We start from the raw sequence: 115343 nt of genomic DNA on the forward strand, positions 1-115343 counted from the left end.
GTGTCACTTCATTGCCACAAACTGGACAATGCGGTACGCCAATTCTGGCAAACAACAGTCGCAAATAATCATAAATTTCTGTCACCGTCGCCACTGTGGAGCGCGGGTTGCGGCTAGTTGATTTCTGGTCGATTGAAATAGCTGGACTTAGACCTTCAATTGAATCAACATCAGGCTTATCCATCGTCCCTAAAAACTGACGAGCGTACGAGTTTAAGCTCTCCATATAGCGACGCTGACCTTCAGCATAAATCGTATCAAACGCTAGACTGGATTTGCCTGATCCGCTCAGCCCCGTAATCACAACTAATTTATCACGTGGAATCTCAATATCCACGTTCCTTAAATTATGTTCACGAGCGCCTTTGACGCGAATCACCTCTGCCATAACCGCTATATTATATAGGTTTTTAACTAATTTTTCCAGCCTAAGTGCTAATGTAAATCTAATTTAAAACATATTATGCTTATGATTGCAAGTGAATATCTTATTTGTTACAGTTAAATTTATGAGAAAGTTGGGCATTTACTTAATTGTGATATCTGGAGCGATATTGATCGCACCTTTTATGGTTGACCAACTATTTTTCTTCTTTTTCATCGGCAAAATCCCCTTCACCAACATCCACTTATCGGCAATTTCGATGGTTATTTTCTGGGCGGCCACCATACCGCTAGCTATTATTCTTAGGAAGTCGTTATCGGCGCTAGTTTGGAAAATTATTGATGTCGCTAGCGAACTCACCCAACGACGCATAAATCGGACATTTCGTCAGTTTACGCCAGATCGAAAAAACGAACTTGCTCTAGTGGCGACTTACCTTCTTTACCAAACAAAGAAGAGCGAGCCTGGCTCCAATATTGAACCTCAAAAGCTCGCTCCGTCTTTAACTTAATTAGTCATTAATTAAATATATCGTTTTAAAACTATTCCGCCGGCAATAACTACGATAGCTAAACCACCAATCGCCCAAACAGAAGCTCCTGTATTGGCAAGACCTCCAGATTTACCACCCTTAGGAGTGATGCCTGCTGGATTAGATGCTGCACCCGCTGGAGTAGCTGGAGATGCAGGATCATTCACTACGCCGAAATAAACTGGGTCAGTAATGACACTGTTTGCAGTATGGTCATCGTCATTATTAGCACCGTCGACCACTTTATATGACACTGTCGTAACTGTCTTACCGGCAATAGTTTCATTTTTAATTACAGCTTGGCTAGTTATATCCTGTAGATTAGCCGTAGCTGAATCCTTTTTATAAACTCGCACCTTCGAAACGTCATATTGGCTTGCAAGAGACACTGTAATATCTGACGAGGCCGACGCTTGGGTACAATTAATATTGAACGATAAGCCTCCCAAAATCTTTATTCGCGCCTCGGTAGGTGTAATACCGTCAGCAGACAGAGACTTAACTGATGAGGCGACAATGTCATAGCAACGAAGCGATTTAGCCGCAATAGTAGACTTAGCTACTGCATTATCTGTGTTTGCTGGAGCAGACTTTGTACTTACGTCAAAAGTCTTAGTCTGAGTTAATTGTAGTGTGCCTAAACGATAGATGTTATTATTTGCTGTTGCAAAGATTTTAGAGCCATCAGCGGTCATTGAGATAGAACCACCTTCAAATTTTTCACTACCCCACTGTTGCCAAGTCTTACCACCGTCTACCGATGAAGCGACCGGTGCCCATGACGGATAGTAACTATCTGGCTCAAGGGTGACAAATAATCTTTTACCGTCATTGCTAATACCTATCCGTGAGACGTCATTAGACGAAACCTCATGACCTGGTATCGGAGAGATTGAGCTCCAATTAGTACCCCCATCAACCGAAACCTTTTTGCCATCAAATATACTAGCACCATTAGCACTAAAAGCTGCGCCAAAATGAGCTCCGTCTTTGACAATCTCCCAGGTTGCACCATAATCTGTTGATTGCTTGAGGTCACCATAAGTCGTAAGCATCATCTTACCGCCGTTGAATACAGCATTAGGACATTCATCACCCTTTTGCACCCAAGTCTGACCATTATCCCTGGAGACATACAGAGGTCCGCCGTACCCACACTTGGTCAAAGTAGAGCCGTCAGGACTCATGCGTAGACTTGCATCACTTTCTACTGGTGCGGCTGGAGTCGTCCAGCTACTACCGCCATCAGTGGATACATAAATGTTATTTTGTCCATATTTGCCTTGTACTACCAACTTGGAGCCGTCTGTATTTGTCAATAAGTTAATTGCCCCTTCTGGCGCTGCGCTACTGCTCCAGTTTGCGCCGCCATCAGTAGAAACCAGAAGCTTCCGATCATTAAAAGTGGCACCCTCCTGCAGCACAATCAACTTCGAACCATCAGAGCTAATACGTGACTCTTTGACCTTACCGCCTGGTATCGTTATATCCTTCCAGCTATATGCAGCCTCTGCCTTAGCGAAAGGCGCAAACATCGCAGCCAAAGAGACTACAGACACAGCAAAGAAAATTGATATGCCTCCATATATTTTACGTTTCTTTCTAGACGACATTAGTCACCCTCCTGTTAAGTTAATATAATTCAAATAGCATAACCATAATATCACAGCTAGAGACTAAGAATCAACAACCGGTAAAACAGACTCAGCCCACAATTGCAATTCTTGCAAAATAAACTGTTGTTTGTCAGCTGCTGTCGGCGCTAACCGCTGCAGAGACGCCATAAACCCTGGCAGTTGCGCCTGCAAATACTGAGCCCGCCAGATTTCCCATTGTGCCAAATCATCTTCACTGAGTGAGCGCGGAAAATTACGTGCCTTGTAGTGCAGCAACAGCGGCGCTAACCGTTCGTCCTGAAATTCTGGATGAAAATCGGCCAGCTCACGCTCATCAGCATTACGCACCGCCTCGACACGGATACGATCACGGTCGTTCAAAAAGCCATCATACAATTGCGCTTCTGGATCAGGCAATTTCTTGAAGGCTGGCTTGTTTTCAAAAATAGTCCGTAATTTTTCGGCAAAGTCCGGGTGATTCAGTAAAATATTTTGATGTTTCTGCACTGTCTTTAGATCAAGCGAAATCTTCTGCCAGCCATCGCCTTGTTCCAGCACACCCAGCGGCGCTACCGCCGGACAGCGATTGTACTGCAACTCTTTGACTGGCAATTTAACGAAATCTTCGGCCTGGCGCTCTTCCCACGAAGCAAAGATTTTCTTCGATAATTCTTCAGTACTCAGCTCAACAAACGGCGTCGGATCATAGCGCAGATCATAGACAACCACACCGCCGTTTCGACTGGTCGTCATTGGAAATGCCACCGTAGTTTTGGCAAATTCTTTATCGTAGCGCCCGCTGGCATAGACAAACGGTTTTTTGTCGTCCACATTGACCAGTTGCTGGACTACTTTTTTATCGCGCATTTTCAGCAAATAATCATACAATTGCGGCTGCTTTTGCTTGATCAATTTCGTCACAGCGATCAGTGCTGTCACGTCCGCCAAAGCGTCATGAGCATTTTCGTGCGCAATACCGTTGGCGCTGGTGATCAGTTCCAGACGGTTGCTTGGCTCGCCCTTGTCATCAAGCGGCCACTTGATCCCCTCTGGCCTGAGTGCCCTGGTCAACCGAACTGCATCCAGCAAGTCCCAACGCGAGCGGCCGTCCTTCCAGCTCCACTCGTACGGATCATGAAAATTACGCCACAACAAATGACGAATAAACTCGTCGTCGAACCGAATATTATTAAAACCAACCGCAATGGTGTCTGGCGTGAAAATTTCCTCACTGAGCATCCGGGCAAACTGCGCCTCGCTGTAGCCCTCCTCAACCGTTTTTTGCGGCGTGATGCCCGTCACCATCAGCGCATCAGGACTCGGCAAAGTATCATCATTCAGCGTCACCAGCAGATTATAAGGCTCACCAATCGGCTCGAGATTCATGTCTGTCCGCTGCCCGGCAAACTGCATGATTCGGTCTTGCCGCGGATTTAATCCGCTGGTTTCCAGGTCATAAAAGAAAAATGTTTGTGCCATGATTATAGTATAGCAAACCTATTGCTCAACCAGCGTAAACGGCATCGATTCGCCAATCTGCACCAAGGTATCGCCCACTGCACCCTGACGAATTAACTCGTGAGCGATACCCATTTTTCGCATGATATCGCGCAGGCGATTGACCGATTCAAATTGATCAAAGTTAGTGCGGCGAGCAAACTTTTCAATTTTAGGCCCGTGGATAATGAAACTAACCACATCTTCCTCGTCCACATTTTCAGGCTCCGCACCAACAACTCGCTCTACCGTCCAAGCGTCAGACGCTGCTTGCCCATCCAAAGTAATGACTGGCAACTCATCGCCCTCTTCCTCAACCATCTCTGCCTCACGTGCTCGATAGTCCGTAACCTCACGACGCAGTAGGCGTAGCAGTTCGGTTACGCCAGTATGTGTTTGTGAGGAAATCGCCACCACTGGCGAACCATTGGCTACATTCTGAAGTGCCGTCGACTGCATAGCTATAATTTCATCGTCCAACCCTTCACATTTCGTCAAAGCGATGATCTCTGGACGCGTCGCCAATTCCTCGGAATATTTTTCCAGCTCACGGCGAATAGTCTGGTATTTCTCCGCTGGATCATCACTATACGCGTCAATCATGTGCAGTAACACGGCCGTCCGCTCAACGTGACGAAGGAACTGGTCACCCAAGCCCTTGCCTTCCGACGCGCCCTCAATCAACCCTGGAATATCAGCGATCAAAATTGAGCCATCATCAACATCCGCCACGCCCAGATTTGGCGTCAACGTCGTGAACTCGTAATTAGCGATCTCTGGTCGGGCGTTAGAAACCACGCTCAAGAAGGTCGATTTACCAGCATTAGGAAAGCCAACCAAGCCGACGTCGGCCAATAATTTCAATTCCAACTCCGCCTCAAATTCTTCACCCGCCTCACCAAGTTCAGCAATCTTTGGTGCTTGGCGGGTGCTGGACGTAAAATGTGCGTTACCAAAACCACCGTCACCGCCGCGGGCAACGACTGCCTGCTGCTGGTCCACTGTCAAATCCGCCACCACCTTGCCGTCACGCTTGACCAATGTACCCATCGGCACTTTTACGACCAGCGGCGATCCGCTCTTGCCACGCTTTTTACGCTTACTGCCGTCCTCACCATTTTCCGCTTTCAGCTCTGGCTTATAGCGAAAGTTCAGCAGCGTATTCAGGTCTTTGGTCGCCAAAAACACCACATCACCGCCACGTCCACCGTCGCCGCCATCAGGACCACCCTTGTCAACATATTTCTCATGTCGAAAACTGACCGCACCATTGCCGCCCCTGCCAGCTCGAACAAAAACTTTTGCGATATCAACAAACATGATCTAATTATACCAGAAAACACCCCATCAGTCGACGGGGTGTCGTATTGGTGTCATCTTAAAATTTTAGTGTATGAAGCTATAGCGGCCAACCTCAGCAAGCGGTATGGTACGAGAAGAAATAACATTGTAACCTGCATAGTTCATATCTGAAACATATATATTATGACCATCTACCCGCTCCACGATACCAACATGTCCGTAACCATAACCGCCCCAAGTGTTCTGAATAATAGCACCCGGCACTGGTGTATTATTAACTAAGAATCCAGCCGCACGAGCACTAGTATGCCAGGTGTTAGCGTTACCCCAGAAACTACCAATTGGACGACCCAGCTGCAAGCGACGTTCGTAAGCATACCAAGTACAGTTACCAGCAGCATATCGGTTGCCAACAGATGCGGTCAGCCAGCTTCGGCTAGCACTAGTAGTAGACGATGATCCATGTCCATAAGAACCGTACCTACTATTACCATGTGACAATCTACCGCGTGGTGCTACATAGCCTGGACGTTCAGCCTCCGGCAGCTCACCTCCAGGTATCACAATACGCGCACCAGCAGTTAATTTTGATCCGTCATCAATATCGTTATATAGAACAACCCTCTCAGCGCTAGTCTTATACTTATCAGCCAAAGATTGCGCCGTATCACCATCCTTAACTGTATAAACAACACCATCAATCAGCGGAACAATAAGTGTCTTATTAGGCTCAATAGCATCTGAGGTAGTATTATTTGCCCAACGAAGCGTCTGTGGAGAAATCTTAAACTTCTTTGCAATTTTCTCTATATTGTCACCCTCTTTAGTCACATATGAAGAAATGCCACGCGCAGCAGATGTGTCAGGCTTCACAATATCAGGTTTTGTGATAACCTCAGAGTCATTCTGAGAAAGGTTTTTCTTAATCGTCAATGAAGTCTCTGATTCACGCAAGTCACCAGCTGAAGGCAACTCTGCCGTCTCTGCCAAATTAGTCACAGCGCTAGCTGCCGCTAACTTATCCACTGAAACGGTTTTAGCTTTGACAACTCCAGATGCTGTCGATGTGCTCGTATTAGATACTTCAGCTGATGCTAAAGTTTTCGGCTTTTCAGCAACCGCATTATTACTACTGTTGCCGTAAACCAAAAATGATATAGTTAACAAAAATATTCCGCCGTAAACCGCGAACGATTGCAGCTTACGTTTCTTACCCCGAAGAGTTATAAAATGGTTACGAATAATCGTGCTCCTTGTATCAATGTTACCACTGATACTTCTACCCAATTGTCTTTCTTCTCGCAATAGAACAGGATATGTTGTCGACCTAATTGATTATTATATTCTACATTAGTTTTGCTATATCCGTAGCGACAATTTTGGTAGGTCATTTACCATAATTTACCCTTATTGATAAATTAGACAAACGATCTACATTCCATTTTACACAACATTGACAATAAAGTCAATAAATTTTATAAGATGTGATTTTGTCAAGAAATCTGACATTTTTTCTGACAATGAGCCTTAATATTAGCCTCGTGTTCTTCGTTTGTCTTCGCAAAATACGTCACATCATCATCACCACTCAGGAAGTAAAGGTAGTTAGAATTTGCTGGATTAGCTGCGGCATCTAGAGCGCTCAAGCTAGGTGTAGCAATAGGCCCAGGCGGCAAGCCTTTTTGGATGCGCGTATTATAAGGCGACTTTAGGCTTGGCGAACGCTCTAAGCCATTTTTATCAGCAATATATTGATAGGTGACATCCGAGCCCAGTTCCATATTCGCCTTCAGACGATTATAAAAAACACTAGCAATCTTTCGCTGGTCCTCGCAAGTCTCAGCCCCAGAACCACAGCCAATCGACTCCCGCTGAATAATTGACGCCAGCGTAATTCCCTGATACAGCGTTAGTCCACGATCCTTAAATTTCTCTTCAAGGTTGTACTTTTTCACTATTTTTTCAAACTGATTTATCGACCGCTTTAAGACCTGCTCGACAGTTTCATCTAAAGAAATATAGAACGTTTCTCCATAAATATAACCTTCAAGACTGGTATTATCTGGTTTACCAGCAAAAACCGAGCTACTATATTTAGCGGCAAAGGCCTTCTTTATCTGCTCTTTTGAGAAGCCGGCTTTCAATAATACAGATTCGACTTCTCTGCCATCAGAATTGTTTATCTTTTTATCTAAAGACGCACCAGGATAAAAAGTTATAGCAACCTCATCGGACTTACCACTTGTTAAATGACCAACTATTTCACTAACAGACTGAGATGGCTTTACTGAATAAACACCGGCCTTAAATTTCCCCCCCGAATTATGGAGTCTTGTATAAATTGAAAAAGCTAATGAATTCTTGATAATCTTCTTGTCCTCCAGAATTTTAGCAATATCACTAGAACCCATGCCTTCTTTAATATTAATCCTTACAGTTTGCTGGGCGTACACATCAAAAGGCGAAAGCATTTGTTTATACCAGATAGTTGCACCCAAAGCACTCAAGCCTAAAATTGCCACAATAATTGATAGCACCAATAGCCAGACACGTCGTTTACGAATTTTCATACTTTTCCTCCAAGAAATCCTGCAAAATTATACTAGCAGCCTCTGCGTCGATCTCACCCTTATCCTTAATTTTATTTCCTAATCTTTGTTCGGCCTGCACGCTTGTTAGCGATTCATCCTGAAAAACAATTTCCGTATCCAGCTCAATGTCGGCAAACTGCTTAACAAAATCCTCCACAAATTGCGTCTGCTTAGTTGGCTCACCAGACTGGTTGCGCGGATATCCCACTACGATTACATCAATATCATGTCGCAATACCAATTCTGTTATTTCTTGGATAATTTTTTCGCTATTCTCCAGCCAACCAAACGGCACTGCAATTTTCACTTGCGAGTCTGCCATCGCCAAACCAATCCGTCGCTCACCGACGTCTAGAGCCAGAAAGTTCTTACTTGACATCTTTTATCTTAAATTCAACATTTATCTTATTGATGTCTTTTGGTACCGATTTAACCCAAAATGGCGAAAACTTAACATCAACGTCCTCAACTCCGTTAATCGACTCAATGGCCGACTGTACTTCACCGTAGCTCTTACCTTTGGCCTGGTCCTTGACGCTTTCCTCTTTAATATCAGGGCCGACTTTACCATTGGCAGTCAAGCGAACAGTTTGGGCGTTTCGAGCGTTAGCAAATTGAGAAAATGCCGCCTTCTCAACACCGTTATCGTAAATTCTCTGGGCTTTTTTACCGGAAATCTCGTCCTTTAGCTTCGACTCTATAAAATTCTTCAATTCATTCTTATCAACCGCTAGCATATTTGCAGTGATTGTGGATTTTAGAGTCACCGCGCCAGTCGCCTCTCCGTCGACCGCTACACTTGAGCTAGGATCTGAGCGATTTTCAGCATAACTTTCCGTAATTGTCTTCATAGAATTACCAAATGAAGCAATCAGCTGCTCTTTCAGGCCTTCGATCTTCTTATCGCTAAGCTTGTTTTTTGCCGCTTCTATGTCACTAGCCGTTACGACCGTTGCCGTTTTATCAGTACCACCGCTAGTAGCAGACCGCAAGGACGCGGAAATATCATCAACCGAAATACTCATACTGCCAGTGGCAGCATTATACTGAGCTCCGCCCTCACTAGCGGTAATTGCGCCAGAAGCAGAACCCGGGCAAATATATCCTGGACAATTACGCTGATAAGAGCCGCCTGGAACAGTCACAGAAGAATTTAAGGTGTAAGATAACCCACTATTCTTTAAAACCGTACCAGCTGCAATAGTAACACTATCTGGGGAAACATTCTTAAAAACCACCACTCCGGTCGCCTTTTCGCCAACGTTCTTCTTGCCCGTAGCAGAAAATTCAACACTGACTTCCTTAGCTATTTCCTTCTTAATTGACTTGATGACATTGGATTTAGCGTTCGTAGCAGCATTTTCGCTTAAGCTAACCGTATCACTCACCGTCATGCTGGTAGTTTTCGCAGAAATAATAACCGTAGCATGCGGCGCAAACCAAATTGCCCAGACTAAAAACACTCCAAACAAAAGCACTCCGCCACCAATTAGCAAAAACTTCTTACGAAACGCACTAAAATTAGGGACTTTTGGCTTTTTAACCATGTTTTTTAGAGAAGTTAAGCCCTTAGACTCCTTCTCGTTTGCAGCGGCAATAGTACTGTCTATTGCGGCGTCATTATCTGATGACTTTTTTGCAGCCTCAGCCATATCACCGACAGCCAACTTACCACCATCAATAACATCACTTTCATCATCAACTTTTAGGGCTGGAATTTCCGCAATTTCCGGTTTACTCTGGAGCGTTTTTGCTACGGGGATTTTTGCCGCGGCAGCCAAACCAGCCAGAACCGAATCATTTGTAATAATTACTATCGTTTTATCGGCAGATTTTGCCGCCCGTGACAACAATCTTATGTTAACCGCGCTCTGCAAAATACCAGTCCGCCTAGGCGGCACCAGCGCAATTATCCGCTGTTTTGACGCTTTAATCTTACCAATTATGGTGGTAATATCGTCTTCTATATCGATATAAATAACGTCTTTGTTCATCTTAAATCTTTAATAACCTGTTTACTTTTTCAACTAAACTATTACCGCCCTGGCTACCGATAATTGTATCATAGCCAACCCTTAATAGTCCCATAGCCGTGACAAATGTATGGTCGCTAGCATCGCCAGTTTCATCGACTATTCCTGTTACGTCACTTGGATTAATATACTGGATGACAGGCTTTTTAGTAAAAGGTAAGTCCTCTGGCCATTGTCGCTCCTTAAGAGCTTCGGTAATCTTCTTTAGGCTAGAGCCGCCGCCACATAATAAAATCCTATTTGGCAAATAATCAACATTATCAAAATCCCCGAGAGCTAACTCAACACCAGACAGCCAGACCTCCAGGGTTTTATCAATTGCAGCGTCAACCTTTTTCTTTACCGTAGGCTTTAACTTGTCATGATCAATATTTAGCTTCAGTTTTTCTGCATCCTTAAAACTTAAGTCCAAATCAGCCGCAATTGTCCGCGTGAAGCTCCGGCCACCAATACCAAACATTTTCGTTCCCTCAACGCCGCCGTCGTTGACCACTGCGATGTCAGTCGTACCACCGCCGATATCTGCCAAAATGGCTGTAAAATTGCTATCGGTATCTGAGCCCAGAACGCTACGGCTCACCGCGAACGGCTCAGCTGCCACTGCCACCAAGTCCAGAGCTAGTTCATCAGCCACCTTTTCCAGAGCCCCAATATGAACCATCGGTGCAAATGCCGTATAAATCTGCACTGCCACATCCCTACCCTGAAAACCAATTGGGTTTGAAACCTTATAGCCGTCAATATGAATGCTCACCAACGCCGAATTAACTAACTTCACTTCAACATCGGCATTGCCAGTCTCCAGAGCGATTTGCGCCTGAGCTTTACCTTGAGCTCGCTCCTGCACCTTCTCAATAATAAATTCCATTTCTGCGACGTCTAGTGGTTTATTTGGCTGCGGACGACGATAGCGGATAGTATTAGTTACACCTTTGACTAGCTCACCAGCAATACCAATAACAACTCGCTTGCCCTGAACTCCAGCCTGATCTTCCGCCTCAGATAAAGCGTCCTCGCAGTTGGCCACCACTCCGGCAATATCAGCAATTGCGCCAGTATGCATATCGCCCATTTCCTGCTGCTTACGACCAACGCCAATAATCTTCAGCTCGTCGTCTTTGACTTCAGCAATTAACGCCTTAACCACCTCAGTACCGATGTCCAAACTAACCAATAGCTCGCGATTATCTTTATCAGACTTCTTTAACATATCTTTCAATGCCATATACGAATTATTATATAACGCTTGTGATTTTGAGGCAACAGATTGACGTATTTTATTTTTAATGTTATAATAGAGCAATGTATAATATTCTGCCAAAAACTATTCATGAACAGCCGCTCTCTCCCGAAACAAGCAGTGCTATATTTAGTGCAGCGGTAAATCTACTAAGATACGCCGAACCAAGCGAGACATCTACAGAAGTCATTGGCTTAGATTTCGGCAGGTACAGAGAGGGACACCTGGATGCTAAAATTAGACTAGCAGGAGACGTAGCGCTTCTGGGGACCTACCTGCGGTATCATCAAAAAGACAGAATAGTCGAGACAAAACTAGGCGCAGACAATAAATGGGATAGCGGAATTACATCAAGAAAAAATATTACAAATTGGTTCTGCAGTATTTGCCCATTTGACGTCGATGCAGACCCGATAAGAAGGTTAGCCTCAAACGATGAGACATTTTCAAATGGACAATTAGTACAATCTATAGCAGACATCATAGCCTCATTTCCAAAAGAAAATGTACGCACAGATTCTGTATTCTATAATCAAAACCCGGAGATTTATGAGGTAACGGATGATATTGCAGGCGACGGAAAAGTAAGAATTGATAATGGACTGTATAGAATCGGTGGCACTGAAAGCAAGCTCGAAATAGTCGAACTTAATAGATTGCCAGTAAAAGTGCGGTATAGTATATCCACCCCTTATGAACACGACGGCATTGAAACTAGTATGATATTAGACGTGACAATAGGTGCACTAGGCAAAGGAGCGTTATCATGCCATTTCTACAACCCAGTAGGTGGACGTAGGCACAATATTACGCCTAAAGATATATGCCAACTTGAAAGAGAAATAATTGAAGACGTCGAAGCAATGGCGGCAGATAAACTATCTATCGCAAAACAGCTTTAATACGACGAATTCCGGCCGCGCTGGACTCTTCTTTAGTAATCTTAAAGCGCTTACCATCTTCATTCAGAATTCCAGTATGATCAACGTGCGGGCCGCCGCAAACCTCAAAACTAATAATATTGTCATCTTCACCAATTGAATAAACCTTAACTTCTTCACCATAGCGCTCACCAAATGCACCAATAGCGCCCATTTTTAGTGCTTCTTCAGTTGGATAGACGGCAAACTTAACAGGCAAATCAGCATCAATCCAAGCGTTAACCTGATCTTCAACAGCCTGTTTTTCTTCCAAAGTCAATTTATCATGATTAAAATCAAAGCGCAGACGATCAGCGGTAATATTACTACCGTGCTGCTGCAAATCCGGCGCATTGAGGACTTTGCGAAGCGCCGCGCCCAATAAGTGTGTTGCCGTATGATACTTAAGATGAATTGGGTCGTGACCCTCGAGACCACCGCTAAATTGCCCCTTGCGGGCCGTCTTGGAGCGTTGGCGCTGCTCAGCCATCTTAGCATTAAATTCAGCACGCCAATTATCGGAAAGTTTGATGCCTTGCTTATGCGCCTCCTCAGTGCTCAGTTCCACTGGAAAACCAAAAGTGTCATACAAAGTAAATAGCTCCTCACCAGTCAGGCCATCATCAATATAATGCTGCATTTGTCTCAGGCCTTTGCGTAGTGTTTGACGGAAGGCTTTTTCTTCCTTGACCAACACAGCGATAATTTGCTCGCGACTCTCCTTAACCTCTGGAAAATCTGCTTCATATAAATTAGCAATCACTGGCACAACTTCTTGCATAAAGTTCTGCTCAATCCCCAGGTCAAAACTATAGCGAATCGCCCGGCGCAACAATCGGCGCATTACGTAGCCCTGCTCCTTATTACTCGGCACACAGCCATCAACCGCCATAAAAGTAGCAGCCCTGAGGTGATCAGCAATCACACGCATGCTTTCGGTATGCGAATCATAATTTTTGCCACTCAAATCCTGCAATTTTTCAATAATTGGCCACAATAGGCTAATCTTGAAAACATCAGGGTCGTTATTAGATGCTGCCGCGATGCGCTCCAGGCCCGAACCGTGGTCTATATTTGGTTTTTCTAATGATTCAAACACACCATCAGCCACCTTTTTATAGGCCATAAAGACATTATTGCCGATTTCCATAAAGCGCCCACAGTCGCAGTTCGGATGGCAATGTTCGCCAAATTTTGGATCATGCTCGATGAAATCGAACTCATAAAACATCTCGCTATCTGGCCCGCACGGATCCCCAATTGGTGTAGTCTCCGGCCCGCCGTTGCGGCTCCACCAGTTCTTGCTGCCATCATAGTAAAAAATCCGCTCGCCCGGTTTAATACCGCGCGCATAACCGGCCTGTTCCGAACCAATATCAGCTTGACTGCTACTCAAGCCTGCTTTTTCGTATAGTTCCGCCCAAATCTCCGCCGCCTCAGTGTCTTTCGGGATATTATAGCGTTCATCGCCGATGTAACAGGTGACATAAACCCGGTTCATATCTAGCCCAACCTCTTCCGACAAAAATTGCCACATCCAATTAATCTGCTCTTTTTTGAAATAATCACCCAAACTCCAGTTACCGAGCATCTCAAAAAACGTCGTATGACGATTGTCACCAATGTCATCAATATCCTGCGCCCGTAAACACGACTGCGAATCGGCAATTCGCTTCCCCTCAGAGTGTGGCTCACCAAGCAGATAAGGAATCATCGGCTGCATACCCGCACCGGTAAATAGAGTAGTTGGATCATTGGTGAGAATTAACGGGGCGCGCTTAATCACAGCATGTCCATTGCGTTGATAAAAATCGAGGTATTTTTGTCGGATATCTTGAGCTTTCATATCTGTTAATTATACCATAACATAAAATCGCCCCAAAACGAGGCGATCTCAAATAGCTCAAATGATTATTCAGCAGCGACTTCAGCTGGAGCTTCTTCTTTTGGCTGATTTTTACGCAGTTTTTCTGGGTTGCGAATCGCCTTATGTTTGTCAGCTGCAACTTCCTTAATCCACTTTGGCAACTTAACACCAGCTTCCTTAAGCAGTTTAACTACACGTGGGGTTGGCTGAGCGCCATTGTCCAAATATTTCTGAGCTAGTTCAGCCTGGATATTTGATTCTTTAGTGTGTGGGTTATAGCTACCGACGTAAGCGACTACACGACCGCTTGATGGATGACGATGCGCTTCTTGTACCGCCAAGCGATATACTGGGTAACCTTTGCGACCTAGACGTTGCAAACGAATTGCTAGCATAAAATTAATTCTTCCTTTAACTCTACGTTTTATTATTCCTTACTTTAGAACAGTTTACACTATTTTTTACATAACGTCAATCTGTTTTCACAATTCCACCACCCAAACATTCCTGGCCACCATATATTACAGCAGACTGCCCGGGCGCTATTGCACGCTCAGGGGAGGAGAGATAGACAATATCACCGTCAATTCTCGCGTCAATCAGAGCTCCTCGGTGACGCAATCTAACCTGCACAGTTTCATCTTTCTCAGGCGGTCGGTTAATCCAATGCATATCGGTTAATGTCAATTCTTTACGCCACAAATTACCATTATCAATTGAGCGCGATACATAAACCTCGTTTTTATCCATATCTTTACCGATGACATAATACGGCAAACCACCACCAACATTTAAACCATGCCGCTGTCCCAATGTGTAAAATATTGCGCCGTCGTGCCTGCCAATGATCACGCCTGTTTGCTGATCAATAATATTACCCGGCTTAGATTCAATATATTCTGACAAAAACTCGCGAATTCCCACCTGCCCGACAAAACAAATCCCCATCGATTCCTTTTTGCTAGCCGTCCACAAGCCCCGCTCTTTAGCCATCTCGCGTACCTCAGCCTTAGTAAAATCACCCAGCGGGAACATAGTCTTTGCCAGCGCCTCGGACGTCACCCGGTACAGGAAATAGGTTTGGTCTTTGTTGTCATCGTGCGCCCGGAGCAAACACCCCTCGCTCGTCCTGGCATAATGCCCCGTCGCGATATACTCCGTACCCGCTGCCAACGCCGCCTCTAAAAACAACTTAAATTTAACCTCTTGATTACACATGACATCAGGGTTTGGCGTGCGACCTGCTTGGTATTCGCGGATCATATAGTCAACAACATTTTGCTTGTACTCTTTTTGAAAATCAAACACCTGAAAATCAATTCCCAGCCCCACCGCCACGCGCTTGGCGTCAGCCACATCTTCCGCCCACGGACAGTGCATACCCGGTAAATCTTCCGACCAGTTTTTCATATACACACCAGTTACGTCGTGGCCTTGTTCAACCAATAGCGCTGCCGCCACTGACGAATCAACGCCGCCCGACATGCCAACAAATACCCTGCTCACCTTGACAGCCCCAGAGCAAACAGCCCAATTCTCATTAATTCACCTAAAGCCAGCCACCAGCCCCATGGCGTCAGCCACCACCACGGACTCCAGCTTTTATCATAAACAACTGGATGGCTTCGAATTTTTACATCCTGAAATTGCGATGAAAACTCAAGTTTTGCACGCCGCATATGATAACCGCTCGTCACTAAAATAACATCCTTAATTTTTCTCGAATCAATAATCTTTTTTACCTCAGTAGCATTTTGTTTGGTGGTCTCAGAAGATTCTTCCATGACAATAGCGCTCTTAGGGACGCCGCTATTAACCGCCCTCTGATACATAGCCTTGGCATTTGACGGACCAGACTTATCCGCTGCAGCACCCGAAACAATAATTAATGGCGCCCAGTCTGTCTTATATAATTTAATCGCCTCGTCAGTTCGTGCATTTGTATCACCGCCGCTTACCACTATAATAGCATCGGCCATACGGCAATCGCCATCACCTGGAGCATCACACTTTTCTAAATCATTTGGCGATAAATAAACACTAAGTCCAAACACAACTATCGCCGTAAAAATCACCAAACCGATTATCTTATGAATCACCGACTAACCCTTTCAGTCTCTAAACGTACCGCCTCGATAATTAATTGGCTAGCCAACTTAATATTATCTTCATTATTCAATTTTCCTAAAGTTAGCCTTAAGCTGCCGCCAATTTCTGATTCGCTTAGGCCAATACTCGACAGCACATGGGAGCGCGTACCAGAATTGGCTGCGCAAGCACTTCCCGTGGCCACCAACACACCGCGACTCTCTAATAAGAAAATCAGCCGCTCAGCATCCAACCCAGGAAATGAAATATTCAGAAAGCTTACTAGACTTTTTTTCATATCTGAAGATGTGACAATTTCTGGAAAAGCCTGTCGTAAATCTTTTACCAATTCTTCTCGCAATTTTCGTAACCGCTTAATTTCCGCAGAACGTCGTTTTTGCGCCAGCTCTAGAGCGGTCGCGAATCCCACTACACCAGCCACATTCTCTGTACCGCTACGCAAACCCAACTCCTGACCACCACCTAAAATATTAGCAGATAAGATAACGCCCGGACGAACCCAAAGTAGTCCAACCTGCTTTGGACCATAAACTTTTGCGGCCGAAAGAGTGAGCAGATCAACACCAAGGCGCTTAATCTTCACGTCAATTAAAGCTGCTGCCTGTGAAGCATCGGTATGAAAAACCAATGGCGTTGATTCGCCAGCATCCTGACGCCTGAGTCGCTCAGTTTTTATGATTTCTGCGATTTCTTCAATTGGCTGAATATAACCCAACTCATGATTCACCAGCGCAATACTGATAAAACTAACATCTGGCGTTAGCATTTTTTTCACCAGCTGCGGATCAATGCGACCATTTTTCATCGGCTGGATAAATCGAACTTCCGAACGTGCCTTTGCGGAATTAATAACCGCGTCATGCTCAATAGCCGATATTAAGCTCACACCACCAGCTGCATTAAACGCCAAATTGATAGACTCCGTCGCGCCCGCCGTCATTATCAGTTCATCAGCCATCACCCCAAGACAGCGAGCTAATCGTGATTTTGCTTGCTGGTATTCACGCTTAGTGAATATCGCCGGAGCATAAGGACTAGACGGATTGAAAAACTTCTCAGAAAAATATGGCAACATAGCCTCAATCACCAACGGATCCATCGGCGTAGCAGCGGCATGATCAAGATAAATATAATCTCTATTCACTTTTTTATTATATCAGAGCGGCTGACCGGTTTGCGGGTCTTTCTTATAGAGCTGCCGAGAAACTCGCTCGTAATATTCCTTAGTCGCTAAGATAAAGTTCTGAAGTTCAGCGCCCTCTAGGTAAGTGTATTGATAATTTGGCTGAATTTTCAAAATTCCTTTTGCCTGAATTTCATAACGCGTTGTCAACTCTTGCCGACCGCCTTTACCATCAGATACTTCCTCATACCAGATCCAGGTATCTTTGTCCAAGTTAAAGAACTCACGACGCGTCACATGCGCTGGCTTCTCACCAAAAATCGTCGCGCCAATTTCACTTTCCAGCTGAATTAATTCACGCTCAGTGAATTTCTTTAAGGGCCGATCTTTTTTACGAAACTTTAATAATGATGCTGCGTCGCTATCGTCAGCAAAAACCAAACCTCGTACTTTTTTTAATAAACGAGGCATTTATAACACCTCGTTAGTTTTAGCTTTTCGAAGCTCCGCCAACAAATTACCAATTTTCAATGGAATTTTAGTAGGATCAGCGTCGGGCTTATTAAGCTTATTTCTATAATCAGCAAAAGATTTATTGACATTATTTTCAATAGGTCCTTGATTCATCGCAACCTTACCAAATTTCAAATTAGAATCAGTGTTAATCTTATTTTTTGCACAATCAGGAAAAACAGCGTTAACTGCTTCGCGAGCTCCAACTTCAGATGTTTTTGTAACACATTTAACACGTTCCAGCGTAATATTCATTTTCTCCACTTTCAAATGCCAAAAAGCTGTTTTGTATTACGGACAGTGACTTCACTTAGGACATTGAAATCAATATTTCGCTTCTCCGCCCAATATTTTGCCACCAACTCCACGTATTCTGGCTTATTTATCTTACCACGAAATGGCTTTGGCGTCAAGAATGGAGCGTCAGTTTCCACCAATAGCCGATCTAGGGGAATTGTGGCAAATAATTCCTGCTGCGCCTGCACCTTCGTAAACGTGCTAATTCCGTTAAGTCCTACGTACAAATTCCGCGAAAAACCCTTCTCCAGATTGGCGCGTGTATCAGTAAAACTATGTAGTACGCCGCGCAGCCCATGAAAATTATCAAAAATCGGCCAAAAATCATCCCACACCGACGGCTGATCAGGCGCACCATCACGAATGTGAAAGCTTACCGGCAAATCATAATCCACCGCCAGCTGCAGCTGCGCCTCCAGCGCCTGAATTTGCACCTCGCGCGGACTGTGATTGTAATAATAATCAAGCCCAATTTCGCCAATCGCTACAATTGGTGAATCCTCTGCCTTTTCTTTTACCAGCCGCTCTATCTCACCCCAACCGTCCTTGCTGTCATGCGGATGAACGCCGACTGCTGCCCACACATAATCGTGGTTAGCGGCAAATTCCACCGCCTGTTGGCTACTACGCTCGTCAGTACCAACACAAATCATACCGATGCCCGCGGTGATTGACTGACTATAAAATTCCTCACGATTGTCCGCAAAAAATTCAGTGTCGTGCAAGTGACAATGCGAATCAATCAAACGTAAATCTGTCACCGCGTGATGCTCCGCTACTGAATTCATGGTTATTTTCCTTGGACTTCTACTTTTGGTGCGCGCGGATCGGGCGTATGAAGATATTTGCGCGGGAATAATGGCGTCAATTCCGACGGCACGACACCACTAGCAAACATCTCATGAATTTTCTCAGCAGTCTGCGGCATAAATGGTCGTAGCATATCAGAAACTTGCAATAATGCACCGCAAGCATGCGCTAAAATCTCGCCCAGATGCGCCTCTGCCTCTGGATCTTTGTCACGATTTTTTGCGACTTGCCATGGCTGGACACGCTCAATATATTGGTTCAATGTGCGAATAATTCGCCAAATCTCATCCATAGCCTGATCAAACATAAAACCCTCCATCGCCTGGCGGTACGGACCCATGTCATGTTCGGCTTGCGGCGCATCGCCGATGACGCCGGCTTGGTACGACTGCACCATCTTGGCCACGCGCTGCACCAAATTACCCAGGTCATTACCCAGCTCGCCGTTATACGCTGCCTCAAATTTCTCCCATGTAAAGTCGCCATCATCCTGAGTTGGCACGTGGCGCAGGAAATAATAGCGGAAGGCCTCGACACCGTAGTGCGGGATGATATCAGCTGGTCCGACACCATTACCGAGGCTCTTACTCATTTTGGCGCCACCAACGTTGATAAATCCATGTACCAACAACACTTTCGGTAGCGGCAAATCCAGTGCTATCAACATCGCCGGCCAAATCCCAGCATGGAAACGAAGAATGTCCTTGCCGATCACCTGCACATTTGCTGGCCAAAAACTCTGCCACTCCTCTGGCCGGTCAGGGTAGCCAATGACCGTAATGTAATTACTCAGTGCATCCAGCCAGACATACATCACCTGCGTATCATCGCCCGGCACTGGCACACCCCAGCTCAAATTCTTTCGCGGACGCGAAATTGACACGTCTTTCAAGCCATCTTTCATCAATTCCAAAAACTCTTTTTTGCGGAATTCAGGTACAATTTTCATCTTGTTTGACTCAATCGCCTGGCGAATTTTGTCCGAAAAAGCACTGGTCTTAAAATAATAATTTTCCTCGCTCAGCCGCTGATATGGCGCCTGGTGATCAGGACAACTACCATTATTTTCAGCTGCTTCTTTGTCAGTGACGAACGCCTCGCAGCCCTGACAATACCAGCCCTCATAAGTACCTTTGTAGATGTAGCCGGCCGCAGCAAGTTTCTGCCAAATATACTGCACCGCACCAACGTGATGTGGGTCAGTTGTGCGGATAAAATCCGTCGCCGAAATGTTCAGCTCAGCGATCATATTCTGAAAATTGACATGCATTTGATCGACATAGGCTTGTGGTGTTTGATTTTGACTGGCAGCCTTGGCAGCAATTTTATTACCATGCTCATCCACACCTGTCTGAAAACGCACCTCGCGGCCATTTTGCCGCTGATATCGCGCCCATACATCTGCCAACATATAATCCATGGCGTGCCCGATGTGCGGCAAACCGTTGACATAAGGAATAGCGGTAGTGATGTAGGCGTGTTGTTTAGTCATAGGTAAATTATAGCAAATTAAACAGAGTATCTCCACCAGGTGACCATATTAAACAATATTTGTTATAATGGTAATTGCAATAATACTTAGGAGGAGTAATGAATAAACTTATTAAAAACTTAATCATAGCGGCGGCTATTAGCGTTGCTATAGTTGGCGCCTACACACCAGCAACAGCAAGCGCCAACGGAGGAAGCTGGCAGAAGAATTCAACCGGATGGTGGTATAGAAATTCTGACGGTAGCTGGCCTAGAAGTCAATGGAAGCACATAAACGGTAAATGGTACTACTTTGACGGAGGCGGATATATCATCCATAGCAAGTGGGAGTGGATAAATGGCTACTGGTACTACTTTAATACCAGCGGTCACATGATAGAAAACACCTGGAAGATGGTTGGAGACAAGTGGTACTACTTCGACACTAAAGGTCACATGCTATCCAATCAATGGGTTGGCGACTACTACGTCGGTAAAGATGGCGATATGTTAAAGAATACCGTCACACCAGACAACTACGTAGTTGGAGGCGACGGAAAGTGGGATAAAAGGTTTTCAAGAGAATTAGCAGAGAAAGCTAAAAGCCCATTGAATAACCTATATAAGATTAATCGCTCCAAATATAGCATAGCCGGAGATCTTACCTTTGGAAAAAGAAATGAATACAATACAGCACTTCAGCTACTCGAGACAATTTACCCAGAATACAACGCTGTAGATAACGCAAAAAGGGCAATAAAAAAGATCGTAGACGACCAGAATAGCCCTAACAATCCCGCGCTATTGGTATTTCGACACTCGAAATATTCAATAACACGCAGCCTCACTTCCCATGACGTTAGCGAAAATACCCACAGTTACTATATGTTCTCAGAAGAAGAGGTTAATAAGGCTTTTGCGGCGCTAAGTAACGAAATCGACTTTACTAAATTCTTTAAAGATCAGGCTATAAAGACTCTAAAGAATATAGAGCACGCCTACAGTATCTCATCAAAAAATAACTATGAAAAATTCCTCGCTACTAGAGGGTTTACTAAAGAGGAGATTGACAATGCATTTAAGTCTGTAAAGATAGATTTTGTAAAAAATGCTCAGCACGTAGCCAATAGAACCTTACACCTCAACAAGAAATCCATAGATTCAAGATCGTACATCATAAAATATTTAACAGACAAGACTTACAATTATCAATTTACTAAAGAAGAGGCAGAAGAAGGAGTTAATCGCCTGAACTATGACTTTAAAATCAATCTGCGCAACCTTATTGAAATTAATTTCATAACCAATAACGATATCTCCTCAAGAGAATCCATAGTAGACCATGTAGTAAGGTACAATCTGTTCGAAGAGTCTGAGACCCGAGAAGTATTAAAAGAATACAATATCAATTACACTGAGCGAGCACGACTACGAGCTATAGATATCCTGAAAAACGCAAAATATAGCAGAAGTAATTTGGAAAAAACTCTTATCGACCAGTGGAAGTTCACCAAGGAAGAAGCCACCAACGCCGTTAAGGATTTAAAGCACGAAAACCTAACCGATTAATTAACCTTTAATCACAAAAGCAACTCAGCCTTAAAATACTGAGTTGCTTTTTATTACAAACAACTGTCGACGGTCAATATCGCATACACGCAACGACAACAAACCTACCGCCAATATCGCCCGATGAGTGCGAAAAATAATTTGGATTGTCCGCCGTATCAATTGGCGAAATGAAAATGTTATCATCAGGAACGCCCGCCCGGATAGCCAGCGAACGATTGAATCCTTGCATGTCCAGATAAATTCCGTCAGCCGTTTGATGGCAGAAATTTTGCCAATTGATGTCGTCTGCGTAATTAAAATAATCCATACAATAATTTTTCTGTGTGATGCTTGGCGACATCCAAATTTGTAAATCTTTTGCCCGGCTACCGCGCTCGACAAAATGCTGAACTGCCCGAGACATTAACTGCACAACCGTCGAATGCCGACCTAAATGCGCCAGCATAAGTGCCCGGCGTTTTGGATCATATATAACGGTGGCGATACAGTCCGCCACTGGCAGGAACAATCCCACACCAGCCATTTCGGTATATAGTGCGTCAGCAAAAATACCTTCGTTGTTATGTCGGGTCGTGTCAGCTTCAGTAACTTCGGCAATAGTATCAAACGTTTGTCCTTGGTCGTATGAAATCACGTGATAAACAACGTCGTCATACTTAACACCAGTTTGATCGCAAAACCGCCGCCGATTCTCCAATACCTCAGCTACGTGGCGACCGCGAATACGATTGAGCATAGTGCCGTCGTCTTTCGACGAAACCGCAACTAGCAGATCGGACGGAAAGCAGACGGGCTGATCTGCCGCAATCATCGCGCCCGCCATTCACTCAGTAGTCGCTGCCAATCGTTAATCGCCAAATCCTCAGCACGGACATCAGGCGAAATGTTAGCCTTTTTCAGCAACTGTTCGGCGCTATCTTTACTAACACCCAGTCCACCGCTCAAACTGGAGCGCAGTTTCTTACGCTTAGTAGAAAAACCAGCTTTGACAATGCGGAAAAAGTCTTTTTGGTCTTCAGCGGCAACGAGCGGTTCATCACGAGTCCTCAATACCACTACTTGCGAATCAACTTTTGGCGGTGGCGTGAAAAATTGCCGCGGCACCTCAATATCGAGTTCTGCCTCGGCAAACAGCTGCGCGCTAACCGCTAAAATACTCATCTCACCAGGCTCCGCCGCGATACGCTGGGCGACTTCTTTTTGCACCAACAGCACCGCCAAGCTCGGTTTATTTTCCGCCGTCATCAACTTTTCAACAATTTTACTGGTGATGTAGTATGGCACGTTGGCGACTACTTTATAGTCCTTCGGCAGTTGATTCAGATCAAACTGTAAAATATCTTCATTGATCACTTCCAGGTTTTTGCCGGGAAATTGTCCTGGCAACTTGCGCGCCAAATCCGCGTCAAATTCTACCGCCACCACGCGCCCAGCTCGTGACAACAACCGACTAGTCAACGTGCCAAGTCCTGGCCCAATTTCCAAAACCACATCATCGTTACTCAGTTCCGCTGCCTCGGCAATTTCCGCCAATATTTCTGGGTCGCGCAACCAATGCTGCCCCAACTCTTTCTTTGGACCCGCCATCTAGCGACCATCTCCATTCGTCCAGTCAGTCGCCAAATCAAAACCATGCGGATGACGCACGGCAAAGCCGCCGGTATCATACACCTTGCCAGGACCCATACTGGTTTCCACCACCGAACAGCGCGGATAATTACCATAATTTGCCGCCACTAAAATATAGCCGTCCTTGTCTACTTTAGCGCCGTCTGCTCGCACCGTGTAGCCACCGCCGCCGCAAGCATTAATCACCACATTCATCGGCAAATCGTAATAAGTCTCACGATGGGCCACGCCTTTAGAATCGGTAAATATCTGCGCGCCCTTGCTTTTAGTCAGTGGGTTTTTAGGCTTGGTGCCAATTATTTCAACTTGCTTTTTTGGCTGCCGCATAATCTCACTAGACATTTCCCTACGTCCTACCTCACGCTCACCATCAACTTCAACTTGATACGTTATCTTTCGCACACCCTTCTCACCCAACTGCCTCACACTCTTAAAGCCAATTGGTTGAGAATCGTCCTTTATCTGTTCAATCTGAAAATCAATATCAGCTTCTTCCGTCACCGTTCGCTGTTTAGCTCGCTCAATCTTCATCACCAACCCCGCACCATTCACCAAAAGATTTTCAGAATTTGTAAACTGCGTCTTATCTTCACGATAAAGCGTCATTCCTGCAGCCTTAGCAATCAAAGCTGGTGTTTGTTCGGCAGTGGTAATTTTTAAGCGTTTATTACCGTCAACGATTGTTATTGGGCGGGCGCGGAAGATGTTAACCTGGTATTTTGAACCTGTGAGCTCCATATCAATATTTGGTTCAACGGTGTCCATTTTCTCATCAATAGAAATCTTAGCGGCCTGCAGAGCCTGACGCACCGTTAAAGCATTTGTCACAATTGTTTTTTCTTCGCCACGATCATATACACGAACCAAATGTCTACTAGGACTTTTTCCTTCGGCAAACGACAACATTGGCATTGCAAGCATAATCAACATAGCAAAGCCAATAATTTTTCCAAAAAATAAACCTTTTGCTCGCATAATCAATCAGCATCTCACAGAGTGCATTAAGGGGATTATACCAAATTACGAGATTATTATCTATAGATGTCCTGCAAACCCATCTTTATCTTGCAAGTAGGCCACGGGCTCCAACCACGCCTTTGGTATAATTTCCAAGCGGCTTCATCTTGTTCAGCCGGCGTGGCATTACCGTACTTGCTCGGGTCGGCAACCGACGCCCACGTGCCTCTATTAAACTGATAAGCACCGTAATAGCCATTTCCAGTATTTGAAGTATAACTGCCCTCACAACTCCTTAGTCGAGATAACGCTTCAGAAAAACTGCCAGAAAATGTGTTCGAGCTTTTGGCGCCTACGATCTCAATCTGTTTTTTAGACTCCTTCGTTATAACGCTAGCGATCTCCTTACGGCTGACCTCTACTCCATTTTTCATCTCAATTTCATAAGTGACATTTTTCTTGCCATTTTCACCAGCCTGTTTTACTTCCCGATAGCCCAAATCTCGGTTAGCATCCTGAACTTTTTCAGTCTGGAATTTCACATCTTCCTCCACGGTCACGGTTTGCTTACCATTGCGCCACAATTCAATTTTCATTCCGGGCACGATTCTTGCCGACTGATCAACAGATAGCGTATCATCTTTCTGTAAGGTAATATTTTTATCATTCAATAACTCATCGACTGTTTTTGCGTGAGTACGAACCACAGACTCCTTACCATATAAAACAAAATTCACCACAGACGCCCGCTCTACTTTCATGACTGTGTCTGCGCCATCAACCACTACGTTATCACCTTTACCCATTGTGGTTTTATCCTCAGTAAAAACCTCAATTCCCGCCGCCTTCGCAATCAAAGCTGGTGTTTGTTCGGCGGTGGTAATTTTTAAGCGTTTATTACCGTCAACAATTGTTATTGGGCGAGCGCGGAAGATGTTAACGTTATATTTCTCAGCCACCATCTCCGAATCTAAGCCAGGCTCAACGACGTCTTGCCGTTCATCAATAGAAATCTTAGCCAATTTTAAAGCCTCACGAACTGTCCGCGCTTTAGTAACAATTGTCTTTTCGACGCCTCTATCGTATATATTAACCAATCTTTCGCCAGCCTTAGCAACTGGTTTAGCCGTGTCAGCCAAAGCTTGATTGACAAATAATAAACCACCAACCAGCGTCAATATAGCGCCAGCGGTGAGCATAATTTTAGTTGAATAATATCTTGCTTGTAATCTTAAATTCATACGTCATAAGCGCCACGGCGCAGATATTATTATATCAAATTTTCTCCAGGCGCGCGAATTCAACATTCAACTTCTTAATGTTTCCGTCGTCAAATTTCACCGTCACGCCAAGACCTTCGCTATCAATAATTTCACCTGAACCGAAGCTTGGGCTGCGAACACGATCGCCCACCTCTAATCCAATATCCTCCGCATAAAATTCAGGCTCTATCATCGGTTGAGCTGGCTTATCGACCCCACCCGCTAACAGCCCCATTTCATCCAAGAATCGCGACGGCACATTATAGCCAATCTGCCCAAACTGTGTCCGGGAGTTAGCACAGCTAACAAACAATTCCTCTCGCGCCCTAGTTACCCCCACATAACACAGCCGACGCTCTTCCTCAATATCGTCAGCCTTACCACTATCAAACACTCGTGCGTGTGGCAAAATTCCCTCTTCCAGCCCCGCCAAGAAAACCACCGGAAATTCTAATCCTTTGGCAGCATGTAGCGTCATCAAAGTCACCTGCTGATCAGCTGTAGTATCCGCCGAAGACATCAGCGCCATTTCTTCTAGGAAAGTCGCCACATCAACATAAGCCTTCGCCTCCGCTACGAGAACACCAGTATTTTCCATCCGTTCATCGGCCTGAGGCGTGCCGTCATTGATAAAATCTCCATAACCAGTTTGTTTCATTATCTTTTCAATTAACTCTGCTGGCGAACCATCAATTTCCCGCTGTAATTCCTCCAGGATTTTTCCCAACTCTAGCAAAGGTCGTTTTGCTCGCGCCGTCAAATTATCCGCCTCTTCAACCGCCAAAAGACCACCGATTATATCTCGGCCCGAAGCCGCGTTCCATTCCAAAAACTTAGCCATACTGACTGCGCCGATTCCACGCTTTGGAGTATTGACGATTCGCAAAAAACTAACCCGATCACTTGGCTGATACAGTAAACGCAGGTAAGCCAGCACATCTTTAATGACCGCCCGATCCAAAAACCTTAGACCACCAACAATTTTATACGGAACATAACTCTGCCTAAGCGCCCGCTCAATCGCATAGCTCTGGGCATTTGTCCGATACAAAACCGCCACATCGCCATACTGGCGGCCATTAGCAATTTGCGCCTGAATCTCATTTGCAATAGCTATCGCTTCTTCCGACTCGCTATACAGTTGCCATAACTTTGGATCAACGCCGTCACCATTTGCCGTCCACAAATTCTTGTCAGTCCGATGGATATTGTGGCTAATTAGTGAATTTGCCATATTTAAGATTGCGCCCGTCGAGCGATAATTTTGCTCCAATTTAACCACGGTTGTCCCCGGAAAATCGCGCTCAAAATTAAGAATATTCGTATAATCAGCGCCACGAAAACTATAAATCGACTGCGCGTCATCACCAACCACACACAAATTACGCCGTTCGTTAACCAATAATTTTATTAGCGCGTACTGCACAGCATTTGTGTCCTGATACTCATCAATTAGAATGTACTCAAACTGACGCTGCCATTTCTGGCGAATATCCGACTTGGATCGTAATAGCTCCACGGTCTTTATCAATAGATCATCGAAGTCGAGCGCCGCCACCTCTTTCAAGGATTTTTCATAGGCGAAGAACAACTCAGCAATTTTCTGCTCGCGAGGACCGCGCGCCGACATTGAAAAATCTTCCGCGCTGCGCATTTCATTTTTAGCGTTTGAGATAACTGACAGCACTGCCCGTGGCTTAATATCTTTATCCGTCAGACCGCGCGCTTTCATAATCTGTTTCATCAGGCTTACTTGATCGTCAGTATCGTAGATTAAAAACCGCCTGTCCAGCCCAATACTTGCGCCGTCCATCCTTAGTATCCGTACACAAATACTATGAAACGTCCCCATCCACGGCATAAATTGACGATTATCAGCGTTCTCACTCAGCAACTGTGCCAATCGCTGCCGCATTTCCTTAGCCGCTTTATTAGTAAAGGTTACTGCTAAAATTCGACTAGGAAAAACCTTCAGTTCACCGATCAAATAAGCAATTCGATGTGTCAGTGTTTTTGTTTTTCCAGAACCAGCGCCCGCCAAAATCAATAGCGGTCCGTCGCCATGCGTCACCGCCCGAGCTTGCTCGTCATTTAAACCATCCGTAAAATTAGTCATGTATCTATTTTATCAGCAAAAAGTAGGAAACAGCACCACCAGCAACACCGACTACTAGGAATAAAATAATTAACAACAGAGTTAGCAGACCAGTTTTCTTCTTTTCTTCGCTGCGGGGCGGCTTTACTTCCGTAGATACCGCAGCAAACATAGGCGCTGGCTCAGAGTCGACCATTTCATTTTCAGAAGAATATTGCTGTGGCGTGTCATTAGACCGAGAGGCAGGCGAGCTAGGCTGCATATTAGATTCACTATCAGCAACTTCATTCATTTCTGATACACCAGGGATGCCCGCTTCTTCAATTGCTATAATTTCTGGACTGAGGTCCATCATTGAATCTGGAGTCTCACTTAAAGCTTCCTTATCCATAGTGTAATTAGATAAATCAGAATTATACTGATGGCTCAATTTCATATCTTCCAAGCCTACAGACCCAGACTCAAGCTCGTCTTCCTCTACGCCAGATTCAGACTCTATAGAGCTTTGATCAACAGCACCAAGAGGCCTCTTCTCGACTTCAACATTGGCAATAAATGGAGACTCTAACGGTTCGGCTATTGGAGAAGCGACAGAATCATTGCTTTCAGATAATGACTGCGCTATCTTATCGGTCAATGATAGCTCTTCAACAGGAGCGTCTTCTATCGCCGCAAGAGCCGACTCGTTCTGTATGTCCTCTAAATCAGGAGCATCGTCTAAACTATCAAGCTGATTATCTACAGCCGACAACTCCTCCTCAACCGGTGAAGTGCTACCTGTCATATTAACTACATCCACCAAATCAGCTGAAGGCTGAATTGATACGCCAGTTCGAGATGGCGCCGACGATGCTGACTTCTGAATATTGTTAACCGATGACGGACGAACGACATCCATGAATCGGCCCGTCGGGCGCCTGGCAATTACTGGGGAAGTTTTATTTTCTTTTGGCGTCGAATCTGGGGTTTGATCAAGTGTACTGCTAGGCGCAACAGTAGCGGCGGGTGCAGAAATGATCTCAGGTTTTTCAACCAGACTATCCTGAGGAGACTGCTGTTCCGATTTAGGCTCAGCACTTGACACTAAAGAATTTGAGTTAGAAGAAGGCGAGTCTAAAGCAGGAGCAAAAGGCGTAACTGGCGGCGCAAAACTTGAGCCAACAGTACTAGTTTCTATGGTTTTGTTCTCCTCCACAGAAGGTGTTTCGACGTCATGCTTTACTTCGGCATCCACTGAATTCTTTTCTTGCTGCTTACTCATTAGAGAATTAACCGCTCTATCCAACTCGTCAAAATCAATATCTGTCATATGCCCCCTATTTTTAACCTTTATGCGCCTTTGAAATTATCTCCTTAAATTGATATGCGTCTAAGCTTGCCGCCCCCACTAATAAACCATCAAGTTCGTCAATCGCCAAGTAGTCTGCAGCGCTCGCTGGCGTAATACTGCCTCCGTACAAAATACGCACTGATTCTGCCGCCTTTTTGCCATACAGATGGGAAATGTGCCGCCGAATCATTTGTGTGGCTTTTTTTACATCAATAGCCTTAGCATTATCACCAGTACCAATTGCCCAAACCGGCTCATAAGCCACAACCACTTCGCCAAGCTCTTCCGCCGTGACATTTGCCAATCCACTAGTCAGCTGATCCGCTAAAACATCTTTTGTTTCGCCAAGCGTTCGCTCTTGAATAGTCTCGCCAATACACAGGACTGGACGTATCCGATTACGAATCGCCGCCTGAACTTTCAACCGGATATCCTTCTCGCTCTCAATAAAAATATATCGTCTTTCTGAATGTCCAATTAGAACATAATCAGCAATTCCCCGAAGATGCGCCACCGGAGTCTCGCCAGTGTAAGCCCCAGAGTCTCGCCAATAGCAGTTTTGGGCTGCCAATTTAGCAATCCGCCGATTGATCTGCAAACTTAAACTCTGCAGCGTCAAAATCGTAGGCGCCAATACCACTTCAACATCCCGATGAGACGGCAGCATATTCATTAGCTTATGCAAATATAAGCTTGCCTCATGCATATTGAAGTTCATTTTCCAGTTACCGATAATTAACTTTTTTCTCATGAGATAATCCTTATGCTTAGTTTATCACCTCATGCCGTATGAGTCTAGTAAACTTTCAATTCCGGGCAATTTTTTACCAGCCATCAAGGCCATACTAGCACCGCCACCAGTGGAAACGTGCGTGAAGCTAGCCCCATCATGACCATCCCACTTCAATATAAAATCCGCCGTATCCCCGCCGCCAACAATTGAAGTCGCCTCATTATTCTGGGCAATCGCTAGGGCAGCTCGTGCTGAACCAATCGCAAAATTATCAATTTCTGCATATCCCAGCGGCCCATTCCAAATAACAGTTTTGGCGTCCGCTAATATTTTTGTAAAAGTCTCAATCGTCTGACTGCCAATATCAAGTGCCATATCATCACCTTTTATGTGATCAACGCTAACTTCTCGTCTGTGACAATCTTTAGAAATCTCTTTCGCCACCGCCACATCCACTGGTAAAACCAAAAACTTATCGACATTCTCGGGGCCAACTTTAGCGGCTGCCAGGTCATAGATTTCTGACACAACCTTCTCCATCCCCGGCTCAAAAACACTCTTGCCAATATTTACACCACGACAATGAAGAAACGTATTTGACATTGCGCCGCCTATTAAAATTCGGTCAGCTTTTTTTATCAAGCGCTTTATCAGAGAAATTTTGTCGCTTACTTTTGCACCGCCGATAATTGCCACCAGCGGATGCTTAGGACTACTCATCGCTTTAGTTATCGTTATGTATTCTTTCTCGAGCAATAAACCTGCTAACCCTGGCACGCAAAGAGAAATGGCATGCGTGCTAGCGTGCGCTCGATGCGCCACCGCAAATCCATCCTGCACAAAGTAATCCGCCCGAACCGCTCGCTGAATCGACTTAGCAAACACCAAATCATCCGCCTCTTCTTCGTCATAAAAACGCAGATTTTCCAGCATAATGACACTTCCCAGTGGCGCACGGCGAACAGTCTGGCGAACTGATTCGCCTACACAATCGCCCAGCAGCCTCACCGGACGACCCAGCAATTTAGACAGATGATCCGCTACAACCTTCAAACTAAGTTTAGGATCCCTACCCTTTGGTCGCCCCAAATGCGACATGACAATAACCTTACAATTCTGCTCCAGAAGATAGCGCAAGGTGGGCAGCGAAGCACGAATTCTTAGGTCGTCAGAAATTTGACCGCGCTTTGTTAGCGGAACGTTATAATCAGATCGCAGAAGAATAGTCTTGCCGCGTAAATCAACATCGCGAATCGTTTGCTTTGGAAATTTTCTGCCCACCCAGTTTTTCCTTATGACAATGTTTTAACTTGGATATTGTCAGTTCGACCTGGCTCTGGATGGTGTCCGCTCACCAGCACAACCGTTACTGGGTCTTTACCAAAATAGCCTTCCTGCTTCAGCTCTTCAGCCAATTTAATGGCTGCGTCCGTATTATTTGGTCGAACATAAGGACGAGAGGCGTAACTTAACGCTAACTTTTGTGCAGTTTTAACATTTTCAGTCACACAAACAATTGGCAAATTAGGACGATATGCACCAACATTTGCGGCAGTTGCCCCAGTGTTGGTTTCTGCGATAATAGCTCGTGCTTTAATTCTTCTTGCTAATTGTGCTGCTGTGTAGCTTAAAATCGCGTCAGTCTTCTCGCGCATTTCAGCCTTTTCTACCAGCATCACTTCGCTATGTTCTTGGGTGTAAATAATCGTCTTTCGCATTGCTTGGACGGTTTCAATAGGATATTTACCATTGGCAGTTTCATCAGACAACATAACTACGTCTGCGCCCTGAATAACAGCATTCGCCACGTCGCTTACTTCGGCGCGGCTTGGCTCTGGATTATCAACCATGCTACCCATCATTTGCGTGGCAACAATAACCAACTTACAATATTTACGACACAGAGCGATAATCCGACGCTGCATAACTGGCACAATTTCCGCACCAGCCTCCACCGCCAAGTCACCGCGAGCCACCATCACGCCGTCACTAGCCTTAACAATTTCCTCCAAGTTCTCTGGTTCAACAGCGGACTTGGTTTCAATCTTAGCAATAATATCAGCAGTTGAACCTAGCTCTACCAACCGACGGCGCAAATCGATAATATCATCGGCTTTCTGCACGAAGCTCAGCGCCACATAGTCAAAGTCCTGACCTGCGGCCCATTCCAAATCGGCAATATCTTTCGGGGTTAAAATATCACCGCCAAAATCCGTATCCGGCAAGTTAAGTCCCTTACGGCTCATCAAAAAGCCATCATTCTGAACCTCAACACGGATTGCAGTTGGACTAACAATTTCCCGCACAATCGTCTTAATTTTACCGTCAAACATATAGAGCGGTTCATCGACTTTCATCTTTTCTGCCAAATTGTACTGCACCGGCAGATTAAAGCTGCCGTCGTGCTCGGTAATTTCCGAATCCAAAAATAGCATATCGCCAGCCTTAACGTTCAACATATTATCCTTTAAGACACCTAAGCGGATTTTCGGACCTTGCAAATCTTGCAGAATCGCTACTGGCTTACCGAGCTGCTCACTGGCAGTACGCACCCAGTTGATTTGCTCAATTCGCTCCTCATTAGCGCCGTGGCTAAAATTCATGCGAATACCGTTAACGCCGGCGTCAAGCAGCTGATAGACCTTTTCTTGGCTAAACGTTGCCGGACCAATTGTTGCTAATATTTTTGTTCGTTTAAATATATTCTCGCTCATTTTTAAAATTATATCACGAAATAGCGGTGATGTGAAATGCTTGGCACACTCATGCATAGCCAAAAAATCAACAAATAAAAAATCGCTAGACAGGCGATAGTTCAAATTATTACTCTTAATTGGTGACCTTACCGGGAATCGAACCCGGATTGCCAGGATGAAAACCTGGTGTCCTAACCGTTAGACGATAAGGCCACGACTTCAGATATCATAGCAAATTATTGTAAAAATGTCTATAGTCAAGCGGACAGTTGTCGGTAATTCGCCCAGAGTCAGTCGCCCCGCTCTTATTGGATAGTGATGCTTTAATGTATAATAAGTCTATGGTAAAACAGAAGAAGAAACGCAATAAAAAATATTCTGGCGCAGACGCTACAGTTCAACGACCAAAAATAACACGTATCACAGCAGCAAATCGCTCCAAATTATCTCAATGGCTATTTGACCGAAAGAAGATTATTCGCATAATTGGCATAACCTTGCTAATTGTCGCTGCAATTATAATTACTGTTTCTGGAATCGTCAGCCTATTTCGCTAACGAACTGGCAGCTTAAATCCGAAGGTACTACCCTTTCCTTCTTCTGATTCAAAAATCATTTCCCCATCGTGCGACAAAATGACTTTCTTCGCCAAGAATAACCCGACGCCCGTACCATCGGGCCGTCGTTTTTTAGCATTAGTGCCACGGAAAAACTTGCCAAATAGATTTGCCTGCTCCGACTTTGGCACACCAATTCCCGAGTCCTTTACTGAAAACTCAATCATTTTACCACTACTCTTTAAAGTAATCACCACCTTTTTGTGTGGGTTTGAATAATAAATAGCATTGTCAATCATATTCAGCATAACTTGGCGAATCTTCTCAGAATCAAACGCTAGCGAAGGTATCTTTTTATCAATCTTTAAGACCATCTCGACCGAGCGCTGATCTGCCACAACCTTAAGTAATGAGACTTCATCACGGAGAATCTGTGCGATATCCACACTCTGTTTATCAATGGTAAACTTTCCAGTCTGAAGCCGCGACACATTAAGAAAGTCATTAATTAACCGCACCATTCGTTCACTAGAAGAAAATGCCTCTCTAAGAACCGCTCGCTGGGTTGGCGATATTTTCCCCAAATCTCCTTCCAGCATCATATCCAAGTAACCTTTAATGCTAGTCAGTGGCGTTCTTAACTGATGTGAAGCCATAGAAATAAACTCATTTTTCGCCTCATCCAGACGCTGCAGCTGGCGGTTACTAAACCTCAGCTCTTTTGTTGCCTCATCAATTCTACGCTGCAAACTTTTATTTAGCTCATTTATTTCTTCCATTGAAAGAGAGTTGCGTATTGACACGGCCAGCTCACCAGAAATTGATTCCAACATTTCAATATCCCGAGAGCTATAACCCAAGCTCTTATGCTCCCCTAAAAATAAAATTCCTGTTTCTTGATTTTGATGTAAAAGAGGTATGACAATTTTTGTACGATGAATATCTAAGAGTTTTTTTAGCTCTGGGTCCTTAACTTGATTCGCTAATATAACCTCTGGAAAACTGCAATTTTTATAGTAATAGTCCATAATCCTACGCACGTCCTCCTCGACAACCGACAAGCGCCGCCGACCAGTTCGACCATAAATTCCCTTTTCTGGAATACAAAACGCCACTTTCTCCGCTTTCAATGAACTTGCTATATAATTGCCGACCCGCCGCGTCAGCAATTGTAGGTCCACCGTGTAAGTTAATATCTTACTAATCTCGCGCGCAAAAGTATCAGCGTCATACTCACCATAATAAAAAACCCTATCCGTCAACTTATTAAAGAACCTCTTAATGGGCTGATATAAGAACGCCAAAAGTATAGCTAGAACCATGTTCATGAAATTCAAACGACTATCAATTGTCAAGGTCCGCTGGAAAATAACAATCGAAATCACATAAGCAGAGATTATGTAAACGACAGCTAGCGCGATTAGCAGTAGCATGTATGAAACACTGCGAGCCACTGCCGTTTTTACGTCCATTAATCTATATTTTACGATGCTATACATAATTGCAAACAGAAAGAGGATAATTGCCACCGGTCCAACCCACACGTATCTATAATCGCCAAGAGCTGGCAACAATAAGTCAACTACAAACCCCGGAATACTAGATACCAACAAGCCAGTCATGTAAATGGCCACCTGCTTACGGCGAATAGTATCAGACTTCCGCCACGCCACATAACCAAACCACATAACAACTAAGAAAAATACTGAGAAAAAAGTAGCAAAAACTATATAATTGACAGCATTAATAGGAATTTGTGAAAAATCTACTGGTGTCGTAATCTCTGATGCGTTAATAATAAACTCAGGCGCCAAAATAATATATATAGACAATACTATAAATAACGAACTAGATATAAAGATAAAACTCCTTACGGACTTCGTTAGGGGAAGAAATGACTTAGCGGTAAAGATAGCCAACGCTGGACAGAAAACCGCCGAAGCAACATAAAACCACCGCGAAGCAATGTCTAGTGCTGCTCCATTATCCGCCAAAGAAAACATCTCTAGTCCAGCCGACCACACAGCCAAGCATAAACAGACTAAGAAAAACCACTGTTTAGTATCGTAATGGCGTTTAGATTTTTTAAGCACTAGCATGCCTAAAATTAGCGCCATTAGCGCAACCATACCCAGTACTAATGCTCGAGACATCATGCTAATGCTTATTATAGCATTTTATCTGGTTTTTCAACCGCAAAAACCGAGTAAACACTACTTGCGGTAATATTTGCGGTAATATTATCCTTTGATACACCAGCCGCTTGAAGCAATTTAAGACTTCTGGCAATTGGACGCATGATTACGTTTGGAGTCCAACCCATTAAACCATGGAGAAAATCTTTTTGCGGACGATTTGCATTCATATTGCCGGTAATCATTAGACCGCCATCTCGCAAGAATCCCCAAGATTCCTCCGTTAATTTTTTATGCACCATATCAGGAAGATATTCGCGCAAGCCAGAATCCTCCATGACATCTACTTGCCGACCTTTTAAAACTTTCTTCAGACCCAACGGACGCCCAAACTTACTAAAAAGCCTATGGCAATGAATCTCCACGTTATTTTCCAGTCCCATTTTCTTTGCTAGATTCTGCGCTGCCGCTAAAGCCAGCGGATCTTGATCAATCAAAATAGCCGTTGGAGCCTGGCCAGTTTTTTCTTTTAGTTCTTTTAGCATCTCTAGGGTCGGCAGTCCGGTTCCGCAACCAAAGCTCATGACTAGCATATCGTCAATTGACCGATTCTCATTTTGCATATCAATATCCAATATGTGATCAATGGTTATTTTTTTCACCAAATCTCCCCGCTCACGGATACCCAGCGAATCCATGCAATATTTAATAACCTCAGCAAATTTTGGCGTCACCGGCGCTTTGATAAATTCGCGAACATTATTGATTCTCTCATCTACCGCTCGTGCTGCTTCTTGTTGAGTTTTATCGTGATTTGCCACTTCGGCTTCAATCATCATGTATCTCAACGGAACACCGTCAATCTTTTCGTCAAATAACGATTCGCCTACTGGACCGCTCATTGTTGGATATCTGCCCGGAAAGGCCAACTTGCCACCCTCTATAACCGCCAAAGAAAATGCCGGCCCAATTGATAAGAACGTTGAAGCTGAGCCCCGTTGCTTATGCCACGGCTGAGAGTTAGTCTCTTTCTCACCGTACAGCAACTCATCACGGTAAGTTTCTAAGAAGTCATCAAGTTCTTTATTCCAACGACCCGCCAATTTACTTATAAAAGGAATTTTACTCACAACAGCAACTGCAGCCCTACCCATATTACTGCGAATAAACCTATTTCGCACTTCTCTTAATTCTCTTCCGCCTCTTTCCAGATAGCTATATACTTTTTCAATCTTCTCTGGATTATCATATGCAGGATCGTTCTTTTCGCCCACCCGAACCTCATATCCTTGAGCTCTGAGGTCTGCAATTTCTCCATTTAATTTTTTATTAGCTTCGAAGTCAAACCCATCAACAAACTCGCGACCGCCACAATTATTCCCAAATTTTTCCATGTCAAAAATTATACCATAATTATTATGCTATACTTAGAGCATGATAAAAATTGCCATCATTGAAGACGACCCAACCATCAGCCAGATGTACCGAATGAAATTTGAGTCAGATGGATTTGAAGTCCGCCTGGCGGCCAACGGCCAGATTGGTATAGAAGTTGTCGAAAAATTCCAACCAGATATCATTCTACTGGATTTACAAATGCCAGAGATGGATGGCACAGAAGCCTTAAAACACATTAGGTCTAAGGATTGGGGGAAAACTATTCCCGTTATTGTCCTGACTAATTTAGGCGAAGAAGAGGCGCCGCGCGAATTGAAAAAACTAGGCATACACAGCTATATCGTAAAAGCCAACCTTACACCGCGCCAAGTCGCTGAGCAAGTTAAATCTGCTATAAAGACTACTTCCTAATCTTTAGCCTGATTAGCAATCTTTAAACACGCCGTAATTAAATTATCAAACAGAGCCGATACCGTCAGCGGACCAACGCCACCTTTTTTCGGAGTTATTAAAATATCTTCACGCAGTCGCACTTCATCCGACACATCACCCACTATTTTCCCATCTTCCGAAGCCGTTCCCGCATCAACAACCACCGCTTTTGGCTTAACCATCCGATCAGTGATTAAACCCGGAACACCAGTCGCCGACACAACAACGTCATAGTTAATCAACTGCGATAAATCATCTCCTTTTTCAAACACCGTAGCGTCAATACCAGATTTCAGCCACATCTTCTCTAAAGGAGCCCCGACCAGACGACCTCGCCCAATAATCGCAATTTTTTTGCCCTTAAGATCAATACCATAGCCAGCCAACAGCCAATTAATAGCTGTCGGTGTGGCCGCCTGAAAATCCGTCCGCTGACGCAGACCATCAACATCTTTATCTATCCGAATACTCTCCAGCAATTCCTCAGTTTGTCGAGGATTACTAATTGGTAGCTGTAAAATTATCCCCTGAACGTCATCACGATTATTTAGCGCGTTAATCACACCTAAAACCTGGCCCGCCTCCGCCCGATGGATCTCCACATCAATCAAAATATCCGCACCGTATCGCTGCTTCAAACGCATGTAAGTTTCAATAACGGGATTCTCAGTGTCCGTCACAATTGCCAGGCGCGGTTGAATATGCCAAGCTTGCCTCAGAGCACGAACCTGCTTTGCTTGCCGCTCCTTAATAAAGCCGGCTAATTCTGAACCATTTAGCTCTTTCATTAGCTTAAGTATAGCAATTTTACTATCTTGAGTACAGATATAGTATGTGCTATAATTCAAAAAGCTTGGTCTATGGCGGATGTAGCTCAGTTTGGTTAGAGCGCTGGATTGTGGCTCCGGAGGCCGTGGGTTCGAACCCCATCATTCGCCCCAAGTCTTACAGCAATTTGCTAGTACCAAAAATTATTTTTACGGTAAAATAGTAGACATTTTTATCGATTGTTGTATAATGAAATCGTGGGCCAGTAGCTCAGCTGGTTAGAGCACCTGCCTCTTAAGCAGGGTGTCGAGGGTTCGAGCCCCTCCTGGCCCTCCAAAAAAATAGCCTCACACGGAGTGAGGATTTTTTTATTTAGCTAAATGGATTATACCCACGAGAAGGCGGCTCACGAAAAACTGTCTGCGAACTTGCTGCATTAAATGATTGGCGAGAATTTGCCAAAGATCCGCCGCCACCCCTTCCCAAAGCAGTACTATTAATCTGACGATTTCCGCCAGCTAGACTTGGACTACTATTATTCGCGCCGACTCCAGATGTCGCCCCTATTTCTGCACCAACCCGTCTTACTCCAGCCGAACTATTAGCCACCATAGAGGTTCGGTAGCTTTTGACATATTGCCGCTCCGAAATCGTTTGGCGGCGATTAACTTTTAAGCTCCGCTCCGTCAAACCATACGCTTTAGGTCCATCAATCGACCCATTCCTGGGACCAGATAATCTCATCATCATTTCCCGCGTCATCTGCGGTTTCCAATTTGCGTCCATATACCCCCTATTGTTATATGAAATGGCGCCCCGAGTAGGATTCGAACCTACGACCTTAGGCTTAGAAGTCCTCTGCTCTATCCAGCTGAGCTATCAGGGCGTATTCACATTATATCATCTTTCTGCTATAATCATACAAGCTTGCGGGTGTAGTACAGCGGTTAGTATGCAAGTTTTCCAAACTTGAGATCGGAGTTCGATTCTCCGCACCCGCACCAATTTTAAGATAATTCCCATCCATAAAGGGCATCATGGATCCATATTTTTACACAGAAAAACCAAAATACCAACTACAAGACATCGAAGATGCCTCTGAATTTTATGACATCATTGAACGTAGTAGCTTGACTCATCAGCTGTCTAGCTCCAGACCGTATATCTACTGGACGATGGAAATTTACGACAAAGCCAACGGCATCAAAGGTGGTGGCGGCTTGGGCGTGCTGGCGGCGGACACACGGCGAGTGGCCGAAAAATTAGACGTGCCATTTGTGGTAGTGACGCCATTTTACCGCAGTGAATCGCACCAAAAAATTACCAACCTAGAGCAGGAAGAATTTTCAGAAACTGTATCACCAAAAGACTATGGCTTTGAATACATCGACGAAGTGTCCATTAGTTCACGTGGGTTTCCTGATGCTAGTTTGAGTATTTTCAAAAAGGTACTCGGCTCAACGCAATTTATTACCATCTCAGAGCCAAACTTTGGGAAATTGTACGAAGGTGAAGGCTCGGGCGATCACCGACTTTACCAAGAAGTCGCGCTTGGATTTGGCGGCTATAAAGCGCTCAAGCTACTCGGCATCAAGCCAGCCGTCATCCAGCTCAACGAAACCGCAACAATATTTGCGGCACTGGCGCGACTGGACGAGCTATGTGCCAACGGCATGAACCTGTATGAAGCAATCGTCTACGTGCGCAAGCACACGCTCTATACCAACCACACCCTGCTACAGGCAGCTGAGCCAGAATTCCACCGCTCACAATTTGAAAAATTGGTACTGCCAAATCTCAAAAGCAACGCCGTGCGCTGCTGGCTGATGGAGCAATTTCGTAACGACCGCTTGCGACCGAATTTGCTGGCAATCGAACTGACCGAAGCCAAAAATGGTGTCAGTAAACTGCACGCACGAGTGGCGAATTTCCGCGACCGCAACAACGACAAGGTCAAATTTCACGCAATTACCAATGGCATCGACCTGGAGACATGGACGCTACCAGAAACTCTTCAGACATATCACAATAACAATATCATAGATAAATTTGGCCTACCTACAGATGATTTTTCTCGGCAATTAAATCTCATCCACAGTGCCGATATAAGATATCTAAAAAAGCTGGGGCGTAAAGAGCTCAATCGAGTTTTATTAAAACGCCAGGATCAATACAACAAATCCATCCAGGTCCCAGAAAATGCAATATTATTCGACTTCAAGCGGCGATTCGCCAATTATAAACGACCCTACATGCCATTCGAAAACCCCAACGCACTACGGCAAATCCTAATCAATCACAACGCGCACTACATACTGACAGGAAAAGTCCACCAGGGCGACGTAACTATGTACCAAAAACTATTAGAGGTCCTAAAGTTAATTGATCAAGATCCAGTTCTACGCGAAAGAGTTCATTACATACAAGATTATGATGAAGAATTAGGACGAGCCTTAGCAATCGGATCTGACATCGCCATAAATATACCTATTGTTGGACTAGAGGCCTGCGGGACATCATGGGAAAAAGATATCGCTAACCTAAAAATACTTATTTCCACGAACGATGGCGGCGTAGCAGATATTCAACCAATTGCCTGCTTGGAAGTGTCTGGTAAAAATTATGAGGCTGAGGTCTTATCGCTATACGTTAATATGCATAAAGCTGCAGCCATAGTGAAAAATGATCAGCTGCTGGAAAAACATATACGTCACCAGTTAAATAATTACTTACCAATAATTTCTGGCGCCAGGATGATGAAGGATTATCTAAAATTTATATTTCCCAAAACACAAACTCAGCCTAAAAAAGAGCCCTCTGTTAAGCGAATTGTTATTCAATAACTACTTCAATTTCAGCACCCAAAGAATTTAAGCGAGCAGCCAGTTCTTCGTAGCCACGGTTAATTGAATACACATCCCTTAGAATAGACACGCCTGGCGCCGCCAGCATCGCAAGCAATATAACAACAGACGGACGAAGCGCTGGTGGAGCAACAACATCAGCAGATTTCCATTTTGTTGGACCAGTGATATAAACGCGGTGCGGATCGACTAGCTCAATTTGCGCGTTCAACTTACTAAGCTCGGTGAAATAAATTGCTCGGTTTTCATAGCTCCAATCATGCACCAACGTACGACCTTTAGCAACCGTTGCAATAAGCCCCAGAAACGGCAGATTATCCATATTAATTCCAGGAAACGGCAAAGCATGCAGCTTGTCTTTGGCGGCCTGGAGCTTGGAGCGATACAGCATAATGTCCACCAAACGAGTCTGCCCATTGTCAGCCAGATATTCCTCGCTCAGCTCAAACTTAAGACCCATCTCTGCTAACGTAGCTAACTCAATTTCCAAAAACTCAATTGGTGCACGACGAATAGTAATTTCTGAATCTGTCACCACGCCAGCCGCAATAAAACTCATCGCCTCAATTGGATCTTCGCTTGGGTAATAATCCAAATTTTTGCTAATTCGTTTACGTCCTGTAATTTTTAGAGTCGTCGTTCCAATTCCCTCTATTTTTACACCCAGCTTCTTTAAGAAAAAGCAAACATCCTGAACCATGTAATTTGGGCTAGCATTGCGAATGATAGTCGTATCTGGAGAAAGCGCCGCCGCCATAATAATATTTTCAGTTACTGTATCGCCACGCTCCGTTAAAAGAATCGTCCGATCGCCAGAATGGACATTGGTTTTCGCATGATAATAATCAGTTTCTGCCGTTACACTCATGCCAAAATGTCTTAACCCGCTCAAGTGAGGCTCCACTGTGCGCTTACCCAAGTTACAGCCGCCCGCAAACGGCAGCTTAAAATCCTCATATTGGTAAAGTAGTGGGCCTAGGAACATAATCACCGTACGCGTACGCTTAGCAGCGGTAATATCCATATCCTCCAGCTTTAGCCTAGCAGGGGGAATAATCTCCAAATCACTACCGTTCAACCAGCGAGTTTTAACACCAATTGAATTTAGAACCTCAATAATCCGATTAACTTCCTCAATTCGTGCCACCTTCCTGAGGGTTGTCTTACCCTTATTTAGCAAGCTTGCGCAAAGGAGCCCCACTGCAGCATTTTTACTTGTCTTGACCTGTATCTCACCAGACAATTTTTTTCCGCCAGACACTCTAAAATTCATTTTTCCAGAATGATTCACAGTCACGATATTATTATTAAGCACTTCACTAATACGAGCAATCATCTCAATACTAATATTCTGACCACCGTTTTCAATACGATTAATGGCACTCTGAGATGTACCAATTGCTTCAGCCAACTGCATCTGCGTTAACCCTTGCTTTTGGCGATTTTCAGCAATTAAATTGCCGATTTTTTGAAGATACTTATCTTTTATCATGCGTAGATTATATCACTAATGATATATACAGGCAATGATATAATGGATATTATTGGAGGCACATACATGAAAGATAAGCAAATTGAGCAACTTATAAAAGCAGAAAAAATCCGCCAAACAGACGGTTTGGAATTAATTCCTAGTGAAAATTATGTGTCATCAGACGTGCTGAAAGCGCTAGGTAGCGTTTTTACCAACAAATACTCTGAGGGCTATCCTGGACGCCGCTATTACGGTGGACAAGAAAACACTGACCAAATTGAACAAATTGCAATCGACCGCGCCAAGCAATTATTCGGAGCTGATCACGCTAATGTTCAGCCACATTCTGGAGCCCAGGCCAACGAAGCCGTCTATTACGCGTGGTGTGAGCCAGGCGACACCATTCTGGCGATGGACTTGGCACATGGCGGACACTTGACGCACGGCGCGTCAGTAACTCGTAGTGCGCGCGAGTATAATTTCATTCGCTACGGTATTAAGGATGTAGAAACTGGTGAAATTGATTATGAAGAGATTCGGCAATTGGCGTTAAAACATAAACCAAAAATTATCTTAGCTGGCTTTTCAGCGTACCCCCGAGAATTAGACTATGAAAAATTTGCCGAAATTGGCAATGAGATTGGTGCCATGCTGATGGCGGATATGAGTCACATTGCTGGATTGATTGTTGGTGGCGTTGCTAAAAATCCATTCGACTACGGTTTTCATGTTATTACCACCACCACACACAAAACCTTACGTGGTCCGCGTGGCGGTTTAATCCTCAGCCGTGGCGTTGTCGGTAACCCACTGAAAAAGCCAGAAAAAACTCTCGAGAATCTACCGACGTTGATTGATAGAGCAGTATTCCCCGGCACACAAGGCGGTCCACACATGCATACCATCGCCGCTAAAGCCGTCGCGTTTGGTGAGGCGCTACAGCCAGAATTCAAAGATTACGCTGAGCAAATTGTTAAGAACGCAAAAAAGCTAGCAGAAGAATTGCAAAAACGAGATTTTAAACTAGTTACTGGAGGCACTAACAACCATCTTATTTTGGCAGATGTTTACAATAGTTTTGGAATTGACGGTAAAGAAGCGGAAATTGCTATGGATAAGATAGGCCTAACCCTAAACGCCAACGCTACACCAAATGACAGTTTGACACGCTTTCGACCAAGCGGCATTCGCCTAGGAACTCCCGCCGTTACCACACGCGGAGCCAAAGAGGCGGATATGGAAAAAATAGCCGAATGGATGAAACAGGCAATCAATCATCGTGACAGCGAAGAGAGACTAGTCAAACTCCGCCAAGAGGTCAAACATTTCTGCCAAACATTAAGCGCCATTTAATTCCTAAAACATAATAAAACTCCGGTACTATGACCGGAGTTTTATTATTGGTATATGACTGATTAACAGCCAGTACCAACTATGCGAGTCTCAACAGTATTCTTACTGTAGTCGTAGTACTCAATCTTTGCACCCGTTGGGTCGCCGGTACCACACTTAGTGTATTTAACTGTTGTAGTTGGAGTACTTGAACCAAAAGTACCAGTACCTAATTCAGCAACATTGGCTGGAGCAATGTAGTAAGACTTCTTTGTGTCTGCACCAGTCAAGTCTGAAACCTGAGCTGGATACTTACCCTCTTCGGTGTTGTACAGTTCAGCTTTCTTAGCAACTGAGTCAACTGTTGATTTAGCAGCTGATGTCTTTGCCTGGTTCTGCAAACCGTTGTATGCAACCAAAGAAACAACTGTCAAAATCGCGATAATCACGATAACAATCAAAAGCTCAACGAGCGTAAAACCTTGATTTTTAATATTCTTTGTAGTCACGATAATGTGCCCCCTAAATTGTGTTAGTTTGATTTGTAATTTGATAATACTACAACGTATTTAAAAGCGCAAGCATTTTTAATATATATATCGATTCTGGACTGGACGAAGGAATAATGACTCTGTTGGACTAAACCTATTATTCTCACTACCTGAAGTTCCGTCACCAATCTGCCCATTATCATTTAATCCCCAACAGTAAGAACGCTTATTTGTCATAATTGCACAACCGCGGTTTGCTCCCGCCGCAATGTCCACTACCGACTCTGTTGGCGGCAATCCACCAATACCAACATAAACAGGCTTCGGACTGGTAGAAAATTGTGGAGTATTAGAATTAATCCCCAGCTGACCAAGCTTATTATCACCCCAGCAATATACCTTCTTATTGCCATGATCGTTCACTAAGGCACAAGAGTGAGCAATCCCAACCTCAATTCGTAGCGGAACTCCCGGTAGACTATTAACTTGTACTGGCTGAAAATGCGCACCAAAGGCACCATGGCCCAGAGGACCAGACTGCCCGCGACCAGCACCACCCCAACAATACACCTTACCTGAGGCAATAGCGCAGGTATGAGATACGTAGGCATGATCTGACGCCCAAGTATAACCATCTTGAGATATATCAGTTACATTTTCTAAGTCCTTAACTCGAGTAGCGTAACTGTAGTGATTACCAGATATTGGACCAATACCCATCTGGCCAAACCTGGCTAGACCCCAACAATAAGCCCTTTTTTCAGTAGTTATAGCACACATTGTTTGCGAGCGCGATCCACCGGTTGCCAACTTAGTTGCAAAATAATTACTAGGAAGTCTATTATGGCCGCCTGAGTTAATCTGCACTGGCGTAGCACGAAATCCAGGGTTTCCAGGATTTCCGAAGCCCAATTGGCCCATATTGTTCCGACCCCAGCAGTAAATTTTACCAGACACAATAGCACAGGAGACGTCACCAGTTCCTCCAATTGACGTAACGTCTTTACCTACGAGAGCGCCACCAACCTCAACCGGAACACTAGAATAATTACCCTCCCCAGATGACCCATTGCCTAGCTGACCGTCTTTATTACTACCCCAACAATATACTTTTTTATTACTGCCCAGCTGAGTTAGTACGCAGCTGTGGTGCTGTGCTGTAAATATATCAATAATCTTTCCATATTTCATGTCACCAACAGAACGAACTTTTACTGGAATATTGGAGTCGTTGGTAGTGCCATCCCCTAATTGACCCATATTATTACTACCCCAACACCATACGTTGTTTGACAGAATCGCACAGGTGCGGTTAGTGCCACTCACTGTGCGCGTTGCGTCGATATCAGCCGGCCAGGTCACAGACTTTTTAACAATAACTGTATAGGTTTTTATTACTCTGCTACCGCTCATCACTTCAGTTCTACCAATAGCGGAAATCTGAGCAGTAGCGGCTGACAGTGCTGACGCTTTAGTCGAAGCCTCTAATTTACCAACCTCAAAATTTGTTCGCAATTTACCATTTTCAAATACATATTTATTCCCACTAAACTTTACCGCCCCCAAACAGTCAGTTTCCGGGCGAAGCGGGCCTGCACTGCCGGCAGCTGGAGTCCACGATTGCTCTGCATTATTAGCATCCAGACAGGCGTTGGCATATGCTGTACCCGCCTCACCAGCTTCTTGGGCTAATTTATAATAATATTCCTCCTGCGAGTAGATATATGACTGCGTCACAACTCTCATAGCGCCCGCCAAAACCACTAATATAAAGGTGCTCATAAGCACGATTAGCACCAAGGAGTAGCCGTCTTTTTTTCGCATCATAAGTTATTAATCTTTCGTATAGTTAATGTTTGTGATTCAGAAATCTGTTTACTTGGCGACTGTAATTTTAAAGTAACTACTACATTATCAGCAGAATCAAGTATCCCTGGGTAGCTTTTAACTACATCGTATTGATCAGGTATTTTCGTTTTCCCCTCGTAATACTCAACTTCGAATTCAGAAACACCGGTTGCTAAAATTGAATCTTGATGAACCTTCATGGCTCGGTCTTTAAATTTATTAGCCTCTACATTATTCATACAGAAATAATTACCAGCAGACCCCGAGTATGGATGTCCATACGGGTCAATCATGTCGTTATAGATAGTACGTCTATGCAATTCTCCGTTATTTAAGAAATATATTATTATTTTTTTATACTTAGGCTGCTGAGTCTTCTTAGTCGCACAGTCGCCGCCTGGAGTTCTTAGATAAACAATCTGCCTCGAGTCTGCACCATGTCCCATAGTGGTCGCATATTGTAGCAATATCAGGACCCTATTTGTCCCGTTGACGTATGGTGTATTCATGTAGCTCCAGCTATGCCCAGCTCCAGAAAAACTCCTATCTACAGCGAACGTATCATAACCGTCATAGCCACTGGCTTTAAATCGCACTGCCTGCCGTACATCAGTTTCAATTGCATCCATGGAGTTGTGAAGATTGCGGTTAATATCAACCCTAGCCCGACTAATAGAAGCGCTTTGATTTGACGAGACCAGCATCTGGCTAAAGACACCGACGACCATAGCAATAATTACCATTACTAATACTAATTCGGTTATTGTGAATCCATTTTCTTTAGAATGCTGCGTATGTTGCATGTGTCACCTTTCTTCCACTGCCAACCCCAGAAGACGGCAATCCATATTCTACTACTGACTCTACCTTAACCGGCATACCTAAGCTAGACTTGCCACCACCACTACTACTAGCATCCTTACATCCATACGGCGCCGAAGCATACACCTCCTGCCTCACCATACCTGGCAAGCCATCAACACTCTCCGTTCTTTCCATAACTCTATATCTAGTACCAGATGAACCAGTGTTACACTTAAACCATGACGGCGGAGAGTCGTTCGCGTAACGACGCATATTATTGTAGGCCAGAAAACTTGCCTTCGTTTGCTGCGCACTCAATACTGAAATTGTACTGACCTGAGCTTGCATACTTAATATGACAACCATAAAAATACCAATAACAACCAGTGTCACTGCCACCTCAACTATTGTAAAGCCCTCGCTTCTATTTACTAGTCGCGCCATATACTATCCACCTTTTTTTCTGCCCCAGTGGACAAATCTTTATACGTGATACTATGCCTGACGCAAGTTGCTGCAACTATATCAGATGGCGCGCCAGATGCCGGCTTAGTGCAGTCATGTCCATCAATATTTGAGGCTTCATATAATATTTCGCCGTTACTTCCGCCAGCCCAGTCGCTACGACTACACTTTATCATTTCCTTTTTCAAAGAATCGCCTCCTACAATTGACGAAAAATTCCTGGTTAAATCACCACACGACGGATATTCATGCCCGATGCCGCTTGTATTGTTATATTTATAATACCTCTCCAGCTTTAGTGATAGCTCGGAAATATTAGCTCGCTGTTTTTCTCTTTTAATGAGATTTGAAAATCTTTCACTACCAACAAAGGTGAGGCCCGCTAAAATTGACACGACTACAATAATTATCGCCAACTCGATTAACGTATAACCACCCATCCTACGATTCATATTCAATATTGTAGCGCAGTTTTACAAAAAAGCCTATGCTTATTACAAAGAAAGTTCCAACGGTTCTTGTTCAATTCTTATACCAAATTTATCATACACCGTTTGAATAATTTGCTCACGAATTGCCGCTAAATCGCCATAGCCAGTTGCCGACTCATTTACCAGCACAAGAGCATTTTTTTCATAAACCCTCATACCATGACTAGCAAAACCTTTCAGTCCAGCTCTATCAATCAGCCAGCCTGTTGGTACTTTATATCTTCCGTCAGACATAGCATAATTTGGCACATCACTATACTCTTTTTGCAGTTGTTCCAATTGCCATTTTTCGATCAAAGCGTTCTTGAAAAAAGAGCCTGCGCTAGGTATCTCAGCCGGATCTGGCAATTTTTCCGAGCGAATATTAAGCACCGCTACACGAATTACCGACAAATTAACTTCACGAATATCATTATCTTCAATATATTTTTGTAGCGAAGCATAAAATGGCGGCCTTGGTTCTGCTTTATTTAATCTTAGAGTAATATTTAAAATACAGTAACGGCCCTTTTGACTATCACGAAAAATACTATTGCGATAAGAGAAATCACATTCATCAGCAGAAATCGTCACAATTGAATCAGTTTTCGAATCGTATGCTTCTAAACTAACTAAAGTATCAGCGATCTCTTGTCCGTAAGCGCCAACATTCTGAACGGGTGCAGCACCGGCAGTTCCCGGAATTCCCGACATAGCCTCAATTCCCTGAAGCCCCAGACCAACAGCCCGTTCAACAACTTCATCCCAAACTTCGCCCGCACCAATCTTGATATCTGTCGTATCGTCATTATCAGCAACGACCTCAAACCCCTCGATCTTATTCAACAGAATGATTCCCTCAAATGTTTCGTCGCGTGTGATGACATTACTGCCGCCACCCAGCACAAAGATGGGTAAATTTTCCTTTCGGGCATTCCGATATAAAGTTACAACATCGCTAGCAGAATTTACAGCCACCATATAGCGTGTTTCACCGCCTAATTTCATAGTCGTATACTGCTTCAATGGTACGTTCGTCATGACATCCATGTGTATATTATATCATTTTACTCGGTCGCCATCTATGCTATAATACCTCTGTATGCACCCGTAGCTCAGCGGATTAGAGTACTTGGCTTCGAACCAAGGGGTCGCAAGTTCGAATCTTGCCGGGTGTACCATTTTATTGAATTAACAAGACACACGCCCCGTTAGCTCAACTGGATAGAGCGTTGGTTTCCGGTACCAAAGGTTGCAGGTTCGATTCCTGTGCGGGGTACCAGATTAGCCCGTTATTGTGACGGGTTTTAATTATATCTATAAATTGCTTACTTTTTATATTAAATAGTGGTATAAATGTGAGCACTATGGAGACCGGCAAACAAAGACCCGCAAATGATTTCCATAGCGCAATGGAAGCAGTTATAAAAGCAATACGCGAGAAAAAATTCGGACAAGCGGCGATATTAGCCTCCCCGGCCTATAATTTAACACCAAACTTATCCGAACAAGCCCGTGCTGCCCGTGATTTAAGTGCCGCCTACCGCCATCAAGGCGACTACGATGAATCCGAAAAATGGGCCACTGAAGCAGTGGAGCAACATGAAGCTTTGGTCGAAGAAGGAGAGAATCGCAGTACGCTACGTGAACTGGGTGCGAGCGTCGCAACGCTCGGAACCCTGCAGCTACAGCATATCGTAACAGACCCTTCTTATGATAATCAGGAAAACTCTCAACGGGCAGCAGAAAATCTAAGCAAAGGTCTGCGCTATATTGAAGAGTCTCGCGAGCATGCTGCAGACAAGAACCGCAAGATTGACCAATATGACATTAACTTTACTGCTCGTACAGGCTTCGCTGAAGCGTTGGCTGGCGATACAAAGAGGAGTCTAGCACTGGGCGCAAGAGCTGTGCGGTTGGCGTTTTTGTCTGAATCACCAAAGATTGACACTTCAAATCCAAATATGACAGCCAAAGAACGCTTCAAATCTAAGGCTCGCGCGTTTGTAAGAGGCGTTGGCGCGGTAGCTGTGGCGGCAGTGGCGCCATCTAATAGGGAGTTGGCTAAATCTATTGTCGAGAGGCTTAATTAATTGGCCGATGGAATCACTGGAGCTTGAGGAGTTTGGCTACTTAAAATCTGACGAATTTGCTCAGCGGTAATAATTGTAGTTGATCCAGGCGCAATTGTACCAGCTAGCATTTGCTTAGCGACAGTATTCTCAACCGCTCGTTGGACAACGCGACGCATCGGACGGGCGCCCAGGCGCGGATCGTAGCCAGCTTCAACCAATAGCTTCTTACCTTCCTCTTCAACTGCAACTTGAATTTTTTGCGGTGCCAAAGTTTTATTAACACCAGCCAAAATCAAATCGACGACCTGCAATAGCTCCTCCTTGCCTAGCGGCCGGAACAAAACAATTTCATCAAAACGGTTCAAAAACTCTGGTCGGAATAGGTTAGCGTTGATTAACTCATCAATAAACGTTTGCTCAAATTGCTCCAGCTGATAACCACGCTCGATATATTCACGAATTCTATCCGCTCCAGCGTTTGACGTAGCAATGACAATCGTATCGCGAAAACTAATTTCCCGGTTATTTTCATCACGCAGGATACCCTCGTCCAATAGCTGCAGTAAAGTCGTCAACACCTGCGGATGAGCTTTTTCAATCTCATCCAGTAGCACCACTGAAAACGGCTTTTTTTGCACCTGAGCCGTCAAGCTACCTGAGTCGCGCGCCCCATCGGCAATCAGCCGCGCTACATCATCTGGGCGGACAAACTCGTTTAAATCTAAGCGAATCATACTACCTTCGCCGCCAAAATAAACATCCGCCAAAGCTTTGGATAATTCAGTCTTACCAACACCAGTCGGACCGAGGAACAGGAAAGCGCCAATTGGGCGATTTTGGTTCCTAACGCCAGTACGCGCCCGACGAATAGCATCGGAAACAACCGTAACCGCCCGCGACTGATTAATCATGCGCTGGTGAATCAGAGATTCCAAATTCAGCAGCTTTTCCCTCTCGTCACTTAGCGATGCCACGGAAATCTTTATACCGAGTGTCTTCTCAATAGCGTCATCCACTGATTGTGCCGTCACCAGCCCATCACTAGCATAGCTTGCCGCTGCCTCTAAAATTTTTAGAGCCTTACCCGGCATTACCAAGTCCTGAACATATCGATCGCCCACTCGGTAAGCCTCCGCCAAAGCTTGATACATATACCTAACTTTATGTTGTGCCTCAAACAGCACCAGTTGATCACGCATAATTTTCATAGTTTCCGATTCACTAGACGGCTGAATAGCGATGGTATTTAAGGCGTGAGCTAGCTGCGGTTTAGTCTGAGAAATTTGCAAGAAACGCTGCTCGTCCATTGTCAAAATCATCCTCAATCTGCCAGCTTCTAGAATTGGCAGTAGTACATTACTCAAATCAACAGAACCAACGCCCTCTTCAAAAAATAGCTGTGCATTATCCAGGCATAAAATAACATTCTTTGATAAAAACGCCTCATTTAAGATCATTGTTACCAGATTTTCCAATTCACCGCGACCCGACGCTACGCTAACCAAAGATGAAGAGTCAAGTATAAAAACTTGCTGATACATCAACGACCCAGGAACGCCCTGATGTCCATCAATCAACATCTCTGCAAACGCCGAAACTACCGTACTTTTCCCAGCGCCATCAGCACCAATTAACGCAATGTTCTGACGACCACCTGAGCTAAATATTTTCATCATTTGCTCAAGCGCACTTTCATGCGCCGCCAACTTTGTAGTAAGCATCTGACCGGAAATGTTAGCGCTAATATTCTGCGCAAAGCGGCTCAGCAGCGGAGTATAACCGAACGACCAATCTCTGGCAATTCCGCCAGTCCGTAACGGTTTTTTGTTATGCTCTTCAATTAATGCCTTTATACGCTCGTACCACTTGATAGTCTCTTCGATATCCTGAAAATCAATTTTCATATTTGCCAGCAACGAATCATGCTGCGGCAACTGTTTTACTATAGCCGCGGCTAAAACCGCACTGGTAATCTTCGGACTTTTAGTGCTCTGCCAAATCTCAATTGCCGCTTTCCAGACCTGCTCGGTTTGGTCTGGATTGTCAACGGAAATATTATGTAAAAAGTTTGGCGTTAAACCCAGGCGCAAGGCTAAAAACTGTCCAGCTCGAGTGCCCGTAATCGCTTCAGCAATATCAGTTGGTGTTGGTCGGCGTGGCAACTTCCCCAAAACGTCAGCCGCCATCACATCATCAATAGTCTGCGGATTCTTATTAATCTCCGCCGTCTTCAAATCTTTCTCCCACCAAATAGACAGCATAACCATCGGACCGCTTAGACCCAGCATCAGCCAGCCGACCGATCCGTGTTCAATCAGCATCCACACCCCAAGCACCACTATCATGATACCAATTGCTATTACCACAACGTGCCAAGCATTGCCGAATCTAACTGAAAACCTTGCCTTTTGGGACCTCAAACTATCGTAATTAAATTTTGGCTGCACATTCATAGCGAAACCCCCATTTGCCACAGCACAATTCCCACAAACGGCAATAGCGGCAAGATCAGCCACAGAATAATTCCCAGAATCATCCACAAAACCCTCAGTAATATCATCAATATTCCGACAATTATCACTACAGAGCGTACCACCATGCCAACCACGCGTGAAAATAACTTATCGAAAAATGCCGACAACTGAACTGGCGCAGCACCGCCAACTGGAGACGCTGAAATCTGACGAAACGGATTAAATAACGTTTTTAATAACAATCCGACCGAAAAAAAGTCTGCCGTTCGCAAAACCCCCAAAAAACCTTGCTGAATGTGTTGCAATAATCCACTGCCATACCACCACTGAAAGATCCCCACCAAAAACATATTGATATTGTAGCATATTAGCCCAGCAGAGTATAATGGATTATATGGCAAGACAGATGATCAGTACTATAATTGGCAAAGGGGTCAAGAAGGTTGCAAGATTACGCGGCGGCGGTTCAGCTCTGCCAGGCTTAGTGATTGAGAAAATTGACCCAAAGTTCATCCAGCGCACACTGAAAGACCTACCACAAGGCGTGGTAATTATCAGCGGCACTAACGGAAAAACAACAACCACAAAAATCGTCGTGGAATTGCTCGAGTCAGTTGGATTAAGGGTTTTTACGAATCGGACTGGCAGTAATTTTTCCCGAGGCGTAGCAGCTGCGCTGCTGGACGAAGTCAACCTCCGTGGTAAACTGGAAGCCGATATTGCAGTCCTGGAACTTGACGAGGCCTGGGCGGTGAAATTTGTGCAAATGGTTCGCCCACGATTCTCGCTATTATTAAATGTGATGCGCGATCAGCTAGATAGATTTGGAGAGATTGATAATACAGCGTCGCTGCTTCAGAAAATAGCCGAAGCAACTACCGATACTGTTGTTCTTAATCGCGACGATCCACGGATTTTTAAGATTAGTAAAAACATTCAGGCTAAAAAAGTATTCTTCGGCACAACCGACGAGCTACTTAAATTAATGCCGACCGACGACAACTTAAAATACGGTGCAGCAATTGCTAACCAAAGCGTAAACGTCGATGTTTTATTAAAAAAGATTAGCGGCCAGGAGGCGACTCTACAGATTGACAACAAAGAAACTGCTGTCAATTTAAAGCTTACCGGCGTTTATAATTTACTTAATGCCGCAGCAGCTACAGCCCTGGCGCGACAAATTACCGGACCGGAAGTTACAGACACCATATTGTCAGCGCTCGAAAATATTAAGCCAGCCTTTGGTCGCGGTGAAACAATTTTCCTAAACGGCACTCCAATTGAACTTATTCTCGTTAAAAATCCAAGCGGTTTTCGACTGGCGCTTTTGTCATTTGCCAAAAATAGCAGCGCGACGATGATCGCGGTTAATGACAATTACGCAGACGGGCGAGATGTTAGTTGGTTTTGGGATGTTGACTTTTCGGCTCTGAAAAAGGTAGCCATGATTAGTGGGGTGCGCGCTTATGACATGGCGCTGCGTCTTCAATATGACGAAGTTGCGATTGAAAAAATTGACACCGATATTACGCGGGCGTTAGATGATTTTATCAACGACCGCCCAGAAGAACCAAAGCAAATATTCTGTAGCTATACCGCCATGACTGCAATTCGACGCCTGCTTAGCGAAAAAACCGACGTAGAGGAAATATTATGACAAAAATAACAATTGCACAACTTTATCCACGAGACATGAATTTATACGGCGACTGGGGTAACACGCTGGTCCTAAAAAAACGCCTAGAGTGGCGCGGTTTTGAAGTCGAAATTATCGACCACAATCCAGGCGATTCAACAGACTTTTCTAAGATTGATATTTTCGTCGGTGGTGGCGGTCAAGACTCTGGCCAGACGATTATCCAAAACGACCTTTTGAAACGAGCAGACGAGCTCCAACAATTAGCAAACGACGGCGTGCCGATGCTAATGATTTGTGGTATGTATCAGCTCTTCGGCCGCTTTTTCCGCACACTTAAGGGCGAAGAGATTGTTGGCGCTAATATTTTACCGATTGAAACAATTGCTGGCGAGGAACGAATGATTGGCAATATTATTATCAAGAGCCAAGAATTTGGCGAGATTATCGGATACGAAAATCATAGTGGGCAGACCTTCCTTGATAAAACTGTCACGCCGCTAGGGCAAGTGATTAAGGGTGCTGGTAATAATATGATTGATACGAATGAAGGCGTTCGGTATAACAATGTTATAGCCACATATCTCCACGGCCCAATCCTACCGAAAAACCCACAAATTGCTGATTTTCTAATCAATGAAGTCCTAAGACGACGCGATATCAGCATAGACTTTGGAGTAGATAATATTGACGATGAGATAGCCCACAAGGCACGTGAAATATCCCTAAAACTTCCCAGATAGTGTAATGAAAAATATATGCGCAAATCTTAAGAATTTATATGCATTTCTTCATAAAATACCCAGCTGGGTCTGGCTAATTCCCATATTAATTTTAGCTATTAGCGCTCGCACTACCCAATTAACCAAGGCTGATATTTGGCACGATGAGGGCTATACTGCTACCATTATCAATCAGCCCTTGATTGACATTATCTCCACGACAACCACGGACGTACATCCACCATTTTATTACATTATCATGCATTTTTGGCAATTGCTTTTTGGCAGTTCAGTCACTGCGCTCAGAAGCTTTAGTGTCGTATGTGGCGCCATGACAGTCGCCATGCTATTTCTCTTACTGCAAAAGCTATTCTCTAAAAGAATCGCTATATTTGGAGCTTTTTTAGCAGCTTTAGGACCATTCCTGATCCGCTATAGCGATGAGGCGAGGATGTATGCTTTAGCGGCGCTGATTGGCGTAGCAGCCACCTATGCATTTATTATGGCGGTCGAGAGAAAAGACAAAAAACCCTGGTGGATATTATACGGATTTTTAGTGGCAATTGGCATTTACACACAGTACTTCCTGGCACTGCTGCTTCCAGCTCACTTCGTCTATTTATGGCTAAAAATTGATGGAAACCGCACTGATGTCATAAAAATTTTTACTAATAAAAATATCTGGCTGGCAGCCGGGCTATGCTTTTTATTATTCTTACCTTGGCTGCCAGTAATGATCTCCCAAGTCAGTAGAGTTAGCGGCGAGTTTTGGATACCAGAAGTTAATAAATTTACCATACCAACAACCCTGTCCATGTTCTTAACTTACGATGAGAGGATAGTCCGCTACTTTGGCTTGCTGTTATTGCCAATAATGCTTATCGCATCATTAACCTTAGCTAAAAAATTTCATAAATACCGAGCAGCAATATGGCTCATGACAATTTGGTCGTTCTTGTCAATGATTATAATTTACGTGCTGAGCAAAGGTCGCCCTGTTTACTTAGATCGCTACTTCACCTACTCAGCGCCGGCATTCTATAGTCTGATAGCCATCTACATAGGAATTATTTTTTCGAGTAAAAGAATTCGTAGTGTCGGTTTATCTATTATTTTCATACTGCTAATTGGCTGCTATATGCGGCATACCGGCAGTAAAAATATAACAGAAGCATCTTGGAACAACACAGAAACTGCCATGAATCATATAAATAAGAATATAAAAAGCAATGACTCTATTATCTCCGGTGAAATTTACACCTACTTTCACACATCTTATTATAATAAAACCAATAAAGAAATTGTCCTGCTGCGTCCAGACCAAGAACTCAATTGGGCTGGCGAGTGGGGGCTAATAAAAAAGCTCAATACCCCAGAAATAGCTTCATTAAATGAAGTAAAGAGCCCGCGAATTTGGTTAATTCTACGCACAAAAACTTATAATGAATATAAGAAGCAAGTGCCGCCACATTGGCAATTACAACAGGAATACCATGACGGCGACTTGATTATTGGACTATATGTGAATAAGCTTTAATTCTCTTTATCACTGCTATCATCAAGACCGAGCAACTCTTTCAATGTATCTGGAGTAAATTCATCTAAGTACGGAAGATGCTCCAGCATGGCGGCCTCAAAATCTGGTGTCCGTGGATAATAAGTCATTTGCGCCACGCCTATAACCGTGCGCGATCCAGGCAATCCCGGCTGAAATATCTCCGAATATGGAGGAAGGTAATCATCGTCTTCGGGGGGTATCTCCACTACTCTTCTGCGATGGGTTGTATTCGACACTCATGATACTGTATATAATAATAGATAACTTAAAAAAATAAAATAGCCGACCAAACTTTCAGCTATTTTAATACTTCGAATGATCATTGAGTTGGTCGGGGTGAAAGGACTCGAACCTTCGACCTCACGGTCCCAAACCGCGCGCGCTAGCCAACTGCGCCACACCCCGAAAGATGATCTCGACACTTACATCACTATTCTATCACACTTTACACATTAAATACAGCAATAATTAGTGATTTGAGTTAATATATAGACATACCCTCATAATTATGGCCAATACTAATCACTCTACCCGCACAACTCACCTCCGACAAATGATATATCTCTACGCCATTGTATGCGTATATCTCATGTTGCCCATTCTCATTTGTACCGGTGTCATTCCCTGGAATATGAAGTTCGCGACACTCGTCGTCGGTGCAGTAGCGATGTACATAGTGATGCGAATTCTCGGCAATACGCATAGTGACATCGGTATTACGCGGCAACATACCATCTATTCACTCAGAACCGTGCTACCGATAACTATAGCTCTCATTATCGCAGCCGGGCTATTTCTACTCCTCGAAAAACCTCGATTCTCACCAACCGAAGGAATAGGGTTCTATGTATTTTATATTTTCATCTCGTGCCCGGCACAAGAACTGTTATTTCGCGGCATCCTCAGCCGTATGCTGCAAGAACTACGGCTACACCGGGTACTGGAGCTTGGCGTAGCAGCCGCCCTTTTCGGTTACGCACATATCATCTACGGCGATATGCTCACTGTTGTTGTCATGAGCATCGTCGGCCTTTTATGGTACCGAGCGTACCAGTGCTCATCAAACCTCATCGGCGTAACGATAAGCCACGTGGTACTTGGTGTGATGACGATCGCTTTGGGGATTATCGATTAGCAGCTGACGCTTTCGACATTAAACCGTCGCGTGATAGTTTTATAAAAGAAGGTTGGCAGTCAATTGATAATCAAAAAATAGATAAATTACATAAATTAGCACCAAGTTTTTTAGATAGATTAACACCCCGCAGCCAAGCAGCCGCTCAATCATTATTAAGAGACCTAGCCTCGCTACGCCAAATAGGCAGCCAGACTCCTAAAACGAACTCATTAGTTTTTTGTCACCATGATATCCGACAATCAAACATGGCTTGGCATCCTAATTACGGTACTAGATTAGTTGATTGGAGCTGGTCTGGGTTGGGTGAATCGGGTAGTGATATTACCAGCCTGCTAATTGACCTACATAAAAGCCACCATGATATCTCCCCTTATCAAAACATAATAAACTTAGACTACTGCCTCATGCTAATGGGGTTTTGGTTGAATCATGCAACCTGGCCACATCACGGCAATGACACGACTAGATTTCAGCAATTCTTGTCAGCTCTCAGCGCCTACGAAATATACATAAATGGCTAAGCGTTTACCGGATCAATATTTACCGATAGAATTTCTTTTTTAGTTGGTAGATTATTACCAGCTTCAAATGTGTAAAGCAATGATTGACCAAACGACATTTCTACATGTTCCATTTCTGACTCTGGAATTTGGTCAAGATGTTTGATTAACGCCCGAATGGAATTTCCATGTGCTACTAATAAAATATTCTCGCCCGCCTGTAGTTTCGGTAAAATCTCTCGCTCAAAATACGGAACCACTCGCGCGTAAACGTCTTTTAATGTTTCGCCGCCTGGCACCGGATAATCCCAACCGCGCCTAATTCCATTAAATGCTTTCTCGCCAATCTCGTCCTTCACTTGCCACTTATTTTTACCAGTCAAATCCCCATAATCACGCTCGTTCAGCTCGGCTGCCTGCGTTGTCGGTAAACTTCCCATACCGCACCCCTCAAGCAGAGCGTCCAGTGTCTGGTGTGTCCGCTTGAGCGCTGATGTGTAGGCCTCGTCAAACCTAATGTTCTTGATTAGCGAACCCATACGTACCGAGTCAGCCCACCCTTTTTCCGTTAACCCCACGTCAGTCCAGCCCGTCCACTTGCCTAGTAGATTCCATTCACTCTCACCGTGTCGACAGATAACTAATAATCCCATTATTTTCCTCCCAGTGTCGGCGCGAAAAACTCTATTCGCTCATTTTTTACACCATTATCATCAACTATTTTCGTATTTACGTAACCGAATTTATCAGCCGCCCAAAAGCGAATTGCCCATAATAATGACCTGTCATTAGAGTCAATTTCACTCTTAGAAATAAACTCACTAGATACAATTTCTGACTCTTGCAGTTTTATTTCAGACAAGACATTATTTTCCAATTGCGTAAAAAATACAAACTGATTTGTCAAAAACTCATCAGAATGACGCGATGCTACCATGGCTAACTGTAGGTTTTCGGGATCAATTTTAATACCCACCTCCTCCTCGACTTCACGCACTGCCGCCTCCAGCGGAGATTCTCCAGGATCAACAATTCCGCCAGGTAGCGACCAGTGATCTTTATAGTCAGATTTGACGATTAATAATTCGCCCTGCTCATTTTCTATTAACACCGCCGCACTAGAAAAACGCTTATCTAAACTAGCCAACCAAGTTCGCCGCTGCTCGTCAGTAAATTTCATTATTTTGCAAACTCAATTGCTCGCGTTTCGCGAATGACATTAACCTTGATTGTGCCAGGATACTGCATGGTCGACTCAATCTTCGTGGCAATATCTCGGGCCAATTTAATTGCCGACAAATCATCAATTGACTGCGGCTTGACGATCACTCGAACTTCACGTCCAGCCGAAATTGCGTAGGCTTTATCGATTCCTTCAAAGCTAGTCGCCACATTCTCCAAATCACGCATTCGCTCAGCAAAGTTCTCAGCCGAAACGTTGCGGGCACCCGGACGGGCGGCTGAAGCTGCGTCACAAACCCTAACGATAATCGCCTCTGGTGTAGTTGCCTCGATATCATCATGGTGCGCCTCAATCGCGTGCACGATCCGCTCATCCATGCCATATTTCCGCGCTAATTCCGCGCCAATGTGATGATGCTTGCCCTCAATTTTATGAGTCACCGCCTTGCCAACGTCATGCAACAGCGTAGCAATTTTTGTAATACGCACATCCGCACCAATTTCCTCAGCAATCATACCAGCAATTTGCGCCATCTCCGTTGAGTGCTTCAGAACGTTCTGGCCAAAGCTAGTACGAAACTTCAGTTCACCAAGCAGCAACAACATTTCCTTTGGAATACCGACCACGCCAGTCTCGCGCATAGCATCTTCACCAGCCTGCCTGACCTCTTTATCAATTTGCTTTTTAGCCTTAGCGACAACTTCCTCAATGCGCGCTGGATGAATGCGCCCGTCCTTCATTAACATCTCCAAACTCAAACGAGCCACCTGTCGACGAACTGGATCAAAGCTCGACAACACTATCATACCTGGCGTATCATCCACTAAAATATCAACACCAGTTTCACGCTGCAAGGCCTGAATGTTGCGGCCTTCCTTACCGATAATTCGACCTTTCATCTCATCATCAGTCAACTTAACCGCAGTAACTGTGCGCTCGGCTGTCACTTCGCTGCTCATCCGCTCCATTGCTGTCACCAAAATCATCTGCGCCCGCTCTTCGGCGTCATCCATTGCATCATGTTGCAATTTTGACACCAAACCAGCCAAATCCTGCTTAATATCACGCTCAGTCATCTGCATCAGCTTGTCGGCTGCGTCTTTCTTTTTCAGTCCAGCAATTTTTTCAAGCTTCTCCTGCTGACGCGTACGGATATCACGAATCTCATTTTTAAGGTTATCAACCTCATCTTCGTGTGTCCGTAACTTCTCTGCTCGACGATCCAATTCCTCTAGTTTATTGTCAAGCGTTCTCTCGCGATCCGCCAAACGATTCTCGGTTTTTTGCCACTCTTTACGGCGCTCATTCTCAATTTTCAGCGCCTCGTCTTTGGCTTTTAAGACAATATCACTAGCCTTCGTCTTGGCGTCAGCCAAATCACGCTCAATTTGATTTTTGCCATTAATTTGGCGCGTTCGTTGATATCCTACAAGACCAGCAACACCCGTACCAGCCCCAACAGCCGCGGCAATAACTACTTCTATCATTATCATTCCTTTCCGATCAGCCGCCCTTAAGTGTTCGCCTCAAGGAAATATATCAACAGCCAATCAATTTCAAACTATCTAAATCTGGCGAATCAAAACTTACAAAACGCCGTAATTTAATTATACACGGTTTTAGAAGTTTTCGCACGGAAAGTTGGCAGAAAAATCACCGAACGGCTACTTGCTTTTTATGAAAAATATAATTCCAGCAATAATAAACAGCATCCAAATCATAGAAGCAAAGAAATAATCAATCACCCAGAGTACAGTAGCCTGAAGCAAATTTCCCTCTATGCCGTTATAGCCGCCAAATATGGTCACAATTATTTTAGTCGCGTAAAGCACCACTGGTATAGTCATGAGCATGATGCCAATTCTGCGAAAACTTTTTGATCGCTCTATTATTTTTTCACTGGCAATTTTATTTTTTGAGGCCTCGTCATATATCCAGAATAATTTGTCTTTACGCTTTAGTAAAAACCATAAGTAAGCAGATCCAACTATCGATACAATAACAAACACATATTGCATATTCGCTATATAATGCACCTCGCGTAAAATACCGCAGACTACATCTGATGCTTCATCGTATTTACAATCGCTAGAGTTATAAAATAACACAATCGGCATTAACACCACACTGACTAGAAGCGGAGCAATTGTCATATATATAGCAATAATCCTTTGACCATAACAATCAACCCGGTGTATCTCTTTGGAGACAAGAATACTCTGAGCTAAAATATTAACCCCAAACAAGAATATCGCAAAACTAATTAATTCTACGCCTTTAGCGCCAGTGTCGTTGAACGCTACAGCGACCAACGACATTACAAATACAAAAATCGCATACAACACCATCCCCAAACTGCCAACAAAAATAGCCGCCTCCGCCGCGCTGTTTGGCTGAGGCATATCGACTTTCGCGGCTTTTGCGGTCTTCTTCCTACGTTTTATCGGTTGTTTTGGTTTTATGGCGTGCTCTGTCATGCTGCAAATTATAGCATAAGTATGATCATTTTCGCGGCGCGGTAATATGAGCGACAGCGCCATACTCTGGCATAACTATTTTCTCATTTTCACCAGCGCGCAGTTTTTTAAGCGCCATCTCGCGCCAGTCTTCACCCACAGCTCCGACAATTGGTATATTCAGATTATCCGCCAGCGTGTTTGCAACCGTCAGACCGATTCTTAGCCCAGTAAAACTGCCCGGCCCCTTCATTACGCCGATACCACTGATATCATGCAAATCGCCGGTTTTTTCTTCCAAAAATTTCAATAAGCCGCGCGCCAACATCCGCCCTGCTTGCCACTCAAAATCCTGACAAGCCTCACCTTCAACCACCGTCAAAAAACAAGTTGCCGTCGAGGTGTCTAATAAGATTATCATACCAAATTCTCCTTTATCTTCTGCCAAAGTTCAGTCGACTTTTTACCACCGGGATGAAATTCTACCAGCCGCTCCTCCTCACTAGCTGCTGTAATTTTTATAGCCAAACGATCTTCCGGCAAGTCACCATCAACTGCACCCGCCCACTCAACGACCACCACCGAATCATTGTCTACAGCTTCGCGAATCTCATCGCCCATAATGCCAGCTTCACCTAATCGATAAAAATCATAGTGTGCCAAACGCAGCCCCCTCGGTGAATCATATACTCGAGAAATCGTAAAAGTTGGACTCTGGACGGGCTCATTGATATCTAAAGCCTTAGCAATTCCCTTTGTCAGCGTCGTCTTCCCCGCGCCAATATCACCAACCAACTCCAACACTTCGCCGCCAGAAACCGCCCGGCCAATTGCCATACCTAATCGCTGCATCTTCTCATCACTATCAATTTCCACCCTTCTATTATACTATGCTGGCTTTTTTTTAGCGACGGTAGTACAATAATCATAAGAATTATGCGCATTTCAGATCAAACAATTGAAAGCATTCTGAAAGAAGGTGGGACTATCGATGAATCGCAGCTTGCCGATTTAAAGCTGCTCGCTGAACGATCAAAACAAACATTGCAAGAAGCCATTATTGAACAAAAGGTTCTATCCGAAGAGGACCTGACAAAGCTAATTAGTGACTATATCGGCGTACCTTTCGTTAGAATCGAACCAAAAGATATTCCCGAAGAAGTATTAAAGCGGATTCCTGAACATATCGCACGCCAGTATAATGTTGTACTCTTCGAAAAAAATGATGATGAGAGTCTGTCTCTGGCTATGGAGGACCCAGACGACGTTCAGGCGCTAAACTTCATCCAAAAAGAAATTGGCTACAATACTAAAGTTTTTCTGGCGACAAGAAGCAATATCTTAGACTGCTTAGATAACTATCGAGGAAATATCGATGCTGAGCTAGACGAAGTTATTGCCGTACAAAAAGATGCTTCGGCTGACGATCAAAATGTCAGTCAGGACGATTTTGCGGAAAACTCACCAATTGCCCAGACTGTTAACCTACTGCTAGAGTACGCCATTAAATCCAATGCTTCTGATATCCATATTGAGCCGCGCGAAGATTACGTCCAGGTCCGCTACCGAATTGATGGCGTTCTAAAAGAAGTTAATAAGCTGCCACGCAACGTCCATGGAGCTTTAGTTAGTCGTATCAAAATCTTATCTAATCTAAAAATCGACGAACGCCGCGTACCTCAAGACGGACGCTTTAAGATAAAACTTTCTTCAAAACAATATGCCTTTCGTGTTTCAACATTACCAATCACCGATGGCGAGAAAGTGGTGATGCGTATTCTGGACGAGTCAAACCAGGCAATTTCGCTCGACAAACTTGGCTACTGGGGACTATCGCTTGCTACTGTAAAAGACGCCATGGCGCAACCAAACGGTATGATTCTAGTGACTGGGCCGACTGGTTCAGGAAAATCGACTTCTCTGTTTAGTGTGTTGTCGGAGCTTAATACGCCAGATGTTAATATTTCGACAATTGAAGACCCAGTTGAATACAAAATCCCTGGCGTCAACCAAACTCAGACCAACGCCAAAGCCGGCATGACCTTTGCTTCAGGACTACGCGCATTGCTCCGCCAAGACCCGAACATCATCATGGTTGGAGAGATCCGTGACGGCGAAACCGCCAACTTAGGCGTGCAGGCGGCGCTGACTGGACACTTGGTGTTTTCCACCCTGCACACCAACAATGCAGCAACCTGTTTGCCGCGTCTGCTGGACATGGGAATTGAACCCTTCTTGATCGCTTCGACAGTCAAGGCGGTGATTGGTCAGCGATTAGTACGAAGGCTCTGCATGAACTGCCGTCAGGAATATACACCAAACCAAGAAGAATTGAAATACATCACCGAGATGTTTAATATTGACACCAAGTCAATTAAAAAAATTCATGACTTAGAGCAGCAGGCTTTTGATGACAAAATTGGTGGCGACACACCAATGGGCTCAACCGAGCAAACAATCGCCCGGCTATGGAAGCCAAACCCTGAAGGCTGTGACGAATGTGGACATAACGGCTTTAAAGGACGTGTTGGTATTTACGAGGTTCTCGGCATTTCTATCCCTATTCAAAAAATGATTACCGCCAATGCCACCAGTAACGACATCCAGGATCAAGCAATTTCTGAAGGCATGGTAACTATGCAGATGGACGGCCTCATTAAATCACTGCGCGGAATCACAACAACTGAAGAAGTATTGAGGGCAACAAGGGAGTAGCATCATGCCAGTCTTTGAATATTTACTTATCAATAAGAAAAAAGAGACCGTCTCCTCAACAATAGAGGCGGCCGATAAACTATCAGCCATCAACACCTTAAAATCACGCGGACAATTGATAAAAATCGAAGAAAAAAGTGCAAAAAAATCTGCCGGTTTTTCGTTTGGCAAAAAAAAGAAAGGCGCCAAAACTGACGAGTTGGTGATGTTTACACGCCAATTAAGTGCCATGGTTTCAGCTGGCGTACCGATTCTTCGTTCGCTAAATTCAATGGCCAAGCACGCTGAGAGCGCCGGTTTCCGAGAAACAATTAATGCTGTCATTAAAGACATCGAAGGTGGTATGTCATTTGCTGATGCTCTAGGAAAACATCCAGAAACCTTCAATGACATCTACGTCAATATGGTAGCCGCTGGTGAAACCGGAGGTATTCTGGACGACATTTTGAAACGATTAGCCTTGCAACAAGAAAAAAACTCATCCATGAAGAAAAAGATTAAAGGGGCTATGACATACCCAATCGTTCTTTTGGCAATAACCATCATTGCATTCTTTATTTTGATGACCTTTATCATTCCAGTCATCGGTAAGACTATTAAAGACATGGGTGGGCCAGATGCTAAGCTGCCGCTGCTCACTGAAATCATGCTCGGCATTAGCGACTTTATGGTGTCATTCTGGTATTTGATTGTCCCGGCATTCATCGGCGGAATTTGGGCACTAATTCGCTACATTAAAACCCCAAAGGGACGCGTTAAATTCCACCACATCATCATTAAGGTTCCTGCGGTTGGGGCAATTGTTAGAAAAGTAGCAATTGCAAGATTCACAAGAACCTTCTCCGCTCTCATCGGCGCCGGCGTAGCCGTGTTAGAGGCTCTGGACGTCACCTCCCGCGCAGTTGGCAACGTTGTCTACGAAGAATCCTTGAAGGAAGCCACCAAGCGCGTCCAAAATGGTGAAGTCTTGTCGAGGATTATCGCCGAGAGGGATGATTTGTATCCACCAATTGTTGCTCAGATGCTATCTGTCGGTGAAGAGACTGGACAAACAGACAAAGTGCTTATCAAGGTTGCCGACTTTTACGAAGAAGAAGTTGACACTGCGATTGACGGAGTCAGTTCCATTATCGAGCCAGTAATGATTGTGGCAATGGGTGGCGTGATTGCTTTGGTGGCAGTCAGTGTGATGGGGCCAATTACCAGCATGGCAGGACAAGTTAAGGGATAGTTTTTCAAAAAAGCTTATGCTATAATACTGGTATATAGGTGGGAAGAAGAAAGTGTCGAGTATATTTTATAGAAAAAAACCAATAATCGGCTTAGATATCAGTAGAACGAGCATTAAAATTATGTCAATTGACAAAACTCGTATGCTGGTTCATGGTTATGGCTCAATTAACCTTGACTCCCAACAAAATGATGGCAATTCTAATGATAACGTTGAATACCTAGCTCAAAACATAAAAGAGCTATTAAAGAATAACATTGTTGGACAGATTGACAGTAATCGCGTAGCTATTGGTATTCCAACCAGCCGAACATTTTCGCGGACATTCACCCTGCCCATGAAAGAAGAAGCTAATATAATTAGTGCGGTAAATCTGGAGGTTGAACAGTATATTCCAGCTCCACTTGATTCACTTTATGTAGATTACAGAATTATCAATCGCTCAAAAGATGAGCTTAGCGTGCTAATGTGTGCCGCTCCAAAAAAGATGATTGACAGCATGCTAGATGCCGCGCAGCGATGCGGATTAGAAGTTGCAGCTATCGAGCCAAATATTAATGCGATATCAAGGCTCCTAAAGAAAACCGAAGAAGGCATGCTACCAACAGTTATCGTTGATATCGGTACATCAGCTACCGACATAGCTATCTTAGACTCTGATATCCGCGTGACTGGAGGGTCTAATGTTGGCGGCTACACGCTAACCCTAAACCTAGCTAAGAAAATGAACGTGCCAATTGAAACTGCTCATCAATTTAAAGTCCTAAATGGGCTCAATCCTGGACCAAGGCAAGCTCGCATTACCGGAGCTCTGCAGCCAAGTCTGCATAAAATGACTAACGAGATTAAACGCGTTATGCGATACTACACCGACCGATTCCCGGATGAGAGAAAAATTGAACAGATACTTATCGTTGGTGGCGGCGGAAATGTGCCAGGAATTGGAGAATTTTTCACCAATGAGCTATTAATGCCAGCCCGCGTAGCCAGCCCATGGCAGTTATTAAATTTCGGTAATCTCGAACAGCCAGCCAAACAATTGAGGTCCCAGCTTTCGCCCGTCGCAGGACTAGCGCTTATTCGACAGGAGGATATTTATGATTAATCTTCTGCCTCCTCAAGAAAAAAAGCAGATCAGAGCCGGACGGGTCAATATAATACTAAGGCGATACTGCATAATATCATTGGTATTTGCCGGCTTGTTATTCTTAACAATCGGCGGATTTTATCTATTCCTAGAAAACAGTAAAACAGCAGCCCAAAACAATATTAACGAAGGAAACGCCAAACTAGCTCAACACCAATCAACTCAAAAAGACGTTGATGGATTTATAAAAGACCTAGCTGATGCTAAGGCTATTATTGGCAGCGAGGCTCACTACTCATCAATTATTCCTAAAATTGCCCAGCACATTCCGTCTGGTATAGTTTTAGAATCACTAACCTTAGACACTTCCGCTCTAGATAAACCAATATCATTAATCGCACTTGGAAAAACTAAAGACGACTCTATACGACTAAAAACAAATCTTGAGAAATCAGAAATTTTTAAAGATGTCCACCTAGAAAGCATAGTATATAGCGACGGAAAAGCAGAAAAGTCCTCAGACTACCCCGTCGTAATAACGATTAGTGTTACGCCGAAGCCGGAGGTGTTAAAGCAATGAAAAAAGTATTAAATGCCAGCATCATGCGCATTATTATGACATTACTGCTCATTGTTATTCTGGCTGCAATGATTGGCGCTGTAACTTTTGCCTACTCATTCCTCAGTAAAGCATCAGAAGACGTCGGAAAAATGCAAAACGAAGCAGTAGCTATTGACTCGAAAATACAGAATCTGCTTGTCCTAAAAGATCAGCTCGACAAAAACTCTGACATTGCTAAAAAAGCTAAAAATATAGTTTCCGAGTCAAAGATGTATCAATATCAAAATCAAATTGTACAAGATTTATCAACCTATGCCGACCGCGCAGGTATTCCAATTCGCTCGTTTACTTTCCAGAGCGATTCAAAAAATTCAGCCCAATCTCCAGCCGCAAAAAAGAAAACCAATACTGGACCGGCTGGCATTAAAAGCACCTTCGTATCTATCCAGCTAGGTGAAAAAATTGACTACGTACGTTTTCTACATTTCCTTAATTTGATTGAGAAAAACGTTACTCGTATGCAGCTATCAGGCGTTGCGATTTCCAGAGCACCAGACAGTCGCGAGGTGTCAGTCCAAGAATTTGAAGTAAAGGTGTACACAAGATGAAACCATCGATATCAGAACAGCTTGAACCAATTATAAAGCCTCTATCAAAGTTTCTGTGGCGATTTCATGTTATGATCTACAGCATAGCCGTCATCGGAGGACTGTCAATTGCTATATTTACCTTAAGCGGTCTCCTTTCAATATCTAGTGAGCCAGCCCCAGCTTCATCAGCGACATTTGATAAAAAAACTATGAAGATAATTAAGAATTTTCGCACTTCAACTTCCGGTAATGATTCACTAACTTTGCCCGCCGGACGATCTAATCCATTTGCTGAATAAAATATAACCATATATACTAAGATTATGCTTATTTCTTCGGACCGCTTTCTTAATACGCCTGTCATGAGCCTACAGACTGGCTCAGAATTAGCACGAACTTCACGAGAAATTATCAATCCAAAGAACTTATCTGTGATTGCCTATGAGCTTGAGGGGCGCCTTTTAGATCAATATCCAAGCTTACTTAGTGTTAATGATATCAGAGAAATTGGGCCGCTAGGCATGATTATTGATTCAACTGATGAAATTATTGGTGTTGATGATGTTATTGCCATAAAAGAAATTTACGATATAGATTTTAGACTAAAAGACAAATTAGTTACCGACGAGAAAAACCATAAAATCGGAAAAGTCATTGGCTACACCTTAGCCGCTGGTAATTTTATTATCCAACAATTGCGGGTCCGTCTACCACTATTAAAAAGTTTTGGCGATACGGAATTGCTTATTCACCGCTCGCAGATCGTTAAAGTAACTGACGATAGGATTATTGTAAAATCAGCAACAATATCACACATAGCTGAAAAAACACCCGCTCCAAACATAAACTCTTACGACAATCCTTTTCGCAAGCAGCCTCGTCCGCAACCAGAATCTACAAAAGTTGATTAATCTTTTGGGTTTTCAAGAGCCTTCTTAATGTCGTCGTAAGAAAAACCCTGTCTAGCCAAATATTGCATTAACTTCTGCTGGTCGCTATATCGATAACGTTTTTTATCAATAACCTTCCGCAATTCCTCGTCATCAGAGCGAATATTCTCTTTAACTAACGACTCAATTGTTGTATTATCAATTCCCTTTTGCGCCAGTTCCAATTTCAAACGACGAATACTGGCGCCTTTTTTTATAAATCGCTGCTCAAACCAAAATCGAGCAAATTTTTCATCGTCCAAATATTTTTTCTCAATAAGACGATCCAAGACGCGCTCGGTAATCTCCAGCTTTATTCCAGGACGCTCAATAATTTTTCCAGTTTTCACTGAACGTCGACGAGTGGCTAGCGTTTTCCGACGCAGGTAATCACGCACTTCTTTGATGGCTCGCGGACGCATTAAGCAGTATTCTATAGACCTAGCATACAACTTGCCAAATTGACTATCGTCTTCTAGTTTCGAAATTTCCTCTTCCGTATATTCGCGACCAATTTTAACACCCAATTCACCGACCTGAAATACGTCCAAGCTAAAACGATATTTCCCGTCGACACTCACATTGACACGATTTTTATCACGAGCCTGAAGAGAAATATCGGTGATTTTCATAAAACTATTATAGCACTAAAACTATACGTAGCTACTGGTGGACTATTCGACTACCTCAACCACTTTGCCATGTACGCCGTTATAACAAGCAGCGGCACGCGGCTTAGTAATAACCGGCAGTTGGCGCGGAATGGCACTCATATTGACATCGCCAAGCGTACCAGCCTCGACACACCCAAGCGTAATGCGTGGACGAAATCCATCGATATCCAGCCCTGGATGAATGTCGTCCAGTATTTCAAGCAACTTCCGACGCACTTCAACCATCCAGGAGGTTTTCTGTACGCGCAACTCAACCCAAACACAGTTACCAACTTCATCTGGCAAGAAGTTGACACCGTCAAGTACCAGTTTGTCTAGGGACGGCAGCGCGGCGGCAGCTAACTTGAGACGCGGTATATCCTGCTCAGCTACATTGATCAGCGTTGCGTGCGGAATAAACTCACCGAAATCAAGATTCATTTTTTCCGACAGTTCTCGAAGGTAAGTAGTCTGCTCGTCATCAAAAATAAGATTAACTGACGCCATATGCTTTTCGGCTGAATATCTGGACTCTACTGCTCGCATTAACTTTCCGCTTCCTTCACTTTATCACGAACTTTCTGGTCAATTTCCGCCAAAACTTTAGGATTTTCTTTTAGGTAAGCTTTAGACTTATCACGCCCCTGACCAATAGTTTCGCCGTTATACTTATAGAAAGCACCCGATTTTTCAACAATGCCGTGCGTAGCCGCCAAGTCCAGAATGTCGCCAGTCTTAGAAATACCCTCATTATACATAATGTCAAACTCAGCGATGCGGAATGGCGGCGCAATCTTATTTTTCACCACCTTGATCTTGGTGCGGTTACCGATGATGTCATCACCAACCTTGATCTGCCCGATCCGGCGAATATCCACCCGCTGCGAGGCATAAAACTTCAGTGCGTTACCACCCGTCGTAGTCTCAGGATTGCCAAACATCACACCAATCTTCATGCGAATTTGGTTGATGAAAATCACTGTCGCTTTCGATTTGTTAATGATACCAGTCAATTTACGCAGTGCTTGGCTCATCAGCCGTGCCTGCAGACCCATGTGCGAATCACCCATGTCGCCATCAATTTCTGCTTGCGGTGTCAACGCTGCCACCGAGTCAACCACAACCAAATCAACCGCATTTGATCGAACTAGCGTTTCTGCAATTTCCAACGCCTGCTCACCATTGTCTGGCTGTGACACCAGCAGATTTTCCGTATCCACACCCAAACGCTTGGCGTAGCTTGGGTCAAGCGCATGCTCGGCATCAATAAACGCTGCCGTACCGCCCTGCTTTTGGACCTCAGCAATGGCGTGTAGAGTCAATGTCGTCTTACCCGAGCTTTCCGGACCATAAATCTCAATAATGCGACCCTTTGGATAACCGCCACCCAAAGCTAAATCTAAACTTAGAGCGCCCGAAGGAATTACCTCAACATCAACCTTATGAGCCTCGCCAAGCTTCATAATTGATCCATCACCGAACTGCTTAGTGATCTGATCCATCGCCAGACCTAACGCTTTCAATTTCCCGTCATCAACTTTTTTATCTGATGCTTGACTTGGCTTCTCTGAATTTACTGTTTTACTGTCTGATTTTGCCATAGCATTCCCTCCTTAGTTACTACCTTTATTATACCGATTTGTCACAATATTTGCTATAATTAAATTCATGAATAAGCGAAACGGTTTCACGATTATTGAACTTCTGGTTGTAGCAACTTTTTTGATCATTATTGCAATATTAGGTTTTTCGCAATATACCAAATTAACCAATGAGTCAAACAACACAAAAAAACGCACCGCGATTAACGCCATGCATTATAGTCTGGAAGAAGGTTTTTACGTTAAAAATGGCTATTACCCAGAGAAATTAGAAGACTCGACATTGTCGACTATGGACCCTGAGTTACTAAAAGACCCAAATGGTAAGAAAATTGGCGAAAAAGACAGTAGCTATCGCTACGAATCCTCAAACTGCAATGGAGGAAAATGCAAATCCTATAAACTGGTCGCAACCCTTATTGGCGAAGACGACTACATAAAAGAAAGTCGCCACAAATAATTAATCGTCAACAGGACGACCGTTTTTGAAGTCCTCAATAGCGTTATTGATAATCGCAATCTGCTCACGCGGATTTGCTACAAAATGAAATCTATAAGTCGTTTCTTCACCCTCGGTGCTAAGACGAATAGTGCCGTAATTAAATATCGTCTGGATAATCCCCGACTGTCGGAAACTAGCATCCTCAATACTACCCAGGCTCACCGTCTGCTCACGTCGAGAAAACAGGCTTTCTTGGATTTCCTGAATGACACTTTCATTAGTCATGAAGAATTGATTCTGTAGATATATCCATAGAGATACCGCGCCGCCAAGCACTACAAGACCAATAAGCAGCATCGCTACACCAAAAATATCAGTGACGGAAGGCATAATTGGCAGGATTGAATCGCGAGCAATTGACGGATAAAACAGCACGAATATCATAATTATCACTACCAAAAAAATTGAAACTATCGCTGGAATCAACATGCCAATTGGATGACGCTTAATATCTAAAATTACGTACTCACCCTCGCTTAAATTAAGATTTGGATATTGCTGAACTGACTTTTCATGTTTCTTTTTCAGCTCATCGCTAATAGTAAAAGGCTTTGGATCAATCTCGCGCGCTACATGCACAACTTGCGGCTCATTAGCGTATTGACTGCGCAATCGCGGATCAAAATTCTCCCCATCAATAATTCCTGGACGCGTCGTTACATGAGAGTTTGTTTGCGCCACCACCGGAGCTGGTCTGCCAGTCTGAGGCGGGTGATGATAAAGCGGGCGGCCGTCAGCATCATAAGCTACTGGCTGCGTCAAATCTTCCGATGGTGTTTGCGGATTCATGACAATATTATAACATACCCTCTTCGGTATATTCGACTTAACTAATCTAATAATTTTACCTATTTTTCAGATGTCGCTTTGCTTTAACGGTAACTCGCCGACCACGTGGCGTACGCTCAATGAAGCCAATTTGCAGCAAATACGGCTCGTAAAAATCCTCAATCGTCGTCGCTTCGTCACCAGTCAGAGCGGCAATGGTCGTTAGCCCCACGGGATTATCACCATAATTTTCCAGGATTGATTGCAGTAAATTACGGTCAGCTGGGTCTAATCCCAGCTCGTCTACTTCCAACATTTCCAAGGCGCTCGCTGTTGTTTTTACATCAATTATGCCATCGCCGTTCACATCGGCATAATCGCGTACGCGCTTGAGCAGACGGTTGGCGATGCGCGGCGTCAAGCGAGCCCGCGTCGACAACAAGTTCGCTGCTTCATGCCGAATCGATGACTCCAGGATGGCTGCACTCCGCGTCACAATTTTAGCGATGTCCTCTGGCTCATAAAATTCCAATCGATAAATATGTCCAAATCGATCACGCAGCGGCGCTGCCAGACTACCCGTCCGCGTTGTTGCGCCGATGACCGTAAATCGCGGCAGATCTAACCGAATCGACCGAGCCGCCGGCCCTTTGCCGATGACGATATCCAGCTTGAAATCTTCCATGGCCGAATATAAAATCTCTTCCACCGCCCGACCGAGCCGATGAATTTCATCAATGAACAAAATATCGCCGTCAGCCAAATTGGTCAAAATTGACGCCAAATCGCCAGCTTTTTCAATGGCTGGGCCGCTTGTAATACGCAAATTTGTCCCCATCTCATTGGCGATCACCGTCGCCATGGTTGTCTTACCCAGCCCTGGCGGGCCATAGAGCAACACATGATCCAGTGGCTCACTACGCTTCTTGGCTGCGTCAATCGCCAAGCGTAAGTTGCGCTTCAACCGCTCCTGACCAACATACTCGCTAAAACTCTGCGGACGTAAACTAACTTCAATCCGCTGCTCCTCGGCATCATCGCTATGTGAGCTAGTGTCGACTATTCTCTCAATTGCCATACACTAATTATATCATTTGTAGTACAATAGGGGTGTCTACATCTAGAGCCAAGCGTTTTGAACGCATTGTTTACGTGCATAATGGGCAGCCGTTATCGAGCGTAAACTTGCGTTCTAGGTGTAGACAGCCAAATTTAACGGCTGTCCTTTTTGTTGGACGGCACATCTCATAGGAGGGGACGATGAATACAAGCGAGAAAAAACCAGTTTTTAAAAAGGCTTGGTTTTGGGTAATTATTGTTATCATTGCGATTGGAGCATACAGCGCATCGCAACAGAACAAAGCCACTGTCGTCAATACAAACAATAATAACGCTACTTCGGAAAATAAACCAACCGAAAAGACCACTTTCAAAGTTGGCGAAACTATCGCTTTTGATGGCAAGGAAGTAACAATCAAGTCAATTGATCGCAATTGGGACTCTGGCAATCAATTCATTAAAGCTAGCGATGGCAAAGAATATATTAAAGCAAATGTTTCAATCGTTAACAAATCAAATAGAGAATTATCTTTCAACACATTTGATTGGAAAGTTGAAGATGCAAACGGTGCCATTGAAGGACCAAGTGGTACAGCCTTCACTGCAAGTGATAGCCTGGGGTCTGGCAACTTGGCAGTCAATGGTAAAAAAGAGGGTTCTGTTATTTTTGAGGTTGCAAAAGACTCAAAAATTAAAATTCATTACCAACCATCGTTCTGGTCAAATAAGAAAATTATTATTGAACCATAAAAAATCTAATTAACATTATGAGGACGCTATGCCTTTAGCGTCCTTTTCTATATTTACTATCGCTTCAATGCCTCAGTCACCCGCTGTGCTGTTGGCAGATTGACATCAACATTTTCCAGTGCTTTAGTAGCATCAGCCAAAGTGTAGCCTAACGCCATTAACGCTTCCAGTGCCTCGTCAGAGGTGTTTAGTTCAGTCTGAACTGGTGCATCCGCTTGGCCATATTGTGTTGGCAGGCCAACTTTATCACTCAAATCAACCACCACCCGCTCGGCAGTTTTTTTACCGACGCCAGCAGCTTTTTGCACAAACGCACTGTCGGCGTTAGCAATGGCGTTACGCACCTGCTCCGCGTCGCCGAGACTAAGAATCGCTAATGCGGCTTTTGGACCAACACCCTGAACCGTGATGAGCATTTCAAACATTTTCTTTGCTGCTAGACTTGAAAAACCAAACAACTCTTCCGCCTGCTCACGAACATGATGATAGGTATAAAACTTGACATCCTGGTCCAGCACCACCGCGTCAAAATCACCAGCCGCCACGCTAACTTCATAGCCAACGCCGTGAACGTCAATCACCAATGACCCATTAAATTTCTCGGCAACTTTTCCAAAAACATGTGCAATCATAATTCAATTATACCCGATTCATCGCTGCGTGGGTAATTGCCGCCGCCAGAGCATCAGCACAATCATCTGGTTTTGGCACATCCTTTAGTCCCAAGTTTAAGCGCACCATTTCCTGGACTTGCTTTTTATCAGCCTTGCCATAGCCCGTCAACGTCTGTTTGATCTGTAGCGGCGTATATTCGGCAATCGGCAGCCCTGCCTTTCGGCCCGTCAACATCGCCACGCCACGCGCTTCTGCCACGGAAATTGCCGTCGTCACGTTACGCGCAAAAAACAATTTTTCAATCGACATCACATCAGGCTTAGTCTCTGTAATAATCTCCGTCAAACTGTCAAAAATCTCCTCCAGCCGCTCATCAATCGGCGTATGAGCTGGTGTTCTGACGACACCCGCAGTGACCAGCTTGAACTTACCGCCCGAAAAATCAATCACACCAAAGCCCAAAATACCTGTGCCTGGATCGATACCAATAATTCTCATGGTATGTATTATAGCAATGATTTGACTACTCGGTCACTAACTCATCGCCGCAATCGTCGTATCAATTGCGACAGCTCCCATCGCCACTGCCACGCACCGTAGCCTACCGCCAATAAGCCAACGCCACCAAATACCCACCAACCCCAGGTCGCGCCAGCAACGCGCTGAACACCCGCTGTCGCTGAACCAACAACTGGTATGCTGGCGGTTTTTATCTTCCGACAACGCCGAGTGGTTGGATTGCGCTCAAAACCTTCCGGGCAGTCTTTTAGGATATCATCGGCAGCGGCAATTTTCTTACAACGACCAGTTGCTGGGTTGCGAAATTGACCATCAGGACAGGGCTTCAAGGTTTTAGCAGCAGCCGAGGCAATTGAGCGACAGCGACCAGTTTCCTCACTGCGGTAGTATCCTTCTTTGCATGGCGTTACGGTTTTTGCTGCTTCGATTTTCCGACAGCGACGCGTTTCAGGATGCCGATATTGACCAGCTGGACACGGCGCCAACACATCAGACACAGTAGGCGGCGTTGGAATTTTCAAGCATTTACCCGACTCATTACGCATATAGCCAGCCTGGCAATCTGCATATTCCTTCAACACATTGGCAGCACCCTCAGTCACCGCAAACGTTTGGACCCATTCACCGTCAAGCAAACTCCAGGAGGCGCCCTTTGGCATTTTGTCATATTCAGTGGCGTCAATTTCCGCGCCAGCCTCGTCCAGGACATACACCTTACCCTTCATTTTTGGCAATTTTAATTTCGTATGTTTCACCTTAACCGCCCACAACTCGCCAGACTTCAGTTCAATATCACCAAGTACTTCTTGTGAATTATTACTGCTAGTCTCCAACTTACAGCCAGCTGTCGTGATGGCCTTGTCGCTCACATTCACTAGTTCGATGAACGGCTCGTCAACATGAGAGGCAACTTCATTCAGCTTCAAACCTTCACACTTATTCAGTGGTTTTGGTGACTCAGGAGTTTTGCAATGCGGACGTGCGTATGGCGCAACTTCCTGATCATCAGCTGTTTTGTTTGATGAAAAGTCAGCCAGATTATTTTTCGAATCAACGATGAGCTTACCAGCAAAACAGCGCCAGATAGTTTTGACACCACCAGCTACCGGTGCACCCAAAAATTTCTTTGCCTCACCCCAGCCAACAACATCGGCAGTTGACCCGTCAGATCGCGACAACACCACTGACCCTTCACCCTGAATCATATTCGGTACCTTATCAAACTTCACCGCTTTTGTTAGTGTCGGATCATTTGAAATCACCAAAAAGTCATTGGCTAAAATAACCTCATTTTTAAACTCTTTTCCACCAGTCTTTACATCAGCCTTATAGTGTTCAATTTTCCAACCCGCTAGCTTCACATTACTGTCTGTTGGATTATACAGCTCAATATATTTCTTGTCGGGGCTAACTTTTGAGATCAACAATGGCGCTGTTTTTTCGAGTGCTTCGTCAGTTATTGGTGCTGGCTGAGAGATTGGGTGTGCTGGCTCGGCAGCTGGCGGATTAGGTTGTGCTACCGGTTTTGCAGTTGGTTGCTCGTCAGCTGGGTTTGGCTCTGGTTGGGACGAAGGCGCAGTAGCAGCTGAGTTGGGGCTGGATGGTAATATGTCGTTTGCTGGTGTCTCAGTCGTCTGTGATATGTCACCGCCAGATGCCGCCTCAGCTCCCGCATTAGCAACCGCCAAAACTGACGGCGACGGCATGATCAATGCCGCGATTAGTGTCATAAGTAGTGTGTTACGCAAATATTTCATGCTCGCTCCTTGCTTATGGTTAACTAACTCTTAGTGTAGCGTACTTTTCGCCAAAATAAAAACCACTCCAAAAAAGGAGCGATTTTTTCTGACATTAATTTTTATTCCGCAGTAATATCGGCATTGGTGTGTACATTCACCACATCATCCAGGTCATCCAGTGCATCAATAACTTTCATTAATTTCTGTGCGGTTTCTGAATCTGCAATCTCAATTGGCGTATTAACAATATAGCGCAGCTCGGCGTCTTTTACTTTCAATCCCTGCTCGACCAATTTATTCCTAACACTCGCCAAATCCTTCAACTCCGTGTAAATAATGATTTCGCCGTCTTCTTCGACCGCATCTTCAGCGCCAGCATCCAGCACTTGCAGGAGCAATTCCTCGCCCGTGCCTTCCACAGTGATTACCCCCTTGCGGGTAAACTGAAACGCCACACTGCCGGCGTCAGCGATTCGCCCGCCGTTTTTCACCAACGCCGTTTTTACTTCTGGCAAGGTGCGATTACGATTATCGGTCGCTGTTTCAATGATAATGCCGACGCCGCCCGGGCCGTAACCTTCATAGGTAATTTCCTCCAGTGCCGCCGCGCTCTTATCCGCCACGCGGTCGATTGCTCGCTGAATGTTAGAACTTGGCATGTTGGCCGCCTTAGCTTTTTCAATCGCCATCGCCAAACTTGAGTTTAAGGATGGGTCTGTACCGCCACGTGCTGCAATCGCAATTTGATTACCCAACTTCGTGAAAATCGCGCCACGCTTTGCATCAACAACTGCCTTCTGCCGGTGCGTCGTTGCCCATTTACTATGTCCTGACATACACTTCTCCTACCGTTTATCTATATTCAATCTGTTACTATTATACACTACTCAACAATATTTACCTTGCCAAGGTTTAGCTTGGTCTGCTTTTTCATCCACAACATGGCGCCAATCATCACCGCATACATCAAACCGCACTGCCACCAAGTAATATTTACTTCCATCTGCGCCCACTCCAGGCCGGCTAGCCAGTTGGCCGCCTGAATCATATAACCCAGCAGCCAGGTTGTCGGCAGGGCAATGGCCGCGCCAATCATCGGCACCATCGCCAGCACGCCTGACGCAAACGTCAGCAGCATCGCCAGCGGCACGAACGGCAAAATTAGCATATTAGCGATCAATGCTACATTACTAACCACACCAAAGCTCATCATCAACAGTGGCAGTGTTACAATCTGTGCTGACAGCGTCTCAACCAGAATTTGCCGAAACGCACCAGGTTCTTTATCGCCAAAGAAATACTTGTGCAGCAGCGGTGCCAGAATGATCACGCCCGTAAACGACGCAAAGCTCAGTTGCCAGCCCAAATCACCCCAGCCAAATTGCGGATTGACCATCAGCGTAATCGCCGCCGAGACTGGCAGCAGCACCAGCGGATGAATCGTCCGCCCATAATACCAGACTGCCAAACTGAGTCCCGCCACCAGACCAGCCCGCGACATGCTCGGACTCAAGCCTGTTACCGCCATAAAGCCAATAATCATCGTTGCCGCACTGAGCATTGCCAGATATTTTGACCGCTTGGCAAATAACCGCCGCGCCAGGCGCACCAAAATTGTCAAATTGTAACCGCTAGCCACCACAATGTGCGTCAGTCCAGCAATCTTCAAATTATCGCTCAGCTCCGTCGGCATGGCTCGCCGTAACCCCAACAAAAATCCCAAACCCAGCGCTGACTCAGACTCTGTAATATGTTTGCGCACCCGCTCAGCAAACCAATCGCGCGCCCCAACCGCCACGTCACCAGGCACTGGACGCTCGACTCTAATGATTTTCGCCCGATACATACTCGCCGAAAAAGCGCCAAATCCGGTCGTTAATTTTCCTTGAGCTTGAACGATGTCGCTGCGTTTAATGGGACGCTTATCAGCCGTCACTACCCATAGTTGTCCTGCCAATTTCTCGCCATTGATCCGTAAATTACTCAATCGCAACACCGTTTGCCCTTTCTTATCAATGTCGGGGTCTTCCAAAACACGACCTTGAATAGCGGCAGTTTTACCAATCAGCGAATCGTACACCTCCAAACCGGCTCGACCCAGCTCACCACGCCACATCCCCGCCAAACCGCCAGAAATAATTGCAACAATCATCAGCACTCGCAACCGCCAAGCCATTACCACAGCCATCAATCCTAGCCCAACCACCAAAGCCCACGCCTCAAACATCACCAACCGCGGCAAATAATGAATAGTAATGACGCCAACTGTCAGTCCCAAACACCACGCCGCCACCAACCAAGAAATATGAATTTTCTCAAATAAACGGCTATTCATATTTAAAGTATAGCCAGATTATAGATAAGAAAAAAGACTCCAAAAGGAGTCGATTTCAAAATTGGAGGGTCCACCGGGGCTTGAACCCGGGACACCCTGCTTAAAAGGCAGGTGCTCTAACCAGCTGAGCTATGGACCCAATCGGAATATCCGCTTCTTTCATCCTATCACAAATCAATTAAAATATCAATGCTTGCCAGGCTTATGCCCGCCAGTATGTAACATGAATAAGTCAATTACACCACACACCAACCCCAGTGTAGCAATATAACGCCAGTTATTAGCAAATATTTTATACAAATCTAGAGCCTGCCCGTCCAGCGATACATATTTTCCCAGCGGTACAACAAGCAGCGAGGCGGTTAAAAAGGCAATTGCCACCGCAGAAATAATCTTTTCGTGTTTACATTGATATCTCGGTCCGCCCAGCAGTAGCGCAAATAGTGGAATCAACGTCAAGGTCAATGCCGCAATCACACCATTTGGCAACCAACTAACCGCCAACTTTAATCCGTCCAGCAACCCAGTCAGCCAGCTTGCCCACCACTCCGATAACAAAAATCCTGCCGCTAGTGATAAAGCCAACGGACCGAATCGACGAGACGATACAAACGCAATCGTAAAAACTATCGCTAAAATTGCCCCGAATAAAATTATTACGCTCATTTATTATCCTCCAAATCAAATTTTACTACCGAGCCTACTGTCGCGCTCGCTCTCTTAGCAATACCAGCCTTTACCTCTAAGACGTATTTTGCAGGGACTGGTGGTTTATATTTTTCATAAGGCTCAGCATCCGGCTTAACATTATGCTGCACATGGACAATGCGTTTTTTCTCATTAATCCAAATGATGTCTACCGAAAATTTCATATCTTTCATCCACATTTGATGGCGGTCAACACTATCAAATACAAACAGCATCGCATAATTATCCTCTATTCCTAACCGATCAGCTAAACCCTTTCGACGCGAATCTTCATTGTCAGCAATCTCCGCACGAAGCATTGTCTTATTTAAATAAACAATCTCCGTTTTTGGCGACACCGATTGAAATACACAAAAAACCGCGCCACCAATAACAGCCAGTATGCCACAAACAAAAAACCATTTAATAGCAGTCTGGATTGCTGTTAGATGACGAGATTCGTCCATAAACTTATTATAACAAGTTTATGCTTAAGCGCCGATTTTATCTTTTTTGTTGCCGCGCTTAGCGTTACGCTCAATATAATCAATTATTTTACCGGAAATATTACGCCGCGTTATCTTCTCGATACCAAAGCCTGGGCTAGCATTCACCTCCAGAACCAAGGCGCCACGAATTGATCGCATAAAGTCGACACCAGCAACCGTTAGACCCATCGCCTTAGCCGCCTTTACACACATCTTCCGTTCGGCGTCAGTCAATTTTATACTATTTCCCTCGCCACCCTTGTGAAGATTGCTACGAAAATCATCATCCAAACTCTGTCGTTTCATACTCGCTACCACTTGACTACCAACCACAAAAGCACGAATATCAGTTCCAGCTGACTCTTTAATAAACTCCTGCAACAACACGTTTGTGCCGTCAGAGTTAGTTAAATAAAACGCCTGAAGCACCGACTTGGCAGCCTTCTTTGTCTCAGCTAAGACGACACCGTTACCATGAGTGCCTCGCGCCAACTTAATAATCGCCGGCATACCGCCAATTTCTTCAATGAGTGAATCAATGTCAGTCGCGTTTCGAGAAAAGACCGTCTTCGGAATCGACACGCCCGCTTTAACTAATAACTGCGTTGAACGCAATTTATCCCGCGCCCTAGTAATCGCAATCGAGCGATTCATGAAAAACGCCTTCGGATACATCATCTCTAATTGTCGCAAAACCGCCGTACCATATTTTGTCATGTGACTAGCAATTCGCGGAATCACCACATCAAACTCACCAATTTCTTTGCCTTTATAAATAACCGTTGGGTGCTTTTCATCAATCGAAACATAGCAGTTTTTATACTTAACAACTTTAACTTGATGTCCACGCTTTTCGGCTTCTTCTTTTAGGCGAAGAGTTGAATAATTAGTGTTGCCGTTAGATAAGATCGCAATTCGCATTATTTTTCTCCGTCTTTCTGATGATATTTTTTATAGAATTTATACGGGTCTCTTTTTACTTCTTCGTTAAGTCTAATGGCTACGGATGGCTTTTTTCTGGGAACATTCTTCTTTGATACGTCAACCAAGAACTTACCGGATATTGACCTCCTGCCGATCAATACCGGAAAATTATTTTTTGATCGATCAGACAAATTCATCAACATTTTAATTTTCCGACCGCCAATTTTTACCCAAAAATGTGTACGATAACGAATTTGCTCGTGACCCATAGCGGACCGCACCCTCGCCACGGAATAATCAGTTCTCTTAAATATTTTACCGTTATAATATGGCGAACCTTTACCAAAAAGAGAGAATTTCAACACACCATCTTTATCGATACGAATATTGCTCGCCCATACTGCACTTGAATCAGCCCCAGTATCAATCTTAGCTGGGACTCTTTGCGCTCGTTTGCCAAAATCTACAAACTCAGTCGATCCAATAACCGTTTTTTCTTTCATATGCAAATATTATGGCATATTTTAAGATATATATCAATCAATAGGTCGTCCACAGCCAACTAAGGACTACTAGAAAAGCCTACGCTTCTTTGCGCCTCTAAATTGTTCCAAAAGCTCCTTCTGCTTTTTCGTCAATTTAGTTGGAGTATCAACAATAATACCCACAATATGTGGACCGCGTGACTCACTGCGCAAATCTGGTACGCCATGGCCTGACAGCTTAAAGTCAGTACCGCTTTGAGTGCCAGCTGGAATTTTCATAGTTATAACGCCGTCTACGGTTTCCACGTCAATTTCTGTGCCCAATGCAGCGTCAACCATGGAAATATGCTCTTCGCTAAGAATAATATTACCCTCGCGAGTAAATTTTTTATGCGCTTTAACGCGGATATGGACATACAAATCACCTCGACTTCCGCCAGGTACAGACTCACCACGATCACGCAATCTAATCGTTGCCCCGTCGTCAATACCAGCTGGGATTTTAATAGTTATGTCTTTATTCTGGCGAGTCGTGCCTTTTCCTCGACAAACTGAACATTCTTTTTCAGGAACTTTTCCCTTACCGTGACAAGTTTCACAAACAACCGCCTGCTGAATTTGCCCAAACAGCGAATTCATCGTTCGAGTTTGCTGTCCCGCTCCCTTACAAGTCGGGCACGTTTTCATTCCAAACCCCGGCTCAGCACCATCACCATGACAATGCTCACACTCGTCCTCTAGCGACAAACTAATTTTCTTCTCTGTACCGAATATTGCATCTTCAAAACTGAGAGTTACACTAGTTTCAATATCACGCCCGCGCTGACGACCACCACCCGATGCGCCAGGCGCGCCACCAAAAAACTGACTAAATATATCACCCAGACCGCCGTCACCAAAATCAAAATGAACATTCTGGCCACCAAATCCGCTAAAACCTTCAAACGGATTACCAGAAAAACCACCACCTGAAGCGCCGCCGACACCGGCATGACCAAATTGATCATAGCGCTGGCGCTTTTGCTTGTCCTTCAAAACCTCGTAAGCTTCATTTATCTCCTTAAACTTAGCTTCATCACCGCCCTCTTTGTCAGGATGATATTTTACCGCTAGCTTACGAAAGGCTTTTTTTATCTCATCTTCAGAAGCGCTTTTTGACACGCCTAAAACTTCATAATAATCACGCTTACTCATATTGTATATATTATACTCGTTTAGCACTCACCATGCAAGAGTGCCAATAGTCCCGCCACCGCCTAGTGTTATAATTGTACTATGTTTACATTACCTTCACTACCATATGATTATGATGCGCTAGAGCCAGCTATCGACGACGAGACAATGCGTATTCATCACACGATGCATCACCAAACATACATTGCCAACCTAAATGCCGCAATAGAATCCCTACAATTCAAGCAGCCTGAATTTTACAATAACTTGCACACTGTCTATAACGAGCGGGGTGAGCGGGCAGCTTTAGAGTGGATTTTAACGGACGCAGCAGCCACACTCAAAGACTCTACGACTATAATTATTAATAATGCCGGAGGCCATCTAAATCATAGTTTATTTTGGCAGTATATGCGACCAGTGGAGACAAACAATCAACCAAATAAAACCGTGGCAGCAACACTAGCGAAGCACTTCGGCTCGGTGAAAGCATTTCAAGAAGCTTTTACTAAGGCGGCTACGGGGCATTTTGGATCAGGCTGGGCGTGGTTAGTGCGAGATGATAGCGGCGTACTGTCGATTATGTCAACTGCAAATCAAGACAATCCCATTACTCACGGCCTAGTGCCGCTACTCGGACTTGACGTCTGGGAACATGCTTATTATCTACGTTATCAAAACCGCCGCGCCGAATATGTCGACGTCTGGTGGTCGGTAGTAGACTGGAATCGCCTGGCCGATACTATTACAACATAGTGACGTAAATCAGCGGCTACAATTCATAAAAATACCGCCCCATTATTAGAGCGGTATTTTTTCATTGGCAGCGAGGACTACTTCTTATCAACCACCTCGCCTTCGACTGGTTCGTCTTTGTCAGATTTTTTGTCGTCCTTAGACTCATCAGTCTTGCTTTCCTCAGCGGATTGCTGGTACATTTTGGCACCGATTGGAATAATGGCGTCCTGCAAGGCCTTAGCTGCTGCTTCCAGCTCGTCTTTGTCATCAGCGTCTTTATGCTTTTCCGCTTCCTTGACTGCTTCGTCAATCGCCTTTTTGTCGTCGTCAGAAATCTTATCTTTGAACTCATCCGGCATTTTCTTTGCCTGGTAGATGGCGTTTTCTAGCTGATTTTTAGCATCAACGGTTTCACGCTTTTTCTTATCTTCATCAGCGTGCAACTCAGCTTCTTTCTGGGCTTTTTCAATATCTTCCTTACTCATGTTGCCAGAGTTTTGGATGGTAATCGATTGCTCCTTGCCAGTGCCCTTGTCCTTGGCAGTAACGTTGAGGATACCATTCGCGTCGATATTGAACGTCACTTCAATCTGCGGCACGCCGCGCGGTGCTGGCGCGATACCGTCAAGCACGAAGCGACCCAAACTCTTGTTGTCATTAGCGAATTCGCGCTCACCCTGCAAGACGTGGATCTCCACTTGCGGCTGATTGTCGGCAGCCGTCGAGAAGACTTCCGACTTACTGGTTGGTACGGTGGTATTGCGCTCGATCAGCTTGGTCGACACCCCACCCATTGTCTCAATACCAAGACTCAACGGCGTCACATCCAGCAGCAGCACGTCCTTGACGTCGCCTGCCAACACGCCGCCTTGAATAGCTGCACCGACAGCCACCACTTCGTCCGGGTTAACACCTTGCATTGGATCTTTACCGAACAACTTCTTCACTCGCTCAACCACTGCTGGCATCCGGGTCATACCGCCAACCATAACGATTTCATTAACGTCAGATTTGGATAGTTTAGCGTCTTTGAGCGCCTTTTCGACTGGTATATCCAGGCGATCCAGCAAATCTTTTACCAAATCTTCCAACTTAGCCCGCGTCAGGCTCAGCTCAAAGTGCTTTGGCCCATCAGCATCAGCGGTAATGAACGGAATGTTAACTTCATATTCAGTGACTGTCGACAGCTCCTTTTTGGCCTTTTCAGCTTCGTCCTTTAGTCGCTGCATGGCCGCATTGTCTTTGCGCAGGTCAATGCCTTCTTTAGACTTAAAGTCATCCAGGAAGTAGTTGACGATGACATTGTCAAAGTCCTCACCGCCCAGGTGGGTGTCGCCATTCGTCGCCTTCACCTCAAACACGCCATCGCCGAGTTCCAAGATGGAAACGTCGAAGGTACCACCACCAAGGTCAAACACCACGATGGTTTCGTCATTTTTACCTTTTTCCAGACCGTACGCCAGAGCAGCGGCCGTTGGCTCATTGATGATGCGCTTAACTTCCAGGCCAGCGATTTTACCAGCGTCTTTGGTTGCTTGACGCTGAGAATCGTCAAAGTAGGCTGGCACGGTGATAACCGCTTCAGTAACTTTTTCACCCAAGAATGCTTCAGCATCAGCCTTGATTTTGCTGAGGATCATGGCTGAAACTTCTTCTGGCGTGTATTCTTTGTCGCCCATTTCCACGGCCACACCAGTACCTTTTTTAACAATCTGGTACGGCATGATATCGAGGTCTTTCTGGACTTCCTTGTCAGTAAACTTACGACCAATCAAACGCTTGACACCGTAAATTGTATTCTTTGGATTGGTTACACGTTGGCGCTGTGCCACTTGCCCAACCAAGCGTTCACCCTTTTTATTAATCGCCACCACTGATGGCGTGGTACGGTTACCTTCGGCGTTAGCGATAACTTCTGGCTTACCTGCCAGCATGTACGCAAAGGCGCTATTCGTCGTACCGAGGTCAATTCCGATAATTTTACCCATATGATTCCCCTTTCTATTATGATCACATCTGGTTTTTCTTATATCCATTTTAGCACTCTTTTATGTCGAGTGCCAACTATTTCAGTATAAATAATTAGCACTCCCGTGTCAAGAGTGCTAATTCATTTTGTGACGACTAGTTATTTCTCTGATATGTCAGTATTTTCTTTGACATTCGTATGCGGCAGTTCCAATGACTGACGCGTAACTTTAACCATCGAATCACGAATAACGGAGCCATTCAGCGTATAGCCAGCTCGCAACTCCTCAGCAATCACTTCTTTATCACCTTCTGCCTCTTCGTCAAATTGAACCGCCTGATGTAATTCAGGATTAAACGGCGCACCAGGTTTAGCGTTAATTTTCTCGAGGCCGATTTCTTTGAGCTGTTTGTCGAGCTGCTTACTTAGACCAGCCACACCTTTCGCCCAAGCATTATCTGCTAATTCTTCTGGGACATTGGCAGTCGCCCGCTCAATCGTATCAATCACTGGTAATAGTTTCATCACCGACTTGGCCTGACCCATGTTGTGCGCTGACTGTTTTTCTGCCTCGACACGCTTGCGATAGTTCTCGAAATCCGCTCGCGTCCGCTGCAAATCTAGCGTCAGTTCACCCAATTGCTGCTCTAAATCTTCAGTTTTCTTAGTCTTACTTTTCGTCATTTTTTCCTCCTACAACATTTCCTCCAGCATAGCGCCAGTTCGGCGCACCAGCTCCATCGTTCGACGGTAATTCTGCCGCGTCGGACCAATCACGCCGATGTAACTATTATTACTAAACTGTGAACAAAACCTACTAATAATCAACGTCGCACCGGAACTTTTACCAATCGGGTTTTCGCTGCCGATAAATACATTCAACGGCTCATTTGGCACCGCTTCACGTAGCCACCGCTCGATATTATCAATCAGCCGAGCAATCGCTTGCACGTGTCCGCCCTCGATAAATTCCGGTTGACTAAACAACTGCGTCATACCATTCATATACAAATGTTCACCAAACGACGCAAAGCCGAAATTGCCCGTCAACTCCACCAGACTATCAACCGCACTGCGGATGGCTCGGTCAGACTTATCAACATGCGAGTTAACGTGCGCTTCGATCGCTCTCGCACTGCGATCGATGCCGCTTGGTAATTCTGTCATCTGAGCGTCAGTGATGCCATTGACATACACGCGGTATCCTTTATCCGTGGGAATTCGACCGGCGCTGGTGTGCGGCGCCTCAATAAAACCCATCTCTTCCAGCTTGGCCATTTCGCTACGGATAGTAGCACTGGACACGCCGAATAATTTGGCTAACGTGACGCTACCAACTGGCGCGGCAATTTCCGCATATTGCTCAATAATCGCGACAAGAATCGCCTGTTGACGTTCGGTCATGACCTGATTATAACTCATACTTGGCACTCATACAAGTAGAGTGCTAGAGTTTTAGTCCTATCGTCGCTCCGTAAAATAGCGCGCCGCATCTGAGGAAAACAGCATCATAATCATGATATGTACGCCGATTGAAGTTAGCAATAATACAGCTGAAGCATTAATCCTTCCGGTCGTCACCGACAATGATTCAGTAATAATAGCAAGCATTGCCACCGCCAATAGTGAGATGCGCGCTCGATTACTACCCCGAAGCAGTAGCCCAACCAAGATAAACTCCACGATCACCAATAGAATATTCAAGACGGCCATGATTGATAATGCCGTGTTGGCCAGATTGATGTCGATCTGCTCAATATTCGTAACCACCGCCAAGGTTTCCGTCCAGCTAGAAATATCAACCAAGGTTTGACCGACAGCAAACAGCGACGCCAATATCATCAAAACACTGCCAATCAAAATCTGCGGCGGCCGACGACTCCACAGCTCTTCCAGTAGCGTTTCGTGGTTGCGAGGACAGCGGTCATGAATTGTACCGTCCATAATAATCCCAAAACGCTTCAAGGTGGCAATAGGCTTATCAATCCTGACACGACCAACCTCCAGAATAGGCAAATCACCGTCAGTACGAATCAAATCACCGCTCCCATTACGCGAATGATAGCCTGTCGAAAAATCTTTCAAAACTGTTACACGAATATACTTTTCGCTTTTTTTAACAGATTCGATAATGTAGTCTCTTTCAATATCAATATCTTCGTCAATTTTATGCGTCAACTGAAAGGTAAACAACGACAATCCGACACTTTTATCGTAAGAGCCAGCCGCCAACCAATCCACCCGATGACCACCCGGTAGCAGCCAACCATCTGGACAACGCCAGAATCGCACATGATGACGACGCCTTGGATTGCCATCAACTTCTTGTTGGTAAGCAAAATCTTGTCGCCGCCCAAACAAAAAAGCTGGCGAGACTGGGGCGTTAGGATAACTACGCCCGCTTAATACGGTAAGGACCATCTTCCAAGCAGATCGCGGCGTAATGTCATCGGCCAGCACCCAGCCAGCCGCAGTCATAGCCTTATGCAACTTCTCTTCAGACCCACGCACACTCAGGTTGATAGGGTCGCTTAATATGCCGTCGGCAGTTCGGGTTCTACCAATAAAATAATTTGGCACATACATATTGCTCAATATTCTATGTAGACGTGGCAGCGCCAGATAAGAAACAATTGCCCAAACCACAAAAAATAGACCAACCAGCCACCAGCCGCCCGTCGCCAAGCCCTCCCTAAACACCAGCCAGGCTAACCAAAACGACGCCAAGCCAGCAAAAATGAAAAACGATTGATCTAGCAGTATGGTGATGGTTTTTGATGACTGAGAGCCAATAGCTGCTATTTTCTTTGGGGTTTTTATTGAACTCATATCTTAATTATATCATTGAGAAGACCCCGGGCCGCCAAACGAGCTTCGTCGTCCTGGCGCTTAAAAATATCACCCCGTAAAATAATTTCTTCGGTCACCCGAACAGCCCTATCCAAATCGTCATTGATAATCACGTGGTAATATGGCACCTCTAGCGCATAAGTTAGTTCACTAATCGCCGACTGGCGGCGTTTTGGCCATTCGACTTGAAAATCCTCCTCGGTGGCGTAGCGTTTTTTGAGCCGCTCAATCCAAGTTTGATAATCTGGTGGCACAATAAAAATCGCGATACTCTCTGGAGCTAATCGCTCATATTCTTCCACGCCCTGCACGTCAACGTCAGTAATTGCTACACGATTCTGATCATGTGCTAATTTTAGCTCAGCCACTGACGTGCCATAAACTGTGCCGTGTACAAACTTAGCTTCAATAAATTCATTATTTTGTAGCATTTCCTCAGCTATTTTTTGATCAATAAAATGATAGTCGACGCCGTCCTGCTCGATAGATCCATTATTAACCCGCGGCGGACGCGTGGTGTGCGAAACGATGTCGCGAAATTCCGGCAGCTTTAATAATCGTTTTTTTATCGTATCCTTACCAGCGCCAGAAATTCCCGCCAGCAGCGCAATCTTTGTGTCCCGCACTAACTGGATAGTTGATTCGGCTGGCTGATAATTGGTGATTAAACTTTCAATCTCAGACATAATATTTATTTATGATAACTCATCCAACACCAATTGCCAATCAGGAAATTAACCACCCACCAAATCAATTTCTATATAGGAACTAATCCCTCTTCAACATCACCGTAAACGCTTCACTCGGAATGTCAACCTTGCCGAAGCGTTTCATGCGCTTTTTGCCGCGAGCCTGCTTGGCGAGGAGCTTCTTTTTGCGGCTGACGTCGCCGCCGTACAGATAGCCAGTAACGTCCTTACGGTAAGCACCAATGTTTTCACGGGCAATGAATCTGCCACCAATTGCCGCCTGCAACGCCACTTCAAAACTCTGACGCGGTACCACTTCTTTGAGTTTTTTGACAATCTCGCGGCCCAAGCCTGGCGCCTCCGAGCGATGGCACATCACGCTCAGCGCATCAACCATCTCGCCCGCCACATAAAAATCCACCCGCACCAAATCTTCCGGCTGATAGCCCGCCAGCTCATAATTAAATGAACCATAACCGCTGGTCACCGACTTCAATTGATCATAAAAATCCGTCAGCAAATTGGCCAGCGGTGCCGTAAAGGAAATCAGCGCCCGCTCATCGATGTAACTGAGATTTTTCTGCCGACCACGCTTGGCGACAATCAGCTGAATCACCGCACCGATATAGTCCTGCGGCACCACAATTTCGCCGTCAATCCACGGCTCGCGGACCTCAGTAATTTGTGCTGGGTCAGGTAACTCGCTGGCTGATTTAATATCCAGCTCCTCACCGTTCGTCAAACTAACTTGATAATCAGTACTCGGATTGGTGACAATGAGATCCAAATTATATTCGCGCTCCAGCCGCTCACGAATGATGTCCATATGAAGTAGCCCAAGAAAACCGATCCGCACGCCGTAGCCCAGCACTGGCGAATTTTCCGGCTCAAACTGCAGCGCCGAATCGCTCAGGCTCAACTTTTCAATCGCCTCTTTAAGGTCATTATAATCTTCGTTAGACACCGGGAAAAAGCCCGCATAGACAAAGGGCTTGACTTCTTTGTAGCCAGGGAGGGGCTGGATGACGATATTTTCAGTCATAACTATGTGTTATTATATCAGCTCAGCGTTTTTATATAAACGCACAGTAAATCGCTTCTTGCACGCCTACTTATTCTCGGTAAATTATTCCTTGCGCATACTGCGGACTAATTTATAAATTCTCAAAAATCTTATGAGCTTGATTCTTGCCAATAGTCTGAATCAATTCAGCGTAGCCCATCCACCGACCACGTTTTGTCTTGTCACGACGACAATCCTTCTCGTCAGTGATATCGCCCTTAACTATCGCATCAACATTACGCCAAGCAGTCCAAGGCATGTTATCGCTCAAAAAGCTATAATCTAAATGAACATGATTTTCGTTGACTAGCTTATAATCTGACGATGAAAATCCGCGTGCATACAACTCGCGGAGAATAACGTCTGCCAGCTCGACAAAATTGTCAGCCGTAACGTATAAAAAGTCATCATATTCCTCACCGAGTTCGTATGATCGTCCATTTATAAAAGCACAATACAAATCATCATCGACAACTTTTTCATCCAGCCACACGCGGCGGTCGCGTGTTATCGGAATTACGCGGCATCTAATTTTCTCTGTAAAGTTTTTGAAGTTACTCATAATTGCTAACAACAGATATATCAATACCTATTTCGTGCATTTTATTACATCTGTACCTTTCAATAATAGTATATATTATTTCCACTGCCGCGTCTGGTTGATCTTGTGCTTCTCAAAATATACTTCCGCCAAATTGACGTCAAACCGATTTGCCAATTCCATCAAATAATTCAACACGTCCGCAAACTCCTCGCGCAGATTATCGTGATTGTCAGGCTTTTTCTTGCCCTTAAATCTCGTCTCTTTGCGAATTGCTTTCGCCAACTCGCCAACTTCCTCGGTAAACAATAAGAATACTTCGGTAACAGAATTTTTATACCATCCTTTTTATTTACACGTTTGATCGAGGTGTTTTTGTAATTCAGTTAAGCTGATTATTTGCGAGCTCGTAGCTTTCTCCTTATTGCTAATTTTACTCAAAATATTTCTTCAGCGTCACCGTATCACCCACCCGGGCTTCACGGGTAGTCTTCAAGTTGGTGACGATGTAGCCAATTTCGCCAGTATCGAGCGATAGGTCGGGAATCATGCCGGGGCTGAGATGGCCAACTTCCAATGCTAAGCCATTTGCACCAGTCGCCATCATGTGGATTGATTCACCTTTTTTGATCTGCCCGTCAACCACCCTGACATACAAAATCACCCCGCGGTAATCATCATAATAACTGTCGAAAATCAGTGCCCGGGTCGGATCATCTGGCTGACCAATTGGTGCCGGGATTCGCTCAACAATCGCCTCTAAAACCTGATCAATATTCTGCCCAGTTTTGGCAGAAATATGAATAATTTCGCTTTCATCGCAGCCCAGCAAATTGATCACCTGCTTGGATACTCGCGGCACATCGGCAGCTGGCAAATCAACTTTATTGAGCACCGGGATAATCGTCAAATCCTGCTCCATCGCCAAGTAAACATTCGCCAACGTCTGAGCCTGAATGCCCTGACTGGCATCAACCACCAACACCGCCCCCTCACAGGCCTGCAATGAGCGGCTAACTTCATAACTAAAATCAACGTGGCCAGGCGTATCGATAAGGTTGAGATCGTAATCTCCAGCTGGCGGTAATCCTTCCAATGAATCGATAGCCCTGTCGCTGGCGTTGTCTGCGACATTCGATTGAGAGGAAGCGGTTGCCGCTGGCTGACGGTAATGATATTTCATCCGCACCGGCGCCAATTTAATAGTAATACCTTTCTCACGCTCGAGATCCATCGAATCCAGCAGCTGCGATTTCATCTCGCGCTTCTCCACCGTCCCCGTCATCTCCATCATCCGGTCAGCCAGCGTCGATTTGCCGTGATCAATGTGAGCGATAATGCAAAAATTACGAATATTCTCCATTAGCGCATAGACTCCAATCTTCCAAATAGCATCTTTCTTAAGCGCGTCAAAACCGGATCAATTTCTGACAATTTTAGCCACTTTGACGCGGCGGCGTACACACCAAAGCTAACCATTGAAATAACAACAAACTTCGGAAAAGCACTAAAGAAACTATCATCGTGATAACGAAACGGTAGAACCAGCACGCCGACATAACAAACTACGCCGGTAATAATTCCAGCGATTACCATCCTAAAAATTGCCTGCATAAATATCAGATCAAACATCTTTGGCATTTGACGATTCATCACAACCAATAAAATCACCACCTCTAAAACTGCTACTGTTGATTGCGCCCAAGCCAAACCATACGCACCCATTTTCAAAACCATAGATAGAACAATTGCTAAAATAATGTTCAGAGAAATAGAGAAAATTGAAATATAAAGCGGAGTTTTCGTATCTTGGCGAGCGTAAAATGCTCGCGCGGCCATATGGTAAATAGTTCGGAATAAAATCGCCACCACTAAGCAGCCTAAAATTCCCGCAATCAATTGGTTACCGCCGTTACGAATAAAATGGACAACGTAACCGCGTGTAAAGAAAATCACCACTGCCACCGGTAAGGCCATCCAAAAAATAATCCTCAGCAGAGAGCGTAAGTCCTTTTGAAACAGATCATCACGGCCCTCGCCTAAATGCTCAGTAAGTTTAGGGAAGGCGGCATTAGAAATTGCCACGCCGATGAGATTAATTGGCATCAAATGTAGGGTTAACGCCTGTTGATACGCCCGAACCGTACCGTCCGCCAAACGAGATGCCAAGTTAACTTCGACCAAACTCACCACATAATCCATGCCCTGATCAACCGACCTAGCCGGTAGCAACGATAGGACTTTCCTAAATCCTCTATTGCGCCAATAGATCTTAAAATTATAGTCAAAGCCCAAACCTGCTAGCCCAACCGCACTCACAATCAGCTGTAGGAATGACCCCAACACCACACCAAGCGCCACACCCATAATTCCACCATCAAATATCTGCCAACCGAATAAATTGATACCATTAGTGAACCATACCGTACCAATGATAATTCCGACATTATAAATCATTGGCGCTAGGGCACAGAACATAAATCGCCCAACCGCTTGCTGGATACTGGCAATCACCGAGGCAATAGCAAAAATAAACGGATTCACCGCAATCACCCGCATCATGCTCACCGCCAAAGCGTGGCCCGACTCACTCAGACCTGGCGCAATTAGATATTTCATCAATGGATCAGCAAAAATAATAATCAACACCGACGCGACCATCGTTACTAGCGCCATAAAATTGATCATACTAGAGCTAATCTGCCACGCCGACTGCTTATTTCCCTTAACCCAGCGCTCATTAAAAACTGGGATAAAAGTCACGCTGAGGGCGCCAGACACCAACACAGCGAACATAAAATCTGGCACCATAAACGCCGCCGTGTAGGCGTCTAATCCGACAGGATAGCCAGCCAGCGCGCCGTTTTCGCTTGGCATATAGGCAGAGTTAAGCAATCGATCGCGGAAGAATCCCAGCAAGCTCGACAACAACGTCGAGCCAGCCAAAATGGTTGCAGCTAACTTGACTGTCAGCCGCTGATTAATTTTATCGACAGTTCTCCGGACGCGCCCCATAACAATTTACGCGTGTAATTTGGCTTCCTTTGGCAGCTTTGTTCCCTGGAGAATTTCATCGACTGCCGCCTCTTCTAGAGTTTCATATTTAAGAAGTGCATCCTTAAGATCCTCAAGTGACTTACGATTTGCAACCAATACCACTTCTGCGCGACGCGCCGCCTCTTTGATTAGTGTCTCAACCTCTTGGTCGATTAACTCAGCAACCGCGTCTGAGTACGGCCGCTCACGAGTCATTTTATCAAACATTAGCCCACCGTTATCTTCGTGGAAAACTTGGTCGCGAAGTTTTTGACCCATACCTTGCTCAATCACCATATCACGAGCAATTTCAGTAGCTTTCCTTAGGTCTGAACCAGCACCCGTAGTAATGCCATCATCGCCATAGATCAGTTTCTCGGCAATTCGACCGCCCATCGCCCGAGCCAAAATATCCTTAAACTCGTAAACGTTCGTGTAGATCTTATCTTCCGGCGGCAAGAACCAAGTCACACCGCCCGTACTGCCGCGCGGAATAATTGTTACCTTATGAACTGGATCAGAATCTGGCAGAACATGACCGACAATGGCGTGGCCCGCCTCATGGTAAGCTGTCAATTCTTTCTCGTGTTCATTCATCACCTTAGCTTTACGCTCTGGACCGATGGCTACTCGCTCAAACGCTTCAGTCAATTCACCGTTAGAGATCTTCTTTTTATTCCGCCTTGCTGCAATGATTGCTGCCTCATTAGCTATATTAGCGAGATCCGCACCAGACGAGCCAGCTGTCTTGGCCGCCAATTTATCAAGATCAACAGTGTCGTCAACTGGTTTTTTCTTAAAATGAACCTTTAAAATTGCTTCACGATCTTTACGCTCCGGCAATGTAATTGTCACTCGCCTATCAAATCGACCCGGTCGCAATAAAGCAGGGTCCAAAACGTCAGCGCGGTTAGTTGCCGCTAGAACAATGACATTTGTTTCACCATCAAAACCGTCCATTTCCACCAAAATCTGGTTCAAGGTCTGTTCACGCTCATCATGGCCACCACCCATACCAGAGCCACGCTTACGCCCCACCGCGTCAATTTCATCAATGAAAATAATACACGGCGCATTTTTCTTTGCTTTAGAGAATAAATCTCGCACTCGCGAAGCACCAACGCCAACAAACATCTCCACAAACTCTGATCCGGAGATTGAGAAGAACGGCACACCAGCCTCACCCGCTACAGCGCGCGCCAACATGGTTTTACCAGTACCTGGATTACCGACCAGCAAGACGCCCTTCGGAATCTTAGCCCCCAAATCCTTATACTTCTTTGGGTGTTTTAAGAAATCGACAACTTCTTGCAAGTCCTGCTTGGCATTATCATTGCCAGCAATATCTGAGAATAAGACTTTTTCTTTATCTTGCCCGTACAGACGAGCCTTACTCTTACCAAAACCCATAGCCTGATTATTTTGGCCTTGCGCCTGACGCATCATAAACATAAAGAAGACGACAATAATCAACACTGGCGCCACTATCACCGCCAAGTTCCACACTACCTCACCGGTTGTTGATGGTGGAATAACTTTAACCTCTACCTTAGCATCCTTATTTAAGCCCTGCTCATAAATGCTACCAGATTCCTTAACTGATCGCTCGGTAGGCTTAGGCTGGTCTTTAACGGTGACCTTAATGTCATTGCCCTGAATTTCTAATTGAGCAATCTTACCTTCGTTCGCCCGACGAACCACATCTGATAAAGCTACGTCCTTAAGGTTAGACACAGGGAAGAGTGTTGCATAAAAAATCAACGCTACAAAAATTATAATTGCCCAAAACAGTCCAAATTTTACAATCTGATTTATTCCGTTCTTGCCGTTTCTTTGAGGCATCTTAACAGCCATTCTCAACTAATCCTTTCGCCTATACTAATCAAACTCTGTCTATTATAACATCTCTCATTGTCAATTTCATCATAATACCACCACCAATTTGCCAACACGAACCAGGTTTTCCGGTTTTTATGGCAATGAGCGTTCGCTCCAACTGAGAACCCAGTAACGAAACGTCGTAATGTCGTAAAATATAATAGTATATTAATTCTTGTGCGACATTACCGTCAATCATAGTCAAAAAATATCGACTATTTACAGCCTCATCAAACCACTCTAGCTCCTGCTCAATCTCTATCCTCAATTTTCTCTGCTGTCGCCAAACCTCATACACGCCAGCCTTTTGATACTCATCAAGTTCACAATTTATCCGACGCCTAAATCTATTCCTTTGATATGCATCGCTTTGATTTGTTTCATCTTCACACCATTCCAACTTTTGGCGGATTGCATATTCATAAATTCTCTGCTTCGTCCATCCACTCATTGGCCTAGCAATCTCACTATCACTCATACCAGCCAGTCCACGCCACCTGGAACCACGAGTTAAATTCATGGCCACAGTCTCAATAATATCTTCTCGATGATGCGCCGTCACTATCATCCCATCAAAATCTGCCGCCACGCCACGCAAAAATTCATAACGCCTTTGTCGCGCCAATTCTTCGCTAGCGCCAGAACCCAACTTCTCGCGCCTACAAACAAATTGAATCTTATATTTGTCAGCTAAAGCCTCAACAAACCTAGCATCACTTGCCGAATCCTCACGAATACCATGATCAAAATGAGCGACCACCAGATCTTTTTCTGTCCGCGACATTAAATCCAGTAATACTACCGAATCAATCCCACCACTGACTGCGACAATATATCTCACCCATCTATTATCTCACAAAATACTTATACCCAAAACGTATTTGGCAAAATCTGTACTATCTGTTACAATCAATGAGTCGTGGCACCGTAGCTCAGCTGGTTAGAGCGCAGGACTCATAAGCCTGAGGTCGGTGGTTCGGGTCCACCCGGTGCTACCAGAGATTATTTATTTTCCTCGTCAACTGGCGAGGAATTTTATATGACTAGATTAACTCTAATTCATCAGATTGAACACCATCTAGGGCAGCCAGCTGTCGCGACACAAAACTATCCAGCTCCCACGAATTGCGCTGTCGATCCCAAGTTGCCAATTCCTTTTTTCGAGTTACCTCTAAAAATTCAGACAATTCGCTGATATTTATTTCCATGATATTTTTCCTTTTTGTGTTAATTATTTAACTGTCCTTATATTATCATAAATTTGACAAAAAAGCAATACCTTTTTAGCCTATTATTTACCTTTTTATTCCGCTTGTGCTACACTAGTGGGGAAGGATTTATACACAAACATGACCCCCGTAACAATCTCATCACTAGCCATCATATTTTTTGCGGCAATTATCCACGCCAGCTTTCAACTAAGCGTCAGTGTATTGACACTGCTAAGCGGTCATTCAATTGGCAAAAAAACTGCTCAACAAAAAATCTTTCGCATGAGTAATAGTTTTGTGATTGGCGTATTGACCACCACTCTACTACTGATTAGCTCCGTTTCTTACTTTTTGTCTCTGTTAGTCCATCATGTCACCAGCGCCGAGCAGCTCGTTGCTGCAATTGTTTCCGGAATGATGTTTGGATTAGGCATCGCCATCTGGGCATTTTATTATCGCCGCCAGCCTGGCACCTCATTATGGATTCCGCGCGGCTTTGCTGATTATCTAAATAAACGCACCAAAAAGACTAAAAACTCTTTTGAAAGTTTTGCCCTAGGCCTAACCAGTGTCATTGCAGAAATTATCTTCATCATTGCGCCAGTGATTGCTGCTAGCCTAGCCATAATCACCTTACCAAACCCATTACTACAAGTTGCCGGCGTCGTTACTTATATCATCATATCAATACTACCCCTTTTAATTATCATTGTGCTAGTCGGCGGTGGTCACAATATTTCTAGTCTGCAAAAATGGCGAGAAAATCATAAACGATTTATACAATTTGCAAGCGGTGGAAGCTTACTTATCTTAGCCGCCTTTATGTTTGTTGATCGCGTTATTGGCGTAATCAGCTACGGAGGTAGCCTATGGTAAGATCCGAGCAAATTTATGTTACAAAACAAGGGAAGCGACAGTCAGAAGAATTTAGCCCAGATAAGCTACATAATTCTATATTTGCTACCTGCCTGAGCGTTCGCACGCCAGAAGGACAGGCCCAGGACATTGCAAAAACCGTCACTTTAGGTGTTATGAATTGGTGTGAAACTCGCCCGGAAATAACTTCTGCCGACATTCGACGACAAGCTCAGCGTATTATGAAAGACCTACATCCCGACGCGGCTTATTTATATAAGAATTATAAAACTATAATTTAGGAGATTTAATGTCACAAAAACCGACATTTGACTATGACTATATCGTAATTGGTAGCGGCGCTGGCGGTTCGCCAGCAGCCAGTATATTGGCTAGTACTGGCAAAAAAGTTGCTATTGTAGAAAAATCAACATTTGGCGGGGAATCACCAAATTGGGGAGACGTACCGACCGGATTTATGTCCTACACCATCAACACTTATCAGATTGCCAAAAATGCTGCTAAGTTTGGGTTACGCACTAACTCCGTTGGCTATAACTACCCCTCCCTGCTCTCCTGGAAAGACGTCGTCACCAGAAGAACTGGCGCCGGCGGAAACCGTCGCTACTATGAGAAACAAGGCATTAGCGTGTTTGCAGGAAACGCCCACTTCTTAAGTCCAAACGAAATTGCCGTAAATCGCAGACACTTATCGGCCCGCAAATTCCTTATTGCCACTGGCTCTGATTGGCAAATTCCAAAAATTCCTGGATTAGAAAACACCACATACTACACCCCAAAAACTATCTTCAATCTAAAGCGACTACCGAAGACCATATTTGTTATAGGGTCGAGCACTACAGCCCTGGAGCTGGCTCATATATTCTCAGTTTTAGGCGCTAAAGTCTATATAACAGAAGAGTCATCGCGAATCTTGCCGAATTTTGACGAGGAAGTTAGCAACCTCCTAACTAACGACGCAAAGAAAAACCGTAATATATCCGTCCTGACCTACACCAAAGTTATTTCAACCCAAAAATCTTCAATACAAAAACGCATTACTTTCCTACAGGGTCAAGTTGAAAAATCAGTACGTGTTGATGAGATTTTAATTGCCGACCAACAAATACCTATGACAGACTTGGGATTAGAAAATGCTGGCGTAAAATACACAAGAAAAGGTGTTTCTGTCGACTCTTCCCTACGAACCTCTGCGCGACATATTTTTGCTGCCGGAAGTGCCGTGGATGTTACCGTTCAAACACATGAAGTTTTAAGCCAAAGCCGTATAGCTGCTCATAATTTGCTGCATAATAACAAGCTAAAGACAGACAGCTCACCACGCTTACAAGTAGCTTTTACACAACCGGAGATTACCCAAGTAGGTATGAATGAAAATGATTGCCGAAAGAAAGGCGTAAAAGTTAAAATGGCAATTGTCCCGCTGACAGCCACTGTACGCAGCAATATTACCGACCAGCGAACAGGATTTGTGAAGTTAATTATTAATCAAAGACGAGTAATTATTGGGGCAACAATCGTCGGACCGCACGCCAGCGACATAATAGCTGAACTCTCTCTAGCAATTAGACATAAAATCACTAGCGATGAACTGGCTTCCACACCGCACTGTTTCACTTCCTGGTCAGAAGCTGTACGAATTGCCGCCGGAAAACTTCTCTAATTACCCCTGATGCGCTATAATAAGCTCCACGGGGGCGTAGCTCAGGGGTTAGAGCAGTCGGCTCATAACCGATTGGTCGCTGGTTCGATCCCAGCCGCCCCCACCACAGACTGAACTTGAAATTGATAATCATAAGATGAATATTTTTATTATTCCTGCTACAATATTATGTGGTAACTATTAAATTTGTAAAATGAACAAACTAAAACTCAAACGATTAATTTACAGAGTACAGCACGATTATTTAACTTTAAATAATATTGTTATTGCTGCGGCTGTTTTAATTGCCATGAGCTGGGCATGGGGCTCTATTGAATCAATGCAAAAAAATTACGAGCTGCAGCGCACTATTGAGAATAAACGCCAGCAAGTAGAGATCGAGAAGCTACAAGTTTCCCTACTGGAATATGAGTCAAAATACTACCAAAGTGAAGAGTATCAAGAGCTGACCCTCAGACAACGAACTGGCAAAGGTCTCCCTGGCGAGAAGCAACTAATCACTCAGTCATTTGAAGATGCGGCTGCTGCAGAAAAACCCACACCAAACACTGTAAGAACCGACAGTAATTTCCAACAATGGATGAACTTTTTGTTTGGCGGGAATAGCCGCAGACGCTAACTTGTTGCAATTATTATGCCAACCTGATATTATAACTAGGTATCGCGGGGTAGAGCAGCCTGGTAGCTCGTTTGGCTCATAACCAAAAGGTCGTAGGTTCAAATCCTACCCCCGCCACCAAGAAAAATCCCTCTTCTTTCGGAAGGGGGCTTTTTCTTTTAGGTTACTTACATACACTAAAACAATTCTCCCTGACGCTCACCCCAAGAAGCCTCAGCAGACTCAATCATATCTTCCGGCACTTGACAGCTTGAACTTGCAGCTGAAGAATTTCCATTCTCCCGATTCTTCCTCGCACGCTCCAGAGCCTTACGTGCCAAAGCTGCGCCTCGTCTATTTATCTCTCTTTGCTCCTCGGATAGTGAGACTCTTCCTGGCTTAGGATGCATCAAATCAGATTCAGACGGCTCTCCATAAGGCCTATGTCGACTTCTGCGCCACAAACCTCTCATATTAGGCCGCTTTCCGCTACTCGATAAACCACCACTACACTCAGGTCGATCGCCATCAACACTATATCCGTAATCATAATAAGTGCCACAGCCCTGATCAACACGTCGATCAGCCTCGCCTTCGGGCGTAGTGTCATATACCGGCAACATCGGAGTTTTTTCCACAATTGTATTATACCATAATAAATGATAAGTTTCAATACAATCAAAAAACTCCCCTGCTATTTTGCAGAGGAGTTGTGGCACCTGTTTGTTTGGTTATACTATATCACCAAACACGCTTATGGTGCAAGCAAAAGACTATTTCTTCTTAGATATTGTCAAGAAACCGTTGCGTGGATTTTCTTTTACAATACGATCTTCTGGCAAATCACATGGAGTGCCCTTCTCATTCTTCTCAACCTTAGCGAAGAAATAGATGGTTTGAGTCTTGCCGCCGCGCAAAGTTACGTCAGTCTTATGCAAGTAGTATGTGATGCCCTTTGAATTGGTATGCTTGTAAGCCATTTGGTTATGTACCTCCTATTAATGCTATACCTATATAGATTACTATCTCTATATCACCCCTGTCAAGCTAAAAAAGCTTATTTCGCTGCTTCAACATTAATTTTAATACGCCCAAGATAACCAGGCGCACTATAATAATCACGGCAATCAGTATTGTCACCAACAGCGACCATCCAGCAAAGTCAGCAGACCACACTGGTGATACAAACGTATGATAATACGGCTCGGTCGAAGGAGCTTCAAACTGTAGATTAGCAACCTTAGCAGCAGGATACTTCTCCCATTCTTCATTAATACAATTTATGTATCTTGGGTCTGCCTGTGTCGTAAATCTACCATAGCCACCCTGCTGAGCCTTGGCATCGCAGACGAAACGAACTTTTGAAACCGTATCATTATTTGATCGATTTTTAATTGCCTCTTCAAACTCTTTTAATTTCTGTTCGTACGCTCGCTTATAAGTATGATCTAAGGCTATTTTGCCCGGATGAGCGTTCATATGCATTGAAACATATCTCTGCAAATCGTACAGACGTCGCTGAAGACTAACTATGTCACCGGTTTTGTCAGCATTCTCTACAGATTCTCGCCGCTCCACCATGCCAACATTATTAAGACGAAGAAATGTTGCCGAAATAAAAGAAGACATGACTAATAAAATGACAAGCTGCCAAGTCTTAATTTGACTGAGCCGCTTAATCCTAAATTTAGTCTTTCTCTTGTCTATTACCATCCCACCATCTTCTCTCTAATTTTAGTATATCAAATTATCTAAATGACGAGAACCTACCCAACTTACAGTGCTATAATAAAGTTATGAGGATTTATTTTTCGGGAATTGGTGGTGTCGCCATCGGTCCACTTAGTAGGATTGCCTTAGATGCAGGATATGACGTCTGCGGCTCAGATAAATCACCAAATCTTATCACTGATGAGCTAGAAGCGGCCGGCATATCTATTTCCTTTGACCAATCTGGTGAATATTTACGGTCAGAGCATAAAAAGGTGCCTTTTGACTGGTTCATTCATACCGCCGCATTACCTAACAATCACCCAGAGTTAGTTTTAGCCAGAGAATTAGGCATAAAAACCAGTAAGCGCGACGAGCTATTGGCGCAGATAATTGCCAACAAGAACCTGAAGCTCATTGCAATTGCCGGCACCCACGGAAAAACCACCACCACAAGCATGTTAGTCTGGGTGATGCAGCAACTGCAAATTCCCGTCAGCTATTCTGTTGGCTCGACATTAAGCTTCGCGCCAAGTGGAGAATTTAATGAAAATAGTCAATTTTTCGTGTACGAGTGTGATGAATTTGATCGCAATTTCTTACATTTTTCTCCGGAAATTAGCGTAATTACTTCGGTAGATTATGACCACCCAGACACATATCCAACAGAAAAATCTTATTTAGAGGCTTTCCATGAGTTTGGCGAAAAATCCAAAAAAGTTATTGTCTGGCAAGAAAACTCCACCACATTTAATCCAAAAAACCTAATCACTTTAAGTGGCGCCGATCAAAATATTACCATACCCGGTAAACATAATCGAAAAAATGCCACACTGATAATTGAAACGTTAAAGCACATACCCACATCCGCCAATAAGTCAGAAATATATCAAGCAATTAATTCTTTTCCAGGCTCAGGGCGTCGCTTTGAAAAATTGGCCGACAACTTATATTCTGATTATGGTCATCATCCAATTGAAATTCGCGCAACATTACAAATGGCCCGGGAGTTATCAGACCAGGTAGTGCTAGTATATCAACCACATCAAAACGTACGTCAGCATGAAATAATAGACCAGTATAGCGCGGATATTTTCCGTGATGCTAATGAAATTTACTGGCTGCCAACCTACTTAACTAGAGAAAATCCAGACCTACCAATTCTGACACCACAACAACTCACCAAAAATATTGATCCAGAAAAACTTCATTTTGCTAATCTTGATGATAATCTGTGGCAAAATATTACCACAGCGCAAAAATCAGGAAAACTGGTCCTCTGTATGGGTGCGGGTACAATTGATGGCTGGATTCGTGAACAATTAGCTAAAGACTAGCGATCATCGCCACTGCCGTGAATCTTTCCACGACTCTGACGACTAAGCAGTTTATCGTTATTTTTACGCGCTACTTCCTCCAAGCTACTGCCAAGCAGATGAGATATAGAATTAATATACCAGAGTGCATCACCCAGCTCCTTAATGATTGCGGCACGATCATCTTCAGAGATTTTGCCATCTTTGTCCCGTAATATTTTCTTAAATTTCTCCATTACTTCACCGGCTTCGCCACTCAAACCGAGGACCTGAGACATTAGTCTAGCATCAACATCACCATACTGATGAGAATCTTTATCTGTCAATGTAGAAAGTGCTTTTGTTGAGTAGTCGTTAAATTTCATAAAACTCCTTAATTTTAGTATATTATCTGTGCGCCGCTTTTACAAAATTGATAATTCTACCCTCACTCAGCCAACGCTGTTCGTAGGCGGTAAGGATTTTGTAGTCTTCGCCGAGATCTGACTCGTGCAAATCAAAGGTCAATTCTTTCAAACACCAACCTTCAGTAACCAGCTGCTCGAGACTCCAATTGAAAAAGTCAGGATTGTCATGTTTGATGATTAGCGACCCGTCAGGTTGTAATAATTCGGCATAAGTTTTTAGAAAATGCGGATGCGTCAAACGACGTCCAGCACTGCGCTTTCGCAGAAATGGATCAGAGAAGGTTAGCCAAATAGCATTTAGCGAGTTAGGTGTAAACAACTCGCCAAGCTGATCAGCCCGAGCTCTAACAAAAAACACATTATTAAGCCCGCGAGCCTCCGCTTCCCGCGCACCTTTCTGCAAGCGATCGCCCTTGACATCAACCGCCACAAACACCTGTTCCGGATGACGGGTCGCCAACTCCACTATAAACATACCGTTACCAGCACCAATTTCCACCACATCAACCTGGTGCGGTACCCATTCATCAAACTCAAAGCATAGCGGCGAGTTGTGAAACAGCGCAAATTTATATTTTTTACGCTTGCGGGTAATAATAAACTGATTCGGATCGACAAAACTCATATTTTACATTATACTAAATCAATAATGGATAAGCTTATAAAACAGTTTTTGGACTCTTCTACTTTAGGGCAATGGCTACATGGAAATAACATGGGCTGGCTAATTAGCGAGCGTATTATTGACACCATAAGCGTTGTTGCTGGTTCCGTTTTTGTATACTTTATCGTAAAATATTTACTTTCTTCAGCGATACATTACTCAATTCGCTCTACCGCTAAACATCGGTCCTGGCACCACAAGGATATAGAAAAACGTGAAAAAACCCTTATTCAGTTAACCCGCAGTTTCTGGCGAATTATAATTACGTTTTACGTTGTTGCCATCATTGCTAATAAGTTATTTTTGTTCGATTTATCACCGCTCTTTGCTAGCGCCGGAATAATTGGTGTGGCCTTAGGATTTGGCGCCCAGTCACTAGTTAAAGACTTCCTGTCTGGAATTTTTATCATCGCCGAGAACCAATATCGCGTCGGTGACGTGGTTGACATCATGGGCGCCGCCGGCACGGTTGAAAGAGTTGGCACTCGCACCACTGTTATACGCGACTCTGGCGGTAATGTCCATTACGTACCCAACGGCACAATTCAGCATGTCATCAACAAAACGATGGGCTACAGCATGTCGCGCTTTAGTATTTATATTGACCCCAGCTCTGATATATCTGAGGTTACACACATTATTAATTCTACTGGCGAAAAATTAGCCAAAGAAAAAGCTTGGCAAAAGAAAATTATTGATCCACCTAAATTTGTTTCTGTCGGTGACATTACTGGGAGAGGTACGGAATTAATTATCGCTGGAAAAACTCAGCCATCCGACCAATGGGCAGTAACTTCTGAAATGCGTCATCGCTTGTTGCAAAACTTTGACCGCGAAGGAGTCCTTCTGGCAACGCTGCCAACACCAACACCAATAATTAAAAAATAGTTTAGTTACTACGCAGACCCAATTCTTTGTCACTGAGCACATCGTTAGAAAATGCTTTGATTTTGCTTACGTTGTCTACTTCCTTATCATATACACCCAGGAAGTCTTTTAGCGTACCATGATTAACCTGACCCTGGGCGTCAAATTCACGACTCTTCTCGTTAGCATCTTTACTTATCTGCTTTCGACGTGACGAATATTCAGGACGACTCAAATCCAAACGATAAGCATCAGTTTTATAGTATGTAAACATGGCCACCAGGACCAAAAAAACAGAGATAGTAATTGTTAACCCAATAAAAGTCACGAACTTATACTGACACAACAAGTCTTTTAGCCTATCCATTTTGGCCTCCAGAAATTGAGCCCTTAACAGCCTGAACCTCTTCCCTATACCTAATCAACAAATCATTCATCGTCTTTATGTCTTCAGACAAGCGATTTCGCGCGTCTCTGGCAGCAATCAACTTTTGATAGTAATCCGCTATATTATCTAGGCAACTAGCTCGCTGCAATTCGGTCATTGCTGTATCATAATCATTATAATTACTATTAAACTTAAGTCGCGCTGACTCAAAATTATTAGTGATATTGACTAATTTAGAGCTATCCAGCTTGTTAATGGCTAGCCTACCGTTTAATCTGGCCATCAGTTTAGTAGAAATAGAATTATACCTTTGACCAACATTAACCCTAGTTAATGCGTCATTGGTATGAATATTCTTAACAGCCACTCGCACAGAACTACAGTTTTGACGAAGTGCTTTAGTAATTTCTGAATCAATACTAACGTCCACTGATTCAGCCAAAACTGTCTGTGGTGTGATTAGCAGACTTGAAGCAACTAAAAAAGACGCGAGATAGAAAGTGGTTTTTCTCATCACTTAATATTATCTCACGTCTTCTTGAATATAGTCAAATATTACTTAAAGCGCTTTTCGACGTTACCCTTAACGTCTTTCGCAGTTTCCGTGACAGCATCGCCTACTTTTCGGGAACCAACTTTTAACGAATCAACGCTATCTTTAGCTACCGCAGCCGCCTTACCGGCAACCTTTTCTGTGTCAGCCTTCAATTTGACGGCTTTCTTCTTTAAATCTTTACGAGTCTCTTTACCGCTCTTTGGCGCCGTTAAAATTCCTGCTGCAAAACCTGCTGCTGCTGCACCGATAATTGCTAATACTTTTTTCATATTACTACTCCTTTTTATTTAATTATTTTTTACGAAACAATCCTGATATTTCACTAAAAACTTTTGTTGGCGACAACCATTCGGTCGCACTGGCAACATTTGTCGTAATTCTGCCAACACTCTTCATGATTGCGTTAATCCTTACCAACAGGGTAATAACTACCACCAGCAACGCCACGATAATAACAGACAATAACCCGACTATGATCGATAATAAGATTATGGTTGTTTGAATATCTTCCACGCCTTGCCTTTCTGTAAAAGTTTATATTTCTTATGTTTATTGTAGCATGCTTTACTAATTTGTTTGTATTAGATAATCTAACTATTTGACTATAGCATAAGCTTATTAAAATGTCAATAGCCCAATCTTCGAACAAAGTTATTGCGGTAAAATAATACGGTTATGCAAAACATTATTAAGAAGTATATTCCAGAATTTGTCTATGGCGCAGTCGATGGCACCGTAACAACATTCGCGGTCGTGGCGGCCTCAGCTGGAGCTGGAATTTCCAGCGCGGTAATCCTTATTTTAGGTATTGCTAATTTAATTGCCGATGGATTCTCAATGGGATCCAGTGCCTACTTAGCAGCCAGCGCCGAACATGACGAGTTGGTTCATAATAAGAAAAAAACAGTCCTCATCAAAAATAATAGGACTAATGACATTTTCAGCCTTCGTCATAGTTGGCAGTGTACTGGTCCTGCCCTACTTAATTGATGTTATAGTAAACCTAAAAATTTCCAGCACAACATTATTTTACGTTAGCTCAATATTAACTGCTGTCGTATTCGTATTAATCGGCTTCATTAAAGGAAAAGTTAGCGAGCAATCGCCGTAGCGATCATCCGTAATCACTCTAACGCTAGGTGCAATTGCAGCTGGTTTGGCTTACTTTGCTGGTGATATTTTAGCATCTTGGTTAGGTGTTCGAATATAACCCTCCGGTCATCTACTTTGGCAGAAAATCCAGATTATTCATGATACAGTAGAAATATGAGCCATCACTCCTCCTCGCCTGCCATGCCCGGTGTCAATCTGGGTGGCTGGCTGGTGCTAGAACGATGGATGACGCCAAGTGTATTTGCCGAAATAGACGCGACCAACGAATATGAATTATCTCAAACCGTAGACGGACAGGCGCGCATCCAGCAGCATCGACAAACCTTCATCCAAGAAGCTGACCTCAAATGGCTGGCGCACGCTGGTATACGACTACTAAGACTGCCGATTGGCTACTGGGCGCTCGAGGATCAGCCGCCGTATCTATCAGCAAAACCACAGATTGATTGGCTGATGGACATGGCTCGGCAGTATGATTTACAGGTGCTGCTCGATCTCCACGCCGCGCCTGGTGCTCAAAATGCCAGTGACCACAGCGGTAGCGGTAATACCGGTAACGTTCAATGGTATCAACGCGCCAATCAACAAAAGACCACGCAGATACTACTGGATATCGCCAGTGAATACGGCGGGCATCCAGCGCTATGGGGTATCGAACTGCTCAATGAGCCCCTGGTGAACACCCGACGTGAACGATGGCAATTGTGGCGGTGGACACGCAAAACGAGCCGAACATTGCGTAGTAAATTGCCGCCTCATGTGCGCATCGTGGCGTCTGATTGTTACCAGCCAGCCTGGTGGTCGGGGCGCGTCGGGTCTAATACGCTGGATATACATCATTATCAGTGCTTCTCCGATACGGACAATCAAGCGACGTCGCTAACTCACCACCGTCAGGTACTTGACCAACGGTCTGGCGAGTACCGCGATTATGCCCAGCAGCAGCCACTAATCATCGGCGAGTGGAGTGCTGCCCTGCCGCCAGGCGTTGCCAGCGATAGTACCGAATACGCCCACTGCCAATCGCAACTTGCCGTACCAGCAAACGTTGACGCTTGGTTTTACTGGAGTTACAAGACTGAAAGCCCTGGAGCTTGGAACTTTCGAGATTGCTACAGCAAGGGGTGGTTTAACGGTATGCTTAGCTCACGGTAGATGGTATAATGGATATATGTCTTTTCCTAAATTAATTTACAGTATCGCAGTCCTGGTCATTATCGCTTGGGTATTGAGCATGGTATTTCGCCTTGCCGCCTGGTTGATCAACGGGTTGCTTTATGTTGCAGTTCTGGTTGTTGTTATTGGCCTTATTGCACAATTTATCAGCCAGAAAAAGCAGCGAAAATAACTCGCCTGTCACTATAGAATAATCACGGCAGATTTACGCCGCCGTGATGTATATTATAATCCTAATTCTCGTAGTTGCACTGGATCAACCGTCGACGGTGAGTCCATCATCACATCGACACCCGAACCATTCTTTGGAAAGGCTAAGGTTTCGCGAACATTAGTTTCGTCGATGAGCTCCATGAGGATGCGGTCGACGCCAAAGGCGCAACCAGCGTGTGGCGGTGCGCCGTATTTGAAGGCGTTTAGCATGGCGCCAAATTTTTCTTCGACGTAGCTTTTGCTAAAGCCAAGCAGATCAAACACTTTGTACAGCACCGCTGGGTTGTGGTTGCGCACGCCGCCAGAGCAAATTTCGTAGCCGTTCATCACCATGTCGAATTGATCAGCCACGATAGCGAGTTTTTCGGTATCGGTCGTCGCCGATTCCAGCGCCTTTAGACCGCCCTTTGGCATACTAAATGGGTTATGGCCAAAATCAAGCTTCTTGCCGTGGTCGTCCCATTCATAAAACGGAAAATCGATGATCCAAGCAAACGCCACCACACTCGGGTCTTTCAGGTTGAAATGAGTAGCAAATTCGTTTCTCAGACGGCCAAGCACGGCGTTGACAACTGGGCGAGCGTCAGCACCAAAGAATATAACGTCACCGTCCTCAGGGTTCATTTTCTCTATAAGTAATTTGTGTTCTTCGTCTGACAAGAACTTTGCCACTGGCGAAATCACATCATAAAAACAAGGAGCGTTAGTATGCATTGGTATCACGTGGCCCTGCGCCTCATCTGTATTTTTAATTGTCGCGTACTTGATATAAGCTAAACCGCCCGCCCCCTCACTTTTGGCAATGTCTGTGAATTGGTCAATTTGCTTGCGGCTGAGACTGGCGCCATTTTTGACGCAAATCGCCTTGATACACTCAGCGTTTTTGAACACGCCAAATTCGGTGTCGGCGAATACATCTGTCAGTTCAATCAGCTCCATACCAAAGCGCAAATCCGGCTTGTCCGAGCCATACGTCTCCATGGCGTCGCGGTAGGAAATACGCGGAATTGGACTGCCTTCACCAACAGACAGGTCGCTCAAATCCAGCAATTTCTTGCCCGCAAACTCAGTCGCTAGCTGTCGCATCAACGGTTCGACCTCACGGCGAACTTCCTCGCCGTCCTCAACGAAACTCATCTCCAGATCCAGCTGGTAAAACTCGCCGTACAGTCGATCGGCCCGCGGATCTTCGTCGCGAAAACACGCCGCCAACTGGTAATACCGCGGCACGCCGCCAACCATCAGCAGCTGCTTGAACTGCTGCGGTGCTTGCGGTAGAGCGTAAAACTTACCTTCTTGCAGACGACTGGGGATCAGAAAATCGCGCGCGCCCTCGGGGCTGGAATTTGCCAAAATCGGCGTCTGAATTTCGATGAATTGGCGCTCGTCCATGTACTGATGCATCCGTCGGTACATTTCAGCACGTTTTTTCAGCATCTGTTGCATCTTCGGGCGGCGCAGGTCGAGGTAACGATACTTAAAACGCAAGTCCTCGCCCGCTTGGTTTTCCTCGGCGAACGGCTGAATTGGCAAGGTCTCAGCACGGTTGAGAATTTCCAGATTTTCCACCACGATTTCCACATTACCGCTGGCAATATTTGGGTTTTTCAAACCCTCGCCACGCTCAGTCACCACACCGCTGGCACGAATCACAAACTCATCGCGCAGACTTTCCGCCAAACGAAAGGCTTCCGCCTGCTCAGGATTAATCACCAGCTGCACCAAGCCAGTATGGTCGCGTAGGTCAATAAAAATCAGCCCGCCGTGATCGCGCCGGGAGTGTACCCAGCCCGCTACCGTAATACTTTTCCCAACTTCATCAGAGGTCTTTGCTGCCAAAATTCTATTTTTCATATCTGTTATTATACCACAGCAGCGACAGTTTTATGCTATAATCACCACATGGATAGCTATACGGTGGGCACTGTAGTCATCTTTTGTTCAATTACGTGGATTATCGCCAGTCCCCTTGTGATTTTTCATTATAGAAAATTATATCTCACAGCCTCTCGTGAGCTAGAAGAGTTAAGTCAGAAAAAGACAACCGCAGCAGACGCACAGTCAATCAAGAAACCTATCTCGGAAAATGTACAGCTAGACAAGAAGCCCACTGCAGATGACATGTCTAATTCAGCCACATCGCCCAGCGACCATGAACTGCTCACCAAAATTCGCTCCATGTCACCGTATAATTTCGAAAAATACATCGCTCAATTATTTGAACATTTTGGCTATTCGGCTGCAACCACTCCGTATAAACGTGACGGTGGCATTGATATTGTATTATACAAAAACGGCGTCCAGAGTTATGTCCAATGTAAAAAATATATCGAAAAAATTGTTAAAGTATCCGAAATGCGTGATTTTTATGGTGCGGTTGTTGATCATTTACATGGAGGTGAGGCATTCTTTGTCACTACAAACATCTTCTCCTCAGATGCACGAAAATTTGTGAAATATTCTACCAATGGCAACAGAATACGACTTATTGATAACACGGGACTACTTACCATCATCCGCGCCCTTGAAGATAAAGGTGTCGTAATACCAATTCCTGATGTATCAGACATATCTCAAAAAATTAAACCATGCCCACGCTGTCGCGGCGGTCATCTGGTGATAAGACATAGCAAAAAAGATCGTTCGCCATTTTACGGATGCTCCAATTACCCTGAATGCCATTACATGCAAAAAATAGACTCTTAGCTCTTTAAGTCGTCAGTGTTGCGATTTTTATGCTCAATAACCTTACGGAGTTCTTCATCAGAGTCAAATTCATTATCTATCTTACGACCCAGCAACTCCTCCATAACATCGCCCAGACTCAGTAAACCCACCGTTTCTCGGATCTCATTAATAACAATAAAAAGATGATGCTGAGTTTTTAAGAATGCAGCCAAAGCGTACGATAGAGTCTGATCTTTATCTATATAGTAAATATCTCTACTCATAACTTTTTCTGCACGATAAGATTTTGACTTGCAGTCAATGGTTAACAAATCTTGAATCCTTAACATGCCAACTATATGATCAATATCACCTTGGATAACCGGAAACCGGCTATGGCCTTTTTTATGAAGATCGTCTAAGACTAATGGCCCAAGAAACTCATCCACCGACACCGCCTCGATCATACTTCGTGGCGTCATCACACTCTCAACTATCATATCGTTAAATTTTAGCCCACTATTAATTAGCTTCTTTTCGTTAGCAGAGAAAACTCTACTCGACCGAGCAACTATCTCCAATAGCTCATCCTTCGATTCAACTACACGACTATCATTTACCGTTGGCGAAACCGAACGAATTAGCGAAAACAATAATTGATGACGTTCAATAATCGTTAAGATTTGCTCTTCATATTTTTCATATAACTGCTGTGAATATTTTTGCCACAAACGGATCCGCGCCACTGCACCGATTTCAAGAGCAATTATCATTGATGATATGAGTCCAATTGTCCAGTGAAATAAATTGACACTAATAACTGTTAAAATAACCAGCAGTAAAGACGCCAGTACTCGTTGCAAAGAAATTATATCGTATAAGAATTTTTGCTGGCGCAAATAAATATCGGCCTTTTTATCACCCTTTTTACTTCGACGTTGCAATTCAAATTGACTATGCGACGGCGCATTTGGTCGGATTCCCAGCACAATCAACAACGCCGCTAAAACAGCTAAATATCCAATAATTAGCATTATCATCATAGTTTTATTGTACCGTATTTCGTGCTATACTTGCTAGAGTAAACGGAGGTAAAATGAACAAGAAAAGCTGGATAATTTTCTCAATTATTGTAATAGCAATTGTTGGCGGAATGATTTATATTTCAACACAAAATCGACTCAATGTGAGCGATATCACAAACGATCAGTTGAACACAGCAATAGCCGCAGAGTCCCGAAACGGCAACATTGCCGACCATGAAATTGGCAGTAAGAACGCTAAGGTGACTATTGTTGAGTACGCGGACTATCAATGTCCTGGCTGTAGCGCTGCTGCACCAAAAACTGAAGAAATTGCAAAAAAATACAAGGATAATGTAAGGCTTATCTTCCGCAATTTCCCAATTGCTGGCTCACACCCAAATGCACGCGCTGCCGCAGCCGTCGCTGAAGCCGCTGGACTGCAAGGAAAATTCTGGGAGATGAATAGTCTCTTATACTCTAGCCAGGACGCCTGGAAGAATGCCAGTGCCACAGAGCGCGACACGATATTTAGGTCATATGCAGAAAAACTAAACCTCAACATTGATCAGTATAAAATCGATGTTGCCAGTAGCAAGGTTAAGAATAAGATTGACTTTGATATGGCGTTGGGACGCAAACATGGTGTTGCCGCCACTCCAACCTTCTATGTCAATGGAAAAAACACTGAAATGGATAGCTCGGGCTCAATTGAATCATCAGTAAAAGAAGCGCTTAAAAAGGCTGGCGTAGAAATAAAAGATTAATATTATTTGACGAAAAGCCAAAATCCCGCTCCGGTGCCTTGGAGCGGGATTTATTTATAGTCGTCCCTATTCTATTATGAGAGCGACTGCACTTTTTATTGTGCTATGTATGTTTGCCATTCGGCAGGCACCACATCCACCGCGATCTTTTTGCGCCGGGATGGCACAAACTTGATTGCTATTGGCATGTGTTTTGCACTCCTTATTATTATGTGCAGCCCCACGCGCTTCGACCTTTATCACTTATATATATCAGCAATTTAATGCTTCGGCGCGAGACACATCAACAATGGTACCAAACGTCTATTGGCACGTCAAGCAAAAACATTTTAAAATGCCTACTTATTTATATATTAGAATAAGCGAATTCGCTTGGCAATAACCATAACAAGTAAAATCAACAACGCTGTAAAACTGGTAATTACTGGATATGCCCAAGGCTCCCCCTGAAACGGCAAGGCAATATTCATTCCATACATACCATAAAAGACATTCGGAATTGCCAGCAAAATAGTAATAGCTGTTAAAACTTTCATCCGCTGATTCAAAGTATTATTAGCCACGGTCGAATAGGCATTTTGAATACTTGATATGGTGTGTGCACTGGAGCTAATTGCTACTAAAATCTGCTTGATATGTAAATCAATATCCGCCAGCGCTTCTAAATCTCGTGTTTTAAACAAATGACGGCGATTCTCCATCAGTTGCGCAATAACATGAGATATTCCCTCCAGGCTGCTTTGATACTCATTAAGTGTATCTTCAATTGCTACAAATTTAATAAAATCAGCATTCTCCACCTCGCGACGACTTAGACGCCGCCGAGCATCAGCAATCTTCTCCGTTAACAAATGCACACGTTGTTCGTATTGAGCAATAATATATGCTAGATTTGCAGCAAAAATTCCCGCTGGCCGCTCAGTGGTGCTAAATAAATAATCACTAATTTCTAGAGGCGAGAATTTAGCATACGGCGATATTGTAATATAATGACCGCCCGAAATCGCAATTAAAAATGGCACCGTTTTGCCAGAATCAGTTCTCCCAAACGGCATGCGCGTAAAGACATATTCAACACCATCAGAGAATTCTGCTCGAGGAAGTTCATGAATATCAAGCACATCACGCACTACATTCGTAGACAGCGATAAAGCCTTAGATACACGAACAGCATCAAAACTACCGCCCAAGTGAATCCAGCCATTTTTATGCATTCGATTAACTTGCGTCAGCTTCTCGGTCAGTGATCTGCGCTCAAAATAACCCACCACCATGAAAAAATTATAATATACATAAGCTATATTAGCAATTTAGACTCGAGGTGACGCCCGCGCTACCTACGCCTTAAGAAATAATATCCCACAACAACAGCCAGAGCCATACTAATTGCGGCAATAATCCAAAACATCACTGGATTATCAGCTCCTGGAACTGGCACGTTCATGCCGTATAAGCCAGCAATCATCATCGGGATAGTCAAAGCTACCGTAATTACCGTTAGAAGACGAATCGTCTCATTAAGTCGCGTGTCCATCACTGCTCGGTAGCTATCGCGAACATTTGTAATAGTCCTCAATAAACTTTTACATCGCGCAATTACCTGCTCTAAATCAATCGAAATATCTTCAACATCTTCCTTATCATCTTCCTTCAGACGCAGTTTTTGGGTTGCTAAAAGGCGCTCGATTGCCCAGTTCATCGGAATGAGAGCGTCTAAATAATCGTTCAATTTGCGTTCATATTCAGCCAACGTCGCAATATCATTAACTCTCAATGTATGAATATTATCCGTAGCAGCACGCATTTGACGGTTAATCGTTGCCACCCGCCTCTGGTATTGAGTTGAAATTGCTTCAACCATAGTAACCAGAAGTTCAATTTGCCGATCAGTTCTAATTCGCGTCTTATCAATAAATGGCTGCCATAAACGCCCCAAGCTATCCCGCGATAATGTCACAAGATAATCTTTATTCAGACAAAATAATATTGGCGTGGTAAAATCATTAAAATCATCATCTGTATCTGGTAGACGGGCAATTAGATACGTCCAGTCATTATCAAATTCAATACGCGGCACCTCGTGTGGATCAAGCGCATCACTAATTAAATCCTCGTCCAGACCTAACGTCAATAGCTGAGCCACCTCCTCATCGCTCGGACGCTCACAGCGCACCCAAGAACCTGTACGCAATTTTTCTTGCGTACTAATCACCGAGTCGTTACTTGACGAGCGAAGATACTGTAACATAATTTCTATATTATAAAATAAAATATCTATAAACACAAGAAAACCTGCCCTATCGACAGGAATTTCTTGTGTGCATTATTACGATTTAATTATCGTTCCAGCTGAGCCGTTGATTGCTTCAGCAGTTTTATCTAACGAGGTAATAATTGACGTGCGGCCCGGCTTGCCAGCTAAGAACGCCAGCGCCGCCTGGACTTTTGGTAGCATTGAACCTGCCGCAAACTGACCGCCATCAATGTGTTTTTGAAGCTCGTCCACTGAGACCTCACCCAGAGATTGTTCATCTGGCTTACCAAAATTAATCTTAGCGGCGTCAACCGAAGTCAGAATTAACAATGTATCAGCT

Annotated in this window: 121 protein-coding genes, 12 tRNA genes and 2 pseudogenes (2 of these 135 only partly in view); 41 read left to right on the forward strand and 94 right to left on the reverse strand. The window is 44.4% G+C overall.

Going from position 1 to position 115343, the window contains the following annotated elements; all coding sequences use genetic code 11:
- The 10 genes from uvrA to TM7x_RS02765 all read right to left on the reverse strand — a co-directional run.
- Positions 1-388 carry the beginning of an excinuclease ABC subunit UvrA gene (gene uvrA, locus TM7x_RS02720; RefSeq protein ID WP_039327664.1) on the reverse strand. 2423 nt of this gene lie to the left of the window's left edge, so only the first 388 of its 2811 coding nucleotides appear in the window; its start codon is at positions 386-388; its stop codon lies off the left edge, out of view.
- A 138-nt stretch (positions 389-526) separates the two neighbouring features.
- Positions 527-757 (reverse strand): hypothetical protein, encoded by a 231-nt coding sequence (locus TM7x_RS04075; RefSeq protein ID WP_138074087.1) that lies wholly within the window; start codon positions 755-757, stop codon positions 527-529.
- Between the two features lie 150 nt (positions 758-907).
- Positions 908-2530 carry a WD40/YVTN/BNR-like repeat-containing protein gene (locus tag TM7x_RS02730; RefSeq protein WP_138074088.1) on the reverse strand — a complete coding sequence of 541 codons (1623 nt, stop codon included), beginning with the start codon at positions 2528-2530 and terminating at the stop codon, positions 908-910.
- A 63-nt stretch (positions 2531-2593) separates the two neighbouring features.
- Positions 2594-4012 (reverse strand): exodeoxyribonuclease I, encoded by a 1419-nt coding sequence (gene sbcB, locus TM7x_RS02735; RefSeq protein ID WP_039327669.1) that lies wholly within the window; start codon positions 4010-4012, stop codon positions 2594-2596.
- A gap of 18 nt (positions 4013-4030) precedes the next feature.
- Positions 4031-5350, reverse strand: a complete 1320-nt coding sequence (obgE, locus tag TM7x_RS02740) for a GTPase ObgE (protein ID WP_039327671.1) — start codon at positions 5348-5350, stop codon at positions 4031-4033.
- Positions 5351-5416: 66 nt separating this feature from the next.
- Positions 5417-6619 carry a CHAP domain-containing protein gene (locus TM7x_RS03860; protein WP_138074089.1) on the reverse strand — a complete coding sequence of 401 codons (1203 nt, stop codon included), beginning with the start codon at positions 6617-6619 and terminating at the stop codon, positions 5417-5419.
- Between the two features lie 206 nt (positions 6620-6825).
- Positions 6826-7902: an endolytic transglycosylase MltG gene (mltG, locus tag TM7x_RS02750; protein ID WP_039327673.1), complete on the reverse strand. Its 1077-nt coding sequence runs from the start codon at positions 7900-7902 to the stop codon at positions 6826-6828.
- Complete coding sequence (gene ruvX, locus TM7x_RS02755; RefSeq protein WP_039327674.1) at positions 7889-8302, reverse strand: Holliday junction resolvase RuvX; 414 nt, start codon at positions 8300-8302, stop codon at positions 7889-7891. The genes mltG and ruvX overlap by 14 nt, the downstream gene beginning before the upstream one ends.
- The gene (locus tag TM7x_RS02760; protein WP_039327675.1) at positions 8292-9917 is read right to left on the reverse strand and encodes a baseplate J/gp47 family protein; all 1626 of its coding nucleotides are present in this window, start codon (positions 9915-9917) and stop codon (positions 8292-8294) included. Before TM7x_RS02760 ends, ruvX begins: the two co-directional genes overlap by 11 nt.
- Position 9918: 1 nt before the next feature.
- A complete protein-coding gene (locus TM7x_RS02765; protein WP_039327676.1) occupies positions 9919-11181 on the reverse strand; it encodes a cell division FtsA domain-containing protein in 1263 nt (420 codons plus the stop codon).
- A gap of 77 nt (positions 11182-11258) precedes the next feature.
- On the opposite strand from TM7x_RS02765, the gene TM7x_RS02770 reads away from it, so the two are divergent.
- Entirely contained in the window at positions 11259-12098 is an 840-nt protein-coding gene (locus TM7x_RS02770) for a hypothetical protein (protein ID WP_039327677.1), read from the forward strand.
- Here TM7x_RS02770 and TM7x_RS02775 read toward each other — a convergent pair.
- The 9 genes from TM7x_RS02775 to metG all read right to left on the reverse strand — a co-directional run bounded on the left by TM7x_RS02775 (position 12079) and on the right by metG (position 20327).
- Positions 12079-13962 carry an alanine--tRNA ligase gene (locus tag TM7x_RS02775; protein WP_039327678.1) on the reverse strand — a complete coding sequence of 628 codons (1884 nt, stop codon included), beginning with the start codon at positions 13960-13962 and terminating at the stop codon, positions 12079-12081. The genes TM7x_RS02770 and TM7x_RS02775 overlap by 20 nt on opposite strands.
- A 65-nt stretch (positions 13963-14027) precedes the next feature.
- On the reverse strand, positions 14028-14378 hold the full coding sequence (gene rpsP, locus TM7x_RS02780; protein ID WP_052198846.1) for a 30S ribosomal protein S16: 351 nt from the start codon (positions 14376-14378) through the stop codon (positions 14028-14030).
- Between the two features lie 76 nt (positions 14379-14454).
- Positions 14455-15489, reverse strand: coding sequence for a tRNA 2-thiouridine(34) synthase MnmA (mnmA, locus tag TM7x_RS02785; RefSeq protein ID WP_138074090.1), 1035 nt, complete (start codon positions 15487-15489; stop codon positions 14455-14457).
- Positions 15486-16082, reverse strand: coding sequence for a YdcF family protein (locus tag TM7x_RS02790; RefSeq protein WP_039327679.1), 597 nt, complete (start codon positions 16080-16082; stop codon positions 15486-15488). The genes mnmA and TM7x_RS02790 overlap by 4 nt, the downstream gene beginning before the upstream one ends.
- On the reverse strand, positions 16079-17236 hold the full coding sequence (locus TM7x_RS02795; RefSeq protein ID WP_052198847.1) for a cysteine desulfurase family protein: 1158 nt from the start codon (positions 17234-17236) through the stop codon (positions 16079-16081). Before TM7x_RS02795 ends, TM7x_RS02790 begins: the two co-directional genes overlap by 4 nt.
- A 12-nt stretch (positions 17237-17248) precedes the next feature.
- Positions 17249-17686 (reverse strand): hypothetical protein, encoded by a 438-nt coding sequence (locus TM7x_RS02800; protein WP_039327680.1) that lies wholly within the window; start codon positions 17684-17686, stop codon positions 17249-17251.
- Positions 17687-17983 (reverse strand): hypothetical protein, encoded by a 297-nt coding sequence (locus tag TM7x_RS02805; RefSeq protein ID WP_138074091.1) that lies wholly within the window; start codon positions 17981-17983, stop codon positions 17687-17689.
- Between the two features lie 11 nt (positions 17984-17994).
- Complete coding sequence (locus tag TM7x_RS02810) at positions 17995-18813, reverse strand: TatD family hydrolase (RefSeq protein WP_052198848.1); 819 nt, start codon at positions 18811-18813, stop codon at positions 17995-17997.
- Positions 18814-18815: 2 nt separating this feature from the next.
- The gene (gene metG, locus TM7x_RS02815) at positions 18816-20327 is read right to left on the reverse strand and encodes a methionine--tRNA ligase (protein WP_039327682.1); all 1512 of its coding nucleotides are present in this window, start codon (positions 20325-20327) and stop codon (positions 18816-18818) included.
- Between the two features lie 98 nt (positions 20328-20425).
- Here metG and TM7x_RS03865 point away from each other — a divergent pair, with 98 nt between their 5' ends.
- Positions 20426-21874 (forward strand): hypothetical protein, encoded by a 1449-nt coding sequence (locus TM7x_RS03865; RefSeq protein WP_052198849.1) that lies wholly within the window; start codon positions 20426-20428, stop codon positions 21872-21874.
- A gap of 73 nt (positions 21875-21947) precedes the next feature.
- Here TM7x_RS03865 and TM7x_RS02825 read toward each other — a convergent pair whose 3' ends face one another.
- The 10 genes from TM7x_RS02825 to TM7x_RS02870 all read right to left on the reverse strand — a co-directional run bounded on the left by TM7x_RS02825 (position 21948) and on the right by TM7x_RS02870 (position 32792).
- On the reverse strand, positions 21948-22700 hold the full coding sequence (locus TM7x_RS02825; protein ID WP_082001349.1) for a purine nucleoside phosphorylase YfiH/LACC1 family protein: 753 nt from the start codon (positions 22698-22700) through the stop codon (positions 21948-21950).
- Positions 22685-23464, reverse strand: coding sequence for a 16S rRNA (adenine(1518)-N(6)/adenine(1519)-N(6))-dimethyltransferase RsmA (rsmA, locus tag TM7x_RS02830; protein WP_039327684.1), 780 nt, complete (start codon positions 23462-23464; stop codon positions 22685-22687). Before rsmA ends, TM7x_RS02825 begins: the two co-directional genes overlap by 16 nt.
- Positions 23465-24481, reverse strand: coding sequence for a resuscitation-promoting factor (locus TM7x_RS02835; RefSeq protein WP_039327685.1), 1017 nt, complete (start codon positions 24479-24481; stop codon positions 23465-23467).
- A gap of 56 nt (positions 24482-24537) precedes the next feature.
- Positions 24538-25704 (reverse strand): resuscitation-promoting factor, encoded by a 1167-nt coding sequence (locus tag TM7x_RS02840; RefSeq protein ID WP_039327687.1) that lies wholly within the window; start codon positions 25702-25704, stop codon positions 24538-24540.
- Between the two features lie 34 nt (positions 25705-25738).
- Positions 25739-27841: an ATP-dependent helicase gene (locus tag TM7x_RS02845; protein ID WP_039327690.1), complete on the reverse strand. Its 2103-nt coding sequence runs from the start codon at positions 27839-27841 to the stop codon at positions 25739-25741.
- A 4-nt stretch (positions 27842-27845) separates the two neighbouring features.
- On the reverse strand, positions 27846-29129 hold the full coding sequence (locus TM7x_RS02850; RefSeq protein ID WP_039327691.1) for a hypothetical protein: 1284 nt from the start codon (positions 29127-29129) through the stop codon (positions 27846-27848).
- Positions 29130-29142: 13 nt separating this feature from the next.
- Positions 29143-29901 (reverse strand): triose-phosphate isomerase, encoded by a 759-nt coding sequence (gene tpiA / locus TM7x_RS02855; protein ID WP_039327693.1) that lies wholly within the window; start codon positions 29899-29901, stop codon positions 29143-29145.
- A 24-nt stretch (positions 29902-29925) separates the two neighbouring features.
- Complete coding sequence (locus tag TM7x_RS02860; protein ID WP_039327695.1) at positions 29926-31164, reverse strand: phosphoglycerate kinase; 1239 nt, start codon at positions 31162-31164, stop codon at positions 29926-29928.
- Positions 31165-31175: 11 nt separating this feature from the next.
- Entirely contained in the window at positions 31176-32597 is a 1422-nt protein-coding gene (pyk, locus tag TM7x_RS02865; RefSeq protein WP_039328201.1) for a pyruvate kinase, read from the reverse strand.
- Between the two features lie 120 nt (positions 32598-32717).
- Positions 32718-32792 (reverse strand) — tRNA-Glu (locus TM7x_RS02870).
- Positions 32793-32920: 128 nt separating this feature from the next.
- On the opposite strand from TM7x_RS02870, the gene TM7x_RS02875 reads away from it, so the two are divergent.
- On the forward strand, positions 32921-33136 hold the full coding sequence (locus TM7x_RS02875) for a hypothetical protein (protein ID WP_039327697.1): 216 nt from the start codon (positions 32921-32923) through the stop codon (positions 33134-33136).
- On the opposite strand, the gene TM7x_RS02880 is transcribed toward TM7x_RS02875, so the two are convergent.
- Complete coding sequence (locus TM7x_RS02880; RefSeq protein ID WP_039327699.1) at positions 33133-35292, reverse strand: sensor histidine kinase; 2160 nt, start codon at positions 35290-35292, stop codon at positions 33133-33135. The genes TM7x_RS02875 and TM7x_RS02880 overlap by 4 nt on opposite strands.
- An 11-nt stretch (positions 35293-35303) precedes the next feature.
- The gene (locus tag TM7x_RS02885; RefSeq protein WP_039327700.1) at positions 35304-36665 is read right to left on the reverse strand and encodes a hypothetical protein; all 1362 of its coding nucleotides are present in this window, start codon (positions 36663-36665) and stop codon (positions 35304-35306) included.
- 40 nt (positions 36666-36705) lie between these two features.
- Between TM7x_RS02885 and TM7x_RS02890 the strand changes: the two genes are divergently transcribed.
- Complete coding sequence (locus TM7x_RS02890; protein ID WP_039327701.1) at positions 36706-37080, forward strand: response regulator; 375 nt, start codon at positions 36706-36708, stop codon at positions 37078-37080.
- On the opposite strand, the gene TM7x_RS03870 is transcribed toward TM7x_RS02890, so the two are convergent.
- Positions 37077-37889 (reverse strand): bifunctional 5,10-methylenetetrahydrofolate dehydrogenase/5,10-methenyltetrahydrofolate cyclohydrolase, encoded by an 813-nt coding sequence (locus TM7x_RS03870; protein WP_052198850.1) that lies wholly within the window; start codon positions 37887-37889, stop codon positions 37077-37079. The two genes, TM7x_RS02890 and TM7x_RS03870, sit on opposite strands and share 4 nt — an antisense overlap.
- Before the next feature lie 75 nt (positions 37890-37964).
- On the opposite strand from TM7x_RS03870, the gene TM7x_RS02900 reads away from it, so the two are divergent.
- Both TM7x_RS02900 and TM7x_RS02905 read left to right on the forward strand, forming a co-directional pair.
- Positions 37965-38042 (forward strand) — tRNA-His (locus TM7x_RS02900).
- A gap of 86 nt (positions 38043-38128) precedes the next feature.
- Positions 38129-38205, forward strand: a tRNA-Lys gene (locus tag TM7x_RS02905).
- Positions 38206-38241: 36 nt separating this feature from the next.
- On the opposite strand, the gene TM7x_RS02910 is transcribed toward TM7x_RS02905, so the two are convergent.
- Together TM7x_RS02910 and TM7x_RS02915 are read right to left on the reverse strand one after the other, a co-directional pair.
- The gene (locus TM7x_RS02910; RefSeq protein WP_039327703.1) at positions 38242-38655 is read right to left on the reverse strand and encodes a hypothetical protein; all 414 of its coding nucleotides are present in this window, start codon (positions 38653-38655) and stop codon (positions 38242-38244) included.
- A 23-nt stretch (positions 38656-38678) separates the two neighbouring features.
- A tRNA-Arg gene (locus tag TM7x_RS02915) sits at positions 38679-38755 on the reverse strand.
- 43 nt (positions 38756-38798) lie between these two features.
- On the opposite strand from TM7x_RS02915, the gene TM7x_RS02920 reads away from it, so the two are divergent.
- Both TM7x_RS02920 and TM7x_RS02925 read left to right on the forward strand, forming a co-directional pair.
- Positions 38799-38873, forward strand: a tRNA-Gly gene (locus TM7x_RS02920).
- 33 nt (positions 38874-38906) lie between these two features.
- A complete protein-coding gene (locus tag TM7x_RS02925; RefSeq protein WP_039327705.1) occupies positions 38907-40712 on the forward strand; it encodes a glycogen/starch/alpha-glucan phosphorylase in 1806 nt (601 codons plus the stop codon).
- On the opposite strand, the gene TM7x_RS02930 is transcribed toward TM7x_RS02925, so the two are convergent.
- Entirely contained in the window at positions 40702-42222 is a 1521-nt protein-coding gene (locus tag TM7x_RS02930; protein WP_039328205.1) for a helix-turn-helix domain-containing protein, read from the reverse strand. The two genes, TM7x_RS02925 and TM7x_RS02930, sit on opposite strands and share 11 nt — an antisense overlap.
- Positions 42223-42291: 69 nt before the next feature.
- Here TM7x_RS02930 and TM7x_RS02935 point away from each other — a divergent pair, with 69 nt between their 5' ends.
- On the forward strand, positions 42292-43560 hold the full coding sequence (locus tag TM7x_RS02935; protein ID WP_039327706.1) for a serine hydroxymethyltransferase: 1269 nt from the start codon (positions 42292-42294) through the stop codon (positions 43558-43560).
- A gap of 62 nt (positions 43561-43622) precedes the next feature.
- On the opposite strand, the gene TM7x_RS03875 is transcribed toward TM7x_RS02935, so the two are convergent.
- From TM7x_RS03875 to murB, 6 genes are all read right to left on the reverse strand, one after another.
- Complete coding sequence (locus TM7x_RS03875) at positions 43623-44048, reverse strand: prepilin-type N-terminal cleavage/methylation domain-containing protein (protein ID WP_052198851.1); 426 nt, start codon at positions 44046-44048, stop codon at positions 43623-43625.
- A gap of 78 nt (positions 44049-44126) precedes the next feature.
- The gene (locus tag TM7x_RS02945) at positions 44127-45857 is read right to left on the reverse strand and encodes an RCC1 domain-containing protein (RefSeq protein WP_082001351.1); all 1731 of its coding nucleotides are present in this window, start codon (positions 45855-45857) and stop codon (positions 44127-44129) included.
- The gene (locus tag TM7x_RS02950) at positions 45854-46681 is read right to left on the reverse strand and encodes a prepilin-type N-terminal cleavage/methylation domain-containing protein (protein ID WP_148305618.1); all 828 of its coding nucleotides are present in this window, start codon (positions 46679-46681) and stop codon (positions 45854-45856) included. Before TM7x_RS02950 ends, TM7x_RS02945 begins: the two co-directional genes overlap by 4 nt.
- Positions 46659-47126 carry a type IV pilus modification PilV family protein gene (locus tag TM7x_RS02955; protein ID WP_138074094.1) on the reverse strand — a complete coding sequence of 156 codons (468 nt, stop codon included), beginning with the start codon at positions 47124-47126 and terminating at the stop codon, positions 46659-46661. Before TM7x_RS02955 ends, TM7x_RS02950 begins: the two co-directional genes overlap by 23 nt.
- Positions 47114-47599, reverse strand: a complete 486-nt coding sequence (locus TM7x_RS02960; RefSeq protein ID WP_039327716.1) for a type IV pilin protein — start codon at positions 47597-47599, stop codon at positions 47114-47116. Before TM7x_RS02960 ends, TM7x_RS02955 begins: the two co-directional genes overlap by 13 nt.
- Positions 47600-47641: 42 nt before the next feature.
- Complete coding sequence (murB, locus tag TM7x_RS02965) at positions 47642-48667, reverse strand: UDP-N-acetylmuramate dehydrogenase (protein ID WP_039327718.1); 1026 nt, start codon at positions 48665-48667, stop codon at positions 47642-47644.
- A 54-nt stretch (positions 48668-48721) separates the two neighbouring features.
- Between murB and TM7x_RS02970 the strand changes: the two genes are divergently transcribed.
- From TM7x_RS02970 to TM7x_RS02980, 3 genes are all read left to right on the forward strand, one after another.
- Positions 48722-48798: transfer RNA gene (locus TM7x_RS02970), tRNA-Arg, on the forward strand.
- 24 nt (positions 48799-48822) lie between these two features.
- Positions 48823-48899: transfer RNA gene (locus tag TM7x_RS02975), tRNA-Arg, on the forward strand.
- A gap of 130 nt (positions 48900-49029) precedes the next feature.
- Positions 49030-49710 (forward strand): hypothetical protein, encoded by a 681-nt coding sequence (locus TM7x_RS02980; protein WP_138074095.1) that lies wholly within the window; start codon positions 49030-49032, stop codon positions 49708-49710.
- Here TM7x_RS02980 and TM7x_RS02985 read toward each other — a convergent pair.
- Together TM7x_RS02985 and TM7x_RS02990 are read right to left on the reverse strand one after the other, a co-directional pair.
- On the reverse strand, positions 49707-52145 hold the full coding sequence (locus tag TM7x_RS02985) for an AAA family ATPase (RefSeq protein ID WP_052198852.1): 2439 nt from the start codon (positions 52143-52145) through the stop codon (positions 49707-49709). The two genes, TM7x_RS02980 and TM7x_RS02985, sit on opposite strands and share 4 nt — an antisense overlap.
- Positions 52142-52516, reverse strand: a complete 375-nt coding sequence (locus tag TM7x_RS02990) for a hypothetical protein (RefSeq protein ID WP_039327722.1) — start codon at positions 52514-52516, stop codon at positions 52142-52144. The genes TM7x_RS02985 and TM7x_RS02990 overlap by 4 nt, the downstream gene beginning before the upstream one ends.
- 44 nt (positions 52517-52560) lie before the next feature.
- On the opposite strand from TM7x_RS02990, the gene TM7x_RS02995 reads away from it, so the two are divergent.
- Genes TM7x_RS02995 through TM7x_RS03005 form a run of 3 tightly spaced genes read left to right on the forward strand, consistent with a single transcriptional unit; the run spans position 52561 to position 56061 of the window.
- Positions 52561-53823 carry a MurT ligase domain-containing protein gene (locus tag TM7x_RS02995; protein WP_039327724.1) on the forward strand — a complete coding sequence of 421 codons (1263 nt, stop codon included), beginning with the start codon at positions 52561-52563 and terminating at the stop codon, positions 53821-53823.
- Entirely contained in the window at positions 53820-54545 is a 726-nt protein-coding gene (locus TM7x_RS03000) for a type 1 glutamine amidotransferase (protein WP_039327726.1), read from the forward strand. Before TM7x_RS02995 ends, TM7x_RS03000 begins: the two co-directional genes overlap by 4 nt.
- Before the next feature lie 4 nt (positions 54546-54549).
- Positions 54550-56061: a glycosyltransferase family 39 protein gene (locus tag TM7x_RS03005; RefSeq protein WP_039327728.1), complete on the forward strand. Its 1512-nt coding sequence runs from the start codon at positions 54550-54552 to the stop codon at positions 56059-56061.
- On the opposite strand, the gene TM7x_RS03010 is transcribed toward TM7x_RS03005, so the two are convergent.
- Positions 56058-56288 (reverse strand): hypothetical protein, encoded by a 231-nt coding sequence (locus tag TM7x_RS03010; RefSeq protein ID WP_039327729.1) that lies wholly within the window; start codon positions 56286-56288, stop codon positions 56058-56060. The two genes, TM7x_RS03005 and TM7x_RS03010, sit on opposite strands and share 4 nt — an antisense overlap.
- Before the next feature lie 122 nt (positions 56289-56410).
- Positions 56411-56487: transfer RNA gene (locus TM7x_RS03015), tRNA-Pro, on the reverse strand.
- 226 nt (positions 56488-56713) lie between these two features.
- On the opposite strand from TM7x_RS03015, the gene TM7x_RS03020 reads away from it, so the two are divergent.
- Positions 56714-57217, forward strand: a complete 504-nt coding sequence (locus TM7x_RS03020) for a CPBP family intramembrane glutamic endopeptidase (protein ID WP_158386498.1) — start codon at positions 56714-56716, stop codon at positions 57215-57217.
- Entirely contained in the window at positions 57118-57741 is a 624-nt protein-coding gene (locus tag TM7x_RS04080) for a phosphotransferase family protein (RefSeq protein WP_138074096.1), read from the forward strand. Before TM7x_RS03020 ends, TM7x_RS04080 begins: the two co-directional genes overlap by 100 nt.
- Here TM7x_RS04080 and TM7x_RS03025 read toward each other — a convergent pair.
- From TM7x_RS03025 to tsaE, 6 genes are all read right to left on the reverse strand, one after another.
- The gene (locus TM7x_RS03025) at positions 57738-58373 is read right to left on the reverse strand and encodes a 2,3-bisphosphoglycerate-dependent phosphoglycerate mutase (RefSeq protein ID WP_039327732.1); all 636 of its coding nucleotides are present in this window, start codon (positions 58371-58373) and stop codon (positions 57738-57740) included. The genes TM7x_RS04080 and TM7x_RS03025 overlap by 4 nt on opposite strands.
- Complete coding sequence (locus TM7x_RS03880) at positions 58373-58900, reverse strand: NUDIX domain-containing protein (protein WP_052198853.1); 528 nt, start codon at positions 58898-58900, stop codon at positions 58373-58375. Before TM7x_RS03880 ends, TM7x_RS03025 begins: the two co-directional genes overlap by 1 nt.
- Entirely contained in the window at positions 58900-60390 is a 1491-nt protein-coding gene (gene rny, locus TM7x_RS03035; RefSeq protein WP_039327735.1) for a ribonuclease Y, read from the reverse strand. Before rny ends, TM7x_RS03880 begins: the two co-directional genes overlap by 1 nt.
- 177 nt (positions 60391-60567) lie before the next feature.
- Complete coding sequence (locus TM7x_RS03040; protein WP_039327736.1) at positions 60568-61380, reverse strand: hypothetical protein; 813 nt, start codon at positions 61378-61380, stop codon at positions 60568-60570.
- Between the two features lie 25 nt (positions 61381-61405).
- Positions 61406-61780, reverse strand: a complete 375-nt coding sequence (gene tsaB / locus TM7x_RS03885) for a tRNA (adenosine(37)-N6)-threonylcarbamoyltransferase complex dimerization subunit type 1 TsaB (protein WP_082001368.1) — start codon at positions 61778-61780, stop codon at positions 61406-61408.
- On the reverse strand, positions 61777-62235 hold the full coding sequence (gene tsaE, locus TM7x_RS03050) for a tRNA (adenosine(37)-N6)-threonylcarbamoyltransferase complex ATPase subunit type 1 TsaE (protein WP_138074097.1): 459 nt from the start codon (positions 62233-62235) through the stop codon (positions 61777-61779). Before tsaE ends, tsaB begins: the two co-directional genes overlap by 4 nt.
- A gap of 60 nt (positions 62236-62295) precedes the next feature.
- Between tsaE and TM7x_RS03055 the strand changes: the two genes are divergently transcribed.
- From TM7x_RS03055 to TM7x_RS03085, 7 genes are all read left to right on the forward strand, one after another.
- A complete protein-coding gene (locus tag TM7x_RS03055) occupies positions 62296-64074 on the forward strand; it encodes a GspE/PulE family protein (RefSeq protein WP_039327739.1) in 1779 nt (592 codons plus the stop codon).
- A gap of 4 nt (positions 64075-64078) precedes the next feature.
- Positions 64079-65305, forward strand: coding sequence for a type II secretion system F family protein (locus TM7x_RS03060; protein WP_039327741.1), 1227 nt, complete (start codon positions 64079-64081; stop codon positions 65303-65305).
- Between the two features lie 52 nt (positions 65306-65357).
- Positions 65358-66410, forward strand: coding sequence for a type IV pilus assembly protein PilM (gene pilM / locus TM7x_RS03065; RefSeq protein ID WP_039327743.1), 1053 nt, complete (start codon positions 65358-65360; stop codon positions 66408-66410).
- The gene (locus tag TM7x_RS03070; RefSeq protein WP_138074098.1) at positions 66403-66972 is read left to right on the forward strand and encodes a PilN domain-containing protein; all 570 of its coding nucleotides are present in this window, start codon (positions 66403-66405) and stop codon (positions 66970-66972) included. The genes pilM and TM7x_RS03070 overlap by 8 nt, the downstream gene beginning before the upstream one ends.
- Positions 66969-67562: a hypothetical protein gene (locus TM7x_RS03075; protein WP_039327746.1), complete on the forward strand. Its 594-nt coding sequence runs from the start codon at positions 66969-66971 to the stop codon at positions 67560-67562. Before TM7x_RS03070 ends, TM7x_RS03075 begins: the two co-directional genes overlap by 4 nt.
- Before the next feature lie 71 nt (positions 67563-67633).
- A complete protein-coding gene (locus TM7x_RS04085; RefSeq protein ID WP_138074099.1) occupies positions 67634-67843 on the forward strand; it encodes a hypothetical protein in 210 nt (69 codons plus the stop codon).
- 24 nt (positions 67844-67867) lie between these two features.
- Entirely contained in the window at positions 67868-68455 is a 588-nt protein-coding gene (locus TM7x_RS03085; RefSeq protein ID WP_039327750.1) for a PRC-barrel domain-containing protein, read from the forward strand.
- On the opposite strand, the gene TM7x_RS03090 is transcribed toward TM7x_RS03085, so the two are convergent.
- From TM7x_RS03090 to recA, 3 genes are read right to left on the reverse strand one after another with little or no spacing between them, the layout of a single operon-like run.
- Positions 68452-69105, reverse strand: a complete 654-nt coding sequence (locus TM7x_RS03090) for a regulatory protein RecX (protein WP_039327752.1) — start codon at positions 69103-69105, stop codon at positions 68452-68454. The two genes, TM7x_RS03085 and TM7x_RS03090, sit on opposite strands and share 4 nt — an antisense overlap.
- 42 nt (positions 69106-69147) lie before the next feature.
- The gene (locus TM7x_RS03095) at positions 69148-69672 is read right to left on the reverse strand and encodes a hypothetical protein (RefSeq protein ID WP_039327755.1); all 525 of its coding nucleotides are present in this window, start codon (positions 69670-69672) and stop codon (positions 69148-69150) included.
- Positions 69672-70727, reverse strand: a complete 1056-nt coding sequence (gene recA / locus TM7x_RS03100; protein WP_039327757.1) for a recombinase RecA — start codon at positions 70725-70727, stop codon at positions 69672-69674. The genes TM7x_RS03095 and recA overlap by 1 nt, the downstream gene beginning before the upstream one ends.
- Positions 70728-70794: 67 nt before the next feature.
- Between recA and TM7x_RS03890 the strand changes: the two genes are divergently transcribed.
- Entirely contained in the window at positions 70795-71187 is a 393-nt protein-coding gene (locus TM7x_RS03890) for a type II secretion system protein (protein WP_052198855.1), read from the forward strand.
- Here the strand turns inward: TM7x_RS03890 and TM7x_RS03110 are convergent, their stop codons facing one another.
- On the reverse strand, positions 71188-72018 hold the full coding sequence (locus TM7x_RS03110) for a PH domain-containing protein (RefSeq protein ID WP_039327759.1): 831 nt from the start codon (positions 72016-72018) through the stop codon (positions 71188-71190).
- Between the two features lie 55 nt (positions 72019-72073).
- Positions 72074-73075, reverse strand: a complete 1002-nt coding sequence (ruvB, locus tag TM7x_RS03115) for a Holliday junction branch migration DNA helicase RuvB (RefSeq protein WP_039327760.1) — start codon at positions 73073-73075, stop codon at positions 72074-72076.
- 182 nt (positions 73076-73257) lie between these two features.
- Here ruvB and TM7x_RS03120 point away from each other — a divergent pair, with 182 nt between their 5' ends.
- Positions 73258-73806, forward strand: a complete 549-nt coding sequence (locus TM7x_RS03120) for a DUF4352 domain-containing protein (protein WP_039327761.1) — start codon at positions 73258-73260, stop codon at positions 73804-73806.
- 56 nt (positions 73807-73862) lie between these two features.
- Here TM7x_RS03120 and ruvA read toward each other — a convergent pair whose 3' ends face one another.
- The 11 genes from ruvA to dnaJ form a co-directional block, all read right to left on the reverse strand.
- Positions 73863-74438, reverse strand: coding sequence for a Holliday junction branch migration protein RuvA (gene ruvA, locus TM7x_RS03125; protein WP_039327763.1), 576 nt, complete (start codon positions 74436-74438; stop codon positions 73863-73865).
- Positions 74439-74445: 7 nt separating this feature from the next.
- Entirely contained in the window at positions 74446-74919 is a 474-nt protein-coding gene (ruvC, locus tag TM7x_RS03130) for a crossover junction endodeoxyribonuclease RuvC (protein ID WP_039327765.1), read from the reverse strand.
- 41 nt (positions 74920-74960) lie between these two features.
- Positions 74961-76697: a lamin tail domain-containing protein gene (locus tag TM7x_RS03135; protein WP_039327767.1), complete on the reverse strand. Its 1737-nt coding sequence runs from the start codon at positions 76695-76697 to the stop codon at positions 74961-74963.
- A 101-nt stretch (positions 76698-76798) separates the two neighbouring features.
- On the reverse strand, positions 76799-77515 hold the full coding sequence (locus TM7x_RS03140; protein ID WP_039327769.1) for a YebC/PmpR family DNA-binding transcriptional regulator: 717 nt from the start codon (positions 77513-77515) through the stop codon (positions 76799-76801).
- A gap of 47 nt (positions 77516-77562) precedes the next feature.
- The gene (locus TM7x_RS03145) at positions 77563-79014 is read right to left on the reverse strand and encodes a ComEC/Rec2 family competence protein (protein WP_039327771.1); all 1452 of its coding nucleotides are present in this window, start codon (positions 79012-79014) and stop codon (positions 77563-77565) included.
- A 62-nt stretch (positions 79015-79076) separates the two neighbouring features.
- Positions 79077-79153 (reverse strand) — tRNA-Lys (locus TM7x_RS03150).
- 47 nt (positions 79154-79200) lie between these two features.
- A complete protein-coding gene (locus tag TM7x_RS03155; protein WP_039327772.1) occupies positions 79201-79680 on the reverse strand; it encodes a hypothetical protein in 480 nt (159 codons plus the stop codon).
- A complete protein-coding gene (locus TM7x_RS03895) occupies positions 79677-80168 on the reverse strand; it encodes a DUF192 domain-containing protein (protein ID WP_052198856.1) in 492 nt (163 codons plus the stop codon). The genes TM7x_RS03155 and TM7x_RS03895 overlap by 4 nt, the downstream gene beginning before the upstream one ends.
- Positions 80169-80192: 24 nt before the next feature.
- Complete coding sequence (locus TM7x_RS03165) at positions 80193-81110, reverse strand: RimK family alpha-L-glutamate ligase (RefSeq protein WP_039327774.1); 918 nt, start codon at positions 81108-81110, stop codon at positions 80193-80195.
- A complete protein-coding gene (locus tag TM7x_RS03170; RefSeq protein ID WP_052198857.1) occupies positions 81110-81616 on the reverse strand; it encodes an ATP-dependent zinc protease family protein in 507 nt (168 codons plus the stop codon). The genes TM7x_RS03165 and TM7x_RS03170 overlap by 1 nt, the downstream gene beginning before the upstream one ends.
- Before the next feature lie 69 nt (positions 81617-81685).
- Entirely contained in the window at positions 81686-82792 is a 1107-nt protein-coding gene (dnaJ, locus tag TM7x_RS03175; protein WP_039327776.1) for a molecular chaperone DnaJ, read from the reverse strand.
- An 81-nt stretch (positions 82793-82873) separates the two neighbouring features.
- Between dnaJ and TM7x_RS03180 the strand changes: the two genes are divergently transcribed.
- On the forward strand, positions 82874-83527 hold the full coding sequence (locus TM7x_RS03180; RefSeq protein ID WP_039327777.1) for a superoxide dismutase: 654 nt from the start codon (positions 82874-82876) through the stop codon (positions 83525-83527).
- 77 nt (positions 83528-83604) lie between these two features.
- Here TM7x_RS03180 and dnaK read toward each other — a convergent pair whose 3' ends face one another.
- The 12 genes and pseudogenes from dnaK to tilS form a co-directional block, all read right to left on the reverse strand.
- Positions 83605-85497 (reverse strand): molecular chaperone DnaK, encoded by a 1893-nt coding sequence (gene dnaK, locus TM7x_RS03185; protein ID WP_039327780.1) that lies wholly within the window; start codon positions 85495-85497, stop codon positions 83605-83607.
- Positions 85498-85637: 140 nt separating this feature from the next.
- Positions 85638-86162: a nucleotide exchange factor GrpE gene (locus TM7x_RS03190; protein WP_052198858.1), complete on the reverse strand. Its 525-nt coding sequence runs from the start codon at positions 86160-86162 to the stop codon at positions 85638-85640.
- A 9-nt stretch (positions 86163-86171) separates the two neighbouring features.
- Positions 86172-86900: a hypothetical protein gene (locus TM7x_RS03195; RefSeq protein ID WP_230478845.1), complete on the reverse strand. Its 729-nt coding sequence runs from the start codon at positions 86898-86900 to the stop codon at positions 86172-86174.
- Between the two features lie 39 nt (positions 86901-86939).
- Positions 86940-88307 (reverse strand): LssY C-terminal domain-containing protein, encoded by a 1368-nt coding sequence (locus TM7x_RS03200; RefSeq protein ID WP_052198859.1) that lies wholly within the window; start codon positions 88305-88307, stop codon positions 86940-86942.
- The gene (locus TM7x_RS03205) at positions 88304-89014 is read right to left on the reverse strand and encodes a guanylate kinase (RefSeq protein WP_052198860.1); all 711 of its coding nucleotides are present in this window, start codon (positions 89012-89014) and stop codon (positions 88304-88306) included. The genes TM7x_RS03200 and TM7x_RS03205 overlap by 4 nt, the downstream gene beginning before the upstream one ends.
- Before the next feature lie 82 nt (positions 89015-89096).
- Entirely contained in the window at positions 89097-90059 is a 963-nt protein-coding gene (locus TM7x_RS03210; RefSeq protein WP_082001353.1) for an elongation factor 4 family protein, read from the reverse strand.
- 112 nt (positions 90060-90171) lie between these two features.
- Complete coding sequence (locus tag TM7x_RS03215) at positions 90172-90642, reverse strand: hypothetical protein (RefSeq protein ID WP_138074100.1); 471 nt, start codon at positions 90640-90642, stop codon at positions 90172-90174.
- Between the two features lie 75 nt (positions 90643-90717).
- Positions 90718-90936, reverse strand: a pseudogene (locus TM7x_RS03220) (MazG nucleotide pyrophosphohydrolase domain-containing protein); the annotation flags it as partial.
- A gap of 139 nt (positions 90937-91075) precedes the next feature.
- Positions 91076-91984: pseudogene (locus TM7x_RS03225) on the reverse strand (GTP-binding protein); the annotation flags it as partial.
- Positions 91984-93636 (reverse strand): murein biosynthesis integral membrane protein MurJ, encoded by a 1653-nt coding sequence (murJ, locus tag TM7x_RS03230; RefSeq protein ID WP_230478846.1) that lies wholly within the window; start codon positions 93634-93636, stop codon positions 91984-91986. The pseudogene TM7x_RS03225 and the gene murJ, both read right to left, overlap by 1 nt.
- Before the next feature lie 6 nt (positions 93637-93642).
- A complete protein-coding gene (ftsH, locus tag TM7x_RS03235; protein ID WP_039328250.1) occupies positions 93643-95499 on the reverse strand; it encodes an ATP-dependent zinc metalloprotease FtsH in 1857 nt (618 codons plus the stop codon).
- Positions 95500-95539: 40 nt separating this feature from the next.
- A complete protein-coding gene (tilS, locus tag TM7x_RS03900; protein WP_052198863.1) occupies positions 95540-96376 on the reverse strand; it encodes a tRNA lysidine(34) synthetase TilS in 837 nt (278 codons plus the stop codon).
- Between the two features lie 80 nt (positions 96377-96456).
- Between tilS and TM7x_RS03245 the strand changes: the two genes are divergently transcribed.
- Positions 96457-96533, forward strand: a tRNA-Met gene (locus tag TM7x_RS03245).
- Between the two features lie 45 nt (positions 96534-96578).
- Here the strand turns inward: TM7x_RS03245 and TM7x_RS04145 are convergent.
- Entirely contained in the window at positions 96579-96743 is a 165-nt protein-coding gene (locus tag TM7x_RS04145) for a hypothetical protein (protein ID WP_158386500.1), read from the reverse strand.
- A gap of 141 nt (positions 96744-96884) precedes the next feature.
- Here TM7x_RS04145 and TM7x_RS03250 point away from each other — a divergent pair, with 141 nt between their 5' ends.
- The 6 genes from TM7x_RS03250 to TM7x_RS03275 all read left to right on the forward strand — a co-directional run bounded on the left by TM7x_RS03250 (position 96885) and on the right by TM7x_RS03275 (position 100024).
- Entirely contained in the window at positions 96885-97622 is a 738-nt protein-coding gene (locus TM7x_RS03250) for a hypothetical protein (RefSeq protein WP_039327784.1), read from the forward strand.
- Positions 97616-97903, forward strand: a complete 288-nt coding sequence (locus tag TM7x_RS03255; protein ID WP_039327785.1) for a hypothetical protein — start codon at positions 97616-97618, stop codon at positions 97901-97903. Before TM7x_RS03250 ends, TM7x_RS03255 begins: the two co-directional genes overlap by 7 nt.
- Before the next feature lie 8 nt (positions 97904-97911).
- Positions 97912-99285 carry a dihydrolipoyl dehydrogenase family protein gene (locus tag TM7x_RS03260; RefSeq protein ID WP_039327786.1) on the forward strand — a complete coding sequence of 458 codons (1374 nt, stop codon included), beginning with the start codon at positions 97912-97914 and terminating at the stop codon, positions 99283-99285.
- Positions 99286-99315: 30 nt separating this feature from the next.
- A tRNA-Ile gene (locus TM7x_RS03265) sits at positions 99316-99391 on the forward strand.
- 87 nt (positions 99392-99478) lie between these two features.
- The gene (locus TM7x_RS03270; protein WP_039327788.1) at positions 99479-99904 is read left to right on the forward strand and encodes a hypothetical protein; all 426 of its coding nucleotides are present in this window, start codon (positions 99479-99481) and stop codon (positions 99902-99904) included.
- A gap of 43 nt (positions 99905-99947) precedes the next feature.
- Positions 99948-100024, forward strand: a tRNA-Met gene (locus TM7x_RS03275).
- Between the two features lie 56 nt (positions 100025-100080).
- Here TM7x_RS03275 and TM7x_RS03280 read toward each other — a convergent pair.
- From TM7x_RS03280 to TM7x_RS03290, 3 genes are all read right to left on the reverse strand, one after another.
- The gene (locus TM7x_RS03280; RefSeq protein ID WP_039327790.1) at positions 100081-100521 is read right to left on the reverse strand and encodes a hypothetical protein; all 441 of its coding nucleotides are present in this window, start codon (positions 100519-100521) and stop codon (positions 100081-100083) included.
- A gap of 135 nt (positions 100522-100656) precedes the next feature.
- Positions 100657-100863 (reverse strand): hypothetical protein, encoded by a 207-nt coding sequence (locus TM7x_RS04000; protein WP_082001355.1) that lies wholly within the window; start codon positions 100861-100863, stop codon positions 100657-100659.
- A gap of 67 nt (positions 100864-100930) precedes the next feature.
- Positions 100931-101596 (reverse strand): hypothetical protein, encoded by a 666-nt coding sequence (locus tag TM7x_RS03290; RefSeq protein WP_039327794.1) that lies wholly within the window; start codon positions 101594-101596, stop codon positions 100931-100933.
- Between the two features lie 83 nt (positions 101597-101679).
- Here TM7x_RS03290 and TM7x_RS03295 point away from each other — a divergent pair, with 83 nt between their 5' ends.
- Positions 101680-102930, forward strand: a complete 1251-nt coding sequence (locus TM7x_RS03295) for a UDP-N-acetylmuramate--L-alanine ligase (RefSeq protein WP_039327796.1) — start codon at positions 101680-101682, stop codon at positions 102928-102930.
- On the opposite strand, the gene TM7x_RS03300 is transcribed toward TM7x_RS03295, so the two are convergent.
- A complete protein-coding gene (locus TM7x_RS03300; protein ID WP_039327798.1) occupies positions 102927-103274 on the reverse strand; it encodes a nucleoside triphosphate pyrophosphohydrolase family protein in 348 nt (115 codons plus the stop codon). The genes TM7x_RS03295 and TM7x_RS03300 overlap by 4 nt on opposite strands.
- A gap of 22 nt (positions 103275-103296) precedes the next feature.
- Positions 103297-103941: a tRNA (guanosine(46)-N7)-methyltransferase TrmB gene (trmB, locus tag TM7x_RS03305; RefSeq protein ID WP_052198864.1), complete on the reverse strand. Its 645-nt coding sequence runs from the start codon at positions 103939-103941 to the stop codon at positions 103297-103299.
- 24 nt (positions 103942-103965) lie between these two features.
- On the opposite strand from trmB, the gene TM7x_RS03905 reads away from it, so the two are divergent.
- Positions 103966-104868 (forward strand): mechanosensitive ion channel family protein, encoded by a 903-nt coding sequence (locus tag TM7x_RS03905; protein ID WP_052198865.1) that lies wholly within the window; start codon positions 103966-103968, stop codon positions 104866-104868.
- Between the two features lies 1 nt (position 104869).
- Here TM7x_RS03905 and TM7x_RS03315 read toward each other — a convergent pair whose 3' ends face one another.
- From TM7x_RS03315 to TM7x_RS03330, 4 genes are read right to left on the reverse strand one after another with little or no spacing between them, the layout of a single operon-like run.
- A complete protein-coding gene (locus TM7x_RS03315; protein WP_138074101.1) occupies positions 104870-105214 on the reverse strand; it encodes a hypothetical protein in 345 nt (114 codons plus the stop codon).
- A complete protein-coding gene (locus TM7x_RS03320) occupies positions 105207-105752 on the reverse strand; it encodes a hypothetical protein (protein WP_138074102.1) in 546 nt (181 codons plus the stop codon). Before TM7x_RS03320 ends, TM7x_RS03315 begins: the two co-directional genes overlap by 8 nt.
- A gap of 38 nt (positions 105753-105790) precedes the next feature.
- The gene (locus TM7x_RS03325; protein WP_039327804.1) at positions 105791-106060 is read right to left on the reverse strand and encodes a YtxH domain-containing protein; all 270 of its coding nucleotides are present in this window, start codon (positions 106058-106060) and stop codon (positions 105791-105793) included.
- Positions 106061-106082: 22 nt separating this feature from the next.
- Positions 106083-106304, reverse strand: a complete 222-nt coding sequence (locus tag TM7x_RS03330) for a hypothetical protein (protein ID WP_039327806.1) — start codon at positions 106302-106304, stop codon at positions 106083-106085.
- A 162-nt stretch (positions 106305-106466) separates the two neighbouring features.
- Between TM7x_RS03330 and TM7x_RS03910 the strand changes: the two genes are divergently transcribed.
- The 3 genes from TM7x_RS03910 to TM7x_RS04150 all read left to right on the forward strand — a co-directional run bounded on the left by TM7x_RS03910 (position 106467) and on the right by TM7x_RS04150 (position 108252).
- The gene (locus TM7x_RS03910; protein WP_052198866.1) at positions 106467-106781 is read left to right on the forward strand and encodes a VIT1/CCC1 transporter family protein; all 315 of its coding nucleotides are present in this window, start codon (positions 106467-106469) and stop codon (positions 106779-106781) included.
- A gap of 276 nt (positions 106782-107057) precedes the next feature.
- Positions 107058-108059, forward strand: a complete 1002-nt coding sequence (locus tag TM7x_RS03340; protein WP_082001356.1) for a glycoside hydrolase family 5 protein — start codon at positions 107058-107060, stop codon at positions 108057-108059.
- A gap of 16 nt (positions 108060-108075) precedes the next feature.
- Positions 108076-108252, forward strand: a complete 177-nt coding sequence (locus TM7x_RS04150; RefSeq protein ID WP_158386502.1) for a hypothetical protein — start codon at positions 108076-108078, stop codon at positions 108250-108252.
- A gap of 53 nt (positions 108253-108305) precedes the next feature.
- Here the strand turns inward: TM7x_RS04150 and aspS are convergent, their stop codons facing one another.
- Positions 108306-110147, reverse strand: a complete 1842-nt coding sequence (gene aspS / locus TM7x_RS03345; protein WP_052198867.1) for an aspartate--tRNA ligase — start codon at positions 110145-110147, stop codon at positions 108306-108308.
- A gap of 48 nt (positions 110148-110195) precedes the next feature.
- Here aspS and TM7x_RS03350 point away from each other — a divergent pair, with 48 nt between their 5' ends.
- Entirely contained in the window at positions 110196-110999 is an 804-nt protein-coding gene (locus TM7x_RS03350) for a restriction endonuclease (protein WP_039327810.1), read from the forward strand.
- Here the strand turns inward: TM7x_RS03350 and TM7x_RS03355 are convergent.
- Entirely contained in the window at positions 110996-112003 is a 1008-nt protein-coding gene (locus tag TM7x_RS03355) for a CBS domain-containing protein (protein ID WP_039327811.1), read from the reverse strand. The genes TM7x_RS03350 and TM7x_RS03355 overlap by 4 nt on opposite strands.
- Positions 112004-112056: 53 nt before the next feature.
- Between TM7x_RS03355 and TM7x_RS03360 the strand changes: the two genes are divergently transcribed.
- Positions 112057-112749, forward strand: a complete 693-nt coding sequence (locus tag TM7x_RS03360; RefSeq protein ID WP_052198868.1) for a DsbA family protein — start codon at positions 112057-112059, stop codon at positions 112747-112749.
- 353 nt (positions 112750-113102) lie between these two features.
- Here the strand turns inward: TM7x_RS03360 and TM7x_RS03365 are convergent, their stop codons facing one another.
- From TM7x_RS03365 to arcC, 3 genes are all read right to left on the reverse strand, one after another.
- Positions 113103-114023, reverse strand: coding sequence for a CorA family divalent cation transporter (locus TM7x_RS03365; RefSeq protein ID WP_039327813.1), 921 nt, complete (start codon positions 114021-114023; stop codon positions 113103-113105).
- 59 nt (positions 114024-114082) lie between these two features.
- Positions 114083-114997, reverse strand: coding sequence for a magnesium transporter CorA family protein (locus TM7x_RS03370; RefSeq protein WP_039327815.1), 915 nt, complete (start codon positions 114995-114997; stop codon positions 114083-114085).
- 78 nt (positions 114998-115075) lie between these two features.
- Positions 115076-115343, reverse strand: the 3' end of a protein-coding gene (gene arcC, locus TM7x_RS03375) for a carbamate kinase (RefSeq protein ID WP_039327817.1). The gene runs 683 nt beyond the window's last position; 268 of the gene's 951 nt are visible here — the last part of the coding sequence; its start codon lies beyond the right edge, outside the window; its stop codon occupies positions 115076-115078.

Origin of the sequence: Candidatus Nanosynbacter lyticus (assembly GCF_000803625.1) — a bacterium.
In the GTDB taxonomy this organism is placed as follows: domain Bacteria; phylum Patescibacteriota; class Saccharimonadia; order Saccharimonadales; family Saccharimonadaceae; genus Nanosynbacter; species Nanosynbacter lyticus.

Bases quoted from the DNA above. Each gene is read 5' to 3' on its own strand.
- TM7x_RS04075 (WP_138074087.1), bottom strand. From the start codon at position 757: ATGCGTCGTTGGGTGAGTTCGCTAGCGACATCAATAATTTTCCAAACT.
- TM7x_RS02730 (WP_138074088.1), bottom strand. From the start codon at position 2,530: ATGTCGTCTAGAAAGAAACGTAAAATATATGGAGGCATATCAATTTTC.
- sbcB (WP_039327669.1), bottom strand. From the start codon at position 4,012: ATGGCACAAACATTTTTCTTTTATGACCTGGAAACCAGCGGATTAAAT.
- obgE (WP_039327671.1), bottom strand. From the start codon at position 5,350: ATGTTTGTTGATATCGCAAAAGTTTTTGTTCGAGCTGGCAGGGGCGGC.
- mltG (WP_039327673.1), bottom strand. From the start codon at position 7,902: ATGAAAATTCGTAAACGACGTGTCTGGCTATTGGTGCTATCAATTATT.
- ruvX (WP_039327674.1), bottom strand. From the start codon at position 8,302: ATGTCAAGTAAGAACTTTCTGGCTCTAGACGTCGGTGAGCGACGGATT.
- TM7x_RS02760 (WP_039327675.1), bottom strand. From the start codon at position 9,917: ATGAACAAAGACGTTATTTATATCGATATAGAAGACGATATTACCACC.
- TM7x_RS02765 (WP_039327676.1), bottom strand. From the start codon at position 11,181: ATGGCATTGAAAGATATGTTAAAGAAGTCTGATAAAGATAATCGCGAG.
- TM7x_RS02770 (WP_039327677.1), top strand. From the start codon at position 11,259: ATGTATAATATTCTGCCAAAAACTATTCATGAACAGCCGCTCTCTCCC.
- TM7x_RS02775 (WP_039327678.1), bottom strand. From the start codon at position 13,962: ATGAAAGCTCAAGATATCCGACAAAAATACCTCGATTTTTATCAACGC.
- rpsP (WP_052198846.1), bottom strand. From the start codon at position 14,378: ATGCTAGCAATTCGTTTGCAACGTCTAGGTCGCAAAGGTTACCCAGTA.
- TM7x_RS02800 (WP_039327680.1), bottom strand. From the start codon at position 17,686: ATGCCTCGTTTATTAAAAAAAGTACGAGGTTTGGTTTTTGCTGACGAT.
- TM7x_RS02805 (WP_138074091.1), bottom strand. From the start codon at position 17,983: ATGAATATTACGCTGGAACGTGTTAAATGTGTTACAAAAACATCTGAA.
- TM7x_RS02810 (WP_052198848.1), bottom strand. From the start codon at position 18,813: ATGAATTCAGTAGCGGAGCATCACGCGGTGACAGATTTACGTTTGATT.
- metG (WP_039327682.1), bottom strand. From the start codon at position 20,327: ATGACTAAACAACACGCCTACATCACTACCGCTATTCCTTATGTCAAC.
- TM7x_RS03865 (WP_052198849.1), top strand. From the start codon at position 20,426: ATGAATAAACTTATTAAAAACTTAATCATAGCGGCGGCTATTAGCGTT.
- TM7x_RS02825 (WP_082001349.1), bottom strand. From the start codon at position 22,700: ATGGCGGGCGCGATGATTGCGGCAGATCAGCCCGTCTGCTTTCCGTCC.
- rsmA (WP_039327684.1), bottom strand. From the start codon at position 23,464: ATGGCGGGTCCAAAGAAAGAGTTGGGGCAGCATTGGTTGCGCGACCCA.
- TM7x_RS02835 (WP_039327685.1), bottom strand. From the start codon at position 24,481: ATGCGAGCAAAAGGTTTATTTTTTGGAAAAATTATTGGCTTTGCTATG.
- TM7x_RS02840 (WP_039327687.1), bottom strand. From the start codon at position 25,704: ATGAATTTAAGATTACAAGCAAGATATTATTCAACTAAAATTATGCTC.
- TM7x_RS02845 (WP_039327690.1), bottom strand. From the start codon at position 27,841: ATGACTAATTTTACGGATGGTTTAAATGACGAGCAAGCTCGGGCGGTG.
- TM7x_RS02850 (WP_039327691.1), bottom strand. From the start codon at position 29,129: ATGACAGATATTGATTTTGACGAGTTGGATAGAGCGGTTAATTCTCTA.
- tpiA (WP_039327693.1), bottom strand. From the start codon at position 29,901: ATGAGAAAAAAGTTAATTATCGGTAACTGGAAAATGAACTTCAATATG.
- pyk (WP_039328201.1), bottom strand. From the start codon at position 32,597: ATGAGCGAGAATATATTTAAACGAACAAAAATATTAGCAACAATTGGT.
- TM7x_RS02875 (WP_039327697.1), top strand. From the start codon at position 32,921: ATGGTAAAACAGAAGAAGAAACGCAATAAAAAATATTCTGGCGCAGAC.
- TM7x_RS02880 (WP_039327699.1), bottom strand. From the start codon at position 35,292: ATGATGTCTCGAGCATTAGTACTGGGTATGGTTGCGCTAATGGCGCTA.
- TM7x_RS02885 (WP_039327700.1), bottom strand. From the start codon at position 36,665: ATGGAAAAATTTGGGAATAATTGTGGCGGTCGCGAGTTTGTTGATGGG.
- TM7x_RS02890 (WP_039327701.1), top strand. From the start codon at position 36,706: ATGATAAAAATTGCCATCATTGAAGACGACCCAACCATCAGCCAGATG.
- TM7x_RS03870 (WP_052198850.1), bottom strand. From the start codon at position 37,889: ATGAAAGAGCTAAATGGTTCAGAATTAGCCGGCTTTATTAAGGAGCGG.
- TM7x_RS02910 (WP_039327703.1), bottom strand. From the start codon at position 38,655: ATGGACGCAAATTGGAAACCGCAGATGACGCGGGAAATGATGATGAGA.
- TM7x_RS02925 (WP_039327705.1), top strand. From the start codon at position 38,907: ATGGATCCATATTTTTACACAGAAAAACCAAAATACCAACTACAAGAC.
- TM7x_RS02935 (WP_039327706.1), top strand. From the start codon at position 42,292: ATGAAAGATAAGCAAATTGAGCAACTTATAAAAGCAGAAAAAATCCGC.
- TM7x_RS02945 (WP_082001351.1), bottom strand. From the start codon at position 45,857: ATGATGCGAAAAAAAGACGGCTACTCCTTGGTGCTAATCGTGCTTATG.
- TM7x_RS02950 (WP_148305618.1), bottom strand. From the start codon at position 46,681: ATGCAACATACGCAGCATTCTAAAGAAAATGGATTCACAATAACCGAA.
- TM7x_RS02955 (WP_138074094.1), bottom strand. From the start codon at position 47,126: ATGGCGCGACTAGTAAATAGAAGCGAGGGCTTTACAATAGTTGAGGTG.
- TM7x_RS02960 (WP_039327716.1), bottom strand. From the start codon at position 47,599: ATGAATCGTAGGATGGGTGGTTATACGTTAATCGAGTTGGCGATAATT.
- murB (WP_039327718.1), bottom strand. From the start codon at position 48,667: ATGGATGTCATGACGAACGTACCATTGAAGCAGTATACGACTATGAAA.
- TM7x_RS02980 (WP_138074095.1), top strand. From the start codon at position 49,030: ATGGAAGCAGTTATAAAAGCAATACGCGAGAAAAAATTCGGACAAGCG.
- TM7x_RS02985 (WP_052198852.1), bottom strand. From the start codon at position 52,145: ATGAATGTGCAGCCAAAATTTAATTACGATAGTTTGAGGTCCCAAAAG.
- TM7x_RS02990 (WP_039327722.1), bottom strand. From the start codon at position 52,516: ATGTTTTTGGTGGGGATCTTTCAGTGGTGGTATGGCAGTGGATTATTG.
- TM7x_RS02995 (WP_039327724.1), top strand. From the start codon at position 52,561: ATGGCAAGACAGATGATCAGTACTATAATTGGCAAAGGGGTCAAGAAG.
- TM7x_RS03000 (WP_039327726.1), top strand. From the start codon at position 53,820: ATGACAAAAATAACAATTGCACAACTTTATCCACGAGACATGAATTTA.
- TM7x_RS03005 (WP_039327728.1), top strand. From the start codon at position 54,550: ATGAAAAATATATGCGCAAATCTTAAGAATTTATATGCATTTCTTCAT.
- TM7x_RS03020 (WP_158386498.1), top strand. From the start codon at position 56,714: ATGAAGTTCGCGACACTCGTCGTCGGTGCAGTAGCGATGTACATAGTG.
- TM7x_RS04080 (WP_138074096.1), top strand. From the start codon at position 57,118: ATGGTACCGAGCGTACCAGTGCTCATCAAACCTCATCGGCGTAACGAT.
- TM7x_RS03025 (WP_039327732.1), bottom strand. From the start codon at position 58,373: ATGGGATTATTAGTTATCTGTCGACACGGTGAGAGTGAATGGAATCTA.
- TM7x_RS03880 (WP_052198853.1), bottom strand. From the start codon at position 58,900: ATGAAATTTACTGACGAGCAGCGGCGAACTTGGTTGGCTAGTTTAGAT.
- rny (WP_039327735.1), bottom strand. From the start codon at position 60,390: ATGATAGAAGTAGTTATTGCCGCGGCTGTTGGGGCTGGTACGGGTGTT.
- TM7x_RS03040 (WP_039327736.1), bottom strand. From the start codon at position 61,380: ATGACAGAGCACGCCATAAAACCAAAACAACCGATAAAACGTAGGAAG.
- tsaB (WP_082001368.1), bottom strand. From the start codon at position 61,780: ATGATAATCTTATTAGACACCTCGACGGCAACTTGTTTTTTGACGGTG.
- TM7x_RS03055 (WP_039327739.1), top strand. From the start codon at position 62,296: ATGCGCATTTCAGATCAAACAATTGAAAGCATTCTGAAAGAAGGTGGG.
- TM7x_RS03060 (WP_039327741.1), top strand. From the start codon at position 64,079: ATGCCAGTCTTTGAATATTTACTTATCAATAAGAAAAAAGAGACCGTC.
- TM7x_RS03070 (WP_138074098.1), top strand. From the start codon at position 66,403: ATGATTAATCTTCTGCCTCCTCAAGAAAAAAAGCAGATCAGAGCCGGA.
- TM7x_RS03075 (WP_039327746.1), top strand. From the start codon at position 66,969: ATGAAAAAAGTATTAAATGCCAGCATCATGCGCATTATTATGACATTA.
- TM7x_RS04085 (WP_138074099.1), top strand. From the start codon at position 67,634: ATGATCTACAGCATAGCCGTCATCGGAGGACTGTCAATTGCTATATTT.
- TM7x_RS03085 (WP_039327750.1), top strand. From the start codon at position 67,868: ATGCTTATTTCTTCGGACCGCTTTCTTAATACGCCTGTCATGAGCCTA.
- TM7x_RS03090 (WP_039327752.1), bottom strand. From the start codon at position 69,105: ATGAAAATCACCGATATTTCTCTTCAGGCTCGTGATAAAAATCGTGTC.
- TM7x_RS03095 (WP_039327755.1), bottom strand. From the start codon at position 69,672: ATGCGAGCAGTAGAGTCCAGATATTCAGCCGAAAAGCATATGGCGTCA.
- recA (WP_039327757.1), bottom strand. From the start codon at position 70,727: ATGGCAAAATCAGACAGTAAAACAGTAAATTCAGAGAAGCCAAGTCAA.
- TM7x_RS03890 (WP_052198855.1), top strand. From the start codon at position 70,795: ATGAATAAGCGAAACGGTTTCACGATTATTGAACTTCTGGTTGTAGCA.
- TM7x_RS03110 (WP_039327759.1), bottom strand. From the start codon at position 72,018: ATGAATCCGCAAACACCATCGGAAGATTTGACGCAGCCAGTAGCTTAT.
- ruvB (WP_039327760.1), bottom strand. From the start codon at position 73,075: ATGGCAATTGAGAGAATAGTCGACACTAGCTCACATAGCGATGATGCC.
- TM7x_RS03120 (WP_039327761.1), top strand. From the start codon at position 73,258: ATGAATACAAGCGAGAAAAAACCAGTTTTTAAAAAGGCTTGGTTTTGG.
- ruvA (WP_039327763.1), bottom strand. From the start codon at position 74,438: ATGATTGCACATGTTTTTGGAAAAGTTGCCGAGAAATTTAATGGGTCA.
- ruvC (WP_039327765.1), bottom strand. From the start codon at position 74,919: ATGAGAATTATTGGTATCGATCCAGGCACAGGTATTTTGGGCTTTGGT.
- TM7x_RS03135 (WP_039327767.1), bottom strand. From the start codon at position 76,697: ATGAAATATTTGCGTAACACACTACTTATGACACTAATCGCGGCATTG.
- TM7x_RS03140 (WP_039327769.1), bottom strand. From the start codon at position 77,515: ATGTCAGGACATAGTAAATGGGCAACGACGCACCGGCAGAAGGCAGTT.
- TM7x_RS03145 (WP_039327771.1), bottom strand. From the start codon at position 79,014: ATGAATAGCCGTTTATTTGAGAAAATTCATATTTCTTGGTTGGTGGCG.
- TM7x_RS03155 (WP_039327772.1), bottom strand. From the start codon at position 79,680: ATGAGCGTAATAATTTTATTCGGGGCAATTTTAGCGATAGTTTTTACG.
- TM7x_RS03895 (WP_052198856.1), bottom strand. From the start codon at position 80,168: ATGGACGAATCTCGTCATCTAACAGCAATCCAGACTGCTATTAAATGG.
- TM7x_RS03165 (WP_039327774.1), bottom strand. From the start codon at position 81,110: ATGCGAATTGCGATCTTATCTAACGGCAACACTAATTATTCAACTCTT.
- TM7x_RS03170 (WP_052198857.1), bottom strand. From the start codon at position 81,616: ATGAAAGAAAAAACGGTTATTGGATCGACTGAGTTTGTAGATTTTGGC.
- dnaJ (WP_039327776.1), bottom strand. From the start codon at position 82,792: ATGAGTAAGCGTGATTATTATGAAGTTTTAGGCGTGTCAAAAAGCGCT.
- TM7x_RS03180 (WP_039327777.1), top strand. From the start codon at position 82,874: ATGTTTACATTACCTTCACTACCATATGATTATGATGCGCTAGAGCCA.
- dnaK (WP_039327780.1), bottom strand. From the start codon at position 85,497: ATGGGTAAAATTATCGGAATTGACCTCGGTACGACGAATAGCGCCTTT.
- TM7x_RS03190 (WP_052198858.1), bottom strand. From the start codon at position 86,162: ATGACGAAAAGTAAGACTAAGAAAACTGAAGATTTAGAGCAGCAATTG.
- TM7x_RS03195 (WP_230478845.1), bottom strand. From the start codon at position 86,900: ATGAGTTATAATCAGGTCATGACCGAACGTCAACAGGCGATTCTTGTC.
- TM7x_RS03200 (WP_052198859.1), bottom strand. From the start codon at position 88,307: ATGAGTTCAATAAAAACCCCAAAGAAAATAGCAGCTATTGGCTCTCAG.
- TM7x_RS03205 (WP_052198860.1), bottom strand. From the start codon at position 89,014: ATGTCTGAGATTGAAAGTTTAATCACCAATTATCAGCCAGCCGAATCA.
- TM7x_RS03210 (WP_082001353.1), bottom strand. From the start codon at position 90,059: ATGACTGAAAATATCGTCATCCAGCCCCTCCCTGGCTACAAAGAAGTC.
- TM7x_RS03215 (WP_138074100.1), bottom strand. From the start codon at position 90,642: ATGAGTAACTTCAAAAACTTTACAGAGAAAATTAGATGCCGCGTAATT.
- murJ (WP_230478846.1), bottom strand. From the start codon at position 93,636: ATGGGGCGCGTCCGGAGAACTGTCGATAAAATTAATCAGCGGCTGACA.
- ftsH (WP_039328250.1), bottom strand. From the start codon at position 95,499: ATGCCTCAAAGAAACGGCAAGAACGGAATAAATCAGATTGTAAAATTT.
- TM7x_RS04145 (WP_158386500.1), bottom strand. From the start codon at position 96,743: ATGGAAATAAATATCAGCGAATTGTCTGAATTTTTAGAGGTAACTCGA.
- TM7x_RS03250 (WP_039327784.1), top strand. From the start codon at position 96,885: ATGACCCCCGTAACAATCTCATCACTAGCCATCATATTTTTTGCGGCA.
- TM7x_RS03255 (WP_039327785.1), top strand. From the start codon at position 97,616: ATGGTAAGATCCGAGCAAATTTATGTTACAAAACAAGGGAAGCGACAG.
- TM7x_RS03260 (WP_039327786.1), top strand. From the start codon at position 97,912: ATGTCACAAAAACCGACATTTGACTATGACTATATCGTAATTGGTAGC.
- TM7x_RS03270 (WP_039327788.1), top strand. From the start codon at position 99,479: ATGAACAAACTAAAACTCAAACGATTAATTTACAGAGTACAGCACGAT.
- TM7x_RS04000 (WP_082001355.1), bottom strand. From the start codon at position 100,863: ATGGCTTACAAGCATACCAATTCAAAGGGCATCACATACTACTTGCAT.
- TM7x_RS03290 (WP_039327794.1), bottom strand. From the start codon at position 101,596: ATGGTAATAGACAAGAGAAAGACTAAATTTAGGATTAAGCGGCTCAGT.
- TM7x_RS03295 (WP_039327796.1), top strand. From the start codon at position 101,680: ATGAGGATTTATTTTTCGGGAATTGGTGGTGTCGCCATCGGTCCACTT.
- TM7x_RS03300 (WP_039327798.1), bottom strand. From the start codon at position 103,274: ATGAAATTTAACGACTACTCAACAAAAGCACTTTCTACATTGACAGAT.
- trmB (WP_052198864.1), bottom strand. From the start codon at position 103,941: ATGAGTTTTGTCGATCCGAATCAGTTTATTATTACCCGCAAGCGTAAA.
- TM7x_RS03905 (WP_052198865.1), top strand. From the start codon at position 103,966: ATGGATAAGCTTATAAAACAGTTTTTGGACTCTTCTACTTTAGGGCAA.
- TM7x_RS03315 (WP_138074101.1), bottom strand. From the start codon at position 105,214: ATGGATAGGCTAAAAGACTTGTTGTGTCAGTATAAGTTCGTGACTTTT.
- TM7x_RS03325 (WP_039327804.1), bottom strand. From the start codon at position 106,060: ATGAAAAAAGTATTAGCAATTATCGGTGCAGCAGCAGCAGGTTTTGCA.
- TM7x_RS03910 (WP_052198866.1), top strand. From the start codon at position 106,467: ATGCAAAACATTATTAAGAAGTATATTCCAGAATTTGTCTATGGCGCA.
- TM7x_RS03340 (WP_082001356.1), top strand. From the start codon at position 107,058: ATGAGCCATCACTCCTCCTCGCCTGCCATGCCCGGTGTCAATCTGGGT.
- TM7x_RS04150 (WP_158386502.1), top strand. From the start codon at position 108,076: ATGTCTTTTCCTAAATTAATTTACAGTATCGCAGTCCTGGTCATTATC.
- aspS (WP_052198867.1), bottom strand. From the start codon at position 110,147: ATGAAAAATAGAATTTTGGCAGCAAAGACCTCTGATGAAGTTGGGAAA.
- TM7x_RS03350 (WP_039327810.1), top strand. From the start codon at position 110,196: ATGGATAGCTATACGGTGGGCACTGTAGTCATCTTTTGTTCAATTACG.
- TM7x_RS03355 (WP_039327811.1), bottom strand. From the start codon at position 112,003: ATGATGATAATGCTAATTATTGGATATTTAGCTGTTTTAGCGGCGTTG.
- TM7x_RS03360 (WP_052198868.1), top strand. From the start codon at position 112,057: ATGAACAAGAAAAGCTGGATAATTTTCTCAATTATTGTAATAGCAATT.
- TM7x_RS03365 (WP_039327813.1), bottom strand. From the start codon at position 114,023: ATGGTGGTGGGTTATTTTGAGCGCAGATCACTGACCGAGAAGCTGACG.
- TM7x_RS03370 (WP_039327815.1), bottom strand. From the start codon at position 114,997: ATGTTACAGTATCTTCGCTCGTCAAGTAACGACTCGGTGATTAGTACG.